This window comes from Variovorax sp. 01T432 (genome assembly GCF_056398605.1).
Genome location: NZ_JBFTPS010000020.1, coordinates 1 through 109,501, shown reverse-complemented (window position 1 = coordinate 109,501; position 109,501 = coordinate 1). Strand labels below are relative to the sequence as shown.

The following is a 109,501-nucleotide window of genomic DNA, read 5'->3' as shown; positions in this document are numbered from 1 at the left end:
CTGATATTGCGCATGGCTGTCAGCTTGCTTGAGCCGTTCTGCCAAGCGCATCACAGTCGGCTTATCCCCAACGATCAGACTCTTCATCCACGACTCCTTGAAGTACGTGGATAGACATCATATCTAATCTATTGAACGCAAAATGGTATCAAACGCCCGTTCGAGCGGCGACATTCATTTGTCAAGCTCGCGTGACAGGCGGGGGGGCGCAAGACGGACCTGCACGCGCGGCGAGCGATCGCCTCCGCGCTCATGCGGCCGTGCGCGATGCGCCTCGACAGCATCACCGCGGTGATGATTCGGGAATGCAACAGATGTGCGGCGGTCGTGCCGCGCGATCGAGGCCGGACCCCTCGTCAGTCCGAACCCGGCCGCCAGACGCGCGCCAGCACGCCCAGCTTGCTGCGGAAGGTGTGGCGCTCGTCCGAGAGCGCGTCGATGAAATCCGACAGGCGCTTGGACTTGATCATCGTGTAGACCGTGAGCCAGGTCGTGAGGACGAAGACCAGGCCGAACCACGCCAGCTTGCGCCACAGCGGCGCGTCTGCTTCGGCCAGCAGGTTCATGCCGAGGAAGCCGGTGGTGATGGTGCCGATCAGGCCGAACAGCGTCACCACCGTCAGGCGCACGACCGTGTTGGCCTGGCGCCGCAGGCTGTCGGCGTCGAGGTAGGTGTTCATCTCGGCGATGCGTTCCTTGACTTCCTCGTAGAGCGGGTCGAGCCCCAGGTGCGTGGTGCAAAGGTGGGACAGCGCCCGCACCTGCGCCTGCTCGGAGATCTCGTGGAACCAGTAGCGGTGCGTGAAGCGAAGGAATCCTTCGAAGCTCGCGCGGATGGCGCGCTTGAAGCGCTTCACGCTGGCGACATCGTGCACGTTGAGCAGGCGCAGCGCTTCCACCAGCCGGTCGGAGAACATCAGGAGCGCGGCCTTCTGGAAATGCGCGATGAGGAAGAGCAGGAAGTGCTGGTGGCGGAACTGCGCCAGCACGCCGCGGTCGCGGCAGCAGAAGAATTCGGAACGCGCATCGCCCACCGCGATGAGCGCGCGGCCGTTGCAAAGGTAGCGCGTGTTCGGCGCCGCGCCGGCGTCGACCCAGAAACGGTCGTAGCAGTAGCGCTGTTCGAAGTCCCCCACCTGGTCCTCGGCATAGGGCAGGGGGCCGGCACCGCTCGCGGCCGGCTCGGCCGCGCCCGGCACCATTGCCAGCCGGATGAAGTCGGCGCGCGTGAGCCGGCGCGGATCGTCGAGCGCGAGATAGGCCATGACCGGCATGCGGTAGTACTCGATCTGCCTGAAGCGCAGCGCGCCGGGCTCATCGGAATGGTGACTCACCAGCGGGCGCATCAACCAGGCCCAGTGCCTTGCAAGGCGCGGCGCGCGATGCTCGGCCACGTGCGAGATGAAGGCCTCGCGCTGCTGCGCATCGGAAGCCGACAGCACGCCGCCTTCGGCATCCAGCCATTCGACGCTGTGCATGCAATGAAGCGCCTGGCCCTGCGCGTCCCAGCCGCCGGGGTAGGCGCGGCCGAAGCGGTAGAGGAGCTCCTGTGCCTGCGGCAGCCTCAGGTCGTCGATGCCGACTTCCATGTTGAGCAGCACCACGTCGACGTCGAAGAAGAAGTAGAGATCGACATGCACCACCTGCAGCGTCATCGGCGCCTCGCCCGGCCGCGTCACCACGCGCACGGCGGCGATATCGCTGCGCCGGAAGATGCGCATCGGCGACTCGCCGCCGTCCTCGGGGCCGGCCTGCTGCGTCGAGCGTCCCTCCCCGTACAGGAAGCGCTGCACGTAGGGCAGGAAACTCACGAACTCGCTGTAGTGGCGCTCGTGGAAGCGGTCGCTGCCGCCGGTGTATTCGTGGGTCTCCTCGCGCCATGGAGAGGCGTCGCCGAGATCGCGCAGCACCTGCCATGGGCCGCGATGCGCATGGCGCGCCTGCGGCGTCGGCATCAGCCGCAAGGGCCACAGCAAGGATTGGCGCAGGTGGCGCACGGCGGGCGGCGCACCTGCATGGGCGCTGCATGTCACGGCGTCGGACGTCTCGGCGATCAGCATCGCGCAGTGTAGGGGCGGCCCAGCCCGGGATCGCACCCTAGGGGAATCCCTAGTGCGAGTCTGAAACCGGTTTCATATACTTCGATCCTCCCTGAAGCCTTCCCGAAGCCCTTCTCCCGTGCACTACCAATTCCAGTTCGAAGCCGTTCTTGCCGCCTGGCCGCTGCTGCTGAAGGGCACCTGGATCACGATCCAGCTCTCCCTCATCGCCACGCTGCTGGGCCTGGTGGTCGCCATCTTCTGCGCCTGGGGCAAGACCTCGGGGCCAGGCTGGCTGCGCTTCATCGTGAACGCGTACATCGAGGTCATCCGCAACACGCCCTTCCTGGTGCAGCTGTTCTTCTTTTTCTTCGCGCTTCCGGCCATCGGCCTGCGCTGGTCGCCCTACACGGCGGCGCTCACGGCGATGGTGGTGAACCTCGGCGCCTATGCGACCGAAATCATCCGTGCCGGCATCGAGTCGATCCCCAAGGGCCAGATCGAGGCGGGCAGGGCGCTCAACCTGAAGCCGTGGGAGATCTTCCGCTTCGTCATCATCAAGCCCGCGCTGAAGGCCATCTACCCGGCGCTCACGAGCCAGTTCATCCTGCTCATGCTGAGCTCGGCGGTGGTGTCGGTGATCTCGGCCGACGACCTGACCTCGGTCGCCGCCAATCTGCAATCGCAGACCTTCCGCAGCTTCGAGATCTACATCGTGGTCGCGGGGATCTACCTCGCCCTGGCGCTTGCCTTCTCCGGGCTCTTCAAGCTCATCTACAAGCGCACCCTCAACTACCCGGACCGGCGCTGAACATCATGCGTACCTTCGGCTATCCCGAATTCCTGTTCATTCTCGAAGCGGCCAAATGGACGCTCGCGCTGTCGCTGATCGCCTTCATCGGCGGCGCGCTCCTCGGGCTCGTCATCGCGCTGGCCCGCACTTCCGACAACAAGACCGCGCGCGTGCTCTCCACCGGCTTCATCCAGGTCTTCCAGGGCACACCGCTGCTGCTGCAACTGTTCCTGATCTTCTTCGGCGCGCCGGTGCTCGGCTTCGACATCAACCCATGGATCGCCGCCGGCGTGGCGCTGATCCTCAACAGCGCCGCCTTCCTCGGCGAGATCTGGCGCGGCTGCATCCAGGCCATTCCGCGCGGCCAGTGGGAAGCGGCCGAGGCGCTCAGCCTCAACTACACATCGCGCATGCGCGACGTGGTGCTTCCGCAGGCCTTCAAGATCGCGCTGGCGCCGACGGTGGGCTACGTGGTGCAGATCATCAAGGGCACTTCGCTGGCCGCCATCATCGGCTTCACCGAGATCACGCGCGCCGGCCAGATCATCAACAACGCGACCTTCCAGCCGCTCTACGTCTTCACCACCGTGGCCGCGATCTATTTCGTCATCTGCTGGCCGCTGTCGCTCGCCGCCGCGCGCATGGAGCGCAAGCGCGCCAAGGCGCTCGCGCGCTGAGTTCCCCGGCTTTCTTCCTCTTTCTGCTTCCGTCCTCAAACCAAGGAGACTTCGACATGATCCGTTCTTCCACCCGCCGCGCGGTCCTCGCTGCCATCGGCCTCGGCGCCGCGCTGGCGGCCTTCGCCCCGCTCGCCTCGGCACAGACCGTGGCCGACATCAAGAAGAAGGGCGAGATCACCATCGGCATGCTGGTCGACTTCCCGCCCTACGGCACCACCAACGCGAAGAACGAGCCCGACGGCTACGACGCCGACGTCGCCAAGCTGCTGGCCAAGGACTGGGGCGTCAAGGCCAACATCGTGCCGGTCACCGGCCCGAACCGCATTCCCTTCCTGCTCACCAACAAGGTCGACCTGCTGGTCGCTTCGCTGGCGGTGACGCCCGAGCGCGCCAAGCAGGTGCAGTTCTCGCAGCCCTATGCGGCCGCGACCATCGTGCTCTACGGCAAGACGGGCAGCGCCATCAAGGGTCCGGCCGACCTCAAGGGCATGCGCGTGGGCGTGGCCCGTGCCAGCACGCAGGACGTGGCCGTGACCAAGGCCGCGCCGGAAGGCACCGAGATCCGCCGCTTCGACGACGACGCATCGGCCATGCAGGCGCTGATGTCCGGCCAGGTCGATGCGATCGGCTGCTCGGTCACCGTCGCGGCGCAGATCGCCAAGCGCGTGCCGGCGCACACCTTCGAGAACAAGTTCACGCTGGTCCAGCAGGCCATGGCCATCGCCATTCGTCCGGGCCAGGACGATCTGCTGAAGAACGTGAACGAGTTCGTGCAGAAGAACACCGCCAATGGCGAGCTGAACAAGCTCTACAACAAGTGGCTGCAGACCGATCTGCCCAAGCTGAACTGACCCCCAGGCTTCGCGCACTTCGTGTCGCTTCGCCCACCCCCTTTCAGGGGGGCAACACCGGCGGACCGGCGGAGCCGGTTCCGCGGTGTTTCCGGGCGGATGGGGCGCGCGGGCGCTGATCAACTGAATTCAAGGAATACATCCCATGACGGACGCAGTCGCCAATCCGGTCGATGCCGAACCGATCATCCAGATCGAGGCGGTGAACAAGTGGTACGGCACTTTCCAGGTGCTGACCGACATCGACCTCTCGGTGCGCACCGGCGAACGCATCGTGATCTGCGGACCCTCGGGCTCCGGCAAGTCGACGCTGATCCGCTGCATCAACCGGCTGGAGACCGTGCAGAAGGGCCGCATCGTGGTCGACGGCATCGAGCTCACGGCCGGTGGGAAGAACGTCGACGCGGTGCGCGCCGAGGTCGGCATGGTGTTCCAGCAGTTCAACTTGTTCCCGCACCTCACCATCCTGCAGAACTGCACGCTGGCGCCCATGCGCTCGCGCGGCATGAGCCGCGCCGAGGCCGAAGAGGTGGCGATGAAATACCTCACGCGCGTTCGCATTCCCGAGCAGGCGCACAAGTACCCGAGCCAGCTCTCCGGCGGCCAGCAGCAGCGCGTGGCGATCGCGCGCGCCCTGTGCATGACGCCCAAGATCATGCTGTTCGACGAGCCCACCTCGGCGCTCGATCCGGAAATGGTCAAGGAAGTGCTCGACACCATGATCGGCCTGGCCGAAGACGGCATGACCATGCTCTGCGTCACGCACGAGATGGGCTTCGCCCGCAGCGTGGCCGACCGCGTGATCTTCATGGCCGACGGCAAGATCATCGAGCAGGCGCCGCCGCAGGAGTTCTTCGGCCACCCGAAGCATGAGAAGACGCGGCAGTTCCTCGGCCAGATATTGAAACAGCACTGAACAGGGCTCACCCCCAGGCTTGCCCACTTCGTGTGGCCGCCTACCCCCTTGCAGGGGGCCATGCCGGCGGCCCGGCCGAGCCGGTTCCGCGGTACTTTTGGAATGACGCACTTGGAAGACGGGCTATGCAGGTATTGATTTCACTTTCGTCGTTCGGCGCCGCGGAGACCGGGCGGCACGGGCAGCTGTGGTGCGCGCAATTGGCCAAGGCTGCCGGCGCGGACAGCGTCGAGGTGCGCGGCGAACTGCTGCGCGACCCGGCCACCGAGTTGCCAGCGCTCGCGGGGCTCGCGTCCGTCTACTCCAGTCCCGAGGGACTCTGGGCCGAGGGCGGCTGGCTCGACAGCGCCGCGCTCGGGCGCGGCATCGCCGCGGCGACCACGCTCGGCGCCAGGCGGCTCAAGATGTCGATCGGCGACTTTCGCACGTCGTCACATGGCTCGCTGTGGGGGCTCAAGGTTCAACTGGCCGAGACGCGCGTCGAGCTGGTGATCGAGAACGACCAGACCGTCTCCGCCGGCACCTTGCCCGCCTTGCAAGCCTTCTTCGATGCGGCTGACCGGGCCGGGCTCGAGCTCGGCATGACCTTCGACATGGGCAACTGGCACTGGCTCGGCGAATGTCCGCTGCAAGCCGCTCAGACGCTGGCCGGTCGCGTGCGCTACGTCCACTGCAAGGGCGTGCAGCGCCTGCCGGCCAAGTGGGTGGCCGTGCCGCTTGCCGACTCCCTCGCGCCCTGGCGCGCCGTTCTGCGCGCCCTGCCGGGCGACGTGCCGCACGCCATCGAATACCCCCTGATCGGCGACGACCTGTTCGCCGTCACGCGCGACCAGGTCGCGGATATCCGTTCGCTGCGAAACCCATCATGACGAATCCGACATTTGACGTCGCGCTTTTCGGCGAGGCCATGCTGCTGCTGGTGGCCGACCGGCCCGGGCCGATCGAGAACGCAAGCTCCTTCCACAAGCGCACCGCCGGCGCCGAGACCAATGTCGCCATCGGCCTCGCGCGACTGGGCCTGAAGGTCGGCTGGGCCAGCCGCCTGGGCACCGACTCGATGGGCCGCGCACTGCTGGCCGCCATGCAGGGCGAGGGCATCGACTGCTCGCACGTGATCTGCGACCCGACACAGCGCACCGGCTTCCAGTTCAAGGGCCGCGTGACGGACGGCAGCGATCCGCCGGTCGAATACCACCGCAAGGGCTCCGCCGCCAGCCAGATGGGGCCGGCCGATGTCGACGAGGCCTGGCTGCGCTCGGCGCGCCACCTGCACGCGACCGGCGTGTTCGCCGCCATCTCCGACACCAGCCTGCAGGCGGCGATCAAGTCCATGGACGTGATGCGCGCGGCGGGCCGAACGATCTCCTTCGACCCCAACCTGCGGCCCACGCTGTGGTCCTCGCCGGAAGCGATGCGGCACTGGATCAACGAGCTCGCCGCTCGCGCCGACTGGGTGCTGCCGGGCATCGAGGAGGGCCTGATCCTCACCGGCGAGCGCACGCCCGAGGCGGTCGCGCATTTCTATCGCCAGCTTGGTGCCAAGCTGGTGGTCGTGAAGCTCGGCGCCGAGGGCGCCTACTACGACAGCGACGTGGCCGGCACGGGACGCGTCGAGGGATTTCCGGTCGCCGAGGTGGTCGACACGGTCGGCGCCGGCGACGGCTTCGCGGCCGGCGTGATCAGCGCCTTGCTCGAGGGCAAGACGGTGCCCGAGGCCGTGCGGCGCGGCGCCTGGATCGGCGCGCGCGCCGTGCAGGTGCTGGGCGACACCGAAGGCCTGCCGACGCGCGCCCAACTCGAAGAGGCCGGGCTATGACGCGCAAGAACGTCCTTGTCTTCCGTGAGCTGCCCGACGACCAGCTGGCCCGGCTGCAGGCCGAGCATGAAGTCACGGTGGCCAATCCGAAGGTGGCCGCCCAGCGCGGGGCCTTCGATGCCGCGCTGGCGCTCGCGCATGGCCTGATCGGCTCGAGCTATCCGGTCGACGACGCCTTGCTGGCCCGCGCACCGGCGCTGGAAGTGATCTCCAGCGTCTCGGTGGGTGTCGACAACTACGCGCTGCGGGCCCTGCACGCGCGCGGCATCATGCTGTGCCATACGCCCGGCGTGCTCGACGAGACCGTGGCCGACACCGTCTTTGCGCTGCTGATGGCCAGCAGCCGGCGCGTGGTCGAACTGTCGAATCTCGTGCGCGAGGGCCGCTGGACCCAGAACATCGGCGAAGACCTCTTCGGCTTCGACGTGCACGGCAAGACGCTCGGCCTGCTCGGCTTCGGGCGCATCGGCCAGGCCATCGCGCGCCGCGCCGCGCTGGGCTTTGGCATGCCGGTGCTCTATCACGCGCGTCGACCGGTCGATCTCGCCGCTCAGGCACCGGAATTGCAGGGCCGCGCCCGCCACACCCCCATGAACGAGCTCCTGGCGCGCGCCGACTTCGTGGTCGCGATGCTGCCGCTGTCGGACAGCACCCGCGGCATGATCGACGCCAGCGTCTTCGGCGCCATGAAGCCTGGGGCGATCTTCATCAACGGCGGGCGCGGCGCCACTGTGCAGGAAGACGCGCTGCTCGCGGCGCTCGACCACGGCACGCTGCGCGCCGCCGGCCTGGATGTGTTCGCGACCGAACCGCTGCCCTCCGATTCGCCCTTGCGCACCCACCCGCGCGTCACGCCGCTGCCGCACATCGGCTCGGCCACGCACGAGACGCGGCATGCCATGGCCGAACTGGCGACGACCAACCTGCTGCAGGCGCTCGCCGGCCAGCGTCCCGCTGCGATCTACGACACGGCAGCGCCTTGAACGCGAGAACGCGCATGCCCGGTGCTCCACGCGCAACCATCGCGGACGTCGCCAAGGCCGCGGGTGTTTCCAAGGCCACTGTCTCGCGATTCCTCAACCACCGCGAACGCCTGCTCAGCCCCGACATCGCGGCCCGCGTCGAGGCGGCCGTCGCCCAGCTCGCCTATACGCCGAGCCCCATGGCCCAGGCCCTGAGCCACGGCCGTTCGCGGCTGATCGGCCTGATCGTGGCCGACATCACCAATCCCTATTCGGTCGCGGTATTGCGCGGCGCGGAGCAAGTCTGCCAGGACGCCGGCTATCTTGTGATGCTGTTCAACCTCGGCAACGACGTCCACCGCGAGCGCGAAGCCATCGACGCGCTGGCGGGCTACCAGGTCGACGGTTTCATCCTCAACACGCTGGGCCGGGGTGCTGGCCTGGTCGATGCCGACGCGCTGCACGGCAAGCCGGCTGTGCTGGTGGACCGCCGCCACGCGGGCATGCACACCGACTTTGTGTCGCTCGACAATCCCGCGGCCATGAAGACCGCCTGTGGCCATCTCGTCGAAGGCGGCTACCGGGAGATTCTCTATATCACCGAGCCGCTGAAGGGCGTGAGTTCGCGCCTCGAGCGCACCGCGGCCTTCGGTGCCTGCATTGCCGCGCACGAGCCGCTGGTGGCGGGCGAAGTGTTCGAGAGCAGCAACGATGACAACGATGCCCTCGACCAGGCGCTGCAGGACCTGCGCAAGCGCGCCAGGCGCGGGCGCCGCGCCGCCGTGCTGGCGGGCAATGCGGTCGTGACGCTTCGCGTCGCCGCGGCTGTGGCGCGCCTGGGCTGGCGCTTCGGGGAAGACATCGGCTTCGTGGGCTTCGACGATGCCGAATGGGCACCATTGATCGGCCCCGGCCTGACGACCATCGCGCAGCCCACCGACGAGATCGGCCGCTCGGCGGCACGGTGCCTGATCGAGCGGCTGCGCGGCCTGGATGCGAGCCCCAGGCAACTGCTGTTGCCCGGAGAGCTCATCGTTCGCGGCTCTTCTACTCCTTGAGCCCCATCACTGTGTCCATGCTCTCGCCATGCAGGAAGATCTCCGTGCGGCGGTTGAGCGAGCGGCCTTCGACCGTGTCGTTGCTCGCGAACGGACGGTCGGATGCGTAGCCCTGGTAGTTGATGCGCGAGGGGCTGACACCCAGATCGATGATGGCGCGCCCGACCGCCAAGGCACGTGCCTCCGACAAGGCCTGATTGCGGCTGCGCAAGCCGGTGTTGTCGGTATGGCCTTCGATCGATATCTGCTTGCCGCTGCGATTGAGCAGCTCCGCCGATCGCGCCAGGACCGGCGCAGTGCCGGGGCGCAACGTGGATTGGTTGGAATCGAAGAGCACGACTTCAGGCAGCCGCATCTGAATGCCGCCCTTGGCCGGCCGTACGTCGATGCCCGCCTTGCGGTTCAAGGCCTCTTCCTGGCCGCGGTCGAGTCCGCCCGACCCGCTGGCGCAGCCCGCCAGCACCCAAACACCCACCATGGCCGCGCAATGGCGCCGCGTGATATCCATCTGCAAGACTCCCTGTTCATCCGACGAGCCGGGAATATATAGAGGAAGGGCGCGGGCGTTGGCCCGATGCGAGCCTTCTCCAGACTGACCCTTCGATCGTGCACGCCGTCGTTTCGTCGGAATCCCGCGCGCCTTCGACACATTGGCGGCTTCCCGCTGCCGGCACTCGCTTCTAGAGTTCAACGAGGTCAGGAACCGGAACAGGAAGGAGGTGCGCGATGAACACGATCGACATTCGCAAGGTGCTGGTGCTGGGCGCCGGCAAGGTGGGCGGCACGGTGGCGGACATGGTGGCGCAGTACCACCGTCTGCCCGTCACGCTCGCGGACCGCGTACACGACAGGCTCGACGGCGACGACCGCCTCGTCCGGCGCGTCGTGCTGGACGTCGAGAAGGACGACGAGGCGCTCGCGCGCATGCTGGCAGCCCACCAGGTGGTGATCAACGCGCTGCCTTTCCACCTCGCGACGCGCATGGCGACTGCCGCGCGCGCCCGGGGCGTGCATTACTTCGACCTCACGGAAGACGTGTCGGCGACCGCCGCGATCCGCGCCATGGCCGCCGATGCGACCAGCCTCCTCATGCCGCAATGCGGCCTCGCGCCGGGCGTGATCGGCATGCTGGGCATGCACCTGGCCGACCGCTTCGAGGAGCCGTACGACCTGCGCCTGCGCGTGGGCGCACTGTCGCGCCACGCCACCAATCGCATGCGCTACAACTTCACATGGAGCATGGACGGCGTCATCAACCAGTACTGCAATCCCTGCGCGGCCATTGTGCAGGGCAGGGCGGTCACGCTGCAGCCCATGGAAGGGCACGAGAGCCTGGTGCTCGACGGCGAGGCCTTCGAGGCCTTCAACACCTCAGGCGGGCTGGGCACGCTGTGCGAGACGCTGGCCGGGCGCGTGCGCAACCTCGACTACAAGAGCATCCGTTATCCCGGCCATCGCGAGGCCATGGACTTCCTGCTGCGCGACCTGCGGCTGGCCGAGCGCCGTGACCTGCTGCGGGAGGTGCTGGCGCATGCGGTGCCCCACAGCCGGGACGACATGGTGGTCATGTTCGCGTCGGCCTCGGGGATGCGGCAGGGGCGCTTCGAGCAGGAGACACGCATGACCCGCATCTTCGGCGGCAGCCTGCGCGGCGTGGACCGCACGGCCATCGAGCTTGCGACGGCGGCGGGCGTGGTTGCCGTGTTCGAGCTGCTACGCACCGGCCGCTTGCCGGCGCGGGGTTTCGTGAGCCAGGAACAGGTTGCGCTGGGCGCCCTGCTGAGCACCCGTGTCGGGGGCTACTACGCGGCCCTCGGCGGCACGCCCGAGCCGATGCCCAAGCCGGCGACGGCACTGCGGCGGTCCACCTTGCGGCTCAACACCACCGACGTGTGCGTGTGCTGAATGCCTTCGATCTGCCCGATGCGGTCGAGCAGCGCGTCGAGCTGCTCGTTGGTTTCGCAGCGCAGCAGCACCATGTAGTCGAACTGGCCGCTGACGGCGCAGACCTCCTCGACCTCGGGCAGCCGTTCGAGCGCGCGGACGATGACAGCGCCCATCTTCGGCGCCGTGCTCAGGCCGCAGTAGGCCTGCACGGCGGCCTGTTCGAGCCGTTGCCCCAGCCGCACGCCGTAGCCGGCGATGACGCCTTCGCGTTCCAGCCGCGCAATGCGCGCGACGACCGTGGTGCGCGCCAGCTTGAGCTTGCGCGCGAGCATCGCCGCCGGCTCTCGCGCGTTGGCCTGCAGCAGGCTCAGGAGGTGGCGGTCAGTGTCGTCCAAACCCGGCGGCATCCGACTGGGGCTTCATTCGACTTCCGCGATCAGTTCGATCTCCACGCATGCGCCCATCGGGATCTGCGCCACGCCGAAGGCACTGCGCGCATGCGCGCCCTTGACGCTGCCGAAGACCTCGGCGAAGAGCTCGCTCGCGCCGTTGGTGACGAGGTGCTGTTCGGTGAAGGTGCCCACCGAGTTGACCAGGCTCATCACCTTGACGATGCGCTTGACCTTGTCGAGGTCGCCGACGGCCGCGTGCAGCGTGCCGAGCAGCTCGATTGCGATCGAGCGCGCGGCCTGCTTGCCGTCTTCCGTCGTCAGGTTGGCGCCGAGCTGGCCGACCCAGGGCTTGCCGTCCTTCCTGGCGATGTGGCCGGACAGAAAAACCAGGTTGCCGGTGCGCGCGAAAGGCACGTAGGCGGCGGCGGGGGTGGAGACGGGCGGCAGGGTGATGCCGAGGCTGGAAAGCTTGTCGTAAACGCTCATGGGGATTCCTCGTTGCGGGACTGCGATTGAGACTGTGATTGTGATTGCGTCCGCGCCGCGGCCGCGGCCTGCGCGCGCAGCTCCTCCAGCGGCCGGACGGTGACACCCACGCCCAGCGTGTGCCGCGCGCCGCCGTGCAGCACGCCGCGCATGGGCGAGACGTCGGAATAGTCGCGGCCGACGGCGAGCGTCACGTAGTCCTCGCCGGGTTGCCGGCCGTTGGTCGGGTCGAAGTCGGCCCAATCGCCGGGGCCTTCCGCGCCAGGCAGGTATACCGACACCCACGCATGCGACGCGTCGGCGCCGACCAGCCTCGGCTGGCCCGGCGGCGGCTGCGTCAGCAGGTAGCCGCTCACGTAGCGCGCCGGCAGGCCCATGCTGCGCAGGCAGCCGATCATGATGTGCGCGAAGTCCTGGCACACGCCCTTGCGCTGGGCCAGGGCTTCGACGGCCGGCGTGTTGACTTCGGTGCTCTCGGCGTCGTAGATGAAGTCGCGGTACATGCGCATCGTGAGCTCCATCGCGACCTCGAACGCCGGCCGGTCGGCGGCGAAACTCGGCCGCGCATAGGCCGCGAAATCCTCGTGACGCGGAACGTAGCGCGACGGAAAGACGAACTCGCAGGCCGGGTCGTAGCTCGAATCCTTGACGTAGCGGAAGCGCTCCCGCACTTCTTCCCAAGGCAGCTCGCGGGCCACGGCCGGCGACAGCACGGGCGGGGAGGTCTCGACCACGCTCTCGGCCGTGACCACCAGTTCATCGTGCGTCGATTCGAGCGCGAAGAAAGCCCGCGTGTTGCCGTAGACATCCAGCGATTCGCTGCGCTGCGCCGGCTCCGGCGTGATCCGCAAGGCGTGGCTGACCAGGCGCTGCGAGGCCGTGCTCATGGGCTTCAGGTGCGCGAGGTGCTGGGCCGTCTCGACCGGCGGCGTGTAGTCGTAGCGGGTTTCGTGGGTGACGTGGAGCAGCATGGGCGAAGCTTACAGGCGGCCGCCGCCGGTGATCCACGAAATGGCGAGCCGGGGGGCCGACATCCCTAGGCTCCAACCGAACGAAGGGACTCGGAGGTCAACGTGAAATAGCGTGTGCCGATCGCGTCCGACACGTGGTACGCGGCCGTCTCGCAGGCGCCGAACAGATGCACGAGCCCGGGGTACTTGTTGTCCGGGCCGGCCTCGCACAGGCGTTCCAGTGTCCACGCCGCCGGGTCCGGCAGCTCGTAGGAGAGGGCGGTGAGCTTGCCCGGCGCGCTGCCCGCCAGTCGCGCGATGCGCCCGCGCAGCGTCTGCGTGACCCAGGCCAGCGAACGCGGATTGTCGCCGTCGAGCACCAGCAGGTCGACCAGCGTCGCGACGTCGCGCCGCTGCTGGTAGCGCGCATGGAAGGTGATGGTGCTGTCGAACAGCGCCACCATCGCCTCGAAGCCGGTCATCTCGTGCACCGTGTCGTTCTCGAAGCCGGCCGCCAGCGCGCTGGAGAGAAAGCCCAGCCGCTCGATGTGGCGGCCGATCGACAACAGCCGCCAGGCGTCGTCGCGCGTCATGCGGTCGGTCTGGGCGCCGGTCATCGCGGCCAGCGCGGTGCTCGTGGACTCGAGCAGGCGCAGCGCCGCGCCGGTCGCGTAGCCGCCTTCGGCTTTCTCGCCGGCATGCTCCGCGCTGCGGCGCAGGAAGTCGGCCTCGGCGCGCACGATCTGGTTCCAGTGGTCCTGCGACAGCCGCTCGCGCACCGCGGCTGCGGCTTCGCGGATGCAGCGCAGGCTGTAGCCGACGCTGCCGCCCTTTTCGACGTCGCCCAGTTCCGCGATCAGCGCGCGCTCGAACACGCGGCGCGATTTCGGCGTGGTCGGCACCGCGGCCGGCACCAGCGCATTGCGCAGGGCCAGGCGATGCAGCCAGCTCATCAGGGCGCGGGAGGAGGGGTCCTCGCCGCCGAGCAGATCGAGCGTGACGCGGGCCAGCCGCACCGCGTTCTCGGCGCGCTCGGTGTAGCGGCCGAGCCAGAACATGTTCTCCGCCGCGCGGCTGGTGACCGGCGCGCGGTGGCGCGCAAGCGATGCCGGCGTGGCATGCGGCTGCAGCAGCGTGGTGCGGTCGACCTCGCCGCGGGTCTGCACCCAGACGTCGGCGCTGCTGCCGCCGCGCTGCATCGACGCGATCTGCGCGTCGGCGCCCGCCAGCCGCGCGAGGCCGCCGGGCAGCACCCGCCACGAGCGCGGCCCGTCGCTCACCGCGAAGACGCGCAGCAGCACCGAGCGCGGCGCGATGTGGCCGCGGCCGAGGTCCTGCGCCCAGGTGGGCATCTGCGACAGCGGCAGGTAGCTTTGCACGGTGTGCTCGTCGCCCTGTCGCACGATGCGGCCGGCCCATTCGTCGAGCTCGCGCCGCCCCATGCGCTGTCCGAGCACGGCGTCGAAGTTGGTGTGCGAGTCGTCGTTGGGGTAGGTCGCCTTGATCGCGCTGTCGCCGAGTTGCGGCAGTACCGCTTCCATGGCGGCACGCTCGCCGCACCACCAGGTCGGCAGGGCCGGCAGCAGCAGCTTCTCGCCGATCAGGCGGCGCCCCAGGGCCGGCAGGAAGCCGAGCAGGGCGGGCGATTCGAGAAAGGCCGAACCGGGCATGTTGGCCACCAGCACGTTGCCCGCGCGGATCGCCTGCAGCAGCCCCGGCACGCCGAGGGTGGAGTCGGGGCGCAGTTCCAGCGGGTCGAGGAACTGGTCGTCGAGCCGCTTGATCAGCCCGTGCACCGGCCGCAGGCCCTGCAGCGTCTTCAGGTAGAGGCGCTGGTCGCGCACCGTGAGATCGCTGCCCTCGACCAGCGTGATGCCCAGGTAGCGCGCCAGGTAGGCGTGCTCGAAGTAGGTTTCGTTGTAGGGGCCGGGCGTGAGCAGGGCGATGTGCGGCGGCTGGCCGGCCGGGCACATCCGCTGCAGGCCTTCCATCATCGCGCTGTAGGTGGCGGCGAGGCGCTGCACGCGCAGCGCCTCGAAGGCCTGCGGGAACTGGCGTGCGATGGCGAGGCGGTTTTCCAGCAGGTAGCCCAGGCCCGAAGGCGCCTGCGTGCGCTGCGAGACCACCCACCAGTTGCCGTCCGGCCCGCGCGCGAGATCGAAGGCCGCGATGTGCAGCCAGGTGTCGCCCGGCGGCTTGACGCCGTGCATGGCGCGCAGGTAGCCCGGATGGCCCTGCACCAGCGCGGGCGGCAGCAGGCCTTCGGCCAGCAGCTGCTGCGGGCCGTAGACGTCGGCCACCACGCGGTCGAGCACGCGCACGCGCTGCTGCACGCCGGTCTCGATCTGTGCCCAGCTCTCGGGCGAGACGATCAGGGGAAAGAGGTCGAGCGACCAGGGCCGTTGCGGGCCGTCGGCGTCGGCATAGACGTTGTAGGTGACGCCGTTGTCGCGGATCTGCCGCGCCAGGCTGATGGCGCGCCGGGGCAGGTCGTCGAAGCCGCCGGCGCCCAGGTGTTCGAAGAAACCGGCCCAGGGCCCGGCCAGCGGCGGGCGTTCGCGCGAGGCGCCGTCGTCGGCGGCCTGCGCCTGGGGGGGCGGCGGGGTGGACGCGGCGTCGTACAGCGGCGCCGGCTGCGAGGGCGCGCCCTGGCGCGCGGCACCCGGCGCGCTCGGCGCCATCACGGCGCCGCGCAACTCGTCGAAGTGTCCGGGCGCAGCCGCGGGCGCGAGCGCCGAGGCGAGCACGGCCGGTGCTTCCAATGCCTGTGCGTCGAAGAGTGATTCGTTCAGTGAGTCCACGGTGCGCCGATTGTCACACCCCCGTCACGCGCATGGAATGCGGCCGCGCCGCCCCCTCGGGGGGGTGGCGGATCGGACGCCGCGAAGCGAAGTGAAAAGCCGGGGGGCAGCCCCTTTCAGCGTCGCAGGTCCAGCGTGAACGGGAACTCGCGGCTGCCCGCCAATTCGATGGTCGCCGGCGGCGTGCTCATCAGGCCCGGCGTGTGGCCCATGCGCGTGAAGCGCGAATGGCGCCGGCTCTCGGCTTCGTAGGCATTCACCGGGAAGCTGTCGTAGTTGCGCCCGCCCGGATGCGCGACGAAATACTGGCAGCCGCCCAGCGAACGCTTCATCCAGGTGTCGACCAGGTCGAAGGTCAGCGGCGCGTGCGCGCCGATGCTGGGGTGCAGCGCCGAGGGCGGGTTCCAGGCCTTGTAGCGCACGCCGGCGACGAATTCGCCGGCGGTGCCGGTGGGCTGCAGCGGCAGCGCCTTGCCGTTGACGGTGACCACGTGGCGGCTCTCGTTCAGGCCGGTCACCCGCACCTCGATGCGCTCCAGCGACGAATCGACATAGCGCACCGTGCCGCCGGCCGAGCCTTCCTCGCCCATCACGTGCCAGGGTTCGAGCGCGTTGCGCAGCGTCAGCTCCACGCCCATCGCCTGCACCTGGCCGACCAGCGGGAAGCGGAACTCCAGGTGCGGCGCGAACCAGTTCGGGTCGAAGGCGAAGCCGGCCTGACGCATCTCGGAGATGACGTCGTCGAAGTCCATCTTCACGAAGGTCGGCAGCAGGAAGCGGTCGTGCAGCTCGGTGCCCCAGCGCGTCGCGGGCGCCAGGTAGGGCGCGTCCCAGAAGCGGGCGATGAAGGCGCGCAGCAGCAGCTGCTGCGCGATGCTCATGCGCGCGTGCGGCGGCATCTCGAAGGCGCGCAGTTCCAGCAGGCCCAGGCGTCCGGTGCTGGAATCGGGCGAGTAGAGCTTGTCGATGCAGAACTCGCTGCGGTGCGTGTTTCCGGTGACGTCGACCAGGATGTTGCGCAGCGTGCGGTCCACCAGCCAGGCGGGCATGTTCTGCCCATGGATCTCGCGGTTGCGCGCGATTTCCTTGAGGGCGATCTCCAGCTCGTAGAGCTGGTCGTTGCGTGCCTCGTCGACGCGCGGCGCCTGGCTGGTCGGGCCGATGAACATGCCCGAGAAGAGGTAGCTCAGCGACGGATGGTTGTGCCAGTAGAGCAGCAGGCTCGCCAGCAGTTCGGGCCGGCGCAGGAAGGGGCTGTCCGCCGGCACGGCGCCGCCCAGCACGAAGTGATTGCCCCCGCCGGTGCCCGTGTGGCGGCCGTCGGTCATGAACTTTTCGGCCGACAGGCGGGTCTCGAAGGCCGCGTCGTAGAGGAATTCGGTGTGCGCGACCAGTTCGCGCCAGTTGCTGGCGGGATGGATGTTGACCTCGATCACACCCGGGTCGGGCGTGACCTGCAGCAGCTTGAGGCGCGGGTCGCGCGGTGGCGGATAGCCTTCCATCATGATCCGCATGCCGAGCTGGCGCGCGGTGGCCTCGACCGCCGCGACGAGGTCCAGGTAGTCCTCCAGGCGCGCGAGCGGGGGCATGAAGACGTAGAGCACGCCCGAGGCGTCGCCGAGCTTCTCGGCCGCAGGGCCGTTGGCGCGGCGCGGGTCGCGCACCTCCACGCAGAGGGCCGTGCGCGTCACCCAGTGGGCCGACTCGCCGCGGCGCGGCTGGCGCGGCGTGGTGGGGTCGCGAGGCGCATCGCTGCTCGCGTCGCCCGCGCCGCCCGCCGCCTGCATGCGAAGGGCGGCGGCCGAGGGCTGCGGCGAGCCGAAGGCATAGGGCACGGCGCCGCGGTCGGCATCGGGCTCGCCCCCGGGGGCGCCGGCATAGCGCGCGCTGAAGGCCGCCGCGCTCGGCAGGGCGGCGCGCGGCGCGGTCGGGTCGCGTTCGATGAGATAGGGGTAGTCGCCCTTGCTGGCCCAAGGCTGCGAATCCAGAGGCAGGCGGTAGCCCATCGGCGAATCGCCGGGAATCAGGTACATGCGGTCATCGCGCAGGAACCAGGGGCCGGTCTTCCAGCCGGGGCCTTCGAGCGGCGGCGCGTCCTTGTCGGCGTTCGAGGCTTCGATCGGCAGCATGTAGCCGATCACGGCGTCGAGCTTCTGCGTGAAGACGCGGCGCAGGCGCACGCGTTCCATCTCGTCGTCGAGCTTCGAATCGAAGGGGTCGACATTGACCGGCAGCCGCCGTTCGCGCCAGAGGTAGTAATAGACGTCCTCGTAGCCGGGCTGCACGTAGCGCTCGGTCAGGCCCAGGTTGTGCGCCAGCACCGTGGTGAAGCGGCGCGCGTCCTCGCTGGTGTAGTGGGTCGGCGCGCGCTCGTCGGCGAAGAGGGCGGGGTCCTGCCACAGGGTCTGGCCGTCGGCGCGCCAGAAGATCGACAGCGCCCAGCGCGGCAGCTGCTCGCCCGGATACCACTTGCCCTGCCCGAAATGCAGGAAGCCGCCTTCGCCGTACTCGGCGCGCAGCCGATGCACGAGCTCGGTCGCGTAGCCGCGTTTGGTGGGGCCGAGCGCATCGGTGTTCCATTCGGGCGCATCGCGGTCGCTGGTGGCCACATAGGTCGGCTCGCCGCCCATCGTGAGGCGCACGTCGCCGGCCTTCAGGCGCGTATCGACCGCATCGCCGAGCGCCAGCACGGCGGCCCATTGCTCCTCGGTGTAGGGCTTGGTCACGCGCGGCGATTCGTGGATGCGCGTGACCTTCATCTCATGGCTGAACTCGACCTCGGCATCGTCGACCGCGCCTTCGATCGGCGCCGCGCTGGAGGGCGTGGGCGTGCAGGCGAGCGGGATGTGACCTTCGCCGGCCATCAGGCCGGAGGTGGCGTCGAGTCCGATCCAGCCCGCGCCGGGCAGGTAGACCTCGCACCAGGCGTGCAGGTCGGTGAAATCGACGGTGGTGCCGCTCGGGCCGTCGAGCGCCTTCACGTCGGGCGTGAGCTGGATCAGGTAGCCCGAGACGAAGCGCGCCGCCAGTCCGACGTGGCGCAGCAGCTGCACCAGCAGCCAGCCGGAGTCGCGGCAGGAGCCGCTGCCGTTGGCGAGGGTCTCCTCCGGCGTCTGCACGCCTGGCTCCATGCGGATGAGGTAGTCGACGTCCTTCTGCACCTGCTGGTTGAGGCCCACCAGGAAGTCGATGGTGCGCTGCTTCTTGCGGTCGATCTTGTCGAGGTAGGCCCGCACCAGCGGCGTGACTTCGTCGGCCACGAGGTACGGCGCGAGTTCCTGGGCCTGCGACTCGCTGTACTTGAAGGGGAAGTTCTCGGCCTGCGGCTCTAGGAAGAAGTCGAAGGGGTTGTAGACCGCCATCTCGACCACGAGGTCGACCGTGACCTTGAACTCGCGTGTCTTCTCGGGGAATACCAGCCGCGCGAGGTAGTTCGCGAAGGGGTCCTGCTGCCAGTTGATGAAGTGCTGCTCGGGCTCGATCCGCAGCGAATACGAGATGACGTTGCTGCGGCAGTGCGGCGCCGGACGCAGGCGGATCACCTGAGGGCCCAATTGCACCGGACGGTCGTACTTGTAGTGGGTGACGTGGTGGAGCGCGGCGTGGATGGACATTTTTTCTCAGAGCATCGAGGTTGCCTCGGGTGGGACGCATACTAGCCCACAGAGCAAGCAATTAGCGCGCCACAGAACAGCGCCAGGGAGTGAATTGCAGCATGCAGTGGGATGTTGACCCGGCGATGTCGGGCGGGGAAGAGGCGCGCGCGCAGGCGCATGGCTACGGGGTCTTTGCCTTCATGGCGGGCTCGGTGCTGGGCGCGGCGCTGCAGTTGCAGCAGGCCGTGTTGTGGGGCCGCGGCGTCTATGCCGCGCTGGTGCTCGCGGCCTTGGCCGGATGGCTGCTGTCGCGCGTGTCGCGGCGCGTGCTGCGAGTGCCCTGGCCGATAGCCTTGCTGCTGGGTGCCCTGGCCGGCGCGGGATCCGTGGGATGGCGCGCATCGGTGTACGCGCAGGGCGCGCTGTCGCCCGCGCTCGAAGGCCGCGACCTGGAGGTAGTGGGCGTGGTCTCGCAGATGCCGCAGCGCGGCGCCGGGGCCGTGCGATTCCTGTTCGAGCCCGAGTCGGCGCGCTGGGCCGATGCGAACGAAGGCGGCGCGCCGGTCGTGCCCGCGCGCATCTCGCTGGGCTGGTATGCCGACAACACCGGCCTCTGGGGCCGCTTGCCGGAGGAGGCCTTGCCGTCCGGCCCGGCCGATGCCCCCTCGCCCGTGCATGCGGGGGAGCGCTGGCGCCTCACGGTGCGCCTGAAGGCGCCGCATGGAAACCTCAACCCCTACGGCTTCGACCAGGAACTGCGCTGGTGGGAGCTGGGCGTGCAAGCCATCGGCTACGTGCGCGCCGGTGCCCGCGACGCGCGTGCCGAGCGCATCGGCGACACCTGGCTGCACCCCATCGAGCAGGCACGCGAAAAGGTGCGCGATGCGGTGCTGGCCCGCGTGGCCGACCGTGCGCGGGCCGGCGTGATCGCCGCGCTGGTGGCGGGCGACCAGAACGCGATCGAGCGCGCCGACTGGGACGTCTTCCGCGCCACCGGCGTCGCGCACCTGATGTCGATCTCGGGCCTGCACGTCACGATGTTCGCCTGGGCGGCGGCACTGCTCGTGGGGGCGCTCTGGCGCCGCGGCGGACGGCTGATGCTGATCTGGCCGGCGCCGCATGCCGCGCTCGCCGGCGGCCTGCTGCTCGCGGCGCTCTATGCGCTCTTCAGCGGCTGGGGCGTGCCCGCGCAGCGCACGGTCTGGATGCTGGCCACAGTGGGCCTGCTGCGCCTGTCGGGACGGCGCTGGCCCTGGCCTCCCATCTGGCTGTGCGCCTGCGCGGTGGTGGTGGCGCTGGACCCGTGGGCGCTGATGCAGCCCGGCTTCTGGCTCAGCTTCGTGGCCGTCGGCGTGCTCTTCGCGGCCGGCTCCATGGCGCCCGATGCCCCCGCGATGCGGCTGCGGACCCGCCTGGGCCAGGCGTGGCGCGAGCAGTGGGTCGTGACGCTCGCGCTCACGCCGCTCGGCCTGCTGCTGTTCCAGCAGGTCTCGGCGGTCGGCCTGGCGGCCAATGCCGTCGCCATCCCCTGGGTCACGCTCGTCCTCACGCCGCTGGCCATGCTCGGCGTCGTGCTCCCGATTTCATGGGATGCGGCCGCCTGGGCGGTGCAGGCGCTGGCCGTGCTGCTGCAGTGGCTGGCCGCGCTGCCCTTCGCCACGGTCTCGATGCCCGCGCCGGCCCTCTGGGCGGCGGCGGCGGGCGTGGCCGGCGGCGTGCTGCTGTCGATGCGCCTGCCCGGCTCGATGCGCGCCCTCGGCCTTCCCTTGCTGCTGCCGGTGCTCCTCTGGCAGGCGCCACGCCCGCCGGCCGGCGAGTTCGAGCTGCTCGCGGCCGACGTCGGGCAGGGCAATGCCGTGCTGGTGCGCACCGCCACCCACAGCCTCCTCTACGACAGCGGCCCGCGCTACAGTCTGAAAAGCGACGCCGGCCACCGCGTGCTCGTGCCGCTGCTGCGCGCCCTGGACGAAGACCTCGACACCCTCGTGCTGAGCCACCGCGACAGCGACCACACCGGCGGGGCACCCGCCGTGCTCGCGATGCAGCCGCGGGCGAGACTGCTGAGCTCCATCGAGCCCGGGCATGCGCTGCAGGCCCTGCGCCCGGCCAGGCGTTGCGAGGCCGGCCAGCAATGGGAATGGGACGGCGTGCGCTTCGAAGTCCTGCATCCGGCCGAGGCCGACTACAGCGCCTTCACCCGGCCCAACGCCGTGTCCTGCGTGCTGCGCATCGCCAGCGGCCGCGCGAGCGCCATCCTGGCCGGCGACATCGAATACCTGCAGGAGGCCGCGCTGGTGGCCCGCACGCCCGCCCTGCGCGCGGACCTGCTGCTGGTGCCGCACCACGGGAGCAAGACCTCGTCGAGCCCGGCGCTGCTCGATGCGGTGCGGCCGCGCGTGGCGCTGGTTCAGGCCGGCTACCGCAATCGCTTCGGCCATCCCGCGCCGACGGTGACGGATCGCTACCTCGCGCGCGGCGTACACGTGGTGGAAAGCGCCCGCTGCGGCGCGGCCCACTGGTCGAGCACGGCGCCCGCCCGGGTGCGCTGCGAGCGCGAGCGCCGCGCACGCTACTGGCATCATCGCGCGCCTTGAGGCGGGTGAGTGGCCTTGAACTTGCTAAGCTATGCGCAAGGAGATTGGTCGTCCCATGCACAAATTCGACGAGATGTACGAGCAGCTGCCCTACCACGGCGCGCCGGTCCGCAGCCACTACAAGCGCTACGACCAATGGCTGGCGAAGCAGCCCGCGGAGGTGATGCGTTCGCGGCGCGAGGAGGCGGAAATGATCTTCCGCCGGGTCGGCATCACCTTCGCGGTGTACGGCGCGAAGGACGAGGACGGCTCGGGCACCGAGCGGCTGATCCCCTTCGACCTGCTGCCGCGCATCATTCCGGCCCACGAATGGGCCTCGATGGAAAAAGGCCTGGTGCAGCGCGTGACCGCGCTCAACCGCTTCATCCACGACGTCTACCACGGCCAGGAAATCATCAAGGCCGGCGTGGTGCCGGCCGAGCAGGTCCTGAACAACGCGCAGTACCGCCCCGAGATGGCGGGCGTGAAGGTTCCCAACGACATCTACTCGCACATCTCCGGCATCGACATCGTGCGCGCCCCCGATGCCCAGGGCAACGGCGAGTACTACGTGCTGGAGGACAACCTGCGCGTGCCCAGCGGCGTGAGCTACATGCTGGAGAACCGCAAGATGATGATGCGGCTCTTCCCCGATCTCTTCAGCCAGAACCGCATCGCGCCGGTCGCGCACTATCCCGACCTGCTGCTGGAAACCCTGCGCGCCTCGGCGCCGCCGGCCACGGCCGAGCCCACGGTGGTGGTGCTGACGCCCGGCATGTACAACAGCGCCTACTTCGAGCATGCCTTCCTCGCGCAGCAGATGGGCGTGGAACTGGTCGAGGGGCAGGACCTCTTCGTCAAGGACGACTTCGTCTACATGCGCACCACGCGCGGCCCGCGCCGGGTCGACGTGATCTACCGCCGCGTGGACGACGACTTCCTCGACCCCGAGGTGTTCCGCCCGACCTCGACCCTGGGCGCCGCCGGCCTGATGCGCGCCTACCGCGAAGGCAATGTCGTGATCTGCAACGCGGTGGGCACCGGCGTGGCGGACGACAAGTCCATCTACCCCTACGTGCCGAAGATGATCGAGTTCTACCTCGGCGAGAAGCCGATCCTGAAGAACGTGCCCACCTACATGTGCCGCAACAAGGACGAACTGGCCTACACGCTCGCCAACATGAAGGACCTGGTCGTCAAGGAAGTGCACGGGGCGGGCGGCTACGGCATGCTCATCGGCCCGGCCGCGACGCAGGCCGAGATCGAGGACTTCAAGAAGGCCGTGATCGCCAAGCCCGACGGCTACATCGCCCAGCCGACGCTGAGCCTTTCCACTTCGCCGACCTTCGTCGACGCCGGCATCGCGCCGCGCCACATCGACCTGCGGCCCTTCGTGCTCTCGGGCAAGACGGTGCAGATGGTGCCCGGCGGACTGACGCGCGTGGCGCTCAAGGAGGGCTCGCTGGTCGTCAATTCGTCGCAGGGCGGCGGCACCAAGGACACCTGGATCCTCGAGGCCGACCGCAGCGGCAGACCGCGCTCGGCGGTCCAGTCGCAATCGCAGATGCAGACCCCCCTGCCGACGCCCACCAAGCCGACCTGATCAGAGAGGGTTCATCACATCATGCTGTCACGCACCGCCGATCACCTCTACTGGATGTCGCGCTACACCGAGCGTGCCGAGAACACTGCGCGCATGCTCGACGTCAACTACCAGACCTCGCTGCTGCCGCAGTCGGCCGAGGTCGCCAAGTACGGCTGGCAGGGCCTGCTGTCGATCAGCGAACTGCTGCCGCTCTACAGCGAGAAGCACGAGCACATCAACCCGAAGGAGGTGATGGAGTTCATGGTGAAGGACGAGTCGAATCCTTCGTCCATCCTCTCCTGCCTGCGGGCCGCGCGCGAGAACGCGCGGGCCGTGCGCGGCGCGCTGACCACCGAGGCCTGGGAGACGCAGAACACCACCTGGCTGGAGGTCAATCGCATGCTGCGCGCGGGCGATTTCGAGCGCGACCCGGGTCAGTTCTTCGAATGGGTCAAGTTCCGCTCGCACCTCTCGCGTGGCGTGACGCTGGGCACCATGCTGCAGGACGAGGCTTTCTTCTTCTCGCGCCTTGGCACCTTCCTCGAGCGCGCCGACAACACGGCGCGCCTGGTCGACGTGAAGTTCCATGCGCTCAACAGCGAGTTCTTCGGCACGGCCACCGAGGAAGACCAGGAATACGACTTCTATCACTGGAGCGCCATCCTGCGCAGCGTCTCGGCCTTCGAGGTCTACCGCAAGGTGTACCGCGACGTGATCAAGCCCGAGCGCGTGGCCGAGCTGCTGATGCTGCGGCCCGACATGCCGCGCTCATTGCATGCCTGCATGATCGAAGTCGTGAGCAACCTCGAGAAGGTGAAGAACGAGCAGAGCGCCGAGACGCAGCGCCGCGCGGGCAAGCTGCTGGCCGACCTGCAGTACGCGCGGGTCGACGAGATCCTGGCGACCGGGCTGCATGCCTACCTGACGCAGTTTCTCGACCGCGTGAACGAACTGGGCTGGCGCATCAGCCAGGACTTCCTGGTGCCTGCGCACTGAGGGGCGTTCTAGTACTTCCGGGCGACTGACTTTCCTGGTCCGCGTGTGTAGAGTCGCGCGCAAATCAACAGATCAGGGAGCATCGCATGCAGGCGATGAATGCGGCCGACAGGACGGCCGATCATTTCGCGCACGGGCCGGGGCCGCGTGTGCTTCTCGCGTGGGAATACGGCCGCAACTACGGGCATGTGTCGAGGCTGCAGGCCGTCGCCGGCCTCGTCGAGCAGGAGGGCGGCCAGCCCGTATGGGCATTGCCCTCGGCATGCCTGCGGAAGAAGGCCGCCTTCCTGGCGCCTTCGGATGCCTGCGTCGAGGCGCCCACGAATGCGGCGGCCCGCGCGATGACGGGCTTTGGCGCCCGCTCCTTTGCCGATGTGCTGCTGGGCCACGGCTTCGGCAACGTCGTCGAACTGGCGATCGCCGTGCGCGCCTGGATGCGCTTGTTCGAGCGCGTCGATCCCCGCGGCGTCGTGATCGACAGCGCGCCCACCGCGCAACTGGCGGCGCAGCTGATGGGCCTGCGGACCTTCCAGCTCACCAACGGCTTCGACGCGCCGCCGCCCGAATGCCCGGATTTCGAGGCGGGCTACGGCGGGGTTCAGGCTGAGCGCCGCAACGACACCCGTCTTGCCACGCTGAACCAGAACATCCGCCATGCCGCCCGCCTGTGCGCGGGCCGTACCGACGTCTCGGCGGAGAGCTTCTTCGACTACCCGCGGAAGGTGTTCGATGGCGTGGCCGAGACGGACCCCTACGGCCCGCGCGTCATGCAGTGGAAGGTCGGCCCGCTGGGCGCGCCGCCGCACGTTCTGCGCGCGGAGTGGCTCGAGGCCCGCGCGCAGCGCAAGCGCGTGCTGGTCTGCATGCGTGCCATGCCGGGGGGCATCCAGTTGCTCGACGCCCTTGCGCGCCGCGACCTGGACACGCTGTGCGCGTGGCCGCATGCGTCGGCCGAGGTGCTTTCGCGCTTCCACGCGTCGAGCGTGCGCATCGTCCCTTGCGCCCTGGCGCTCGATCTGCTGCTGCCGCAGGCGGACGCCGTCGTGAGCTATGGGCCGAGCACCTTCGTCTGTGCCAGTCTCCTGGCCGGCAAGCCGCAACTGATGCTGCCGATGGACGTCGAGAAGGAGGCGATCTCGCAATGCGTGGCGCGGCGAGGCGCCGGCATCGTGTGGGGACGCGATGGCGCCACCGTGGAGAGCTGCCTGGACCGCCTCCTGCACGCGGGCGGCCTGGCGGCCAGGGCCGAAGCCATCGCCACGGGCTATGCGAAGGTGGGGTGGGAGGCGCGGAGGGCGGCCTGGGGGCGGGCGCTGATGGCTGAAGAGACGACCGATCTGGCGCTCGCTCTGTGATACTTCCTGCCGCGAGACCCATCGGCCTTTCCCTCAACATCCCAGGCAAGCATGAATCTGCACAAGCTCAAACAGCTCCTGAAAAGCCGCCACCCCTCCAACAGCTTGCGCGTCGCCCCGGGCAACACGGTCGAAGTGAGCCGGGACCGCCTGAAGACCCGCATCGTGGTCGACGGCAGGAACAACCGGGTGACCATGCACGCTTCCGTCAGGCTGCGCAACATGGGCATCGAGATCCACGGGTCCGACAACGTCCTCACGATCGGTGAGAACTGCCTGGTGCTGGGTGGGAAGCTCGAACTCTTCGGCGACGGCAACCAGATCGACATCGGGGCCGGCAGCGTGATCAACGAGGCATCGATCATTGCCCATTGGGGCACGCGCGTGCGCATCGGCGCGGGCTGCCTTTTCTCGTCCGCCATCGACGTGCGCACCACCGACAGCCACTCGATCCTGGATGCCTCGGGCGCGAGGATCAACAAGGATATGAACGTCCACATCGGCGACCGCGTGTGGCTCGGACGCGGCGTGTCGGTCACCAAGGGCGCGGAGATCGGCGACGACGTGGTGGTGGCCACCATGGCCGTCGTCGCGCGAAGCATTCCGCCCAACTGCGTGGCGGCGGGCATTCCGGCCAAGGTGATCAAGACGGGGACGACCTGGAGCACGGAGCGACTGTAGAGGGAGGAGTGTTGCAAAGAGTTTCGGATCTCAAGTTCCGGAATTCGAGCCCTTGACGGATATCTTCGAGCTTCGACACAAAAGGTTTCAGGGAGGCGTCGATGCAGAAAATGCAAGGTAGAGCCGCGTCAGCGGAGGGCGGTGTCAGCGGTGAACGTGCCATTGATCGTCTCTGCCAAATTTGAGCCCGCAAGCACCTTGGCCTGGAGGGTGGCCAGGCTCCAGGCCGTGCCATCGGCGAACTGGATCTGCTGCAGCGGGTTGTAGTTGTTGGCCGGGTTGTCCTGGTAGAGGAAGTCCTGCACCGTGATCTGATCCGTGGTGCCGTTGAGCTTGATCACCAGCGACGTGCCCGAAGTCGACAGCCTCACGTCGCTGGCGGCAACGCTGGCCTTGAACCGAAGCGTGTTGATCCGGCCTGCCGTGGTGTCGCTGCTCGAGACGATGGTGTCCTGGCCGTCGCCCTTGCCGAACAGGTAGATGTCGTTGCCCAATCCCCCGGTCAGGGAATCATTGCCCGCGCCACCGTCCAAGGTGTCGTCGCCCACGTCGCCAGACAGCGAGTCGGCACCAGTACCGCCCCATAGCGTGTCGTTCCCGTTGCCGCCAGACAAGAAGTCGTTGCCGGCGCCCCCATCGACAACATCGTTCCCTGTCCCGGCATTGAAGCTGTTTCCCAACACACCATCAGCGCCCTGGACGGCAACGACTCCGTGTACGGCCGCGCAGGAGACGACAGGCTGGACGGCGGCGCGGGGGTTGACTATCTCTTCGGTGAAGCCGGCAACGACACGCTCAATGGCGGGGTAGGCAACGATTCATTGAGTGGCGACATTGGCAACGACACGCTGGACGGTGGTGCGGGCAACGACTCCCTGACCGGCGGCCTGGGCAACGACACCCTCAGCGGCGGGGCGGACAATGACAGCCTGTACGGCGGGGTCGGCAACGATCGCTATGTATTCGGGCGTGGAAGCGACCGCGACACCGTCCTGGACTGCGACGCCACGAGCGGCAACACCGACGCGGCGGTATTCGGCAGCGATGTCTCAACCGAACAACTCTGGTTCCGACAAACGGGCAGCAACCTGGAAGTGAGCATCATCGGTACCGACGACAAGCTCATCCTTGGCGATTGGTATTCGGGCACCGCGTACCGCATCGAGCAATTCAAGACAAGCGACGGGAGGGTGCTGCTCGACAGTCAGGTGCAGAACCTCGTGCAAGCCATGGCGGGGTTCGCACCGCCGGCAGCCGGACAGACGAGCCTGCCGGCGAATTATCAGGACAGCCTGGCGCCCGTCCTCGCGGAACTGGCACTGACACCCCCGCGCGCAGACGCGACGCCCCTCAAACCAGCGTCGCCCTGCGCACCGCCAGCTCCCACCGCTCCATCGCATCCTTCGCCTTCCCGCGGCTCAAGGTCGGCAGAAAGCGCCGCTCCACGCGCCAGAGCTTCGACAACTGCGCCACGTCGCTGTACACCCCGGTCGACAGCCCCGCCAGGTACGCCGCGCCCAGGGCCGTGGTTTCCGTCACTTCCGGCCGCACCACCGGTATCCCCAGCAGGTCGGCCTGGAACTGCATCAGCAGGTCGTTGACGCTCGCGCCGCCATCCACCCGCAGCTCCGCCACCGGCGTGCCGCCCGCGGCCACGGCGTCGCGGCTCATCGCCTGCAGCAAGGCCGCGCTCTGGTACGCGATGCTCTCCAGCGCGGCGCGCGCGATGTGAGCGACGGTGGTGCCGCGCGTGAGGCCGGTGATGATGCCGCGCGCCTCGGCGTTCCAGTAGGGCGCGCCGAGCCCGGTGAAGGCCGGCACCATCATCACGCCGCCCGCATCCGGCACGCTCTCGGCCAGCGCCTGCACCTGGGCGCTGCCCGGGATGGCCTTGAGGCCGTCGCGCAGCCACTGCACCACGGCGCCGCCGACGAAGACGCTGCCTTCCATCGCGTATTGCGGCTGATGACTGGTCTGCGCGGCACTCGTCACCAGCAGGCCGTTGGTCGAAGGCTGGAAGGCGCCGCCGGTGTGCATCAGCAGGAAGCAGCCGGTGCCGTAGGTGTTCTTGGCCATGCCGGCATCGAAGCAGGCCTGGCCGAAGAGGGCGCTCTGCTGGTCGCCGGCGACGCCGCCGATGAACAGGCTCGCGTCGAGAAAGCGCTCGTCCGTGTCGGCGAAGTGCGCGCTCGAGGGCTTGACCTGCGGCATCAGCGACTCCGGGATGTCCAGTGCCTTCAGCAGGTCGGCGTCCCACTGGTTGGTGCGGACGTTGAAGAGCATGGTGCGCGACGCGTTGCTCACGTCCGTCGCGTGCACCTTCCCGCGCGTCAGCTGCCAGATGAGCCAGCTGTCGACGGTGCCGAAGGCGAGTTCGCCGCGCCCGGCGGCGGCGCGCGCGCCCGGCACGTTGTCGAGCAGCCAGCGCAGCTTGGTGCCGGAGAAGTAGGCGTCGATGACGAGCCCGGTCTTCTCGCGGATGGTGTCGGCCATGCCCTCGTCGCGCAGCCGTGCGCACAGGGGCTCGGCGCGCCGGTCCTGCCAGACGATGGCGTGGTGCACCGGCTCGCCGGTCTTGCGGTTCCACAGCACCGTGGTCTCGCGCTGGTTGGTGATGCCTAGCGCGTGGATGTCCCCGGCTTCGAGCCCGGCCTTGGCGAGCGCTTCGCGCGCGGTGTGCAACTGGCTGGTCCAGATCTCCATCGGGTCGTGCTCGACCCAGCCGGGCTGCGGATAGATCTGCGTGAGCTCCTGCTGGGCCATGGCGACGATGCGGCCGCCGCCGTCGAAGACGATGCTGCGGGAGCTCGACGTGCCCTGGTCGAGGGCGAGCAAGTAGGGCGTTGTCATGTTCTTCCTATGGCAGTCGGGGCACCAGTCACGCGATTTCCAGGCGCACCTGCGCGCGCTCCAGCAGCTCGGGGAAGGGCGCCGGCGGCTGCGCGTCGGTGAACAGGCGGTCGATCTGCGAGAGCTTGGCCAGCTCGATCATCGCAGGCCGGTTGAACTTGCTCGCATCGGCCGCCAGCCAGACCTCGCGCGCCTGCGCGATGATGGTCTGCGCCACCTTCACTTCGCGCAAGTCGAAGTCGCGCAGCGTGCCGTCGGCCTCGATGCTCGACACGCCGATGAGCGCGATGTCGACCTTGAACTGGCGGATGAAGTCGACCGTCGCCTCGCCCACGATGGCGCGATCGCGCAGCCGCACCGTGCCGCCCGCCACGATCACTTCGCAGGCCGGGTTGTCGCTCATGATGGTCGCGACGTTGAGGTTGTTGGTGATCACGCGCAAGCCCGTGTGATGCAGCAGCGCCTTCGCGATCGCCTCGGTGGTCGTGCCGATGTTCAGGATCAGCGAGCAGTCGTTCGGCACCCGCGCGGCCACGGCGCGCGCGATGCGCGCCTTGCCTTCGGCATGCAATGTCTCGCGCTGACGATAGGCGATGTTCTCCGTGGTCGAACTCGGCACGCGCACGCCGCCGTGAAAGCGCGTCAGCAGACCTTCGTCGGCCAGGCGCTGCACGTCGCGCCGCACGGTCTGCAGCGTCACGCCCAGCATCTCGGCGAGTTGCTCGACCGTGATCGAACCACGGGCCTGGACGGTGTTGAGCAACTTGAGCTGGCGCGGATTGGAGTTCACGGGAAGGTCAGCGGAGGGAGGGAAGAAGCGCGGGCGTGTCACTTTAGAACGAAAGCAAACGAATGGACTTAAGGGAAAACGCCGAAGAAAATCGCGCAATAAGGAACCAGAATGAAAAGATACGAAAGCGTAAACCCTTTGCTTCGTGAACAAGATCACACTCTGCCCAATGCATCAGCCGTGAGTGCCGTCTCCCCCTCTTTGGCGTCCCTGGCGGACGCGGCCACCGAGTGCGACGTCCTGATCGTGGGCGGCGGCATCAATGGCTGCGGCATCGCGCGCGATCTCGCGGGGCGGGGCTGGCGCGTCGTGCTGTGCGAGAAGGACGACCTCGCGGCGCACACCTCGTCCTCTTCCACCAAGCTGATCCACGGCGGTCTTCGCTATCTCGAGTACTACGAGTTCTCCCTGGTGCGCAAGGCACTGCAGGAGCGGGAGGTGCTGCTCAAGAGCGCGCCGCACATCATGTGGCCGCTGCGCTTCGTGATGCCGCACGACCCGTCGATGCGCCCGGCCTGGATGATCCGCATCGGTCTCTTCATGTACGACCACCTGGCCAGGCGCGAGGTGCTGCCGGCCTCGCGCAGTGTCGACCTGCGCCATCACCCGGCCGGCGAGCCCCTCAAGCCGCAGTTCAAGCGCGGCTTCATCTACTCCGACGGCTGGGTCGATGACGCGCGCCTGGTGGTGCTCAACGCGGTCGATGCGCGAAGCCGTGGCGCCGAGGTGCTGACGCGCACGCGCTGCGTCAGCGCGCAGCGCGATCCCGAGGGCTGGACGGCGGTGCTCGAGGGGCCGCAGGGGCGGCGCACCGTGCGCGCCCGCGCAGTGGTGAACGCGGCCGGCCCGTGGGCCGAGTCCTTCCTGCGTGGCGTGGCTCGCGCGTCGAACGGCGAGGCGCTGGCGACTCGGCATCTGCGGCTGGTCAAGGGCAGCCACATCGTGGTGCCGCGCCTGTTCGCGCACGACCATGCCTACATCTTCCAGAACCCGGACAAGCGGATCATCTTCGCGATCCCCTACCAGAACGACTTCACGCTCATCGGCACGACCGACATCGAGCTCAGCGGCGACGATCCCGGCGCGGCCCATATCTCGAAGGAAGAGATCGACTATCTCTGCACGCAGGCGAGCCGCTATTTCCAGAAGCCGGTGAGGCCGCCGGACGTGGTGTGGACCTATTCGGGCGTGCGCCCGCTGCTCGACGACGCGTCGGGCGATCCCTCGGCCGTCACGCGCGACTACATGCTCGAATCCAGCACCACGGCGGCACCGCTGCTGTCGGTGTGGGGCGGCAAGATCACCACCTTCCGCAAGCTGGCCGAGGACGCGGCCGACGAGGTCGGCAAGATGCTCGGCGAGGCCCGCCCGGCGTGGACCGGTGGCGCCTTCCTGGCCGGGGGCGACCTCTCCGACTGGATCGGCGCGAAGACCGCGGCCTCGCGGCCGGACGACGACTTCGAGCGTTTTGTCGCGGTCGTGCAGTCGCGCCACCGCTGGCTCGATGCGCGCCTCGCGCGGCGGCTGGCGCGGGCCTACGGCGCGCGCATCTCCGAGGTCATCGGCGATGCGACATCGATGGCCGACATGGGCACCGCCGTGGCGCCCGGGGTCTATTCACGCGAATTGCGCTACCTGCGCGACCAGGAATGGGCGGTGAGCGGCGAGGACGTGCTGTGGCGCCGCTCCAAGCTCGGCCTGCGCCTCACGCCCGCGCAACGCGAACAGGTCGAGGCCTGGATGAAGTTCCACGCCTAGGAGGCCCGATCAAGGGAGATTCATGCAACTCACACTCGACAGCATCACCAAGAAGGTGGGCCCGCAGACGTGGCTCTACCCGCAGAGCATCTCGCCCAGGAGCGGCGCGGTGACGGTGCTGCTCGGCGCCACGCAGGCGGGCAAGACGAGCCTGATGCGCCTGATGGCCGGCCTCGACACGCCCACCGAGGGCCGGGTGCTGGTCGACGCCAAGGATGTGACCGGGGTGCCTGTGCGCGATCGCAATGTGGCGATGGTCTACCAGCAGTTCATCAACTACCCCTCGCTCAAGGTCGCCGACAACATCGGCTCGCCGCTCAAGCTGCGCGGCGAGAAGAACGTCGATGCGAAGGTGCGGGAACTGGCCGACAAGCTGCACATCGGCATGTTCCTCGACCGCTATCCGGCGGAACTCTCGGGCGGCCAGCAGCAGCGCGTCGCGCTGGCTCGCGCGCTGGCCAAGAACGCGCCGCTGATGCTGCTCGACGAGCCCCTGGTGAACCTCGACTACAAGCTGCGCGAAGGCCTACGCGAGGAGCTCACGCAGCTGTTCGCGACCGGCGACTCCACCGTGATCTACGCCACCACCGAACCAGGCGAGGCCTTGCTGCTGGGCGGCTTCACGGCCGTGATGGATGCCGGCGAGCTGCTGCAGTACGGGCCGACGGCCGAGGTCTTCCATGCGCCGCGCTCGCTGCGCGTGGCGCGCGCCTTCAGCGATCCGCCGATGAACCTGCTGTCGGGGCGCGTGGCCGAGGGCGGGGTGCAGATCGAAGGCGGCCCCTTGCTGCCGGTGGCGCTGCCCCAGGCCATCGAGGGCGGCGTGACCGTCGGCCTGCGCGCGAGCGCGCTGAACATCGACGCCGACGGCGCAGGGCTCGCGCTGCCGGGCAAGGTGGAGCTGGCCGAGATCTCGGGCTCGGACACCTTCGTGCACGTCGAGACGCTGGTGGGCGAACTGGTGGCCCAGCTCACGGGCGTGCACCGCTTCGAGCTCGGCACGGCAATCACGCTGTACTTCAGCGCCGCGCAGGCCTATGTGTTCGATGCCGGCGGCCAGCTCGCGCTGGCGCCCGCCTGGCGCAAGAAAGGAGAAGGCTGACATGGCCCGCATCGACCTCGACCTGGCCCACGCCTATCGCCCGAACCCGCGACAGGACAGCGACTATGCGCTGCTGCCGCTCAAGATGAGCTTCCGCGACGGCGGCGCCTACGCCTTGCTCGGCCCCTCGGGTTGCGGCAAGACGACCATGCTCAACATCATCTCCGGGCTGCTCGCGCCCTCGCAGGGCAGCGTGCGATTCAATGGCCGGGACGTGACGCTGGAGACGCCGCAGCAGCGCAACATCGCGCAGGTGTTCCAGTTCCCGGTGATCTACGACACGATGACCGTGGCCCAGAACCTGGCATTCCCGCTGCGCAACCGCGGCGTGCCGGCCGAGCAGATCAGGAAGCGCGTGGGCGAGATCGCCGAAATGCTCGACATGAGCGGCCAGCTCAACCACCGCGCCGCCGGCCTGGCGGCCGATGCCAAGCAGAAGATCTCGCTCGGCCGGGGGCTGGTGCGCAGCGACGTGTCGGCGGTGCTCTTCGACGAGCCGCTGACGGTGATCGATCCGCACCTCAAGTGGCAACTGCGACGCAAGCTCAAGCAGATCCACCGCGAGCTCAAGCTCACGCTGATCTACGTCACGCACGACCAGGTCGAGGCCCTGACTTTCGCCGAGGAGGTGGTGGTGATGACGCGCGGCAAGGCGGTGCAGGTCGGCAGTGCCGAGGCCCTGTTCGAGCGGCCGGCCCATACCTTCGTCGGCCACTTCATCGGCTCGCCGGGCATGAACTTTCTTCCGGTGCTCAGCACGGGCGGCTCGATCGAGGTCGCGGGCACCCGGCTGGCCGGGCTGCGCGCCTTGCCCGAGGGCCCGCTCAAGCTCGGCATCCGCCCCGAGTACGTCGCGCTGTCGCCCCCCGATGCGCCCGGCGCGCTGATGGCCACGGTGGTGCAGGTGCAGGACGTCGGCACGCACCAGATGCTCAGCGCGCGGGTCGGGGAGACCGTGCTGAAGGCCCGCCTGCATTCGGATGCGCGTGTGCCGGCCGCGGGGCAGCCGATCTGGCTGAAGGTGCTGGACGCGCACACCTGCTACTACCGCGACGAGGAGCTCGTGGCATGAACGGCACCAACAAGCCCATCAACCAGAAGGCCTGGTGGCTCGTGCTGCCGGTGCTGATCTGCGTCGCCTTCTCGGCCATCGTGCCGCTGATGACGGTCGTCAACTATTCGGTGCAGGACATCATCTCGCCGGACCGCCGCGTGTTCGTCGGCACCGAATGGTTCGCCTCGGTGATGCGCGACAGCGAGCTTCACGAGGCGCTGGCGCGGCAGCTCGGCTTCTCGATCGCGGTGCTGCTGGTCGAGATTCCGCTGGGCATCTGCCTGGCGCTGTCGATGCCGGCGACCGGCTGGAAGTCCTCGGCCGTGTTGGTGATCGTCGCGCTCTCGCTGCTGATTCCATGGAACGTGGTGGGCACCATCTGGCAGATCTTCGGACGCGCCGACATCGGCTTGTTCGGCTATGCGCTGCAGAAGCTGGGCATCGACTACAACTACACCGGCAACGCCACCCATGCCTGGCTCACGGTGCTTCTGATGGACGTCTGGCACTGGACGCCGCTGGTGGCGCTGCTGTGCTTCGCCGGCCTGCGCTCGATCCCCGACGCGTACTACCAGGCGGCACGCATCGACGGCGCGAGCAAGTTCGCCGTGTTCCGCTTCATCCAGCTGCCCAAGATGCGCGGCGTGCTGGTGATCGCGGTGCTGCTGCGCTTCATGGACAGCTTCATGATCTACACCGAACCCTTCGTGCTGACGGGCGGCGGGCCGGGCAACGCGACCACCTTCCTGAGCCAGTACCTCACGCAGAAGGCGGTGGGCCAGTTCGACCTCGGGCCGGCGGCAGCCTTCTCGCTGATCTATTTCCTGATCATCCTGCTGCTGTGCTTCGTCCTCTACAACTGGATGCTGCGCGTGGGCACGCACGAAGTGGAGGAGACCCAATGAACGACCGACGCTTTCGCAAGCGCAGCTTCTTCCTGCTGCTCTACATCCTGTTCGCGCTGTTGCCCATCTACTGGATGATCAACATGAGCTTCAAGACGAACGAGGAGATCCTGTCGAGCTTCTCGTTCTTCCCGCAGCATCTCACCTGGGAGAACTACAAGCGCATCTTCACCGACGAGTCGTGGTACTCGGGCTACATCAACAGCCTGATCTATGTCGGCATCAACACGGTGATCTCGCTCACCGTGGCGCTGCCGGCGGCCTACGCCTTCTCACGCTACTCCTTCCTGGGCGACAAGCACGTCTTCTTCTGGCTGCTGACCAACCGCATGACGCCGCCCGCGGTGTTCCTGCTGCCCTTCTTCCAGCTCTACACGACGGTCGGGCTGATGGACACGCACCTGGGCGTGGCCCTGGCGCACCTGCTGTTCAACGTGCCGTTGGCGGTCTGGATCCTCGAGGGCTTCATGAGCGGCATCCCGCGCGAGATCGACGAGACGGCGTACATCGACGGCTATTCGTTTCCGCGCTTCTTCCTGACGATTTTCCTGCCGCTCATCAAGGCCGGCGTCGGCGTGGCGGCCTTCTTCTGCTTCATGTTCAGCTGGGTCGAGCTGCTGCTGGCGCGCACGCTGACCAGCGTGAACGCCAAGCCCATCGTGGCGACGATGACGCGCACCGTGAGCGCGGCCGGCATGGACTGGGCGACGCTGGCGGCCGCGGGCGTGCTGACCATCGTGCCGGGCGCGATCGTGATCTGGTTCGTCCGGCACTACATCGCGAAGGGTTTCGCGATGGGCCGCGTCTGACGGGAGACTGAGATGTTCGACTGGATGGTCTGGACCACGCCGGTGGCGGTTTTCTTCACCTGCATCGCGCTCATGCTGGCCGGCATGACGGCGTGGGAGTTGAAGTCGCCCACCACCCTGCGCCGCGGCTGGCTTCCCATGGAGACGACGCGCGGCGACCGTCTCTTCATCGGGCTGCTGACCGCGGCCTACATCAACCTGGCCTTCATCGGCCTCGCGGGCAAATTCCAGGAATGGCTGAGCCTGGAAGCCGAGCCCTCGATCTGGGTCAGCTTCGTGCTCTCCATGTTCGTGCTGGCGCTGATCATGCGAAAGGGCTGAGCCGCGACAACCGACGGATTCGGCTCCCCGCCGCCCCAGGGCCGAGCGAGTCTTCGAAGAAATGGGGTGGCACCAACCGAGGAGACAGACTATGAAGATGCGCTACACCGCGCTGGCACTCGCCGCCGCAGCCCTGTGCGCCGGCCAGGCGGCATGGGCCGGGGAAGCCGAGGCCAAGAAGTGGATCGACAGCGAGTTCCAGCCGTCGACCCTGAACAAGGATCAGCAGATGGCCGAGATGAAGTGGTTCATCGACGCGGCCAAGACGCTGCAGGGCAAGGGCGTGAAGGAAATCGCGGTCGTCTCCGAGACGCTCACCGTGCACGAATACGAATCGAAGACGCTGGCCAAGGCCTTCGAGGAAATCACCGGCATCAAGGTCAAGCACGACATCATCCAGGAGGGCGATGTGGTCGAGAAGCTGCAGACCTCGATGCAGTCGGGCAAGTCGATCTATGACGGCTGGATCAACGACTCCGATCACATCGGCACCCACTACCGCTACGGCACGGCGCTCTCGCTCACCGACCAGATGGCCGGGCCGTGGAAGGAGTTCACCAACCCCGGGCTGGACCTGAAGGACTTCATCGGCACCAGCTTCACGACCGCGCCCGACGGCAAGCTGTACCAGCTGCCCGACCAGCAGTTCGCCAATCTCTACTGGTTCCGCGCCGACCTGTTCGCGCGCAAGGACCTCCAGGACAAGTTCAAGGCGAAGTACGGCTACGAGCTGGGCGTGCCGCTCAACTGGAGCGCCTACGAAGACATCGCCGCCTTCTTCAGCGAGGACGTGAAGACGCTCGACGGCAAGCCGATCTATGGCCACATGGACTACGGCAAGAAGGACCCGTCGCTCGGCTGGCGCTTCACCGACGCCTGGCTGTCGATGGCGGGCGAGGCCGATGTCGGCATCCCCAATGGCCTGCCGGTGGACGAGTGGGGCATTCGCGTGGCTGACGACAAGTGCACGCCGGTCGGCGCCTCGGTCGAGCGCGGCGGCGGCGCCAATTCGCCGGCGGCCGTCTATGCGCTGACGAAGTACATCGACTGGATGAAGAAGTACGCGCCCAAGGAGGCCATGGGCATGACCTTCGGCGAATCCGGCCCGGTGCCGGCGCAGGGGCAGATCGCGCAGCAGATCTTCTGGTACACCGCCTTCACCGCCGACATGATCAAGCAGGGCCTGCCGGTCGTGAACGCGGATGGCACGCCGAAGTGGCGCATGGCCCCCGGCCCGAACGGCCCTTACTGGAAGCAGGGCATGCAGAACGGCTACCAGGACGTGGGCTCATGGACCTTCCTCAAGTCCAACGATCCGAACCGTGCCGCCGCCGCCTGGCTGTACGCGCAGTTCGTGACCTCCAAGACCACTTCGCTGAAGAAGTCGATCGTCGGTCTCACCTTCATCCGCGACAGCGACATCCGCTCCGACTATTTCACGCAGAACGCGGCGAAGTACGGTGGGCTCATCGAGTTCTACCGCAGCCCGGCGCGCGTGGCCTGGACGCCGACCGGCAACAACGTGCCCGACTATCCGAAGCTGGCCCAGCTGTGGTGGAAGAACGTGGCGGTGGCCGTCACCGGCGAGAAGACGCCGCAGCAGGCGATGGACAACCTGGCCTCGGAGATGGACGACGTGATGGCCCGCCTGCAGCGCGCCGGCATGGCGCACTGCGCGCCGAAGCTCAACGCCAAGAGCTCGCCCGACAAGTGGCTCAGCGACAAGGGCGCGCCGTGGAAGAAGCTGGCCAACGAGAAGCCGCAAGGCCAGACCATCAACTACGACAAGCTGGTCGGTGCATGGAAGGAAGGACGCGTGCGCTGATACGCTCGGCCCTTCGTCTGCACGAAAGCCGCCGAGGCCGCCCCCGACCGGGCCCGGCCTCGGCGCATTGCGAATTCATGATCATCACTTTCCGCTGCGACCCCGCGCTGATCGACCTGCTGCCGCGCCCCGTGCCGGCCGGCGCCGCGCTGCCCGACTGGCTGCGCGCGATGGCGCCGCGGGTGGAGTCGGCCGTGCATCAGCGCAGCGTGCGCACGGTCAAGCAATGCCCGCCCTTCGTCGACGCGATGGCGCATGGCTTTCTGCTGCTGCTGCCCTGCGATGTGCAGGTGGAGGCGATGCGCTTCAGCTGGGACTGGCCCTTGCCCAAGCTGGCCTCGGGCGCCCACCCGCGCGCGCCGCTGAGCTTTCATGTGCCCGAGCAGATCGCGGGTTCGCCGCTGGCGCATGGCCATCGCTCGGCCCTGAAGTTCAACAGCTTCTGGACCATCGAGCTGGAGCCCGGATGGTCATTGATGGCGGTTCATCCGGTCCAGCGCGAGGATCTGCCGTTTCGCGTCATCACGGGCATGGTCGATTCGGACCGCTTCGTCGATATCGGCATCAATTTTCCGGCGGTCTGGACTGATCCGGACTTCCGCGGCACGCTGCCGCGCGGCACGCCGGTGGCGCAGTGCTACCCGGTGCCGCGCGATGCGCCGACGCTGGTCTGCGAGCCGATGTCGGCGCAGCACGTGCAGCGTTACGAGGAGCTTTCGGCCAGGATCATGGCGGGCCCGGGCGTGTACCGCCGGGGCTATCGCACCAGGCGCAATCGCGGCTGACTCAGAAGGCGGGCGCCGTTCTCAAGGCCTCGCGCAGGTCGTCGAGTTCCAGCCAGATCCGGCCGGTGCTCGCCGCCGCCAGGGCATGGGCGATGCGCCCGAAGCTGTCTTCGCGCAGGCGGTAGGCGCGGCCATAGGCCGACATCGCGCCTTCCAGGTCACCGTCTTCCTGCAGCACGATGCCGAGGTTGACCGCGGCCTGTGCGTAGGTCGGCAGCAGGCGCAGCGCCAGACGCAAGGCCTCGGCGGCGCCCTTGAGGTCGCCGGCATCCTGCAGCTTCAGTGCCCGTTCGAAGGCCGCATGGGCGATGTCCTCGGCGAGCCTGAGCGTCGGCGCATGCCCCGGCCGCAGTGCGAGGCTTTGCGCTGCGCGCTCGCCCGCCTGCGGCAGGTCGCCCTCCTGCAGCAGCAGATGCGCCAGCAGCTGGAACACGGCCGGGTGGGGCGGGTGCGCCGCCAGCGCGAGGTCGCACAAGGCCCTGGCCTGGGCGGGGTCGCCGCCGTTGACGCGCTGGATGGCAAGGGCCAGCAGCTCTTCGACCGAGGGGGCGCCGGCCGGTCCGATCGCCACCCGGAGGTTGATGCGCGCGCGCTGTTCTCGCTCGGCGCGGATCGCCGCCGTGCGGTAGAGCGGCTCGCGTTCGAGAAAGCGCGAGAGGATGGCGCGCCGGCGTGCCTCGAAGAGCACGGGCGGCACATGCGCGTATTCGGCGCGGATCTGCTGTTCGTATTGCGCGAAGCGCTGCGGCGCGGCGCCGAGGATCGCCAGGTCGATGTCGACCAGCAGTTCGGCGTCGCGGCCTTCGGGCAGGGCGCTGTGCTGCGTCGCCATGACGAGCCCGTGCACCCGCCGCGCCACCTCGGCCGGCGCGCCGGCGGCGACGAGCGCGTCGCGCCCCCAATCGGCGCTGCGGGCCTCGTTGTCGTGGCCGTGAACGTCGTAGATCGCATCGTGGAACCACAGGGCCAGCGCCACCTCGGCGGGTCTCTCGGCGGCGGCGCGATGCGCCTCCAGCAGTCCGAGGCATTCGCCCAGGTGCTGGAGCGTGTGGTAGTGGCGCTGCGGCTCGCCGTGGCGGCTCTGCAGTTCGGCAAGCAGCGCATCGGGCGCGGCGATGCCGAGTTCGCGCCAGGCGCCTGTCCAAGACGCGCGCAAGGCCTCGCTGTCCATCACTGTTCCATGGCCGAGCGCACCTCGCGCCCGAGCTCGATCACCGACATGGCGTAGTAGCTGCTCCAGTTGTAGCGCGTGATCACATAGAAGTTCTGCGTGCCGGCGACGTAGCTCGGCGCCTCGGGGCCGTTCTGCAGCTCGACCAGCGCGAGCAGGCCCTGGTGCCGCGGCGCCTCGCCCTCGAGCACGGCGCCGCCGGCCACGAAGGCATCGGCGCTGAAGCTTGGCAGGATGTCGGGCGCGAGCAGCACGGCCTTCTGCAGTCGGGTCGGGTCGAAGCTCACCGGGTAGAAGGGCTGCATCCCCCGTTGCCAGCCGAAGGACTTGAAGTAGTTCGCCACCGAGCCGATCACGTCGGCCGCGTCGTTGACCAGGTCGATGCGGCCGTCGCCGTCGAAATCGATCGCGTACCTGGCGATGCTGCTGGGCATGAACTGCGGCATGCCCATCGCGCCCGCGTAGCTGCCCACCGGCACCAGCGGGTCTTCGGCCGTGCGGCTCTCCAGGCTGAGGAAGCTTTCGAGTTCGCTCCGGAAGAAGGCTTGGCGCTCGGCCGCGCGCGGATGGGCCTGCGGGAAATCGAAGGACAGCGTGGCCAGCGCGTCGATCACCCGGAAGTTGCCCATGTTGCGGCCGTAGATGGTTTCGACGCCGACGATGCCGACGATGATCTCGGGCGGCACGCCGAACTCGGCTTCGGCGCGGGCCAGCGTGTCGGCGTTGGCGCGCCAGAAGCGCACGCCGGCGGCGATGCGCACCGGGTCGATGAAGCGGCCGCGGTAGGCGTTCCAGTTCTTCGGCGTGCCCGTGGGCGCCGGCAGCATCAGGCGCGGCACGTTCGGCAGCAGCCGGGCCGCGCCGATGGTGGCGCGCACCCAGTCGCGATCGAGGTTGCGCCGCGTCGCGATGTCGTCGGCGAAGCGCATCGCGTCCTCGCGCGTGGCGTAGGGTATGTCGCCACGCACGGTGCCGCCGCGTTTCCCGTCGGGCGCGCGGGCTGAAGCGGGGGCTGCCGGCAGGAGCAGGGCGCAGGCGGCCGCCAGGGCGAGGGCTGCCGGAAGAACGTTCGAGAGTAGGCGTCGCATCGCTGGATTGTGCCGTCCGGCCGCCCTCCGCAGGCAGGTCCCGGTGCTTTCAGCGCGGCCAGTGGATGCGGCGGAGTTCTCCGCGCAGGGCGGACAGGGCCTCGGTCGGTGTCCTGGCATAGCGCTGGGCTTCGAGCCTGAGCAGCCAGTCCTGGGCGGCCTGCGCCTTTGCGCCGAAGCGCTCGCCCAGGCGGGCCGCCATCTGGCGCGGCGGCGTGGCTTCGGGCACGTCGATGCCCGCTCTCTGCAGGCGCGCGCGGGCCTGGGCCAGCAGCCTGAGCCACGGGTCGTGCTGGCTGCGCTCCCACAGCGTCCAGCCGGCGCCGGCCAGGCTGGCCGCGACCAGCAGGGCGAGCAGCACGGTCGCCAGGTCCGCCAGGCTGGGCGCCTCGAAGCCGAGATGCTTGAGCAGGTCGAGCTGCCGGCTCTGCGTGTAGTTGAGCACCCATTGGTTCCAGCCGTTGTTGAGGGCCTCCCAGGCCGCGCGCAGGTTCTGCGCCACCGTCGGGCTCATGGCGCCGATCGCGCCGGCGAACAGGCCCGGCTGCGGCACCAGGCGACGGAACAGGCCGACGCGGTCCGGCGAGATGGCGCCGGTCGGATCGACGCGCACCCAGCCCGTGCCTTCCTCCCACACCTCGGCCCAGGCGTGCGCATCGCTGTTGCGCAGCACCCAGAAGCCGTCGACGGGGTTGAGCTCGCCGCCCTGGTAGCCCGTGACGATGCGCGCCGGAATGTCGAGCGCACGCATGAGGACGACGAAGGCCGAGGCGATGTGCTCGCAGAAGCCGGCCTTGCGGTCGAACCAGAACTCGTCGGCGCTGTTGTCGCCGTAGAGGCCGGGGTCCAGCGTGTAGCTGTAGCCGCCGGTGCGCAGCCGCCGCAGCACGGCCTGCACGTAGGCCGGCGTGGCCGCGCCGGCGAGGGCGGGATCGCTGCGCATCTGCGCGGCCAGGGCCGCGGTGCGCGGGTTGGTGCCGGGCGGCAGCGCCACGTAGGGCCGCAGCCCGGCCGTGCGGCGGGTCGGGCCGCTCTGGTACCGGGTGTAGCTGGTGGCGCGGTAGCGCACGAGGTCGCCGATCGGGCGGCTGGCGAGCCACTGCAGGTCGGGCGTGCCGAACAATTCGTAGCCCGGGAGCTCCGGTTTCGCGGGTGCTGCATCGAGCACCAGCAGCCAGGGGCGGTTGGAGGGCTCCAGCGTGACCTCGTAGGTCGTGGCCTGGCCTTGCACGCGCAGGTTGGCCGGCAGGTAGATGCGCTCGAAGGCGGGCGGCGAGGACCATTCGTGGCCGTCGAAGCGCGACAGCACCGGACCGCGGAAGTACATGTCGCGTTGCGCCGGCAGGCTGTCGCCATCGAACTTGACCCGCGCGGCGATCCCGTCGTCGAGCGCCAGCTGCGCGATGGTGCCGACGCGCATCGTGTTCGACAGGCCGGTGCGCCCGGTGACGGTGTCGTTCGGCGTGCCCCACAGCGGCGCCATGCGCGGGAACAGCAGGAACAGCGCCAGCATGATCGGCGCGCCCAGCAGCGCCATCCAGCCGGCGGTGCGCGCCGCCTGCATCAGCGGCGGCCTGCCCACCGGCATGTGCGCGTTGACCAGCGCGGTCAGCAGGCCGAGCAGCGCCAGCAGCATCGCGACCGCGGTCAGGAGCGACTGCGAATAGAAGAAGTTCGTGAGCATCGTGAAGAAGCCCAGGAAGAAGACCACGAACGCATCGCGGCGCGCGCGCAGCTCGAGCGTCTTGAGCGCGAGCAGGATCACGAGCAGGGTGACGCCGGCGTCGCGCCCGAGCAGCGTGCGGTGCGTGACGTAGGTGGCGGCGAGCGTGACGACGAGCAGGGCGATGCGCCACCATCGGCCCGGCAGGGGCTTGGCCTGCACGGCCAGGCTGCCGCGCCAGAGCAGGACGATGGCGGTCAGGGTGCTGCACCACCAGGGCAGGTTGGGGACCTGCGGGAGGACGATCAGCGCGATGACCGAGAGGAGGAAGAGGGTGTCCCTGGCTTCCCTGGGCAAGGCCCGCAGCTTGGTCAACATAGCGCCAGCGCCTCCAGGCAGCGCCGCTTGTGTGCCTCGCCCTGCGAGGGAGCGACCACCTTGCCCGCCACCCTCAGGCCATAGTCGACGCCCAGCCGGTCCGCCATCAGCACCCACGCGCAAAGCCTGGACAGCCGCGCCTCGAAGCCGGGCAGGCCCGCGGTCTGCGCGTCCAGCCAGAGCTCCTGGCGCTGCGACTGCTGCGTATCCCGGCTCACGAGCTCCTCCGATCCGGCGGCCTGCGCCTGCGCCGCTCTCTTCCAGACCACGAGCTTGAGCGGATCACCGCGCCGATAGGCCCGCAGGCCGTCGTACTCGCCGCCGATGTTCGCGCGCATCGAAGCGGTCGCGGCCTGTCCGGCCAGGGGTTCGCCGGCGGGCAGCGGGGGCGGATTCGATTCCGGCGCCGGATACACCAGCATCTGCGACGCCGGGCGCCATACCGTCCACACGCGAAAGGTCCCGAGCGGGAAGCGCGTTTCGGCCGTGAGCGTCGGCACCGCGTGCAGGCCGCGCCGCTCGGGCCTGAAGGCCACCTCCACCGTCGCGCTGCCCTGTGCCGGCACGTCGCACCACGACCACTGCCCGCTGTGGCGAACCGCCATCCCGATGCCGTAGCGGGTGCCGCGCCTGGCGTTGTGCAGCACCACGCGAAAGACGGCCGCCGCGCCCGCGTACTGCGCCTCGGGCGGCACCAGGTGCATCGCCAGGCCGCGCAGGGTGCCGTGGCACACGTGCATGCCGACCGCCACGCTGCCCGCCAGCAGGAAGGTCAGCAGGTAGCCGAGGTTGAGCTGGTAGTTGATCGACGCGACCAGCAGCAGCAGCAGCGTCGCGGCCAGCATCCAGCCCGCGGTGGTCGGCACGATGTAGACATTGCGCTGCGTGAGCTCCAGCGTGTCCGACGGCGGCCGGCGCGAGAGGAACCAGCCGTCGATGCGCGAGCGCAGCGAGGAGATCATGCGCGCGCCCGAGACCCACCAACTTCGAAGCGCCCCTCTCCACCAGGGCCGCCGCGGAACCGGCTTCGCTGGGCCGCCGGCGGCGCCCCCGCGAGGGGGGAGGCGGCCACACGAAGTGGGCAAGCCTGGGGGCGGTCCCCGCTCATAGCGGTACCGCTGCTGCCATGGCGCGCACCTGTTCGACCGCGCCGCGGCCGGCGTCGCCGACCGGCGTCAGCCGGTGCGCGATCGTCTGCGGCAGCACGGCCTGCACGTCGTCGGGCGCCACGTAGTCGCGGTTGGCCAGCAGCGCCTGGGCCTTGGCGGCGCGCAGCACCGCGATGCCGGCGCGCGGCGAGAGGCCCTGCAGGAACCAGCGGCCGGAGCGCGTCGCCGCGATCAGGTCCTGGACGTAGTTCAGCAGCGGCTCGGCCGCGTGCACCTGCAGCACGCGCTGCTGCAGGGCCGTGAGTTCGCCGGCGGTCAGCAGCGCGGGCAGGCCGGAGAGCATCTCGCGCCGGTCGGCGCCGGCGAGCAGTTCGCGTTCGGCGGCGCGGTCCGGGTAGCCGAGCGAGATGCGCATCAGGAAGCGGTCGAGCTGCGATTCGGGCAGCGCGAAGGTGCCCAACTGGTCGTGCGGGTTCTGCGTCGCGATCACGAAGAAGGGGGTGGGAAGAGGGCGCGTCTCGCCTTCCACCGTGACCTGCTTTTCCTCCATGGCCTCCAGCAGCGCGCTCTGGGTCTTGGGGCTGGCGCGGTTGATCTCGTCGGCGAGCAGGACCTGGGCGAAGATCGGGCCGGGATGGAACACGAAGGCCTGCTGGCCGCGGTCGAAGATCGCCACGCCGGAGAGGTCGCCCGGCATCAGGTCGGCGGTGAACTGCACGCGCGAGAACTGCAGGCCGAAGGTGTGCGAGAGCGCATGCGCGAGGGTGGTCTTGCCGACTCCCGGCACATCCTCGATCAGCAGGTGGCCGCCCGCCAGGAGGCAGGCCACGCAGTCGCGCACCTGCGCCTCTTTGCCCACGATCACCGTGTTAAGCTGACCCAGCAAACTGGCGAGCTTTGCCGCGACGTCCATTTTTGTATCCATATGCAAACAATACCGTAAGCCTTGCGGCCTCGTGTCGCGTGAGGCTACGACGCGATTCCATCCATGGGCAAAACGGGCTATTTCACACATCGGGACTGCTGGAAGCATGACATGGGCGAGGGGCATCCCGAGTGCCCCGCGCGGCTCGACGCGATCGAGGACCGGCTGTTGCTCACGGGTGTGGGCGACGCGCTCCAGCGCGGCGAGGTGCCGCTGGCGACGCTGGAGCAGATCACGCGGGCGCACAGCGTGGCGCACATGGAGCATCTCGAGGCCCTGAGCCAGCGCCTGGTCGAGGACGCGCCGGCCGGCGGCCCGGATCATGCCCAGCTCGACCCCGACACGGTGCTCACGCGCTTCACCGTGCTTGCCGCCCGGCGCGCCGCGGGCGCCGCCATCGCGGCGACCGACGCGGTGATCGCGGGCGAGCTGGAAAATGCCTTCTGCGCGGTGCGCCCGCCGGGGCACCATGCCTGCCGCGACAAGGCCATGGGCTTCTGCTTCTTCAACAACGTCGCGATCGCGGCGCGGCACGCCATCGAGGCACACGGCCTGGAGCGGGTGGCGATCGTCGACTTCGACGTCCACCACGGCAACGGCACGGAAGACATCCTCAGGAACGACCCGCATGTGCTGATGGTGAGTTTCTTCCAGCATCCGTTCTATCCGTACTGCGGCACCGACCATCCGGCCGCCAACATGCTCAATCTGCCGGTGCCGGCCTATACCAAGGGCATGGACGTGCGCGAGCTGATCGAGGCCTGCTGGATGCCGCGGCTGGAAGAATTCAAGCCGCAGATGATCTTCGTGAGCGCGGGTTTCGATGCGCACCGCGACGATGACCTGGGGCAACTGCGGCTCAACGAGAACGACTATGCCTGGATCACCAGCCGCATCGTCGACGTCGCGCGGCGCTTCTCCCAGGGGCGCATCGTGTCGATGCTCGAAGGCGGCTACAACCTCGATGCGCTGGCTTGCAGCGTCGAGGCGCACCTGCGGGTGCTGGCCGACCTGTAGGGGTCTGATCACGCCATGAGTCTTTGTGCTTGTGTTGTTGTGTTGTCGTGTTTCGTGCGTCCCATGGAAGCACGCCCGGTATGCGGTGCGGGCCGCGCGACCCCGGTGCGCCGGCGCTTCGGGCTCCCCTGCAGTACTCGCCTTTCGCGGGGTCCCACGCAACTCGCTGCGCTCAGACAAGCGTGGGCCCTGATCCGCGCAAGGCTGCGTGCTTCGGCGGCGCACAGGGGTCGCGCGGCCCGCACCGCATACCGGGCTCCGGGGTGTGCAAACACCGAGGGCGCCTCCAGCAGATCAACCTCCGCGCAACAACGAAGCGTCCGGCGGAGGGATCGACCCCGCCGCGCCCCCGTCGGCCAAGGGCCCTACCGCACACCCCCATCATCCGCAGCAGCCGCTCGTCCTAGTCCCGGAAAATGAACCTCAACGATTTCTTCCAGCGCCTAGGCCAGATCGACGCCCACAGCCTGTGGATCGAACTTGCCGCGCTGGCCGGCTGTGTCGGCGCCGCATGGGCGCTCAGCCTCTGGTTCGGGCGCGACAAGCCCAAGGATTCGATCTGGTTCGGCGAGCGCACCTTCGACGGCCTGCTGTTCCCCGTGCTGGCGCTGGCCCTGACCGACCTGGCGCGGCGTTTCGTGCTCGACTACCAGCCCGTGCTCGTGCTGCGCATCGCGGTGTCGGCGTTCCTCTCGCTGGTGGCGATCCGCCTGTTCGCCCGGGTGCTGAGGGCGGTGTTCCCGACCTCGACCCTGGTGCGGCTGATCGAGCGCACCGTCTCCTGGCTGGCCTGGGCCACCGCGGCGCTGTGGATCGTCGGGCTGCTGCCAGCGGTACTGGGCGAACTCGAAAACATCACGCTGGCTTTCGGCAAGACACGGGTGAGCCTGCGCACCATCCTCGAAGGCACGCTCTCGGCCGGCTTCGTGCTCGTCATCGCGCTGTGGATCTCCTCCACCGTCGAGAAGCGGATCCTGCGCACGGCGGTGACAGACCTTTCCATGCGCAAGGTCGCGTCCAACGCGATCCGGGCCTTCCTGCTGATGATCGGACTGCTGTTCGCGCTCTCGGCTGTCGGCGTGGACCTGACGGCGCTCTCGGTGCTGGGAGGCGCCCTGGGCGTCGGCCTCGGCTTCGGGCTGCAGAAGCTCGCCGCCAACTACGTGAGCGGCTTCGTCATCCTGCTCGAACGCTCGATCCGCATCGGCGACAACGTCAAGGTCGACGGCTTCGAAGGCCGCATCACCGACATCAAGACGCGCTACACACTCGTGCGGCAGGGCAACGGCCGCGAGTCGATCGTGCCCAACGAGTCGCTCATCACGAGCCGGGTCGAGAACCTGTCGGTGTCCGACCTGAAGTTCAACCTCGCGACCAACGTCGTCGTCGGCTACGACAGCGAAGTGGTGCAGGTGCAGGCCATCCTCTGCGCCGCCGCCGTCGCGCAGCCGCGCGTGCTCGGCGATCCGGCGCCCGTTGCCTTCCTCGTGAACTTCGCGCCGGACGGGCTGGAATTCAGCCTCAACTTCTGGATCGCCGATCCCGACAAGGGCAAGGACAACGTCCGCTCCGCCATCAATATCGCCATCCTCGAAGGCCTGCGGGCGGCGCACATCGACATTCCCTATCCCCAACGCGTGCTGCGCGTCGAGTCGCTTCCGCCCGGCGTGATGCCAGCGGAATCGGCTCGCCTATAATTCCGCAAATAGCACGACCGTTCGTTTCTCAAGTCGCACAGAGGCCGACGCCTAGAATCATCGGTTCTTCTGCATCCCCCCGGTTTCGCAATTCAATGGAGTCAAGCCAATGAAGGTACTGGTCCCCGTCAAGCGGGTCGTCGACTACAACGTCAAGGTGCGCGTCAAGAGCGACGGCACCGGCGTCGACATCGCCAACGTCAAGATGAGCATGAACCCCTTCGACGAGATCGCCGTCGAAGAGGCCGTGCGGTTGAAGGAGAAGGGCGTCGTGACCGAGGTCATCGCCGTCTCCTGCGGCGATGCCAAGTGCCAGGAGACCCTGCGCACGGCCATGGCCATCGGTGCCGACCGCGGCATCCTGGTCGAGACCACTGAAGAGCTGCAGCCGCTGGCCGTGGCCAAGCTGCTGAAGGCGCTGGTCGACAAGGAACAGCCCCGGCTCATCATCCTGGGCAAGCAGGCCATCGACGACGATGCCAACCAGACCGGCCAGATGCTCGCCGCGCTGGCGGATCTGCCGCAGGCCACCTTCGCCTCGAAGGTCGAGGTGGACGGCGACAAGGTCAAGGTCACGCGCGAAGTCGACGGCGGCCTGGAAACCATCCAGCTCACGCTGCCGGCGGTGATCACCACCGACCTGCGCCTGAACGAGCCGCGCTACGTCACGCTGCCCAACATCATGAAGGCCAAGAAGAAGCAGCTCGACGTCTTCAAGCCCGAGGACCTGGGCGTGGACGTCAAGCCGCGCCTGAAGACCCTCAAGGTCTCGGAGCCTCCGAAGCGCGGCGCCGGCATCAAGGTGCCCGACGTGGCGACCCTGGTGGACAAGCTGAAGAACGAAGCGAAGGTGATCTGAACATGACCGTACTTGCATCATTGGTCGTGGCCGAACACGACCACGCGACCGTCAAGCCCGCGACCCTCAACACCGTGACCGCCGCGCTCGCCTGCGGCGGCGAGGTCCACGTGCTGGTGGCCGGCGCCAATGCCGCCGAAGCGGCCAAGGCGGCCGCGCAGATCGTCGGCGTCACCAAGGTGATTGCCGCCGACAGCGCCTCGCTGGCCGAGAACCTGGCGGAGAACGTCGCAGCCCAGGTGCTCGCCATTGCCAGGAACTACAGCCACATCCTGTTCCCCTCGACCGCCAACGGCAAGAACGTGGCGCCGCGCGTGGCCGCCCTGCTCGACGTGGCGCAGATCAGCGACATCACCAAGGTCGACAGCCCCGACACCTTCGAGCGCCCGATCTACGCGGGCAACGCGATCGCCATGGTGCAGAGCAGCGACGCGATCAAGGTCATCACCGTGCGCACGACCGGCTTCGACCCGGCGGCGGCGACCGGCGGCAGCGCCACGGTCGAGAACGCCGAAGGCGTGGCCGACAGCGGCAAGTCGAGCTTCATCGGCCGCGAGGTCACCAAGAGTGACCGACCCGAACTGACGGCGGCCAAGATCATCGTCTCGGGCGGCCGGGCGCTGGGCAGCGCGGAGAAGTTCACCGAGGTGATGACGCCGCTGGCCGACAAGCTCAACGCGGGCCTGGGCGCGAGCCGCGCGGCAGTGGACGCGGGCTATGCGCCCAACGACTGGCAAGTGGGCCAGACCGGCAAGATCGTCGCGCCCCAGCTCTACATCGCCTGCGGCATCTCGGGCGCGATCCAGCACCTGGCCGGCATGAAGGACTCCAAGGTGATCGTGGCGATCAACAAGGACGAAGAGGCACCGATCTTCTCGGTGGCCGACTACGGCCTCGTCGCCGACCTGTTCACGGCCGTGCCGGAACTGGTCAAGGCGCTCTGACCGAAGCGGTTCATTGAACCAAAGGGCATCGTTCGCGATGCCCTTTTCGCATCCGCCGTATTTGCGCTGAAGGAGAAAAGACATGAGCTACATCGCCCCCCTCAAGGACATGCTGTTCGACATCGAACATCTCGCGGACATCGCGCAGGTGTCGCGCATGCCGGGCCTGGAAGACGCCGGCCTCGAGACCGCCCAGGCGGTGCTGGAGGAATGCGCCCGCTTCAACCAGGATGTCGTCGCGCCGCTCAACGTGGCGGGCGACCGGAATCCGTCGTCGTTCAAGGATGGCGTGGTGACGACCACCGCCGGCTTCAAGGAGGCCTTTGCGCAGTACGTGGCGGGCGGCTGGCAGGGCCTGCAGCATCCGGCCGAATTCGGCGGCCAGGGCCTGCCCAAGACCATCGGCGCGGCCTGCGGCGAGATGCTGAACTCGGCCAACATGAGCTTCGCGCTGTGCCCGCTGCTCAGCGACGGCGCGATCGAGGCTCTGCTGACCGCCGGCTCCGACGAACTCAAGGCGACTTACCTCGAGAAGCTGGTCGGCGGCCTGTGGACCGGCACCATGAACCTGACCGAACCGCAGGCCGGCAGCGATCTCGCGATGGTGCGCAGCCGCGCGGAGCCCCAGCCCGACGGCACCTACAAGGTCTTCGGCACCAAGATCTTCATCACCTACGGCGAGCACGACATGGCCGAGAACATCGTCCACCTCGTGCTGGCCCGCGTCACCGGCGCGCCCGAGGGCGTGAAGGGCATCAGCCTGTTCGTGGTGCCGAAGTTCCTCGTCGGCAAGGACGGCGCATTGGGCGCGCGCAACGACGTGCATTGCGTGAGCATCGAGCACAAGCTGGGCATCAAGGCCTCGCCGACCGCCGTGCTGCAGTACGGGGACCACGGCGGCGCCGTGGGCTACCTGGTCGGCCAGGAGAACCGCGGCCTCGAATACATGTTCATCATGATGAACTCGGCGCGCTATGCGGTGGGTGTGCAGGGCATCGCGATCGCCGAGCGGGCCTACCAGCACGCCGTCGCCTACGCGAAGGACCGCGTGCAGAGCCGGCCGGTCGACGGCTCGCTGAGCGCCAGCGCGCCGATCATCCACCACCCCGACGTGAAGCGCATGCTGATGACGATGCGCGCCTGTACCGAGGGCTGCCGCGCCATGGCGTCGGTGGCCGCCGCGGCCTACGACGCGGCGCATCACCATCCCGATGCCGACACGCGCAAGCAGAACGCGGCCTTCTACGAATTCATGGTGCCGCTGGTCAAGGGCTACAGCACCGAGATGAGCCAGGAAGTGACCTCGCTGGGCGTGCAGGTGCATGGCGGCATGGGCTTCATCGAGGAGACCGGCGCGGCGCAGTACTACCGCGACGCCAGGATCCTGACGATCTACGAGGGCACGACCGCGATCCAGGCCAATGACCTCGTCGGCCGCAAGACCGCACGCGACGGCGGCCAGAACGCCCTGGCGATTGCCGCGCAGATCGAGAAGACCGAGGCCGAACTCGCCGGGCGCGAGAGCGCCGACGCGCGCGCCGTGGCCGGGCGCCTGACGGCCGCGCGCCAGGCCTTCGTCGATGTGGTCGGCTTCGTCGCCGGCCAGACCAAGGCATCGCCCAACGCGGTGTTCGCGGGCAGCGTGCCCTACCTGATGCTCGCGGGCAACCTGGTGGCGGGCTGGCAGCTCGCGCGCTCGCTGCTGGTCGCCGAGGACCTCGCGAAGGCCGGCACCGACGTGGCCTTCATGCAGGCCAAGATCGCCACGGCGCGCTTCTATGCCGAGCACATCCTCAACAAGGCGCCGGGCATCCGCGACAGCATCGTCGACGGCGCCGGCAGCGTCACGGCGCTCGCCGTCGACGCGTTCTGATCCGCACGCATCCCGCATTCGAAAATCCCGGAGACCCCATGTCCAAGCTGCCCCCCGTGCTCGCCAACCTGCCGCTGCCCATCATCGGCTCGCCCTTGTTCATCATCAGCAACCCCAAGCTCGTGATCGCGCAATGCAAGGCCGGCGTCGTGGGCGCCATGCCCGCGCTCAACGCGCGGCCGGCGTCGCAGCTCGAGGACTGGCTGGCCGAGATCACGGAGGAACTCGCCGCCTACAACAAGGCGAATCCGGCGCAGCCCGCCGCGCCCTTCGCCATCAACCAGATCGTGCACAAGAGCAATGACCGGCTCGAACACGACATGGCGCTGGTCGTGAAGTACAAGGTGCCGATCGTCATCACTTCTCTCGGCGCGCGCACCGACGTCAACGATGCCGTGCACAGCTATGGCGGCGTGACGCTGCACGACGTCATCAACAACAGCTTCGCCAGGAAGGCGATCGAGAAGGGCGCCGACGGCCTCATCGCCGTCGCGGCCGGCGCCGGCGGCCATGCGGGCGTGAAGAGTCCCTTCGCGCTGATCCAGGAAATCCGTCAGTGGTTCGATGGGCCGGTCGCGCTCTCGGGCGCCATCGCCACCGGCGACGCGGTGCTCGCGGCGCAGGCCATGGGCGCGGACTTCGCCTATATCGGCACCGCCTTCATCGCCACCGAGGAGGCGCGCGCGAGCGATGCCTACAAGCAGGCGATCGTCGACGGCACCTCGGACGACATCGTCTACTCGAACCTGTTCACCGGCGTGCACGGCAACTACCTCGCGCCGAGCATCGTCGCCGCCGGCATGGACCCGGCCAACCTGCCCGAAGGCGAGCTGAAGACCATGAATTTCGGCGGCGGGGAGGGCAGCAAGGCCAAGGCCTGGAAGGACATCTGGGGCTCGGGCCAGGGCATCGCCGCCGTGACCGAGGTCGCGAGTGCCGCGGCCTTCATCGAGAAGCTCAAGCGGGAATACCAGGCAGCCCGCCGCAGGCTCGCGCTCTGACGAACAAGCCGATGCGCGCATCCGTGCCCGCCGGGGTGGGGCGCATGCCCCTGCTCGATGCGGTGAAGGGCATGGCCTGCCTGTTCATCGTCGGGCATCACTTCTCGCGCTACGGGCCGCTGCCGGCAGGCGCTTCCTCGCTGGCGCCGGCGGTCTTCGACTGGCTGTCGCAGAACGGCCGGCTGGCCGTGCAGGTATTCCTGGTGCTGTCGGGCTTTTTCGCCGCGGGCAGCCTCGCGCCCGACGGCAAGCTGCGCGTCGAGCGTCCGCTGGCCAGGGTGCTGCAGCGCTATGGCCGGCTGGTGATGCCCTATCTGACGGCCCTCAGCTTCAGCGTGCTGATCGCCTGGGTGGTGCGGCCGTGGCTCAACGACGAGGCGGTGCCCGGTGCGCCGGGCATGGCGCAACTGCTCGCGCACGGCCTGCTGTTGCAGGATCTGCTGGGCTACGAGGCCTTGTCGACGGGCGTCTGGTATGTGGCCATCGACTTCCAGCTCTTCGTGCTCGCGCTGGCGGCGATCGGCGCTTCCGAGATGATGCAGCGGCGCTGGTCCGTGCCCCGGGAACGCGCGCGCTGGCTGGTGGTCGGGCTGGTGCTGGCCCTGGTCGTGGCTTCGCTGGCGGTGTTCAACCGCCATACGGAGTTCGATAGCACCGGCATCTACTTCTTCGGCTCCTATGGGTTGGGCATGCTGGTCTTCTGGATCGGCAGGGCGACGCGGCGCAGCACCTGGCGCTTTGCCGTGATACTGATGGCGCTGCTCGGGGCGGCGGCCCTCGCGCTCGATTGGCGCAGTCGCATCGCCACGGCGCTGGTGACCGCGCTGGCCGTTGCCGTGGTCCAGCACGGCGACGGGCTGAAGCCCGCCGCCTGGCCCCGGTTCGGAGAGCCGCTGGTGCGCCTGGGGCGCATCTCGTACTCGCTTTTTCTCATCCACTTTCCGGTGCTCCTCCTGGTCAGCGCGGCCATGAGCGGCCTGGAGCCGGTTTCGCCCTGGGTCGACATGCTGGGCTTGGCAGTGACCCTCGCGCTGTCGATCGGCGCGGCCGCGCTGCTGTACCGCTGGGTGGAATCGCGGCCGGCCACCTGGCGCGCGGTGCTGGGGCTGTTCGCCGGCCTGCTGGTCTGCGGGGCGATCGTCTCTCTCTAAGGATTTCACCCGTCGAGGGGGCTTTGCGGTGAAGATGGCCGCCGCGGCGCGTCATCCTTTATCATTGCTGAAATTTCAGTAAATACTGAAATTACACGAATTCAACGAATGAACCAGCAGGCCCCGTCATCCACCGGTTTGCGCTCCCTCGAAGCGCCAGGGGCGGGGAGTGTCGTCCAGGGCCTGGCCGCGCTGCTGTGGCTGCCGCAGGCCGCCCTGCTGGCATGGGCCGTGCAAGGGCTGGGCGAAGGCGAGGGCCTGGCCGCGGTGCTGATGCCCGCGGGCGGCATCCTGTTGCTGGGCTTGCTGCGTGCCGCATGCGAGGCATGGGGCATGCGGCGCGTGTTCGCCAGCGCCCGATCACGGCTTTCCGGATTGCGCGCCCAGGTGGCCGCGTCGCTCGCGGCGCGTTCGCCACTGGACAGCGCGCGCCCGGCCTCGGGCCTGGCGGCAAGCGTGATCGCCGAGCAGGCGGAGACGGTGGTTCCCTATCTCGTGCGCTACCAGCCGGCGCGCTGGCGCGCGATGGTCGTGCCGCTCGTGATCCTGCCCGTGGTGGCGAGCTTCTCCTGGCTGGCGGCGCTGGTGCTGCTGGTCGCGGCACCGCTGATCCCGCTGTTCATGGCCATCGTGGGCTGGCGCGCCAAGGCGGCCAGCGAAGCGCAGATGGTGGAGATGGGCAGCATGAACGCCTTCCTGCTCGACCGCCTGCGCGGCCTCGGCACGCTGCGTGCGCTGGATGCCGTCGATGCCACCGCGCACCGGCTCGGCGAGGCGGCGCAAGGGTTGCGCCGGCGCACGATGACAGTGCTGCGCATCGCCTTCCTGTCTTCCGCCGTGCTGGAGCTGTTCTCCGCGCTGGGTGTCGCGATGGTGGCGGCCTATGTGGGCTTCCATCTGCTGGGCACTGTCGAGTTCGGAACCTGGGGCCGGCACCTGAGCCTCGGCGAAGGCCTGTTCGTGCTGCTGCTGGCGCCTGCGTTCTTCGAGCCCTTGCGCGAGCTGTCGGCCGTCTGGCATGACCGGGCGGCGGGCGAGGCGGCGCTGGATTCGCTCGACCGGCTGGCGCGCGGCGGCGTTCCGCTGCCGGGCGCGGCGACGACTGCGGTGTCGGAGGGCCCCAGCGCGACGGGCGCGCCCTCGGTGCGCATTCGCGGGCTGCGTTTTTCCCATCCCGGCGAAGACGCCTTCTTCGAAGGCTTCGACCTGCGCGTGGGCCCTGGCGAGCATGTCGCGCTGATGGGGCCGAGCGGCTCGGGCAAGACGGCCTTGCTGAGCCTGATCGCCGGCCTGGTGCCCGCCCCGCAGGGCGAGATCGCGATCGGCGGCGTGGCGCTGTCCGACGGCACCGTCGGCGCGCTTCGCAAGCGCATCGCCTGGATCGGCCAGAAGCCCCATGTGTTCGCGGGCTCCGTCCAGGCCAACGTGGCGCTGGGGCGGGCGGGCGTGCATGCGCCCGAGGTCGAGGCCGCGATGCGCTTCGCCGCGCTGGACAGCGTCGCCCAGGCCCACCCCAGCACCTCGCTGGGCGAGGGCGGAAGCGGCCTGTCGGGCGGAGAAGCCGTGCGGCTGGCGCTGGCGCGAGCGGCGGTGCATGCCGATGCCGACCTGCTGCTGGTCGATGAGCCGACCGCCCATCTCGACACCGACACCGCGCAGCGCGTGGCCGATGCGCTGATCGAACTCGCGCGCGGCAAGACCTTGATCGCCGCCACGCACGATCCGGTGCTGGCCGCGCGAATGAACCGGGTGGTCCGGCTCGACGCCACGCCGCAGGAGGAGGCCGCTTGAAATTCTGGCGCGATCTTCGTCCGGTGCTCCTGCCCTTCCTCGCCGCCGAGCCGCGCGGGCTGGCCCTGGGCGCGGGCCTGGCGGCGCTCACCGTGCTCATGGGCATGGGGCTGCTGGGGCTGTCGGGCTGGTTCATCACGGCCACGGCGCTCGCCGGCCTCCATGCGGCGACGGCCATCGGCTTCGATGTCTTCATGCCTTCGGCCGGCATCCGCCTGCTCGCCTTGGGCCGCACGGCCTCGCGCTACGGCGAGCGCCTGGTGTCGCACGACGCCACCTTCGGCGTGCTGGCCGGGTTGCGCGAGCGCCTCTTTCGCGGCTGGGCCCGGCCCGAGGCGGCGCGGCAGCTGCTGGCCCGGCCGGCGCGGCTGCTGTTTCGCCTGACGGCCGACATCGACGCGCTCGAATCGCTCTATCTGCGCATGCTGGTGCCGGCGGGGGCCGCCCTCGGCGCGGCCCTGATGGCCGGCGTGGTGCTCGGCTTCATGAATCCCTGGGTGGGCGTGGCGCTCGCGCTGTGGCTGATCGGCGCCGGCTGGGGCATCGCCCTGGCCACGGCGCAGCTGGCGCGGCCGGCTTCGGTCCGGCGGGCGCACGCCATGGAAACACTGCGCGCGCGCGCCGTGGATCTGGTCGCGGGCCAGACGGAGCTGGTCATGGCCGGCCGCATCGAGGCGCAATGCGAGGCGCTGGCCGCGGCCGACCGCCACCTGGCGAAGGCCGATCTCGCACTGAACCGGCTCGAGGCCGGCGCCGGGATGGCCTATGGTGTCGCCGGCACGCTGACCCTGTCCGCCGTGCTGCTGGCGATCGGCGCGCTGGCGGGCCAGGGTGCGATCGGCGCGCCGGCCGCGGCTCTTGCCTTGCTGGTCGCGCTGACGGCGGTCGAACCCTTCGCCGCCTTGCGGCGCGGCGCGCTCGAGGCGGGCCGCACCTGGCTCGCGGTGCGGCGACTGGCGCCGCGCATGCTTGCCTCTTCCGGGCCGGCGACGCCGCCGCTGCCCGCCGCGCCGGATCTAGGCGTGGCGCTGCAACTGGCGAACATCGTCCTCGCGCATCCAGGCAGCCGCGTGCCGGTGCTGCACGGCATTTCGCTGACCGTCGCGGCGGGCGAGCGCGTCGCGCTGGTCGGGCCGAGCGGCGCGGGCAAGTCCACGCTGCTGGCGGTCGTCGCGGGCGAACTCGCCGCGCGCTCGGGCGAGGCCCGCGTGCGGGCGCATTCGCTGCTGACGCAACGCACCGAGCTTTTCGCCGACAGCCTGCGCGACAACCTGCGGCTGGCCGATCCCGCCGCCGACGACGCGCGCCTGTGGGCCGTGCTGCGTGCCGCGGGCCTCGATCACGAAGTGCGCGGCATGGCCGCGGGCCTGGACACCGCGCTGGGCGAGGGCGGCCTGGGCCTGTCGGGTGGCCAGTCGCGCCGCCTGGCGCTGGCGCGGCTGCTGTTGCGCGACGTGGCCGTCTGGCTGCTGGACGAGCCCACCGAAGCGCTGGACACTGCCACGGCGCATGACGTGCTTCGACGTCTCGATGCCCAGGCCGCCGGCCGGACGCTGCTGATCGCGACCCACCTGCGGCGCGAGGCCGCCCTGGCCGACCGCCTCGTACGCGTGGAGGAGGGCCGCATCGTCGCCGACCTGCGGCGAGGCAGCGCGGCCTTCGACGCCGCGATGAACGCACTGCGGCCGGACTGAGCCGGCATCACCAACAAGAAACGAAAGGAAGCTCCCCCCATGGACATCGACATCGTCTCCCTCTCCCGGTTGCAGTTCGCCCTCACGGCGCTGTACCACTTCCTCTTCGTGCCGCTGACCATCGGCCTGTCGGTGATCATCGCGATCATGGAGACGGTCTACGTGATGACGGGCCGCACCATCTGGCGCGACATGACGAAGTTCTGGGGCGTGCTCTTCGGCATCAACTTCGCGATGGGGGTGGCCACCGGCATCGTCATGGAGTTCCAGTTCGGCATGAACTGGAGCTACTACAGCCACTATGTCGGCGACGTCTTCGGCGCGCCGCTGGCCATCGAGGGGCTGATGGCCTTCTTCCTCGAAGCGACCTTCGTCGGGCTGTTCTTCTTCGGCTGGGACAAGCTGTCGAAGCTGGGCCACCTGATCACCACCTGGGCGGTGGCCATCGGGACCAACTTCTCCGCGCTGTGGATCCTGATCGCCAACGGCTGGATGCAGAACCCCGTGGGCGCGGCCTTCAATCCGCAGACCATGCGCATGGAGGTGACCGACTTCTACGCCGTGCTGACCAACCCGGTGGCGCAAGCCAAGTTCGTGCACACCGCGTCGGCGGGCTATACGGTCGCGGCCATCTTCGTGCTCGGCGTCTCGGCCTGGTACGTGCTGCGCGGGCGGCACCCGCAACTGGCCAAGCGCTCGATGACGGTGGCCGCATCCTTCGGCCTCGCGGCGGCGCTCTCGGTGGTGGTGCTGGGCGACGAGAGCGGGTATCTCTCGACCGAACACCAGAAGATGAAGCTCGCCTCGATCGAGGCCATGTGGAAGACCGAGCCCGCGCCGGCGGCCTTCACCGCCTTCGGCTTTCCCGACGCCAAGGCGCGCGAGACGCACTACGCGATCCACATCCCGGCGGTGATGGGCCTGATCGGCACGCGCTCGCTCGACACCGAGATTCCCGGCATCGACGACCTGGTGCATCGGGCCGAGCTGAACATCCGCGTCGGCATTTCGGCCTATGACGCGCTGCAGAAGATCCGCGAAGCCGGCGGCAGCGGCGCCCCCGTGCCCGAATCGGCTCGCCACATCTTCGAGGAGAACGGACATGCGATGGGCTATGCGCTGCTGCTCAAGCGCTATGTCGACGATCCGCGCCAGGCCACGCCCGAGCAGATCGCCCAGGCGGCGCGCGACACCGTCCCCGCGGTCGGGCCGCTGTACTGGACCTTCCGCGTGATGGTGGGGCTCGGCATGTTCTTCATCCTGCTGACGGCCACTTTCTTCGTGCTGTCGGCGCGGCGCGAGCTCGACGCTCATCCCTGGCTGCTCAAGCTCGCGGTGATCGCCATCCCGCTGCCCTGGCTCGCCGCGGAATGCGGCTGGGTCGTGGCCGAACTGGGCCGCCAGCCCTGGGTGATCGAGGGCGTGCTGCCGACGGCGGTGGCGGTGTCGAGCCTGGGGATCACCACCGTGCTCATCACCATCGCGGGCTTCGTGCTGATCTACACCACGCTGCTGGTGATCGAGCTCAAGCTGATGTTCAAGGCCATCCGCAAGGGGCCGGACGAGCATCCGGTGCCGCCGCCCGCGGCCTACCGCGCCGAAGCCGACCCCGAACTGGGCGGGCTGCCTCGCTCGCCTCTCGCCGCCGCAGACTGACCACGGAGCACGACCATGATCCTTCACGAACTGATTTCCTACGAAGCCCTGCGCTTCGTCTGGTGGCTGCTGCTCGGCGTACTGCTGATCGGCTTCGCCGTCACCGACGGCTTCGACCTCGGCGTCAACATGCTGCTGCCCTTCGCCGGGCGCAACGACCTGGAGCGCCGCGTGATCATCAACAGCGTCGGCCCGGTCTGGGAGGGCAACCAGGTGTGGCTGATCCTCGGCGGCGGCGCGATCTTCGCGGCCTGGCCGCAGCTCTATGCCGTGTCCTTCTCCGGCTTCTACCTGGCGATGTTCGCCATCCTGGTGCCGCTCATCCTGCGGCCGGTGGCCTTCAAGTTCCGCGGCAAGCGCGAGGAGCCCCGCTGGCGCGCGCGCTGGGATGCGGTGCTGCTCATCAGCGGCTTCGTGCCCACGCTGATCTTCGGCGTGGCCCTAGGCAACGTGCTTCAGGGCGTGCCCTTCCGCCTGGCGCCCGACATGCACATCTTCTACGAAGGCTCCTTCTTCGGCCTGCTCAATCCTTTCGCGCTGCTGTGCGGACTGGTGTCGCTGGCCATGGTGGCGATGCACGGCGCCGCCTGGCTGCAGTTGAAGACGCAGGGTTCGGTGGCCGATCGCGCGCGGCGCTATGGCAGCTGGGCCGCCATCGCCACCCTCGTGCTGTACGCGCTCGCCGGCTTCATGCTGTGGTCCTTCATCGACGGCTATTGGGTGACCAGCGCCTTGCCGACGGGCGGGCCGTCCAATCCGCTGCTCAAGACGGTGGAACTGCAGCACGGCGCATGGTTCGCCAACTATGCGGCCCATCCATGGATGTGGGCCGCGCCGGGGGTGGGCTTCGCCGGCGCGCTGGTGGCGCTGCTCGGAATGCGCATGCGGCGCGAGGTGCTCACCATGCTCGCCAGCGCGCTCGGCATCGCGGGCATCATCCTGAGCGTCGGCGCCTCGATGTTTCCCTTCATCCTGCCCTCATCGATCGATCCGCGCGCCAGCCTCACGGTGTGGGACTCCTCGTCCAGCCACCTGACGCTCTTCATCATGCTGGTGGTCACGGCGATCTTCATTCCGATCATCGTGGCCTACACGAGCTGGGTCTATCACGTGCTGTGGGGCAAGGTGGACGCCGACGCGATCCGCGAAGACCGCGGCCACGCCTACTGAATCGACAAGGAAACACAAGCATGTGGTACTTCGCCTGGATCCTGGGACTGCCGCTGGCCGCGACCTTCGCGGTGCTGAACGCGATGTGGTACGAGCTGATGGACGACGAAGCGATTCGCCGGGACAAGCTCAGGAAGCCTTAGTCGCCTTGGGCTGACCCGGCGTCTTCGCATTCCTGGCGCCGGTGATGCGGTCCTTGAGGCCGAGCACCTTGGTCACCGTGGACCCCATGCCCATCAGCTGCATGGCGGTTTCCGGCGCGAGCCGCTGCACGTCGTCGAACCACTTCATCAGCCGGTCGATCAGGTCGTGCATCTCGCGCATGCGCTGCTGCGCATGGCGCTCCTCGTCGCTGGTCGGCGCTTCAAGCAGCGCCATGCGCAGCATGGAAAGCGTGGGCTCGATCTCGCGGCGGCGGCGCTCCTCCGCCAGCACGCGGAAGATCTCCCACACGTTGGCCGGTGCCTCGAAATACTCTCGGCGGTCGCCGGGCTGATGGCGCAGCTGCACCAGCCGCCAGGCCTGCAGTTCCTTCAAGCCCATGCTCACGTTGGAGCGCGAGAACTCCAGCATCTCGGCGATCTCGTCGGCGTTGAGCGCGCGCTGGGAAAGGAAGATCAGCGCGTAGATCTGGCCGACGGTGCGGTTGATTCCCCACTTGCTGCCCATCTCTCCGAAGTGGGCGACGAACTGGCGATTGAGCGGGGGCAGGGGCTGGGTGGGCATCGGCCGATTTTCAGGCCGAATTGCTGAAGCTTCAAGAATGACTGAAAAGTCCCCGGCACGGGACGCCGGCTATTCCCAGGGCGTCGGCCTGGGAATCTCGCAGACCGGCTCCACGTCCACGCTCTTGAAGTCCGCCGGCGAGACGATCTCCAGGTACTCCATGTCCGGCGAGTAGTCGAACAGGTAGTGGCGGATGCCCGGGCGCTGGTGCACCACGTCGCCGGCCTCCACCAGCGTTTCCTTTTCCTCGTACATGAAGCGGGCCCAGCCCTTGACCATGATGACGATCTGGAAGTCCGCTTCGTGGCGGTGCCAGCCGGTGCCCTCTTCCGGTGCCATGTTGGCCTTGACCAGGTGCGCGATAACCTTGCCGTGGGTGGCCTCGGCGATGCCCAGGTCGCGGTACAGGAAGAAGTCGCGCAAGCCGCCCGAGCGGTACTCGGTGTCGCCGGGCTTGACGTGGGAGAACTTCGTGTCGGTTCGGTCCAGCATGGGTGCTCCTTGCAGCTTGGAGGGGGGATGCCGCGCCGCAGCACGCATAAAGCGTTCCCGCAGCGGCCCCTGGGCACTTTGTGGGGATAATCCCCGTCATGAGCGGCAACACCTTCGGCAATCTCTTCGCGGTCACCAACTTCGGCGAATCCCACGGCCCCGCGATCGGTTGCGTCATCGACGGCTGCCCGCCCGGCATGGCGCTCAGCGAGGCCGACATCCAGGGCGACCTCGACCGCCGGCGCCCCGGCACCAGCCGCCACGTCACCCAGCGCAACGAGCCCGACGCGGTGCAGATCCTCTCCGGCGTCTACGAGGGCAGGACCACCGGCACGCCCATCGCGCTGCTCATCCAGAACACCGACCAGCGCAGCAAGGACTACGGCCAGATCGCGCAGCAGTTCCGCCCCGGCCACGCCGACTACACCTACTGGAAGAAGTACGGCATCCGCGATCCGCGCGGCGGCGGACGCTCCTCGGCGCGCCTGACCGCCCCCATGGTCGCGGCCGGCGCGGTCGCCAAGAAGTGGCTCTTCGAGAAGTACGGCACGGTGTTCCGCGGCTGCATGGCGCAGATCGGCGACATCGTCATTCCCTTCGAGAGCTGGGAGCACGTGCCAAACAACCCCTTCTTCGCGCCCATCGCCGACGTCTCCGCGCTCGAGGCCCACATGGATGCCTTGCGCAAGGCCGGCGATTCCTGCGGCGCCCGCATCCGCGTGACCGCCTCGAGAGTGCCCGTGGGCCTGGGCGAGCCGCTGTTCGACAAGATGGATTCCGACATCGCTTACGCGATGATGGGGATCAACGCCGTCAAGGGTGTCGAGATCGGCGCCGGTTTCGCGAGCGTGACGCAGCGCGGCACCACGCACGGCGACTCGATCCGGCCCGATGGCTTCGTGACCAACAATTCGGGCGGCGTGCTCGGCGGCATCAGCACCGGGCAGGATCTGGAAGTGAGCATCGCCATCAAGCCCACCAGCTCGATCATCAGCCCGCGGCAGTCCGTCGACATCCACAACCAGCCGGTCGAAGTCGTGACCAAGGGCCGCCACGACCCCTGCGTCGGCATCCGCGCGACGCCGATCGCCGAGGCCATGCTGGCACTGGTCGTGATGGAACACGCACTGCGCAACCGCGCGCAGTGCGGCGACGTGAACCCGCGGCAGGACGCGTCCCCCTCGGCCGCCGATCCCGCGTCGCCGCAGTCGTCCTTCCTCTAGTGCCGGCGCCCCCGATGGCGGGCGGCCGCGGCCACCTGCTGGCCTTCGCGGCGCTTTCGGCGAGCTACTTCGCGCACATCGGCTTCTTCAATCCATACCTGCCGCTGTACCTGAAGGACCTGGGGTTGCCGATCTTCACCATCAGCCTGCTGGCTTCGGTGCAATCGATCACCCGCGTTTTCGCGCCCTATGCCTGGGGGGCCCTGAGCGACCACACGGGCGAGCGCGTCAAGCTGCTGCGCATCAGCGCGGCCGTGGCGCTGGTGTCTTCCTTCGGTCTGTGGTGGAACGGCGGCGCCTGGTGGCTCGGCGTGGTCCTGCTCCTGATGTTCACGCACACCAGCTCCATGATGTCGCTCACCGAAGCGGCGATGGCACACGTGGTGGCCGGCGACTGGGGCCGCTACGGCCGTATCCGTCTCTGGGGTTCGGCGGGATTCCTGCTCACGGTATTCGTCGCCGGCGAATGGTTCGAGCGCTTCGGCATGGGGCACTTTCCCGCCTGGGCCGCCGGCACGCTCGCCATCGTGCTGATCGCGACCTTGCGCCTGCCCGACATGCGCGAGCCGGTCGCGGCCCACGGCAGCGCGAAGGAGCCGGTGGGGCCGGTACTGCGGGTGCCGGCGGTGCGCTGGTTCTTCACCTCGCTCTTCTTCCATGTGATGGCGCATTTCTCGGTGTACGGCTTCTTTTCGCTGTATCTCGATTCGCTCGGCTACGGCAAGGGCACCATCGGCCTGCTCTGGGCCCTCTCGGTGGTGGCCGAGCTCGGGTGGTTCTTCCTGCAGGGCCGCCTGCTGCAGCTGTTCGCGATGCCGCGCTGGCTGGTGATCTGCGGCATTGCCGCCGTGCTGCGCCTGGCCATCACCGCGGGCTTCGGCCAGTGGATCGGGGCGCTGGCGGTCGCGCAGGCGCTGCACGCGCTCTCATTCGCCGCGCACCACACCACCTGCATCGCGATGGTGTCGCGTCACTTTCCGGGGCGGCTGCGCGGCCGCGGGCAGGCGCTGTTCACCGTGATCGGCTATGGCTTCGGCGGTGTGCTCGGCGTGCTGGCGGGCGGGGCGATCGCCCAGCGCTTCGGCTTCATCGCGATGTTCGGCGTGGCCACGGTGATCGCGATGGCGGGCAGCGCTTGCGCGTGGCGAGCGCGCAAGCTCGAAAGCCCGGGCTGAGCCTCGGAGGTCGCTCGCCAGGCGTTAAGGTAGGGGGGTTCCGACTTCGTGGTTTCCCATGCGCGCAAAGACAATCTCCAAGGACCAACTCGTGCTGCCCGGCTTCGAGATCGACGTGCGTCATGCCGAGGCTCCGGCCGCGCGCAAGCCAAGGTCCGTCAAGAAGCGCGCCGATGCCGCACGCGAGCCGATGGTCTCGATGGCGCTGACCGGCACGGATGCGCGCGAGAGTGCCGAGGCCGCATCCGCCGGCGCCTAGCGCGGCGCCCGGCAGGGACGCATGAAGTTCCCTATGCTTGCGGCCGGATCATTCTTCGAAGGACTTCGCAACCATGGACTACGTGCGGCTTGGCCAGAGCGGCCTGAAGGTTTCGCGCATCGCGCTGGGCATGATGACCTACGGCACGTCGCGCTGGCGCCCGTGGGTCATGGAGGAGGGCCCCTCGCGCGAGGTGGTCAGGCACGCGGTCGAGCTTGGCATCAACTTCTTCGACACCGCCGACATGTACTCGGCCGGCGAATCCGAGGTGCTCACCGGCAAGTTCGTGCGCGAGTTCTGCCGCCGCGAGGAAACGGTGGTCGCGACCAAGGTCTACTACCCCGTCTCGCTCGACTTCAAGGGCGGCAACAGCGCGGCCGCCAAGCCGGCCCGGGTGCCCAATGCCGATGGCCTTTCGCGCAAGCGCCTGTTCCACGCCGTGGATGCTTCTCTCCAGCGCCTGGGCACCGACTACATCGACCTCTACCAGATCCACCGGCTCGACCACGAGACGCCGATCGAAGAGACGATGGAAGCCCTGCACGACATCGTGAAGAGCGGCAAGGTGCGCTACATCGGCGCGAGCAGCATGTTCGCCTGGCAGTTCGCCAAGGCGCAGCAGGTGGCCAGGGAGAACGGGTGGACGCGCTTCGTCTCGATGCAGAACCACTACAACCTGGCCTACCGCGAAGAGGAGCGCGAGATGATCCCGCTGTGCCGCGACCAGGGCGTGGCGCTGACGCCGTGGAGCCCGCTGGCCAGGGGCTTTCTGGCCGGCAACCGCAAGGCGGACGACAAGTCGGGCGGCGGCAGCGGCCGTGCCGCGACCGACGACATCGCGCAGAAGTACTACTACGGCGAGAGCGACTTCGCGGTGGTCGAAGTGCTCGGTGATCTGGCGGCCGAGAAGGGCCTGAGCCACGCGACGCTGGCCTATGCATGGCTGCTGCACAAGGGCGTGAGCGCGCCGATCGTGGGCGCGAGCAAGAACTGGCAGCTGGACGAGGCGGTCGCGGCGCTGGGCGTTCCGCTCACCGCCGACGAAGTGGCGCGGCTCGAGGCGCCTTACAGGCCGCACCCGATCCTCGGGCACGTCTGAGCCGAAAGGCTAGCCCAGTTCGGCGCGACGCGGCATGTCCGCGCCGCGGCGTGAGCAGGTGATGGCGGCGGCGCGCGCGGCGAAGCTCAGAAGTTCGCCCAGCGAAGCGGCATCGAGCGCCGCCAGCGCCTGCGGCGTGAGCGCGCCATGCTCGTCCAGCCAGGTCAGCAGCGCCGCCTGGAAGGTATCGCCCGCGCCCACCGTGTCCACCACTTGCGTCGGCGGCGAGGGCGCGTCGGCGCGCGCCGTCCGGGTCCACGCGCTCGCGCCATGGCGCCCGCGCGTCACCGCCACCAGCGCGGCGCCCTGGGCGAGCCAGCGTGCGGCGACCTGCTCCGGCGTCTCGTCCGGGTAGAGCAGGCCCAGGTCCTCGTCGCTCACCTTCACCAGGTGCGCGACCGAGACCATCTCGTCCACCACCGCGCGCCAGTGCGCGAGATCGGGCTCGACGTTGAGCCGCACATTGGGGTCGTAGGCGATCAGGCGCCGCTCGCGCTCGCGCGCCGCCAGGCCGCGAAGGGCGCTGCCCACCGGCTCGACCACCAGCGCGTACGAGCCGAACTGCAGCACCCGAGCCGCGGGCGGCAGCGCGGGAAGCGTGTCGTGCGTGATCTGCCGGTCTGCCGCGCCCTTGCCGTGGAAGGCGTAGCGCGGCACGCCGTGGGCGTCCAGGCTGACCACGCTCAGCGTGCTCGGCGCGTCGTTGCGCAGCACCAACGAAGTGTCGACCTGCTCGGCCCGCAGCGAGGCCAGCAGGCGCTCGCCGAGCGCATCGGTCGACAGCCCGGTCAGGAACGCCACCGGCCGCGCCAGCCGCGCCAGCCCCTGCGCCACGTTGAGCGGCGAGCCGCCGATGCGCGCATCCAGCGTCAGCCCGGTGGGCGTGGATTCGCCCATGTACACATCCATCAGGGCTTCACCGCAGACGACGAACATGGCGGATTCTCCTTGGGTCTCGGGGCTCATCGCGGCGCGGACCAGCACGTGTGGTCCTTTCCATTGTCGCGCCGCATCAGCGTCGACGGCTTGTCGACGGTGAACTGGCGTGCCGTCTTGCCGGCCTGTGCATGGTGGGTGGGTTCAGACATCTGCAGCCTCCGGGGTGGATCGGTGCGAACGGCCGCGCAGCACGTCGGCGCGCGGCGAGAAGTTGAAGAACATCGGCAGACTCGCGGCGCCGACGGCGCCGGCGTCGGCGCGGAAACTGCCGCGCAGCAGGCGCGGCGTCTGGCGGGCCTCCGGCGCGATGGCGCGCAGGCCCGCGTCGATGCGCTTCATCAGCTCGGCGACCAGGCCCGAGTCGACGTCGCAATCGATCACCACAGCCGGCAGGTCGAGCACGGCGAGCGTGGCGCGCACCGAGGGCACCAGCGCGTCGACGCAGTCGTCCAGCCATTCGTTCACTTCCGCCCCGCCGGCCGCGATGGCGGCTTCGAGGTCCTGGTGGTTGTGCACCGCCAGTCCGTGGTGGCGCAGATGGCGCGCGAGCGAATTGAGCGAGGCGCGCGACAGCAGGATGTCCCAGCGCCGGTCCGTGCGCGGCGCCGAGTCGAGCCGGCTGGGCGGCACCGGCATCAGTCCGAGGTCGGCCGCGTTGCCGCTGGCGCCGCGCAGGCTCTCGCCGCCGAGGACGGCGCCGGCGCCCAGTGCCGCGCCGATGAAGATGTAGAGGAAATCCTTCTCCTCGCGCCCGACGCCGAAGAACAGTTCGGCGATCGCGGCCGCGTTGCCGTCGTTCTCCTTGAAGACGGGCTGCTGCAGGGCCTCCGCCAGCATGACGCCGAAATCGACCTCGTCCCAGATGCGGAAGTCGGCCTTCAGGTCGAGTTCGCGCAGCCAGCTGCCGAGGTTGTAGGGCTGCGCGATGCCGATGCCCATGAAGCGGCCGCGCTGCCCTTCGTCCAGCTTCTTCATCATGGCCGCCACGTCCTTGCGCACCATCGCGAGCGTCTCGTCGGGGTGGGGCAGCAGCAGGTCGTGCGACTTGCGCGCCAGGATGTGGCCGCCGAGGTCGATCATCACCGTCTCGATGCCGGTGCGGTCCAGGCGAACGCCGATGCCGTAGGCGCCTTCGGGATTGACGCGGTAGAGCCCGGCGGGCTGGCCGCGCTGGCCTTCCTGTCGGCGGCCGGCGGGTTCGATGAGGCGTGCTTCCTCGAGCGACTGGACGATGCTCCCGACGGCGGTGTTCGTCAGCTGCGCCCAGCGTGCCAGATCGGCCTTCGACGCCTCGCCCGCGCGGCGCAGGCGCTGCAGCAGCGTGCGCTCGTTGTAGAGGCGAAGGTTGACCGAGTTCGTGCCTCGACCGGGACCGACTGCTTTCAAGACCTGTCTCCTGGCATCCCCCGAGACCCGAGGGCCATCGGCTTTTAATTAATTCAAGTTGAACAAATGATAGAAGCCGAGCCCGTCGACTTTGCTAGGGATAACCCCGAGGAAACGCAGGAATGTGGCCGAAGCCCGGGGCGAGCTCTAGATCAGATTTCGCATGGCCTGCGCGGTCTCCCGGAGCACCGGCAGCACGCGCGCCACCGCATCCTCGCTGGCCTCGTGGCCCATCGGCATCGTGACGTTCAGCGCGCCGACCACCTCGCCGTGCCGGTCGCGCAAGGGCACCGCGATGCCGCGCGAATTCAGGTCCAGCTGCTGCTCGGAAAGCGCCCAGCCCTGCGCGCTGATGCGTGCCAGCTCGAGCTTCATGCGCTCCTTGCTGGCGATCGTGTGCGGCGTGAAGACCGCGAGTTCATGGGTCGCGAGCCAGGTGGCGCGCTCCTCGTCGCCGCGCAGCGCCAGCATCAGCATGCCCGCGGCCGTCACTTGCGCCGGCACGCGCGCGCCCAGCACATAGCCGGTGCTCATGTTGCGATTCGGTCCGTTGCGCGCGATGTAGACCACCTCGTCGCCGTCCATCACGCTCAGGTAGGCGATCTCGTGCGTGCCCGCCGCCACGCGCTGCAGGAAGGGCTGGACGATGCGCGGCAGCCGCGCCGATTCCAGGTACGACTGGCCCAGCCGCAGCACCCGCGGGGTGAGCCAGAAGAGCTTGCCATCGCTGGCCACATAGCCCATGTGCTGCAGTGTGAGCAGATAGCGCCGCGCGGCGGTGCGCGTCATGCCGGTGCGCTGACCGGCCTCGCTGGCGGTCATGCGCGCATGCGCGTCGTCGAAGGCCTCGATGACCGATACGCCGCGTTCCAGGCCGGCGATCCAGTCGCGCTTGTCGAGTTCGGTCGGGGCGGGGTGGGAATCGGCGGTCATGGGGTCGGCGGAATGGATCGTGGGAGACCTGGGCCCGCTGGGCCCAGGGAGAAACCCGAAATTCGTTCGATTATCGATCAACATGGTTCGTTGAGCGAACGCACGAGGTGCAATCTGCTTCGCGTGTCCGGGGGCTGACACTAAAGTAGCGCCGCTTCCAAGCAAATTGCGCGATTGCCGAACAACTCGAAGCGAGACAAGCACACCATGTTCCCCCACATCGCAGGCGGCACCGCCCTCTATCTGCTCCCCGGCGATCCGGTGACGAATGTGCGCCTGCCGCGCATGTTCAACAGTGTTTTCGAACGCTGCGGCATCGACGCCGTCATGGCGCCGGTCCAGGTGGCGCGGCGCGACCTGGCGGTGTTCGTGAAGGCCGCCTTTCTCGCCAGGAACGTGCGCGGCATGGCCATCGCCCCGCCGCACAAGCCGCTGCTGCTCGACCTGCTCGACGGCTGCGGCCTGTTCGCCCGGGTGGCCGGTTCGGTCAACGTGGTGCGCCGCATCGACAACGGCGAACTCGAAGGCGACCTGTTCGACGGCGAGGGCCTGCTGGGCGCGCTCGACCACTACAACATCCCCTTTCGCGGCAAGCGCGTGCTGATCCTCGGCGCCGGCATCAGCGCGGCAGCCATCGGCGTCGCGCTGGCCGAGGGCGGCACGGTGAACGGGGCCGAGCACATCGCCTTCTTCGACCTCGCGGCGGGCAAGGCGGCCGGCGTCGCGGCGCAGCTCGATGCCTTCTTCGACGCGACCACGGTCGTGGCCGACAGCAGCGACCCCGCGGGCTATGACCTCGTCATCAACGCCACCCCGCTGGGCCTCACGCCCGAGGATGCGCTGCCCGTCGACGTCGCGCGCATGGACGCGCACGCGGCGCTGTTCGATATCCTGCTGCGCAACCAGCCCACGCCGCTGGTGCGCGCCGCGCGCGCGCGCGGCCTCAATGCCCAGGCCGGCTTCGAGATGCTGATCCAGCAGATGCCGAACTACCTCGATTTCTTCGGCCACAAGGAAGCGGCGAACGCGGTCCGGGCCGATGCCGATTTCCTGCGCGAACTCATCTACCCGCCCGCGATGGCGAGCGAAATCCGCCACCCCCTGCGCTACCACTCCGCCAACGTGGCTTGAACGCGGCACCACGAACGAATCACCCACCCCCCAAGGAGACAAACCCGTGGCCATCACCATGAACGACGCACACGCGTTCCACGAACCCGAGGTCGTCCGATCGCCCAAGAAGGCGGCCTTCGCGAGCTGGATCGGCAGCGCGGTCGAGTACTACGACTTCTTCATCTACGGCACCGCCGCGGCGCTGGTGTTCGGCAAGATCTTCTTTCCCAACGTCGATCCCAAGCTCGCCACCGTGGCGGCCTTCGCCACCTTCGGCGTGGGCTACATCACGCGGCCGATCGGCGCCTTCTTCATGGGCCATGTCGGCGACAAGTTCGGCCGCAAGAAGGTGCTCACCTTCACGCTGCTGCTGATGGGCATCTCGACCTTCCTCATCGGCGCCTTGCCGACCTACGGGCAGGTCGGCATCGCCTCGCCGATCCTGCTGGTGGCCCTGCGGCTGCTGCAAGGCCTCTCCGCCGCGGGCGAACAGGCCGGCGCCAACTCGATGACGCTGGAACACGCGCCGGCCCATCGGCGCGCGTTTTACACCAGCTTCACGCTGAGCGGCACGCAGATGGGCTTCATCCTGGCCACCATCGTGTTCCTGCCGATCGCCGCGCTGCCGGAGGACCAGTTGCTCAGCTGGGGCTGGCGCGTGCCCTTCTTCCTGAGCGCGATCGTGGTCGCGATCGGCTTCTGGGTGCGGCGCACCCTGCCCGAGACACCCGCCTTCAAGGAAGAGGCCGAGGCGCACGAGACCGTCAAGCTGCCCGCCGCGATCCTGTTTCGCGACCACACGCCCGCCGTGCTGCGCGTGATCTTCTGCGCGCTGGTGTCGGTCGTGAGCACCATCTTCGGCATCTTCGTGCTGTCCTATGCGGTGAACACCGTGCACATCCCGCGGGCCACGATGCTGACCCTGCTGGTCTGCTCCAACGTCGTCGCGCTGGCGGCCATTCCGCTGTGGGCCATGCTGTCGGACCGCATCGGGCGCAAGCCGGTCTTCATCTTCGGGGCGCTGGGCTGCGCGGTGCTGATCTGGCCCACGCTCTGGGCCATCAGCCGGGGCGACCTGATGCTGATCTTCGTCTTCGGGCTCCTGACCGCGGGCATCGTCTACAGCGCGGCCAATGCGATCTGGCCTTCGCTCTACGGCGAGATGTTCGACACCCGCGTGCGGCTCTCGGGCATGGCGATCGGCACGCAGATCGGCTTCGCGCTCGGCGGCTTCGCCCCGAGCGTCAGCGCCGCCGTCATGGGCGAGGGGCCCGACGGCTGGATGCCGGTCGCCGGCCTGGTGACCGCCACCTGCGTGATTGCCGCCATCTCCGCGCTCACGGGCCGCGAGACGGCCAAGCTGCCGATGAGCGAACTCGGCAAGAAGCCCAAGGCGCGTGCCTGATGTCGACGATGCCCGTCGAAGCGCCCGTGCGCATCGAGTCCGGCCTGCTGGCCGGCCTGCGCGACGAGAACACCGGCGTGCGCGCCTGGCTGGGCGTGCCGTTCGCGGCGCCTCCGGTGGGCGATCTGCGCTGGCGCCCGCCGGCGCCGGCGCGCGCCTGGGAGGGCGTGCGACAGGCCAAGACCTTCGCCCCGCAATGCGTGCAACCGGGCCGGGCGGCGGATTCGGTCTACGCCGAGTTCGCCGGCGTCCAGCCGATGAGCGAGGACTGCCTCTACCTGAACGTCTGGACCCCGGCCGAAAGTCCGGATGCGGCGCTGCCGGTCATGGTGTGGATCCACGGCGGCGCCTTCCAGCAGGGCTCGGGCGCGAACCCGGTCTTCGTGCGCGGCAATCTCGCGCAGCGCGGCGTGGTGCTCGTCACCCTCAACTATCGTCTCGGGCCTTTCGGCTTCATGGCGCATCCCGGGCTCGGCGCCGAGGCGGAGCAGGGCGCCTCGGGCAACTACGGGCTCATGGACATGGCGGCCGCCCTGCGCTGGGTCCAGCGCAACATCGCCGCGTTCGGCGGCGATCCGGCGCGGGTCACGGTGTTCGGACAGTCCGCGGGCGCCCACGGCATCATCGCGCTGATGGCGTCGCCCGAGGCGCGCGGTCTCTTCAGGCATGCGATCGCGCAGAGCTTCGGCATCAGCCCCACCGAAAGTCTCGCGGCGGCCGAGGCGGCCGGCCTGCGCTTCGCCGAAGGCGCGACCATCGCCTCGCTGCGCGAGCTGAGCGCGCAGGAACTGCTGCGGCGCTATCTCGCGCAGTCCGCGCGCTTCATGCCGATCGCCGACGGCCGCTTCCTGCCCAGGCCCCTGGCCGAAGTCTTCGCCGCCGGCGAGCAGCAGCCCGTGCCCCTGCTGACCGGCTGGAACCGCGACGAAGGCACGACCTTCCCGCCGGCCATCGGGCCGATCTTCGCCGCCGGCGTGCATGCGGCGGCGCGTGCGCACGCGCCGGTGGCGCCGACCTTCCTCTATCACTTCGCGCACATGCAGCCCTTCCGTCCCGGGCAGCGATACCGCGAAGCCGACCCGGCCACCAGACTGGGCGTGTTCCACAGCTCCGAATATCCCTACATCTTCGGCACCACGCGCGAACTCACGCGCGACTGGGGCGAGGACGACGACCGGGTCACGGACATCATGCAAGGCTACTGGACCCGGTTCGCCAGGACGGGCAATCCGAACGGCGATGGATTGCCGCACTGGCCGCTGTTCCGCGAAGGCCTTCCCACCGTGATGCAACTTCAGCCGAAGCCGACGCCGATCGACGTGCCGCCGCATCCATCCATCCCCGCATGACCCACTGAAGGACATCATGATCTCCGGCAAGACCACCCTCATCGCCCACCTCGGCTACCCGACGGAGAGCTTCAAGGCTCCCATGATCTACAACCCCTGGTTCGACAAGCAGGGCATCGATGCGGTCGTCGTGCCGATGGGCGTCAAGCCCGAGGACTACGCGGCCTTCTTCGCCGCGCTGTTCCGGCTGACCAACATTCGCGGCGCGCTGGTGACGATGCCGCACAAGATCACCACCATGTCGCTGGTGGACGAAGTCACGCCCACGGCCCGGATCGCCGGTGCCTGCAACGCCGTCCTCCGGCGCCCGGACGGCAAGCTCGTGGGCGACCAGTTCGACGGCGCGGGCTTCGTGCGCGGCGTGCTGCGCAAAGGGCGCGCGCTGGAAGGCGCGCGCGTGCTGGTTTCGGGCTGCGGTGGCGTGGGCTCTGCCATCGCGGCCTCGCTGGCGGCGGCGGGGGTCGCGCAGCTGTCGCTCTTCGACGCCAGCGCCGCCTCGGCCGACGCATTGGCGGCCCGGCTGCGCGCGCACTATTCCAAGCTGAGCGTCGCCACCGGCTCCAACGATCCGGCCGGCTACGATGTGGTGGTCAATGCCACGCCGCTCGGCATGAAGGAGGGCGATCCGCTACCCTTCGACGTCGCGCGCATCGCGCCTTCGGCCTTCGTGGGCGAAGTCGTGATGAAATCCGAATACACGCCGCTGCTGCGGGCCGCCCGCGACAAGGGTTGCGTGGTCCAGGTCGGCACCGACATGCTTTTCGAAATGATCCCCGCCTATCTCGAGTTCTTCGGCTACGGCACCGCGACGCCGGAAGACCTGCGCGCGGTGGCGCAACTGGCCTATTGATTCCTGCCTTTCATGAGCATCTTCGAGGGTTTCCTCTCCACTTCCGAAACACTGGCCGCCTTCAGCGACCACAACTTCGTCGCCGCCATGCTGCGCTTCGAGGCCGCCCTGGCGCGCGCGCAGGCGGCCGAAGGCCTGATTCCCGCGTCGGCGGCGCACTCCATCGTCGGCAGCTGCAAGGTCGAGCTCTTCGATGTCGCCAAGATCGTGCGCGACAGCGGCCGTGCCGGCAGCGTGGCGATCCCGCTGGTCAAGAGCCTCAAGGAGGCGGTGGGCGTGTTCAACGCCGAGGCCGTGCCCTTCGTGCATTTCGGCAGCACCAGCCAGGACGTGATCGACACCGCGATGGCGCTTGTCACGCGCGAGGCCATGGGCGTCATCGAGGCGGACCTGGCCAAGGCGGCGCAGGCACTGCTGCGGCATGCGCGGCTGCACGCCGAGACGCCGATTCTCGCGCGCACGCTGATGCAGCCGGCGTCGGTCACCAGCTTCGGCTTCAAGTGCGCGGGCTGGGCGGCGCCGCTGGTGCGGGCTCGCGAGCGGCTGGCGGTGGCATCGCGGCGGGCGCTGCAGGTGCAGCTGGGCGGCGCGGTCGGCACGCTGGCGCAGATGAAGGGCCAGGGCCCGGCGGTGCGCAGGCACATGGCCGGCCAGCTGGGCCTGGGCGACCCCGGGGCGACCTGGCACACCCAGCGCGACGAATGGGTCGGCCTCGGCTGCGAGCTGGGCCTGATGGTCGGCAGCCTCGGCAAGATCGCCAAGGACATCGCGCTGATGGGGCAGTACGAGGTCGCCGAGGTGGCCGAGCCCAGCGAGCCGGGGCGCGGCGGGTCGTCCGCCATGCCGCACAAGCGCAACCCGGTCGCCTCGATGATCGCGCTCGCCGCCGCCCAGCGCGCGCCGCAGCGCGTGGCCGCGCTGCTGGCGGCGATGCCGCAGGAGCACGAGCGCGCGCTGGGCGCCTGGCAGGCCGAGCTGGCCGAATGGCCCCAGCTGCTAATGTCCGCCCACGGCAGCGCGCGCGCGCTGGCCGGCGCCTTGCCCGGCCTGCAAATAGACGCGGGGCGCATGCGCGCCAACATCGACCGCCTGCGCGCCGAACTCCCCCGCGAAGCGGCCGACGAATGGTTCGACCCCGCCCTGGCCGAGCATGCCGCCACCCTCACGCTGGCCCAGGTCCTGGCCCTGCAGGCCCAACTCGACAATCCACCGGACACCGCAAGATGAGCGCACCCTCCAAGCCCGCCGACGACTACGAAGCCGGCCTCCTCAACCGCCGCCGCATCCTCGGCGACGCCTGGGTCGACAAGTCGCTGGCCAACCGCAATGCCTTCAACAGCGAGTTCCAGGAACTCATCACGCGCCACGCCTGGAACGACATCTGGGGCCGCCCCGCGATCGGCGACAAGACGCGGCGCTTCATGGTGCTGTCGATGATGCTGGGCATCCATGCCTACGAGGAGTTCGCCATGCATGTGCGCGCGGCGCTCGACGGTCCGCCCGAGTCGCGCCTCACGCCCGAGGACATCAAGGAAGTGATCATGATGGCCGCCATCTACTGTGGCGTGCCGGTCGCCAACCATGCCTTCGGCATCGCCGGCGGCATCCTGCGCGAAAAGGGGCTGCTCGCGGACCCGGCCCGGTGACCGGGGCTGCCGCCCGCGGCGGCATCTCCTTCGCGCTGCTGCTGCCGCTGCTTCTGGCGGCGCAGCCGGTGGCGACCGACAGCTACCTTCCGGCGCTCCCGGCCATCGCCCGGGAGCTGGGCTCGGCCAGCGCGAGCCTCACGGTCTTCGTGCTCGCCTTCGGCTTCGGGCAGCTGCCGTGCGGCCCGCTGTCGGACCGCTTCGGCCGCCGGCCGGTGCTCCTGACCGGCCTGGCGTGCTACACGCTCGCTGCCCTGGCCTGCATGCTCTCCACCGGCATTCCGATGCTGGTGGCAGGCCGTGCGCTGCAGGGTTTCTCGATGGCGGCGATCCTGGTTTGCGCGCGCGCCGCCGTGCGCGATGTCTATCCGGCCTACGAAGGGCCGCACGTGATGGCGCGCGCGCTCACCGGCCTGGGTGTCGTGGGGCTGTTCGCGCCGGTGTTGGGCGCCTTCGCCGTGCAGGGCGAAGGCTGGCGCTGGGTGCTGGGCGGGATGGCCGTGTACGCCTTCATCCTGTGGTGGCTGTGCCTGCGCAACTTCAGCGAGACGCGCAAGTCCGCATCCGGCGCGTCGGCGCCGCGCGGCAGCGTGCGCGAGGTGTTCGCGAGCCAGAGCTTCCGGGCCTGGGCCTCGGTGGCCGCGACGACCTATGGCGGGCTCTTCTGCTTCCTGCTGCTCTCGCCGATGGTCTACATCAGCTACCTCGGCTTTTCGCCGGCGCAGTACGGCCTGATTCCCGCGGGCGGCTCGCTGGTCTACATCTTCAGCACGACGCTGTGCCGCCGGCTGCTGACGCGCAAGGGGCCGGTTCGCACGGTGCAGATGGGTTCGCTGCTGAGCCTGGCCGGTCCGATGGTGCAGGCCCTGGGCTGCTGGCTCGCGCCGCTGTCGGCCTGGCCGCTGCTGCTGGGCCACGGCATCTATTGCATCGGCCATGGCATCCACCAGCCCTGCGGCCAGGCCGGCGCCGTCGGCGACCTGCCCCATCTGGCGGGCCGGGCGGTATCGTGGTCGGGATTCGGGATGATGGCGGTCGCGTTCACCGTCGGGCAGACGGCGGCCCTCTTCGTGCGGCCCGACCTCGGCAACGGGGCCTGGCCGATGGTCGTGCCGATGGCGCTCGCGGGAGCCACGCTGGTACTGATCGCCTTTACCTGGCTGCCACGTCTTCAACATCAACATCAGCGAAAGGAAACACCATGACCCGTTTGAACACCCTGCGCGAGGGCGGCGGTCCGATCGTCGTGCTCAGCCATGCCCTGGGCTGCGATCTCCACATGTGGGACGGCGTCGCCACGGTGCTCGCCCGCGCCCACACGGTGCTGCGCTACGACCACCGCAACCAGGGCGGCTCGGAGGTGGTGGCCGGCCCGCTCGGCATGGAGGACCTGGCCGACGACGCCGCGGCTCTGATCGCGCGCGAGGCCGGGGGCGAGCCGGTGCATTTCGTCGGCCTGTCCATGGGCGGCATGACGGCGCAGGCGCTGGCGCTGAAGTACCCGGAGTTGCTCAAGACCGTCGTGATCGCGAACTCCTCGGCCCACTACCCGGACGTCGCGCCCTGGCGCGCGCGCGTGGAGGCGGTGCGCGCGCAGGGCGTGGCGGCGATCGCGCCCGGCGCGGTCTCGCGCTGGCTCACGCCCGAGTTCGTCGGCACCCCGGAGGGCGCGGCGTGCGCGAAGATGCTGCGCGACACGCTGGAGCGCACCGATGCGGCCGGCTACATCGCGAGCTGCGAGGCGGTGGCCGCCATCGACTTCCGCGAGAGCAACCGGCGCATCTCCGTGCCCACGCTGGTCATCGCCGGCTTGCGCGACGAGGCCACGCCGCCGGCCATGTCGGAGGCGATGGTGGCCGCCATTCCGAACGCGCGGCTGGCGACCATCGACGCGGCGCACCTGAGCGCGGTCGAGCGGCCGGTGGAGTTCACGCAACTGCTTATCGATTTCTGGCGCAGCCTGTGACGGCGGGCGCGGCGACTGCGACAGCAGTGGGGTGATAGGGCGCGGCCCGGTGGAAGAAGCCGTGTCGACCCCATCATCGAGCCCGCGTCCCTTCCCACAGGAACCCCAACCTCCCGACCCCCGAACCCCCCATGACCTCTCGCCTCAAGATCGATTTCGTGTCCGACGTTTCCTGCCCCTGGTGCGCCGTCGGCCTGGGTGCCCTCGAAGCCGCGCTCGAACGCGTCGCGCCCGACATCACGGCCGAGCTGCACTTCCAGCCCTTCGAGCTGAACCCGCAGATGCCGCCCGAGGGCCAGGACACCTTCGAGCATATCCAGCAGAAGTACGGCTCGTCGCGCGAGCAGCAGGCGCAGTCGCGCGCGGCCATCCGCGCGCGCGGCGCCTCGGTGGGTTTCGAGTTCGCCGAAGGCGGGCGCCCGCGCATCTACAACACCTTCGACGCTCACCGCCTGATGCACTGGGCCGAGCTGGAAGACGTGGCCAAGCAGGTCGCGCTCAAGAAGGCGCTGCTCAAGGCCACCCACACGGATGGCGAGAACCCCTCCGACCTGGAAGTGCTGGTGCGCCTGGCCACCGAGTCCGGACTCGATCCCGCGCGGGCGCGCGAGATCCTGGCGAGTGACGAGTTCGCGGCGGAAACGCGCGAGCGCGAGCGCCTCTACACCGATGCCGGCATCCATTCGGTGCCCGCCATCATCATCAACAACCAGCACCTGATCTCGGGCGGCCAGCCGGTGGAGGTGTTCGAGCGCGCGCTGCGGCAGATCGCCGGCGCGCAGCCCGCGTCGACAGCCCTGGCCTGAGCCGCGGCCGCAGTTGCGCGGGCGCATCGGCCGCCGCGCGCAGTCAGGATCGTGCCATGTGCCGCAGGCACAATGGCCCCCGCCGCGGGCATGGGTCTGCGAAACGATCCTGCGCCCCGCTGCCTCATGCTCGACAAACGATTCTTTCCCCGCCAGGTTGTGGCCTCCGGCGGCAACCGCTGGGACTGGGCCCTGTTGCCGATCGTGCTGGCGCTGCTTTTCGGCTTGGCCTTCGGCGGCTCCCAGATGGCGCGGCCCTACGAGGTGGGCGAGGCGCTGGCGATCAGCCTCGACCCGTGGATGCTGCCCTACTACCTGCTGCGCACCACGCTGCGGATGTTCCTCGCGCTCGGCGCGTCGCTGATCTTCAGTTGCTGCTTCGCCGCCCTGGCGGCCAAGTACCGCGCGGCCGAGCGGGTGCTGGTGCCGGTGCTCGACATCCTGCAGTCCATCCCGATCCTGGGCTTCCTGTCGATCACCGTCACCGGCTTCATCGCGTTGTTCCCGGGCAACCTGCTGGGTGTGGAATGCGCGGCGATCTTCGCCATCTTCACCTCGCAGGCCTGGAACATGGCCTTCAGCCTCTACCAGTCCTTCCGCACCGTGCCGGCGGAGCTGCAGGAGGCGGCGGCGGTGTTCCAGCTCTCGGGCTGGCAACGCTTCTGGCGGCTGGAGCTGCCCTTCGCGATGCCGGGGCTGCTGTGGAACATGATGATGTCGATGTCCGGCGGCTGGTTCTTCGTGGTCGCCTCCGAGGCGATCTCGGTGTCCAACCAGAACATCAAGCTGCCTGGCGTGGGCTCGTACATCGCGATGGCGATCGAGGCGCGCGACCTTCACGCCATCGGCTGGGCCATGGGCGGCATGCTGATCGGCATCGCGCTCTATGACCAGCTCTTCTTTCGCCCGCTGATCGCCTGGGCCGACAAGTTCCGCTTCGAGGAAGGCGGCAGCGAGGACGCGCCGAACTCCTGGCTGCTGACCTGGCTGCGCCGCACCGACCGGCTCAAGCTCGTCGGCGAGGCCGTCGCGCGGCTGCTCGAACGCTCTCTGCTGCTCTTCGGGCGCGACCACGACGGCACCTCGATCAAGGCCCGTCCGCGTCCGGCCAACGCCGCCGTCGAGCGCGTGTGGGACGCCACGCTGGCGGCCTCCGTGCTGCTGGCGGCGCTGTGGCTCGCGCGCTTCATCCACGCGGAGGTCGGCTGGTCCGAGGTCGCCCATGTGTTCGTCCTGGGCTTCTACACGCTGGTGCGTGTGCTGGTGCTGATCGCGCTGGCGGCGCTGGTCTGGGTGCCGGTGGGCGTGTGGATTGGCATGAACCCGCGCTGGGCCGGGCGGCTGCAGGGCGTGGCGCAGTTCATGGCCGCGTTTCCGGCGAACCTGATGTTTCCGGTGGCGGTGCTGTTCATCGTGCGCTGGCATCTCAATCCCAACATCTGGCTGGCGCCGCTGATGGTGCTGGGCACGCAGTGGTATCTGCTGTTCAACGTGATCGCCGGTGCCTCCAGCGTGCCGACCGAGCTGCGCTATGCGGCCGGCAACCTGGGCCTGAGCGGCTGGCTGCGGTGGCGCCGCTACCTGCTGCCGGCGGTGTTCCCCAGTTTCGTTACCGGCGCCATCACCGCCAGCGGCGGTTCATGGAACGCCAGCATCGTGGCCGAGTACGTGACCTGGGGCGACACCACGCTGCAGGCCGCGGGCCTGGGCAGCTACATCGCCCACATGACGGCCATCGGCGACTTTCCGCGCATCGCGCTCGGCATCGGCGTGATGTGCGTGTTCGTGATGGGCATGAACCATTTCGTCTGGCGCCGGCTCTATGAGCTGGCGGAGAACCGGATGCATTTCTGATCTTTGATTTCCGAATCTCAAGGAGCGTGCATGGCCGAAGCCATCGTTGAACTCAAGGGCGTGGGCAAGTCGTTCCGCTCCGCCGACGGCGTCGCGCGTTCGGTGCTGGAGGGCGTGGACTTCCGCCTGGCCGAGGGCGAGATCGTCGCGCTGCTGGGCCAGTCGGGTTCGGGCAAGTCGACGCTGCTGCGCATCCTTGCCGGGCTCATCGGCGTGGATGCCGGCGGCGTGCGCTACCGCGGGCAGCCCCTGTATGGGCCGGCGCGCGGCATCGCGATGGTGTTCCAGTCCTTCGCGCTGTTCCCGTGGCTCACGGTGCAGCAGAACGTGGAGCTGGGGCTGGAAGCGCGCGGCGTGGCGCCGGCCGAACGCGCCCGCCGCGCGGCACTGGCCATCGAACTGATCGGCCTGGCAGGCTTCGAAGGCGCCTTGCCGCGCGAGCTTTCGGGCGGCATGCGCCAGCGCGTGGGCATCGCGCGCGCGCTGGTGGTCGAGCCGGAGGTGCTGCTGATGGACGAGGCCTTCTCGGCCCTGGATGTGCTCACCGGCGAGCGCCTGCGCGAGGACATCCTGCAGCTATGGGACGCCGGCGCCATGCCGACCAAGGCCATGCTCGTCGTCTCGCACAACATCGAGGAAGCGGTCCTCATGGCCGACCGCGTGCTGATCTTCGCGAGCGACCCCGGCCGCGTGCGCGCCGAGCTCAAGATCAGCCTGCCGCGCCCCCGCGACGGCGACAGCCTGGAGGTGCGCGCGCTGATCGACGAGGTCTACCGGCTGATGACCGTCAGCGCCAGCGCCGGCATCCCCGGCCGTCCCCGCGACGAAGCCGTGGAAATGCACATGGGCGACCGGCTGCCGGACGCCGACGTCGGCCGCATGGAAGCGCTGCTCGAAATGCTGGTCGATGACGACCGCGGCGGCCGCGCCGATCTTCCGCAACTGGCGGAGGAGGCCGAACTCACCGACGACGAACTGCTGCCACTGGCCGAGGCCCTGGCCTTGCTCGGCTTCGCGCGGCTGGTCGATGCCGACCTGCACATCACGCCGCTGGGCCAGCGTTACGTGGAGGGCGCCCACACCCTGCGCCAGCAGCTCTTCGGCCAGCAACTGCTGGCGCATGTGCCGCTGGCGGCGCACATCCGCCACAGCCTCGAGCAGGAGCCGTCCGGGGAGCTGCCCGAAGAGCCCTTCCTGCAGTTGCTCAGCGAAAGCCTGGACACGGCCGTGGCCGAGCGCGTGCTGCGCACGGCGATCGAATGGGGCCGCTATGGCGAGGTGTTCGAGTACAACTACCACACGGGTCTGATTCACCTGCCGGTGGGCGACGAGCCGTCGTCGTCGACCTGAGATTCCGGGCGCCGGGCCGTGTAAAGCCGCGGCCGTCACAGTGCGTTACCGCTGAACCGGCCGCCGCATCTCCGAAAATGTCGTCCAATCATCCAAAGGACAGAAGGACCCATGCAAGGAGAACGCCACCATGCCCGATAGCGATCGCGCAGATTTCCGGCCCGCACGCGAATCGTCGCTGTGGATCGTTGTCATCCTCGTCGTCCTGGTGCTGGGGGCCGGCGCGATCTGGTGGCGGATGTCGAGGCAGGGCGCGCCGGCGGAGCCCGCGATGCCGACCGCCGCCGCTCCGCAGCCCGATACGACGCCCGCGCCCGCGGCGGTGCCCGAACCCGTCGGGCCGCAGAATCCGATCGACACCGCGGCCGGCGGCGCGCTGCCCAAGCTCGACGACGCCGATGCGCAGGTCAAGTCCGCGCTGGTCGACCTCGTCGGCAGCAAGGGCGTGCTGAACTTCCTGCAGGTCGATGGTTTCGTGCGCCGCGTTGTCGCCACGGTCGACAACCTGCCGCGCGAGCACGCCACCTCGCGCGTGTGGCCGGTGCAGCCGACGCAGACGCGCTTCATGGTCAGCGGCAGCGGCGAGGCGCAGAGCATCAGCCCGGACAACGGCGCGCGCTACACGCCCATGGTGCTCTTCGCCGAGTCGGTCGACACCGCGCGCGCCGCCGCGCTCTACAAGAAGCTCTATCCGCTGTTCCAGCAGGCCTATGAAGAACTCGGCTATCCCAATCGCTACTTCAACGACCGGCTGGTGGCGGTGCTCGACCATCTGCTGCAGACGCCCGAGCCCTCGGGGCCGGTGCGTGTCACGCTGACCGAGGTCAAGGGCGAGATGTCTTCGGAGCGCCCGTGGGTGCGCTACGAGTTCGCCGATCCGGCGCTGCAGTCGCTGTCCGCCGGGCAGAAGATCCTGGTGCGCATGGGGCCGGTCAACGAACGGCGGCTCAAGTCGAGGCTGAGCGCCTTCCGCAGCCAGATCGCGACAGGCGCGGTGGCGAAGAAGTAGTCAGGCGCCTTCCTCCGGTGCTCCCGGCGCGGCGGCGCATGCGAGGGCGCGCATCAGCAGCAGCTTGCGCTCGCGCCCATTGCGCGTGAGCGACGCGGCCTGCCTGAACTCCACGCAAGCTTCCGCCTTGCGGCCCAGCTTGGCGAGCAGATCGCCGCGCACGCTGGGCAGCAGGTGATAGGCCTTGAGCTGCGGCTCCGCGCGCAACGCGTCGACCAGTTCCAGTCCCACGGCGGGGCCGAAAGCCATGGAGAGCGCGACCGCGCGGTTGAGTTCCACGATGGGCGAGGGCGCGAGCTGCGAGAGTGCTTCATACAGCGCGGCGATGCGTGGCCAGTCCGTCTGCGGCGCGGTGCGCGCCCTTGCATGGCATGCCGCGATCGCGCCCTGCAGCGCGTAGGGGCCGAGCGCGCCGCCGAGCTGCTCGGCGCGCGCCAGCGCGGCGAGGCCGCGGCGAATGAGAAGCGGGTCCCAGCGTCCGCGGTTCTGGTCGAGCAGCAGCACCGGTTCACCGTTGGCGTCGACGCGCGCGGCGGCGCGCGAGGCCTGGATCTCCATCAGGGCGACCAGGCCGTGCGCCTCCGGTTCGAGCGGCACCAGCTCGGCCAGGATGCGGCCCAGGCGCAACGCCTCGTCGCACAGCGCGGGGCGCATCCAGTCGTCGCCGGCGGTCGCCGAATAGCCTTCGTTGAAGATCAGGTAGATGACCTCCAGCACGGATGAAAGGCGCGCCTGTAGCTCCCGCGCGCGCGGCGTCTCGAAGGGCACGCGCGCCGCCGCGAGCGTTCGCTTGGCGCGCACGATGCGTTGCGCGATGGTCGGCTCGGGCACGAGGAAGGAGCGCGCGATCTCATCGGTGCTCAGGCCGCCGAGCAGGCGCAGGGTGAGCGCCACGCGCGCCTCGGGCGCGAGCACGGGGTGGCAGGCCGTGAACACGAGGCGCAGCAAATCGTCGCCGACTTCGTCGTCCAGCGCCGCATCGACCGCCGCGGCGAGATCGTCCGCGGCCATCGCGTGGCGGGTGTCGAGCTCGTAGCCGATCTCCTCTTCCTTGCTGGCGTGGAGTTTCCTGCGGCGCAGCAGGTCCAGCGCGCGATGCTTCGCGGCCGCCATGAGCCAGGCGGCGGGCTTGTCCGGCAGGCCCTCGCGCGGCCATTGCTCCAGCGCCGCGACCAGCGCATCCTGCGCCAGTTCCTCGGCCACGCCGACGTCGCGCACCATGCGCGCGAGCGCGCCGATGATCCGGGCGGACTCGATGCGCCAGACGGCATTGATGGTGCGGTGCGTCTCGGCCGCGCTCACCGTCGGGCCTGCTTCAGCGCTTCTGCATCTCGGCGAAACCGGCCGCGGCTTCCTGCACGTCGGGGGGGAAGTCCTCGAACTCCTGGACCTGGCGCAGCTCGATGGTCTCGTTCTCGCCGGCAGGGCAGCGGCAGGCCCAATCGACGGCTTCCTGCTTCGACTTCACCTTCAGCATCCAGTAGCCGCCGAGCACCTCCTTGGCCTCGGTGAAAGGCCCGTCCGTCACCTTGGCCTTGCCGCCGGGGAAGGTGATGCGCACGCCCATGGAGGGCGGGTGGAGGCCATCGAGCGTGACCAGCACGCCGGCCTTCTGCAGCGCCTCGTTGTATTTCATCATCGCCTCGACGGCCTTGGCGTCGGGCATGGTGCCGGGGGCGGCGCTTTCGTAGCCCTTGGGGATCATCAGCATCATGAATCGCATTCGTGTCTCTCCGTGGGATGGGTTCGGGGTCCGCCTCAAGCCTGCGCGGCCTTCTTGCTTTCGGCCATCTGCGCGAGCAGGCGCTCTTCCTGCTCCCGCAGTTCGGGCGTGAACTCGGCGCCGAAGTCCTCGGCCTCGAAGACCTGGCGCAGCTCGACCTCGGTGTTGTCGTCGAAGGGGGCGCGCTTGAGCCATTCGATGGCCTCTTCCCGGGAGCGCACCTGCCACAGCCAGTAGCCCGCGATGAGCTCCTTGGTTTCGCTGAAAGGACCGTCGATGACCGTGCGCGTCTTGCCCGAGAAGCGGATGCGCACGCCCTTCGAGCTGGGGTGCAGGCCGTCCATGCCGAGCGCGATGCCTGCCTTCACGAGTTCCTCGTTGTAGTGGCCCATGTCGGCGAGCATCTTCTGGCTGGGCATGACGCCGGCTTCGGAATCCTTGTTGGCTTTGACGATGACCATGAAACGCATGTCGATTCTCCTGTTCGGGTGGCGAGCCGCCGGATGGGGCTCTGTACGGACGTCGAAGGAGGATGGGCCGGATCGACAGCGACGGCGTCTGAATTTGTAATTATTTGCGCAATGTCAGGCGCTGGCTATCGGAGCACCGCGCCGTCGCGCGTCAGCGCGGCTCGCAGCGGGCCGGCTTCCACCGCGCGGACCCGCGCGTCGTCGCCGCTGTCGGCGGCCATGGCCGCAGCCGTCCCGGCCGCCTGGCCCACGGCCATGGAGATGGTCATGACCCGGATCGCCGCCAGCGCCTGGTGGCTCGCCGAGATGCCGCGGCCGACGACCAGGGCGTTGTCGAGCGTGCGGGGGATCAGGCTTCGGTAGGGAATCTGGTACGCGTGGTCGTCGTCCATCGGGACGTAGTGCAAGGCGCCGCCTGATGCGGGGTGGATGTCGATCGGATACGCGCCGGCGGCGATCGCATCGGCGAACTGGGCGGGCAGGAGCAGCTCTTCCGCCGTCAGCACATGGTCGCCCTCCACGCGGCGGGTCTCGCGCACGCCGACCTGCGTGGCGAAGGCGCGCAGCCGACCCTGTTCGCAGCCGGGCACCGAGGTGCCGAGAAAGCGCGCGGCCCGCCAGGCCTGGCGGCGCCCTTCGATTTCCGCGGCGCCGAGGGCCAGGGGGTCCGTGGCGTCGATGCCCAGGCGGCTGATGTTGAACCAGGCGTCCGTCGAATAGGGGTCGCGGCTCGAATGAATGGCCGCCCGTGCCAGATGGCCCTCCGCGTGGCCTCGCGCGGCGAGTGCGGCGATCTGCGCCTTCGGCATGGCGTCGAAGCGCGCGAAGTCCACGGGCCCGAAACGGAACATCATGGTGGCCGGCTGCAGCGCTTCCCCTTCGTCGAGCGCCAGGAAGCGCGCGCCGGCGCGCTGGAGCGCGTCGATGTCGCCGGAGGCGTCGATCAGCACCCGGGGGCGCAGCGTCAGGATGCCGCCCTTGGTCAGCACGCGCAGGGCGTTGACACGCCGGCCCTCGCATTCGACGTCGAGCAGGTTGGCGTGAAGCAAGGGCCGCACGCCGGCCGCCACGACCATGTCGTCGAACACCAGCTTCAGCACCTCGGGCGCGTATTCGACGCGATCCATGCGATGACCGGTCGACATCACGAAGGTCTCATGCGGCCGCGCGCCGCCGTAGGCGCCGAGCCGGGCCACGACCTCGTCCGCCAGGCCTGCCACCACCCTGCGCCCATTGCCGGTCTGCCAGCTGTTGAATTGCGCCACGGCGCCCGCCGTGGCATTGCCGCCCAGGAAGCCGTAGCGCTCGACCAGCACGACCGATGCGCCATGCCTCGCCGCCGCGACGGCCGCGATCGTGCCCGCGACACCGCCGCCGCAGACGACCACGTCCGCTCCCAGGGTCCGGCCGTCAGGGGTGCCGAGGCTGTTCATCAGCTCTCCACGTGGATGCCGCGCGTCCGGATCACTTGTTCCCAGCGGCTGCCCTCGGTCTTCAGGTACTGGCGGGTCGCCTCGCGCCCGCTCTCGAAGGGCGTCAGGCTGAGCGCGGCGAAGCGCTTGCGGACCGTGTCCGACTTCAATGCCGCGGCGAGCAGGGTCTCCAGCCGCGCCAGGCCTTCGGGCGGGATCGTGCCCTTGGGCGCCACGAGCGTGGCCCAGCCCTGCACCTCCAGGCTCTGCAGGCCGAGGCTGCGGAAGGTGGGGACGTTCGGCAGTTCCGGCACCGCCTGCGGCGACGAGACGGCGAGGGCGCGCAGGCGCCCCGAACGAATGTGCACGATGACGCTGGGAAGGTTGAGGAAACCGATGGACACCAAGCCCGAGATGAGATCCGGAACCAGCGCGCTCTCGCCCTTGTAGGCCACGCTCACGACCGGCGTGGCCGTCTGCAGCGAGAACAGTTCGGCCGTCAGGTGCGCCAGCGTGCCCGTGCCGCTGTTGCCGGCACTCAGTTCGCCGGGGTGCGCCTTCGCATGGGCGATCAGCTCCGCCACGGTCCTGGCCGGCGAGTCCGCGGGCACCACCAGCACCAGGGGCTGCTGCGAAACCATGCCGATCGCATCGAAGTCGCGCGCCACGTCGTAGCTGAGCCTGGGGTTGAGCACCGGGTTGATCACCATGCTGTTGCTTCCCATGAGAAGGGTGTGCCCGTCGCGGCTCTGCAACGCGGCGGCCACGCCGATCGCGCTGCCCGCGCCCGGCTTGTTCTCCACGATCACGGGCTGCCCGAGCTGCGGCGCCAGCGCCTCGGCCAGCACGCGGGCGGAGCCGTCGGCGCCGCCGCCGGGCGCGAAGGGCACGATGATGCGCACGGCCTTCGATGGCCACGGGTCGGCCGCCGAGGCATTGCGCTCCAGTGCGGCGGCCAGGGTGCCGGTGGCGGCCAGAAGGAGCGTCGAGAGGAGGTCTCTTCGGGAGATGCCGTGCAGCGCCCGACGCGAGGCCGCGATGGGTGGAGGGTGCATTTGTCTGCCTTTGTTCTATGAATCGTGCCGATCGTAGGCACGCCCCCGCGGCCGTCCAAATACCAACATTGGGCGCTCCCATAACATCGGGTTATCGAGCGCCGCCGGCGCGTCGGAAACCAAACCATGAACCTGAGACAGATCGAGGTCTTCCGCGCCGTCATGCTTGCCGGCTCGGTGACCGACGCGGCCCGCCTTCTGCATGTCTCGCAGCCGGGCATCAGCCGCATGCTTTCGCATGTCGAATTGCAGCTCGGGCTGCGGCTGTTCGAACGCAGAAAGGGCAGGCTGCTGGCCACGCCCGAGGCGCAGGCGCTGTTCGCCGAGGTCGAGCAGGTGTATCGCGGCGTCGCCCGCATCGACGAATGCGCCGAAGCGCTCAAGAGCGGAAGCATGCTCAGCCTGCGGGTGCTGGCCAGTCCGAGCACCGGCCTGGAGGTGGTGCCGCAGGCGCTGACGCAACTCGGCCGCGAGTTTCCTTCCGCGCGCATCTACCTGGAGATCCTCGCGGCACGGGAGATGGTCAAGCGCCTGGCCGGGCATGAGGCCGACATCGCGATCTCGACCGTTCCCATCGACGACCCGCTGCTGAGGTCGCGGCCCATCGGCCAATGGACGCTGGCCTGCGTGTTCCCCAAGGGCCATCCCTTCGAGCAACGGCGTTCGGTGATGCCGGCCGACATCCTGAAGGAGCGCCTGATCGGCTTCAGCGCGGACACGCCGCAGGGTCGCATCGTCGCGGACTGGTGCGCCAGCCACCGATGCGAGTCCCCGGTGCGCGTCGAGGTCCGCGCCGGCCAGGCCGCCTGCGCGATGGCTGCCGCGGGCGGGGGCATCGCGGTTGTCGACGACCTGACGGCGAGGGGCTGCATGACCGACAGGCTCTCGTTCCGGCCGATCGTCGACGCGCCGTCCTTCGACGTTTTCGCGGTGACCCACGAGAACATCCCGGCTTCGCTGCTGTCGGGCAAGTTCGTCGAGCGGGCCGAAGCGGCGCTGCGCCGCTGACCGCACGAAGTCATGGGCGCCGGTCGGGCGCGCTTGTCACCGGCGTCGCCGCTTCATGCAGCGGAACGAGGAAGTTCAGCTGGTCCAGCCGCATCGCGGCGAGCCCGTCCTCGCGTCGTTCCACCAGGTAGGAGGTGATGGCGCAGTTCGGCACGTCGCCCCGCCGGTCGATGTCCAGGATCTGCTGCTCGTCCATGTGTTCGAGCAGGTAGCGCATGCAGTTGACGGTGACCTGGTGCGCGACCACCAGGACGCGCCGGTCCGCGTATTCGCGCGTCACCATTTCGAGCAGGCTGCGCAGCCGCAGGATGACGTCGCACCAGCTCTCGCCGCCGGGCGGCCGGAAGTAGAACTTGCCGACCAGCTGGCGCTGCTCATCGAGGGCGGGATGGATCTGCCCGATGCCCAGCTTGGTGAGCCCATCCAGGATGCCGAACTCCTTCTCGCGCAGCCGTTCGTCGATGCGCAGCACGATCGGCGCGCTGGCCATGCGGCTGCGCTCGGCGACGAGGCGGGCGGTCTCGCGCGCGCGCACATAGGGCGAACAGAGGATCACTTCGGGTTGCGCGTCGGGCTGCAGCCTGGCGAACCAGTCGCCCAGCGCGATCGACTGCGCCACGCCGAGTTCGGACAGCGGCACGTCGACGTCGCGCCATGCCAGATCGATCACGGGCAGGCCGCCGGCCTCCGCCGCGTGACGCGCGATGTTGCCGGCGCTCTGTCCGTGGCGCACGAGCCAGAGGGTGCGGGGCCAGTGGGGTTGCATGGGAGAGATGATAGGAATCAGCTTCCCCTATGCCTCGTAGGCCGAAGCCGGATTCGCCGGAACGCCTTGATATTGCTCCCCCGCAGTCACAGTTGGAAATGCGCTTGGGGAGGGCGAATTCTTGACCATCGCAAAGGAAGCAGATGCGAGGTCGCGCGCCTTGGCAGCAAATTCTCATGGACTCGGGCCGCCTGTACAGGTTCATCAGCGACGAGGCAGGGCGCACGGTTGACGAGCGATCCCTGGGCTTGAAAGTCGAGAAGGACCTGGGAATCGAAGGCCGGTTGGAGTAGCGCCTTCAGGCGAGATCAGCGATCGGCACGCAACTGCAGAACAGGTTGCGGTCCCCGTAGACGTTGTCGACGCGGCCGATCGGCGGCCAGTACTTGGCCTCCTTGAGCGTCGCCAGCGGGAAGGCGCCGAGCTCGCGCGAATAGGGCCGCGCCCATTCGGTGCCGAGCAGGCTCGCCGCCGTGTGGGGCGCGTGCTTGAGCGGGTTATCTTCCCTGGGCCAAACGCCTTCCTCGACGCGCCGGATCTCGCCGCGAATGGCGATCATGGCGTCGATGAAGCGGTCGAGCTCGGCCAGCGGTTCGCTCTCGGTCGGCTCGACCATCAGCGTGCCCGGTACCGGGAAGCTCAGCGTCGGCGCATGGAAGCCGTAGTCGATCAGCCGCTTGGCGACATCCTCCGCCGTGACGCCGCTCGTCTCCTTGAGCGGGCGCAGGTCGAGGATGCACTCGTGCGCGACGTGGCCGTTGGGGCTCGCGTAGAGCGTGGGGTAGTGGTCCTTCAGGCGCGCGCTGATGTAGTTGGCGCTGAGGATCGCGGTCTCGGTCGCGGCCTGCAGGCCGGCCGCGCCCATCATGCGGCAGTACATCCAGCTGATCGGCAGCACGGCGGCATTGCCCAGCGGCGCCGCCGACACCGCGCCCACGCCGTGCGACGCGACACCCGCCGTCGCATGCCCGGGCAGGTAGGGCACGAGGTCTTCCACCACGCACACCGGCCCGACGCCCGGGCCGCCGCCGCCGTGCGGAATGCAGAAGGTCTTGTGCAGGTTCAGGTGGCTCACGTCGCCGCCGAATTCGCCGGGCGCGGCCACCCCGACCAGCGCGTTCATGTTTGCGCCGTCGACGTAGACGCGGCCGCCGTGCGCATGCACGATCTCGCACAGCTCCTTCACGCGGGTCTCGAACACGCCGTGGGTGCTTGGGTAGGTGATCATCACCGCGGCGAGCCGGCCGGCGTGCTTCTCGCACGCGCGCTTCAGGTCGTCGATGTCGACGTTGCCTTCGGCATCGCAGGCCGTCACCACCACCTGCATGCCCACCATCTGCGCGCTGGCCGGGTTGGTGCCGTGCGCCGAGGAGGGGATGAGGCAGACGTCGCGGTGCCCCTGGCCCTTGGCTTCATGGAAGGCCTTGATCGCCAGCAGGCCGGCGTACTCGCCCTGGGAGCCGGCGTTGGGCTGCAGGCTGATGCCCGCGTAGCCCGTGGCCTCGCAGAGCCAGGCGCGCAGCTGGGCGTCGAGCTGCGCGTAGCCCTGCAGCTGCTCGGCCGGCGCGAAGGGATGGATGTTCGCGAACTCGGGCCAGGTGATCGGGATCATCTCGCTGGTCGCGTTGAGCTTCATGGTGCAGCTGCCCAGCGGGATCATGCTGCGGTCGAGCGCCAGGTCCTTGTCGCTGAGGCTGCGGATGTAGCGCAGCATCGCGGTCTCGCTCTTGTGGGTGTTGAACACCGGATGCGTGAGGAAGGCGCTGGTACGGCGCAGGTCCGGGGGAATGCGCGGCGTGATCGTGCCCGAGAGTTCCTCGAAGCGCGGCATCGGCGTGCCGGCGGGCACGAACAGTGCCCACAGGGTCTCGATGTCGGCGCGCGTCGTGGTCTCGTCGAGCGAAATGCCCAGGTGGTGCTGCAGCCGCTGGCGCAGGTTGACGCTGGCGGCGTGCGCGCGCTCCTGGATCTTCGCCGTGTCCTCGCCGGTCTTGACGGTCAGCGAGTCGAAGGCGGTGGCGTTGACGATCTCGCGGCCCATCTGCTCCAGGCCCTGCGCCAGCACCGCCGTCAGCGCGGCGACGCGCTGCGCGATGCGGGTCAGGCCCTGGGGCCCGTGGTAGACCGCGTACATGCTGGCGACCACCGCGGGCAACACCTGTGCGGTGCAGATGTTGGAGGTGGCTTTCTCGCGGCGGATGTGCTGCTCGCGCGTCTGCAGCGCGAGGCGGTAGGCGGGCCGGCCGTGCGTGTCCACGCTGACGCCGACCAGCCGCCCGGGCAGCGAGCGCTTGAACGTGTCGCGGCAGGCCAGGTAGGCGGCGTGCGGGCCGCCGTTGCACATCGGCATGCCGAAGCGTTGCGTGGTGCCGCAGACGATGTCTGCATCCCATTCGCCCGGGGGCACCAGCAGCGTGAGCGCGAGCAGGTCGGCCGCCACGCAGAAGGCGGCGTCGCATTCGTGCGCGTGGCCGGCGAGCGGGCGCAGGTCATGCACATGGCCGGTGGTGGCCGGGTACTGCGCGAGCACGCCGAAGAAGTCGCCGCTCGTCATGAGGTGCGGCAGGGTCTCGGAGACGGTGCTGACCTTCACCTCGATGCCCAGCGGCGCGGCGCGTGTCTTGATGACCTCGATGGTCTGCGGATGGCAGTCGCCCGACACCAGGAAGACCTTGCTCTTGCTCTTGACGCTGCGCCGGGCCAGCGTCATCGCCTCGGCCGCCGCGGTGGCTTCGTCGAGCATCGAGGCGTTGGCGATGGCCATGCCGGTGAGGTCGCACACCATGGTCTGGAAGTTGAGCAGTGCTTCCATGCGGCCTTGGGAAATCTCGGCCTGGTAGGGCGTGTAGGCGGTGTACCAGGCCGGGTTCTCCAGCACGTTGCGCAGGATCACGGCGGGCGTGTGCGTGCCGTAGTAGCCCTGGCCGATGAAGCTTCGCGCCACCTTGTTCTTCGCGGCGATGGCCTTGAGCTCGGCCAGCGCGTCGGCTTCGCTCAGCGCCGCGGGCAGGCGCATCGGCCTGCGGCGGCGGATGGCCGGAGGGACGATGCCGTCGATCAGCTCGGCGCGCGTCGACGAGCCGATGGCGCCGAGCATGCGCGCCTCGTCCTCGGCTTCGATGCCGATATGGCGCGCGATGAATTCCTCGGCGTTCTCGAGGTCGGTGAGCGAGGGCAGGGTGGGCTGGACGGGCGTCGGCATGGATGTGATCAGCTTGGAAGGAACGAGGTACGGAGCAGGAAAGAGGTCGCCGCCGGGCCGCCCCAAGGCGGCCGCGCCTCCCACCCGGGGGGTGGCGAAGCACACGAAGTGGCAAGCCGGGGGGCAGTCATTCGGCGGCCGCCGCCGGGCCGCCCCAAGGCGGCCGCGCCTCCCCCCCGGGGGGGTGGCGAAGCACACGAAGTGGCAAGCCGGGGGGCAGTCATGATTCAGCGATCTTCTGGTAGGCGGCGGCGTCCAGCAGCGCGTCGAGTTGCGAGGGATCGCTCAGGAGCACCTTGAAGAACCAGCCTTCGGCTTCCGGCGCGCTGTTGGCGAGCGAGGGATCGGCGCGCAGCGCTTCGTTGACTTCGGTGACCTCGCCGGACACCGGCATGAAGACGTCGGCCGCGGCCTTGACCGACTCGACCACGCCGGCGACTTCGCCCTGCGCATAGGTCTCGCCGACGTTGGGCAGGTCGACGAAGACGACATCGCCCAGCGCGTCCTGCGCGTGCACGGTGATGCCGACGACGGCGACGCCGTCGCTGCCGGCATCGACCCATTCGTGGTCCTTGGTGTACTTGATGCTCATGAAAAGACTCCTGGTTGGAAATTGATCAGCCGGCCATCATCCACGGAAATAACGCGTCGGCACGAAGGGCATGGTGCTCACTTCCATCGGCACGGGCTTGCTGCGCACGATCGCCTGGATGCGGGTGCCGGGCTCGGCGTAGGCCAGCGCCACGTAGGCCATCGCGATCGGCCGATCGACCGTCGGGCTCAGCAGTCCGCTGGTCACCTTGCCGATCAGAAGACCCTCGAAGGATTGCAGGGGCGTGCCGTCGCGCACCGGCACGCGTTCCAGCGCGACCAGGCCGACCCGCTTGCGCTTCAGGGTGTCGTGGTCCAGGTGGCCCGCGGTGCCGCTGGCGGCCGTGAGCTGCGCAAGAATCCGCGCCGCGCCCGGGAAGCCGCCCTCGCGCGCGCCGCCGGCGCGGCGCACCTTCTGCATCGCCCAGCCGAGCGAGGCTTCGACCGGCGTGGTGCTTTCGTCGATGTCGTTGCCATAGAGGCAGAGCCCGGCTTCGAGCCGCAGCGAGTTGCGCGCGCCCAGGCCGACCGGCTTGACCTCGGGCTGCGCCAGCAGCAAGCGGGCGAGGGCCTCGGCATCCTTCGCGGCCACCGAGATCTCGAATCCGTCTTCACCGGTGTAGCCGCTGCGCGTGACGAAGGCCGCCAGGCCGCCGATGCGCACTTCGCCGCCCGTCATGAAGACGAAGCGCTCGACGCCCGGCGACAGGCGCGCGAGCGTGCCGGCGGCGAGCGGGCCCTGCAGCGCCAGCAGCGCATGGTCGGGCATCGGCTCGACCTGGCAGCGCTGGCCGATCTTCGCGCGGATGTGGGCGATGTCGGCCGCCTTGCAGGCGCCGTTGACGATCACGAAGAGCGAGTCCCGGCCCTCGTTGAAGAACATCAGGTCGTCGAGGATGCCGCCCTGGTCGTTGAGCAGCAGGCCATAGCGCTGCTTGCCGGGGGACAGGCCGATCACGTCGACCGGCATCAACGTCTCGAAGGCGGCGGCGGCGTCGGGGCCCTTGAGGCGCAGCTGGCCCATGTGCGAGATGTCGAACAGGCCGGCGGCCTCGCGCGTGTGCTTGTGCTCGGCCATCAGGCCGGTGGGGTACTGCACGGGCATGCTGTAGCCGGCGAAGGGCACCATGCGGGCGCCGAGCTCGGCGTGCAGGTCGTACAGCGGGGTCTTTTGCAGGACTTCGGCGGGGGCGGGTGAGGAGGCCAAGGCACTCTCCAATAGGGGCAGTCGCTATCCATGACGCAAGCCATGGGCCACCCCTGCTGTCCGCTTTACCTGAGAGATTCGCCCCACGATCGGGGTTTGCTCCTTCGGTGGGCGGCTCTCACTGATCGTTGCTCAGTGGCGGTCCGCCTCTCTCCAGCAAGGAAACGCCCGAAAAAACGAGCGCCTCGTCAGTCCTTTTGCCTGAGCGTTCGGGCCCGATCTCTCGATGGGACCTGCGCCTTCGGCGGCCACGCGGGGGCGCGGCTCTCTCCTGACACGAAAGAGTGTAAGGGATCGGGCAGAGGGCGGTCCCGGGCGCGGCGTCTTCAGTGCACGGCATCGGCCACCGGCAGCAGCATGTCGATGCGTGTGCGGACGGACTCGGCGCGCTCCGGGCCCGCCACCTTCTCGATCTCGGCCAGCATGGCGTTGGCCGTGGACAGCATCGACGTCCGGTCGCGCGCCTCGCGCAGGGTGTCGCGGAACTGCGCGGCGAGCACGGGGTCGCGCCGCACGAACATGCGCTCGCAGAGATCGAACAGGAACATCCGCGTCGTCGCCAGCGAGCGTTTGCCGTCGAAGGCGTCGACCGAGACCGGCGCGGCCTGCGCGAGCGGCGCCGGCACCCGAACGGGCGAGGAGGCCTCCGGCGCCTGCTGCTTCGGCACCAGCAGGAAGCCCTCGTTCACCAGGTGCAGCGCCACCCTTCCAGCCTCTTCGCGGCCGCCGAAGAGTTGGCCGAAATCGGTCACCGAGCGCTGGCCGTCGGCCATCAGCAGCAGCGCTCGCTCGCGCTGGCCCAGCGTGCGGCGGCCCGGCTGGAGTTCCTGGCGGGCCTTGTCGGTCTTGACGAGAAGCATCGGGATCTTGCGGGGTTCGGGATGGAGCACCGCATCATCGGAGGTCGTCGTGACACCCGCGTGAATGCGGCGCCCCCGCGAGTGCGGCGCGGGACGCCCCGGCTTGCTCAGCGCTGGCGCCGCATGAGGTATTCGATGGCCTCGAACAGCGCCTCGCTCACCAGCGCCAGCAGGGCGGCGGGCACGGCGCCGGCGATGAGCAGCCCGCGGTCGTTCAGCGCCAGTCCCGTCACGATGCGCTCGCCGAAGCCGCCCGCGCCGATGAAGGCGGCGATGGTGGCGGTGCCGATGGCGATGGTCGTCGCGGTCCGAACCCCCGCCAGCAAGGTCGGCAGCGACAGCGGCAGCAGCACCAGCCGCAGGCTCTGCGCGCCGGTCATGCCCAGGGCCGTGCCGGCCTCGCGCAGACCCGCGGGCACCTCGGCCAGTCCGGTCACGGTATTGCGCATGATGGGCAGCAGGGCATAGAGCGTGAGGGCGATCAGGGCGGGCACGGTGCCGATCGCTCCGAGCAGCGAGATCAGCAGGGCCAGCAGCGCCAGGGAGGGAATGGTTTGCAGGAGGCCGGTCAGGCCGAGCACGACCGCGCGCACGCGCAGGTGCGGGAACACGAGGATGCCCAGCGGCACCGCGATGAGGATCGCGAGGCCGACCGAGGCCCCGACCAGCAGCAGGTGTTGCCGCGTGAGGCGGCCGAGGTCCGAGCCGAAGAGCTTGGCGGCGAAGCCGCGGGGGACTTCGCCGGATACGGCGGCCTTGCGCGCCAGGAAATCGCGCGCGATCGCATCGAAGGCCTCGCCCTGCAGTTCGGCGCGCGCGTTCATGCGGATCATGGCGGGCTCGTCGATGCGACCCTGGAGCTTCTGCAGCGCGGCCCAGGCCTGCGGCCAGCGCGCCGGCACGTCCAGCCGGTAGAGCACGACCGCCTCGTAGCGGGGGAAGTAGCGGCGGTCGTCTTCCAGCACGCGCAGCTGGAGGTGGTCGATCTTGGCGTCGGTGGTGTAGATGTCCATGACGTCGATCTGCCGGGCCGCCATCGCGTCGTAGGCGAGGCCATGATCGAGCCCCACGGGCTTCTGCCTGAAGCCGTAGCGTTCGGCCAGACCCACCCAGCCATCGGCGCGCCCGATGAACTCGTTGGACAGGCCGAGCTTGAGGTCGGGATGGGCGGCCAGGTCGCTCAGGCTGTGGATCCCCAACCGGTCTGCCTCCGCCGCCCTCATGGCGAGCGCGTAGCCGTCGTTGAAGCCCAGCGGTATGGCCACGCCGAGCCCGAGCGGCGCGAGCGCGGCGTTCATGGCTTCGGGGGAGAGCATCTGCGGGCTCTTGAGGATCTCCTGCGCGATGGTGCCCGTGTATTCGGCGTACATGTCGATGTCGCCCGAGCGCAGGGCCTCGTAGACGATGGCCGTGTTGCCGAGCCCCTGGCGCACCACCGGCGGCGAGGCGAGGTGCGGGGCCGCGGTCTGCGCGAGCACCTCGGCGAGGATGTAGGACTCGGTGAAACGCTTGGAGCCGATGCGCAGGCCCTCGCCCTGGGCGTGGGACGCCGAAGCCGCCGAGAGCAAGCCAAGGCAGAACAGCAGGACGAGCCAGGCGCGAGGCCTCGAGCGGGGCGGCGGGTGCATCCCGCGCAGTGTAGGGCCGCTTCTCCTACAGCGGATCGTCAGCGGGGCTGATGCGGAGCCGGTTCGGGCGAAAGCAAGCTGGAGCGGTGCTGATCAACTATGTGCGACACGGTCAAGGCAAGTCTCTGGTCCTGGTTCATGGACTGGGGGGGAACTGGCGTTCCTGGCAGAACATCCTGGACCCGCTCGCGGGGCATCGCAGCGTGCTCGCGATCGATCTGCCCGGCTTCGGCAAGAGCCCGCCGCTCGCGGGCGAGATCTCGGTGCGGACGATGGCGGATGCGGTCACCCTGTTCCTGAAGGAGCACGACCTCCTCGGCACCGACGTCGTCGGCAGCGCGATGGGGGCGGGGCTGGTGCTCGAACTCGCGCGGCGGGGCGATGTCGTGGGGGCGGTGGTATCGCTCGATCCGTGCGGGTTCTGGGCCGGTTGGGAGCGCCACCTCTATCACGCCTCGATCTGGCTGTCGCTCAGGCTCGCTCGGGCGCTGCAGTTCGCGATGCCCGCCATCACGGCGCACGAGTGGTCGCGGGCGCTGCTCCTGACCCAGATCTCGATGCGCCCGGACCTACTGACGGCCTCGCTGGTGCTGGAGGAAATGCGCAGTTGTGCGGCGGCGCGGTCCATCGACTCGCTGCTGACCGATCTGGTGCGCGGTGCGCCGCAGCTGGGAGCCCCCAGCGGCAGCATGCGCAAGCCGCTCGTCATCGGCTGGGGGCGCGACGACCGCGTCTGCCTGCCGCGGCAGGCGGCGCGCGCGCTGCATCTCTTTCCCGACGCGCGGCTGTACTGGTTCGAACGCTGCGGGCATTTCCCGCACTGGGATGCGCCCGAGGAGACGACGCGGCTGATTCTCGAAACGACGGCCGATTGACCGATGAAGAATTTCGTTCCGCTCCCCGACGTGCATGGCGCCCGCGAATTGCCGACGGTCATCGTCGACGGCTACAGCCTCCAGCTTCGCGACAAGGACGGCTTCGTCGGCGACCAGGCCAGCCAGACCGCGTTCAGGCAACTGCTGGAGCGTTGGCGCCAGCGGCGCCGCAAGCGGGGCAAGGACCCGCTGGGCAACGTGCATTCCAGGGATTTGAGCAAGAGCAGCCTCRATGCCGCGCTGAAGACCAGGCGGGCCTCCGAGGCCGGCGACGTGGTGCATGCCGCCATCGAGGAGTTCGCCGGCGAACTGGCCGGCGTGATCGGCCGCTTCCTGCGCCAGCCCTCCTGGAAAGGCGTCGAGCGCATCGTGATCGGGGGCGGATTTCCGGAGAGCGACGTCGGCGAGCGCGCGATCCTGCAGGCCTCGGCCATGCTTCAGGACATGAATGTGAACGTCCAGCTGGCGCGAATCTGTCACGAGACCGACGACGGCGGACTGCTCGGCTGGGTGCATCTCGCGCCGCCGCAGCTGCTCGAGGGCAACGACGCGATCCTGGCACTGGACATCGGCGGCACCAATGTGCGCTGCGGCATCGTCAAGACGCGGATCAGGAAGGCGCCGGACCTGTCGCGCGCGAAGGTGATTCGGCGCGAGAAGTGGCGCCACGCCGACGATGGTCCGAATCGCAAGCTGCTGGTCGAGCGGCTGGCGGAAATGCTGGAAGACCAGATCCGCTACTGCGAGAGAAAAGGCATCCGGCTTTCGCCCTTCATCGGCATCGGCTGCCCGGGCCTCATCCGCCAGGACGGGTCGATCGCGCGCGGGACGCAGAACCTGCCGGGCGACTGGGAGAGCGACAGCTTTCATCTGCCCACGGAGTTGTGCAATCGCATTCCGATGATCCGCAAGGAGGCCACAGTGGCCCTGATGCACAACGACGCCGTCGTCCAGGGCCTGAGCGAGCTGCCCTTCATGCGGGACGTGAAGCGCTGGGCCGTCCTGACGATCGGCACCGGACTCGGCAATGCGAGCTACACGAACAAGCCTACAGCTGGAAAGCGACGGTGAGCAGCAGCCCTTCGACCACGTCGCGCACGAGGCCCGGGCGCCGCGCGTTGTAGGTCGCGCCGGCGGAGGCGGTGGTTTCGATCCATTGCGCGAACCAGTCGATCTCGGCCTCGCCGTAGAAGACCACCGCCGACTCGTGGTTCAGCAGCAGGCTGCGCATGTCGAGGTTGATCGAGCCGCACATCGCGAATTCCTCGTCGACCACGACGGCCTTGGCATGCGCCATGAAGGGCAGCATGCGAAAGATGACGCCGGCGCGCGCGAGATCGCGCATGGCGCGCGCGCGCACGAAATCGGCGAGCCGGTGGTTGGACCGCGCGGGCATGGCGATGGTCACCTGCACTCCGCGCCGCGCCGCGAGGCGCAGTGCGTCGCGCAGGCCGTCGCCCGGCACGAAGTAGGGGGTGATCGCGAGCAGCCGATGCTCGGCGCGGAAGCAGGCATCGATCAGCAGCGCGTGGGCCGTGTCTTCCGTCTGGTCGGGGCCGCTCGGCAGATACTGCGCCAGGCCGCCGTCCTCGAAATCCGGCACGTCCGCGCCGATGGCGCGCGGCTTGCGTCCGCGCACCGAGGCCCAGTCGTGGTCGAACTGCCGCGCGGCGGCGGCGGCCACGCTGCCCTTGATGTCGAAGGACAGATCGCGCCACGGCACCGGGTACTCGTCGTTGCCGACGAAGTATTCGCCCGCCAGGTTGCGCCCGCCGGACCAGAGCCAGCCGTCGTCCGCGATCGTCACCTTGCGATGGTTGCGCAGGTTGCGCGGGCCCGCGCGGCGCAGGCTGAAGAGCGGGCGGAACACCGCGATCTCGGCGCCGGCATCGCGCAGCGTCTCGAAATGATGGCGCGGCAGCGACAGCGCGCCGAAGCCGTCGAGCAGCACGCGCACCTTGATGCCCTGGCGCGCGCGCATCGACAGCCGGTTGATGACTTCGTGCCCGAGCGAATCGTCGCCGATGATGAAGGTGCCCACGTCGATGCGTTCGCGCGCGCCCTCGATCACCTCGCGCAGGGCCTCGCGGGCGGCATCGCCGTCGGAATGCAGGCGCACCGCGCAGCGGCCCGGCGCCGCCAGGCCGAAGCTCTCGATCAGGTCGGCGGCCCAGTGCCCCATCGGCGTGGAGCGCTGCGGGCGCGGCGAGCCCGAGGGCCGCAGCTTGCGCTGGCCGAACAGCAGGTAGGTCGGCAGGATCAGATAAGGCACCAGCAGCAGGCCCATCACCCAGGCCATCGCCGTGGTCGGCGCGCGCTGCTCGCGGCGTGCGCGCGTGGTCAGCACGTAGACCAGCAGCGCGAAGGTGACGACCAGCAGATGCTGCGATGGCGAAGGCAGCCAGTCGAGCCAGTCGTCGATGCGGTTCACGCGTCGAGCATCGATTGGAGGAACAAGGGGACCGGACGCGCCTGCGACGCGAGGAACGCCATCATCGGGCCGACCACCTGCCGCACCGGCGGCCGCACGCCCATGCGGTCGCGCCAGGCCACCAGCCGTGGCGTGGCATCGGTCATGCCGGCGCCCTTGCGGTCGGCGAAGACGTGTGCCATGTAGAAGGCGATGTCTGCGAAGGAATAGGGGCCGGCCAGGTGGTCGCCCTGCGCCAGCCGCTCTTCCATGCGCTCGTAGAAACGCGCGCACGCCGCGCAGGCGGTTTGCGCCGCTTCGCCCTGCATGTCGTGCTGAAGGCCCATGAGGCGGATCACGTGCGGAAAGAAGACCTCGTCCGACATGTGCTCGAGCTGGCGCGCGAGTGCCCGCCGGGCGGGGCCGCCCGGCCACAGCGGCGGTTCGGGCGCGATGTCCTCCAGGTATTCGAAGATCTGCGTCGAGTCGAAGATCTCGACCTCGCCGTCGATCAGGATCGGAACCTGGTGCTTCGGATTGATCCGCAGCACTTCCGGGTGCCTCGGCTCGTATCTGTCGTCGCGATCGAAGGGCACCATGATGGCTTCGACAGCGAGGCCTTTTTCGAGCGCCGCGATCTGCACCTTGGCGCCGAACATGCTGAGGGGGGCGGTGAAGAGCTTCATTGTCGGTTTCATGGCAATGACCTTACTTCATCACGATCAGGCCTTCAGGTCGAGCCCCAGACTTCCCGGGCGGTTTCCACCACCAGCCGCAGCTTGGCGCGCTGCGCCTCGACGGCGATGTTGTTTCCGTGCACCGTGCTCGAGAAGCCGCACTGCGGAGACAGCGCGAGCTGTTCGAGCGGCACGTACTTGGCGGCGGCCTCGATGCGGCTCTTGAGCTCGTCCTTGTCTTCCATCTCGCCGAACTTGGTGGTCACGAGGCCGAGCACCACGGTCTTGCCCTTGGGCAGGAAGCGAAGCGGGCGGAAGTCGCCCGAGCGCGCATCGTCGTATTCGAGGAAGTAGGCGTCGAGATCCATTTCCTTGAGCAGGGCCTCGGCGACCGGCTCGTAGTTGCCGGCCGCGGCGTGCGTGCTCTTGAAGTTGCCGCGGCACAGGTGCATGGCGAGCGTCATGCCCGCCGGCTTCTGCGCCACCACCTTGTTGATGAAGGCGGCATAGCGATGCGGCAGCTCGTTGGGGTCGTCGCCGCGCTGGCGGGCGGCTTCGCGCATCTTCTCGTCGCACAGGTAGGCGAGGTTGGTGTCGTCCATCTGCACATAGGTGCAACCGGCCGCGGCCAGCGAACGCAGTTCGTCGCCATAGGCCTGGGCCACGTCGTCGTAGAAGAAGGGGTCGAGTTCGGGGTAGTGCTCCCTGCTGATGCCGGCGCGGCCGCCGCGGAAATGCAGCATGGTGGGCGAGGGGATGGTCACCTTCGGCGTGTTGCCGGCGGACACCTGGCTCTTGAGGTACTCGAAGTCGGCGAGCTGGATGTTCTTGGCGTGGCGCACCTTGTCGATCACGCGCATCACGGGCGGGGCCAGCTCCTCGGTGCCGTCCGGCTTGCGGATGGTGACGGGGATGTCGGTCTTCACGCCGCCGAGCTGCTCGAGGAAGTCGATGTGGAAGTAGGTGCGGCGGAATTCGCCGTCGGTGATGCTCTTGAGGCCGATGTCCTCCTGGAACTTCACGATCTCGGTGATGGCCTTGTCTTCGACCTTGCGAAGCTGCTCGGGCGTGATCTCGCCCTTGGCCTTCTGCTCGCGGGCGTCGAGCAGGAACTTGGGACGCAGGAAGCTGCCGACGTGGTCGTAGCGGGCAGGCAGGGCGGCGTGCTGGGACATGGATGGGCTCCGTCGATTTCTGGAAAAGAACGGTCGATCGTATCCGCACCGGAGGGGCCGATGCTGAATACAGCGCGCCTGGGGTTTTCCCTAGAAATGAGTCAAAAGACTGGACTTTTGGCTTCCGCTGTATACATTGCGTATCCCATGAACACCTCCACGAGCCCATTTCCCCTGAATGCGTGGTACGCCGCGGCCTATGACGTCGAGGTCAGGCACGCGCTGCTGTCGCGCACCATCTGCAACCAGAAGGTCGTGCTCTACAGGCGCACCGACGGCGAGGTCGCCGTGCTGGAAGACGCCTGCTGGCATCGGCTGATGCCGCTGTCGCTCGGCCGCCTGGAGGGCGACGAACTGGTGTGCGGCTACCACGGGCTGGTGTACAACAGCCAGGGCCGCTGCACCTTCATGCCGAGCCAGGAGACCTTGAATCCTTCGGCCTGCGTCAGGGCCTATCCGGCCGTCGAGAAGCACCGCTTCGTCTGGATCTGGCCGGGCGACCCGGCCAAGGCCGACCCGGCGCTGGTGCCCGACATGCACTGGAACGACGACGCCGAATGGGCCGGCGACGGCAAGATGATCCGCGTGAACTGCGACTACCGGCTGGTCGTCGACAACCTGATGGACCTGACGCACGAGACCTTCGTCCACGGCTCGTCGATCGGCAACCGCGCGGTGGCGGAGGCGCCTTTCGTCGCGACGCACGGCGACCATTCGGCCACGGTCACGCGCTGGATGGAGAACATCGACGCGCCGCCTTTCTGGGCCGCGCAGATCCATCATGCGCACGGCTACAAGGGCAAGGTCGACCGCTGGCAGATCATTCGTTTCGAGGGCCCTTGCACGGTCAACATCGACGTCGGCGTGGCCGAGGCCGGCAGCGGCGCGGTGCCGCGCGAGGGCTCGGCCGGCGACAGGAGCCGCGGCGTGAACGGCTACGTGCTCAACACCATCACGCCCGAGACCGACAAGACCTGCCTCTATTTCTGGGCCTTCGCCCGCAACTACTGCATCGGCGAGCAGCGGCTCACACACGAGTTGCGCGAGGGCGTGTCCGGGATCTTCCGCGAGGACGAGCTCGTGCTCGAGGCGCAGCAGCGCGCCATCGACGAGCGGCCGGACTACAGCTTCTACAACCTCAACATCGACGCCGGCGCCATGTGGGCGCGCCGGATCATCGACCAGATGATCGCGAAGGAAAGGCCGCGCGCGGCGACCATCCCGATCCGGGCCGTGGCGGACGCCGGCGTGGCGGAGCGTTCGTGAGCGCAGCGGCGGCGCCCGGTGTCGAGCCTGCGGAGGGCGGCGGCTCGCAGGCGGTCAAGGCCCAGCTTCGGCTGCGCGAGATGGTGCTGGCCGGCGAGCTGCCGGGCGGGGCGCGCATCGCCGAGGTTGCGATTTCCGAGCTGCTCGGCGTCTCGCGCACGCCGGTGCGCAGCGCGCTCATGAGGCTCGAACAGGAAGGCCTGCTCGAAGCCCTGCCCAACGGCGGCTATGCGGTGCGGACCTTCTCGGAGCGCGACGTGTCCGATGCCATCGAACTGCGCGGCACGCTCGAGGGCCTGTCGGCGCGGCTCGCCGCCGAGCGCGGCGCCTCGCCGGTGGTGTTGCGCGAGGCGCGCGCGTGCCTGCGGCGCATCGACGAACTGCTGCGCGACCCCGCGCTCGACGATGCGGCCTTCTCGCGCTACGTGGCCTTCAATGAGCAGTTCCACCGCCTCCTGTCCGAGATGTCGGGCAGCGCGCTGATCGCCAAACAGCTCGAGCGCGTGGTCAATCTGCCGTTCGCGTCGCCTTCGGGCTTCGTGGTCGTGCAGGCGAACTCGCAGGCGGCGCGCGACATGCTGCTGATCGCGCAGGACCAGCATGGCCAGGTGCTCGACGCGATCGAGAACCGCGAAGGTTCGCGCGCCGAGGCGCTGATGCGCGAGCACAGCCGCATCGCGCAGCGCAACCTCCGCGAGGCGCTGCACGGCGCCGAATCCCATCCCTTGCCGGGCGTACAACTCATACGGCGCCGCGCCTGAAGACTTGCGAAGATGAAAAGCGAAACCCACTGGATGCCCGCGCGCATCACCGCCTTGCGCGACCTGACGCCGACCGTGCGCGAGTTCGAGATCACGCCCGAATCGGGCATCGTCGCGGGCCATGAGCCCGGGGCGCACCTGCAGGTGCAGGTGCTTGTCGGACACGCGGGCGCGGGGCGGATGCAGACGCGTTCCTATTCGCTGGTCGGGGCGCCCGACGGGAAGGCGTGGCGCATTGCCGTGAAACGCCTCGACGACGGCCGGGGCGGCTCGCTGGCGATGTGGCGCCTGGCGTCGGGCGATCGGCTCCTGGTCTGCGAGCCGCAAAGCCACTTCGGCCTGGACGAGAAGGCGCCCGGCTATCTACTTGTGGCGGGCGGCATCGGCATCACGCCGCTGGTCTTCATGGCCCAGCGCCTGGGCGCGCTGGCCGCGCGCAGCGGCGTTCGCGTGCGCATGCTCTATGGCGCGCGCAGCGAGGATGAGCTGGCTTATCTCCCTGTGCTGCGGGAGGCGTTGGGCCGGTGTGAAACGGCCAGCGTGCAGGCTCATGTCGGGAGCGCACCCATCGATTTCGCGGCCGAGATCGCGGCGTTGCCGCCGGCCGGCCAGCTCTATACCTGTGGGCCGGTGCCGATGCTCGAGGCGGTCAAGCGCGCATGGGCGGCCGCCGGCCGCGCGCAGGCCGACCTGCGCTTCGAGACTTTCGGCAGCAGCGGCCGCCTCGCGGCGCAGGCCTTCGAGGTGCGCATTCCGCGCCACGGCCTGAGCCTCACCGTGCCGGCCGACGGCACCTTGCTCGAAACGTTGGAGGCCGCCGGCGTGGAGACGCTGTGGGATTGTCGGCGCGGCGAATGCGGCCTCTGCGCCGTGGACGTTCTTGCCGTGGACGGCGAGATCGACCACCGCGACGTGTTCCTCAGCGCGCACGAGAAAGAGCAGGGACGGCGCATGTGCGCGTGCGTGTCGCGCGCGGTCGGCACGATCACGATCGATTCGGCATGGCGTCCCGATAGTCTCTGAGCCCGCCGCGGGCTTTGTGCGATCATCGCGCAGATCAATCGTTGATCGCGCAGAAACTCGGCGTCCGCGCGGGGCGCTAGGTGTTTGCCGCGGCGCGCGCCCGCTTGCATCTGGTCACAATACCCCCCGTTCTGCTTCCATAGAAATAGGAGCCTTTTCCATGCAACGTCGCCATCTCATCTGGGCCGCGAGCCTGACCGCCATCGCGCTGGCCATGCCGCTGGCCCATGCCCAGAGCAACACCTTCAAGATCGGCCTGATCCTGCCGATGACGGGGCAGTCGGCTTCCACGGGGCGCCAGATCGAGGCCGCGGCGCGGCTCTACATGGCGCAGAACGGTGACACGGTCGCGGGCAAGAAGGTCGAGCTGATCGTCAAGGACGACACGGGCCTGCCGGATGTCACCAAGCGCATCGCGCAGGAACTGGTGGTCAACGACAAGGTCAATGTGCTGGCCGGTTTCGGCCTCACGCCGCTCGCGCTGGCCGTGGCGCCGATTGCCACGCAGTCGAAGACGCCCGAGGTCGTGATGGCCGCGGCCACCTCGAGCATCACGGAGGCTTCGCCCTACATCATCCGTTCCAGCTTCACGCTGCCGCAGGTGTCGGTCGCCATGGGCGACTGGGCGCCGAAGAACGGCGTGAAGTCGGTGGTCACGCTGGTGGCCGACTACGGCCCCGGCAACGATGCCGAGAAGTTCTTCAGCGAGCGCTTCCAGCTCAACGGCGGCAAGGTGATCGAGAAGCTGCGGGTACCGCTGCGCAACCCCGACTTCGCGCCTTTCCTGCAGAAGGTGCGCGACGACAAGCCCGATGCGCTCTTCGTCTTCGTGCCCTCGGGCGCCGGCGCGGCGGTGATGAAGCAGTTCCTGGAGCGCGGCATGGACAAGGCCGGCATCCGGCTGATCGCCACCGGCGACGTGACCGATGACGACCAGCTCAACGACATGGGCGACGGCGCGCTCGGCGTGGTCACCTCGCACCACTACTCGGCGGCGCATCCGTCGGCGATGAACAAGAAGTTCGTCGAGGCCTTCGAGAAGGCCAACAAGAACATGCGCCCGAACTTCATGGCCGTCGGCGGTTATGACGGCATGCGCGTGATCTACGAGGCGCTCAAGACCACCAAGGGCCAGGGCGGCGGCGACGCGCTGCTGGCGGCGATGAAGGGCCAGGTCTTCGAGAGTCCGCGCGGCGAGGTGCTGATCGATGCGCAGACCCGCGACATCGTGCAGGACGTGTACCTGCGCAAGGTCGAGAAGAAGAATGGCCAGCTCTACAACGTCGAGTTCGACGTGATCAAGGCCGTGAAGGATCCGGGCAAAGCAAAATGAAGCTCGCCCCAGGCCGGGCCCGCTTCTCGTGGCCGCCTTCCCCCTGCCGGGGGCAGCACCGGCGGCCCGGCGGAGCCGGTTCCGCGGTGCTTGCCGAAGGGGCCACGCCGCGCGGGCCGGGTTGTTGCGCGGCGGCCCGATGAACGACTGATATGTTGACCATTCTCTTTGACGGCATCGCCTACGGCATGCTGCTGTTCGTGCTCGCGGTCGGTCTTGCGGTGACGCTGGGGTTGATGAACTTCATCAATCTCGCGCACGGAGCCTTCGCCATGGCGGGCGGTTACCTCACGGTGTTCGCGATGGAGAAGCTGGGCGTGCCTTTCCTGGCCTGCCTGCCGCTCGCCTTCATCGTCGTCGGGGCGGCCGGGGCGCTGCTCGAACGCACGCTGTACCGCCCGATGTACGGCAAGTCGCATCTGGACCAGGTGCTGTTCTCGATCGGACTCGCCTTCATGGCGGTGGCCGCCGTCGACTACTTCGTCGGCTCCTCGCAGCAGAACATCCATCTGCCCGAATGGCTGCGTGGCCGCACCGAGATCGGCGACGGCGCGTTCCTGCTGGGCATGGGGCATTACCGCCTGTTCATCATCGGCGTGTGTGCGCTGCTCACCGTGGTGCTGCAGCTGATTCTTTCGAAGACCCGCTTCGGCAGCCGCTTGCGCGCGGCGGTGGACGATCCGCGCGTCGCTGCGGGGCTGGGGATCAACGTCAACGTGGTGTTCCTGCTGACCTTCGCGGTCGGCTCGGGGCTGGCGGGGCTCGGCGGCGCGCTGGGCGCGGAGATCCTGGGGCTCGATCCGACCTTTCCGCTCAAGTACATGATCTATTTCCTGATCGTGGTGTCGGTGGGCGGCACCTCGTCGATCACCGGTCCGCTGCTGGCCGCGCTGCTGCTGGGGATCGCCGACGTGGCGGGCAAGTATTTCATTCCGAAGATGGGTGCCTTCACCGTCTACCTGCTGATGATCCTGATCCTGATGTGGCGGCCGCAGGGCCTGTTCACGCGCAAGGGAGGCCGATGATGGACCTCCAGCAAGCACTGACGCGCAAGGCGCGCTGGCGGCCGTGGGAGTTCGCGGTCTGGGCGCTGGCCTTCGCGCTGCCGGCGGTCGTTCCCTCGCACGCCTTGATGATCAACGAGATCGCCATCGTCGCGCTGTTCGCGATGTCGCTCGACCTGATCCTCGGGTACACGGGCATCGTGTCGCTCGGGCATGCGGCCTTCTTCGGCTTCGGCGCCTATGCCGCCGCGCTCTTCGCCAAGCTGGTGATGCCCGATCCCACGGTCGGGCTGCTCGTCGCCGTGGTGCTGTCGGGCGCGCTCGGCGCGGTGGCGAGCGTGACGATCCTGCGCGGCAGCGATCTCACGCGGCTCATGGTCACGCTCGGCACGGCCCTGCTGCTGCTCGAACTGGCGAACAAGCTCGACTGGCTGACCGGCGGCGCCGACGGCCTGCAGGGCGTGGTGATGGGACCGGTGCTCGGGCTCTTCGACTTCGACCTGTATGGCCGCACGGCCGCGTGGTACTCGCTCGGTGTGATGCTGGTGTTGTTCCTGCTGATGCGCCGGATGGTGCATTCGCCTTTCGGCGCCACGCTCAAGGCCGTGCGGGACAACCGGCTGCGCGCGATGGCGATCGGCATTCCCGTCGTCTCGCGGCTGGCGGTGATCTATACCGTGGCCGCGGCGGTGGCCGGGGCGGCCGGGGCGCTGCTCGCGCAGACCACGGGCTTCGCCTCGCTCGACGTGCTGGCCTTCGACCGCTCGGCCGACGTGCTGCTGATGCTGGTCATTGGCGGCGTGGGCTGGCTCTATGGCGGCATCACCGGCGCGATCGTCTTCAAGCTGCTGCAGGACACGCTGTCGACCGTCACGCCGCAATACTGGATGTTCTGGATCGGCCTGATCCTGGTGCTGCTGGTGCTGGTCGGGCGAGACCGCCTGCTCAAGCCCTGGACCTGGTTCGGGGCGCGCGGGAGGGCCAGGCCGTGAACGACATCGTCCTTTCCGCGACCGGGCTCGTGATGCGCTTCGGCGGCATCACGGCCACCAACAACGTGACGCTGAATCTCCGGCGCGGCGCGCGCCATGCGCTGATCGGCCCGAACGGGGCGGGCAAGACCACGCTGATCAATCTGCTGACGGGCGTGCTCACGCCGACCGAGGGCCGCATCGTCCTGGAGGGCGAGGACATCACCCGTTTCGCGCCGCACCGCCGGGTGGCGCGCGGCATGGTGCGGACCTTCCAGATCAACCAGCTGTTCGATTCGATGACGCCGCTGGAAACGCTGGCACTGGTCGTCTCGCAGCACCTGGGGCTGGGCGGCCAATGGTGGCGACCTCTCGGGTCGTCGAAGGAGGTGATCGAGCGGGCGAAGCAGTTGCTGGATCAGTTTCATCTGACCGACGTCGCGCTGCAGCAGACCCGGCAACTGGCCTACGGCAAGCGTCGGCTGCTGGAGATCGCGATCGCGCTGGCCTGCGAACCGCGCGTGCTGCTGCTCGACGAACCCGTGGCGGGCGTGCCAGCCGGCGAGCGCGAGGAGCTGCTGGAGACGGTGGCCGCGCTGCCGGCCGACGTCTCGGTGCTCCTGATCGAACACGACATGGACCTGGTCTTCAGCTTCGCCGATCGCATGACGGTGCTGGTCAACGGCACGCTCCTGACCGAGGGCGACCCCGACACGATCGCCAACGACCCGAAGGTCAAAGAGGTCTATCTCGGACAAGGAGCCGTGCATGTCTGAGCTTCTTCGCATCGAGAACCTGAGCGCCGGCTACGGCGAGGCGGTGGTGTTGCACGATGTCGCGCTCGCGCTCGGAGAAGGCCAGACGCTGGCGCTGCTGGGCCGCAACGGCACGGGCAAGACCACGCTGATCAACACGCTGGCCGGCGCCACGCGCCAGCATGGCGGCAGCATCACGCTGGCCGGCGTGGCCTTGCACAAGCTGCCGCCGCATCAGCGCGCGGCGGCCGGTATCGGCTGGGTGCCGCAGGAGCGAAACATCTTCAAGTCGCTGACGGTGAACGAGAACCTCACCGCGGTGGAGCGGCCGGGCAAGTGGAATGCGAAGCGCGTCTACGAGATGTTCCCGCGCCTGGCCGAGCGCAAGAGCAACCTCGGCACGCAGCTCTCGGGCGGCGAGCAGCAGATGCTGGCCGTCGGACGGGCGCTGGTGCTCAATCCGCGGCTGCTGCTGCTCGACGAGCCGCTGGAAGGCCTGGCGCCGATCATCGTGGAAGAGCTGCTGCGCGCCATCCGCCGCATCACCCAGGGCGAGGGGCTGGCGGCGATCATCGTCGAGCAGCATCCGCAGGCGATCCTCGCGATCTCGGACAGGGCGGTGGTGCTGGACCACGGCACCGTGGTGCATGCCGACAGCGCCGCCGCGCTGAGCGCGCAGCCCGAAGTGCTGGAGCGGCTGCTCGGCGTCGCTCGCTGAAGGCGCGCCGCGCGGCATGCTCGCCGGTGTTCGGCTTCCGGCCTGAACTGCCCGTCCTCGGCTTCGAGGCAGGAGACTGTGACGGCCTGGCTTCGTGACCGACTGTCGGCTCGATGGCAACGCCCGTATCGTGACCTTCGCCAACGGCGTGGTGGCGCGTGAAGTCATCGTCGACCTCGACGATGCCGCGCGGCGGGTGGTGTGGTCGGCCAGCGGCGGCCGGCTCTCGCACCACAAACGCCTCGCTTCAGGTGTTCCCCAAAGACGGCGCGCACTGCCGTCTCGTCTGGATCGCCGACCTGCTGCCCAATGAACTGTCGGGCGCCATCGCCGCCATGATTGCGGACGGCATGCGCGCCATGAAGAAGACGCTCGAAGCGCAGACCGCCGGCCCCGGCGCTCAATAGCCGACCGTGAAGCGCTGGCGCGAATGCTCCGGCGACTCGAGTTCGTCGGCCAGCGCGACGGCGTAGTCTTCCATCGAGATCCAGCTCCTGCCCTTGGCATCGACCAGCAGGCGGTCGTCGCCGAGGCGGAAGCTGCCGGTGCGTTCGCCCGGCTCCAGCAATGCGGAAGGCGAAAGAAAAGTCCAGTCCAGCGCCTTTTCGCGGCGCAGCCCGTCGAGGAACGCCCGGCCCGCCAGGGCTTCGGCCTTGTAGGCCGCCGGGAATTCGGGCGTATCGACCAATGCCTTGCCGGGCGCGACCTCGAGGCTGCCCGCGCCACCGACCACCAGCAGGCGCGGTACCTCGGCCTTTGTCGTGGCGTCGATCACGGTGGCGGCATCGCTGCCGCCGGCAAAGCGGGTCGCGCTGACCACGGCGTCGTGGCCGCGCAGCAGCGGGGCCAATCCGTCCGCCTGGGTGGCGTCGCCCTGGCGGACGGCGAGGCCGGGGCGCGCCGGGGCCTTCGAGACGTCGCGCGCAATGCCGGTGACGGAATGGCCGCGTCGAAGCAGTTCGTCGGCGATGCGCGAGCCGACGCGGCCGGTGATGCCGAGGATGGCGATCTTGCTCATGGTGGGTTCCTTTGCTTGCGATGGTCTGATCGTACGTTTCTCCCTTGGGCCGAAAAACCGCCTAGTGTAGTGTTGCATTCTGTTTGGAACTTAAGCGGCTATTGGCGCGAATGACCTTTTGCAGGATGTCGCGCGCGCTCTTGGTCCAGATGAATGGCTTGGGTTCTTTGTTGTGATGAGCGACGTACTCGTCAATGGCAGTGACCAGTT

General features: G+C 68.9%; 97 protein-coding genes, 2 pseudogenes and 2 riboswitches. Of the genes and pseudogenes, 63 read left to right on the top strand and 36 right to left on the bottom strand.

The genetic code is table 11. The annotated features are described in order from the left end of the window. Positions 1-356: 356 nt before the first annotated feature. The gene (locus AC1DNF_RS17045; protein ID WP_478149792.1) at positions 357-2,060 is read right to left on the bottom strand and encodes a hypothetical protein; all 1,704 of its coding nucleotides are present in this window, start codon (positions 2,058-2,060) and stop codon (positions 357-359) included. 118 nt (positions 2,061-2,178) lie between these two features. Between AC1DNF_RS17045 and AC1DNF_RS17040 the strand changes: the two genes are divergently transcribed. The 8 genes from AC1DNF_RS17040 to AC1DNF_RS17005 all read left to right on the top strand — a co-directional run bounded on the left by AC1DNF_RS17040 (position 2,179) and on the right by AC1DNF_RS17005 (position 9,115). Further along, entirely contained in the window at positions 2,179-2,850 is a 672-nt protein-coding gene (locus AC1DNF_RS17040) for an amino acid ABC transporter permease (protein ID WP_478149791.1), read from the top strand. Between the two features lie 5 nt (positions 2,851-2,855). Beyond that, positions 2,856-3,509, top strand: coding sequence for an amino acid ABC transporter permease (locus AC1DNF_RS17035; protein WP_478149790.1), 654 nt, complete (start codon positions 2,856-2,858; stop codon positions 3,507-3,509). Positions 3,510-3,565: 56 nt separating this feature from the next. Continuing rightward, positions 3,566-4,363 carry a transporter substrate-binding domain-containing protein gene (locus tag AC1DNF_RS17030; RefSeq protein ID WP_478149789.1) on the top strand — a complete coding sequence of 266 codons (798 nt, stop codon included), beginning with the start codon at positions 3,566-3,568 and terminating at the stop codon, positions 4,361-4,363. A 145-nt stretch (positions 4,364-4,508) separates the two neighbouring features. After that, positions 4,509-5,279 carry an amino acid ABC transporter ATP-binding protein gene (locus AC1DNF_RS17025; RefSeq protein ID WP_478149788.1) on the top strand — a complete coding sequence of 257 codons (771 nt, stop codon included), beginning with the start codon at positions 4,509-4,511 and terminating at the stop codon, positions 5,277-5,279. A gap of 125 nt (positions 5,280-5,404) precedes the next feature. After that, a complete protein-coding gene (locus AC1DNF_RS17020; protein WP_478149787.1) occupies positions 5,405-6,148 on the top strand; it encodes a sugar phosphate isomerase/epimerase family protein in 744 nt (247 codons plus the stop codon). Continuing rightward, the gene (locus tag AC1DNF_RS17015) at positions 6,145-7,095 is read left to right on the top strand and encodes a sugar kinase (protein WP_478149786.1); all 951 of its coding nucleotides are present in this window, start codon (positions 6,145-6,147) and stop codon (positions 7,093-7,095) included. The genes AC1DNF_RS17020 and AC1DNF_RS17015 overlap by 4 nt, the downstream gene beginning before the upstream one ends. Then, positions 7,092-8,078: a 2-hydroxyacid dehydrogenase gene (locus AC1DNF_RS17010; protein ID WP_478149785.1), complete on the top strand. Its 987-nt coding sequence runs from the start codon at positions 7,092-7,094 to the stop codon at positions 8,076-8,078. The genes AC1DNF_RS17015 and AC1DNF_RS17010 overlap by 4 nt, the downstream gene beginning before the upstream one ends. Positions 8,079-8,092: 14 nt before the next feature. Continuing rightward, positions 8,093-9,115 (top strand): LacI family DNA-binding transcriptional regulator, encoded by a 1,023-nt coding sequence (locus AC1DNF_RS17005; protein ID WP_478149784.1) that lies wholly within the window; start codon positions 8,093-8,095, stop codon positions 9,113-9,115. Here the strand turns inward: AC1DNF_RS17005 and AC1DNF_RS17000 are convergent. Then, positions 9,105-9,623, bottom strand: coding sequence for an OmpA family protein (locus AC1DNF_RS17000; protein ID WP_478149783.1), 519 nt, complete (start codon positions 9,621-9,623; stop codon positions 9,105-9,107). The genes AC1DNF_RS17005 and AC1DNF_RS17000 overlap by 11 nt on opposite strands. Positions 9,624-9,841: 218 nt before the next feature. On the opposite strand from AC1DNF_RS17000, the gene AC1DNF_RS16995 reads away from it, so the two are divergent. Next, a complete protein-coding gene (locus AC1DNF_RS16995) occupies positions 9,842-11,020 on the top strand; it encodes a saccharopine dehydrogenase family protein (protein ID WP_478149782.1) in 1,179 nt (392 codons plus the stop codon). Here the strand turns inward: AC1DNF_RS16995 and AC1DNF_RS16990 are convergent. The 5 genes from AC1DNF_RS16990 to AC1DNF_RS16970 form a co-directional block, all read right to left on the bottom strand. Beyond that, positions 10,918-11,409, bottom strand: coding sequence for an Lrp/AsnC family transcriptional regulator (locus AC1DNF_RS16990; RefSeq protein WP_478149781.1), 492 nt, complete (start codon positions 11,407-11,409; stop codon positions 10,918-10,920). The genes AC1DNF_RS16995 and AC1DNF_RS16990 overlap by 103 nt on opposite strands. A 12-nt stretch (positions 11,410-11,421) precedes the next feature. After that, the gene (locus AC1DNF_RS16985) at positions 11,422-11,880 is read right to left on the bottom strand and encodes a RidA family protein (protein ID WP_478149780.1); all 459 of its coding nucleotides are present in this window, start codon (positions 11,878-11,880) and stop codon (positions 11,422-11,424) included. Beyond that, positions 11,877-12,851 carry a transglutaminase family protein gene (locus AC1DNF_RS16980; protein ID WP_478149779.1) on the bottom strand — a complete coding sequence of 325 codons (975 nt, stop codon included), beginning with the start codon at positions 12,849-12,851 and terminating at the stop codon, positions 11,877-11,879. The genes AC1DNF_RS16985 and AC1DNF_RS16980 overlap by 4 nt, the downstream gene beginning before the upstream one ends. A 65-nt stretch (positions 12,852-12,916) precedes the next feature. Continuing rightward, positions 12,917-15,631 carry a circularly permuted type 2 ATP-grasp protein gene (locus AC1DNF_RS16975; RefSeq protein WP_478149778.1) on the bottom strand — a complete coding sequence of 905 codons (2,715 nt, stop codon included), beginning with the start codon at positions 15,629-15,631 and terminating at the stop codon, positions 12,917-12,919. Positions 15,632-15,747: 116 nt separating this feature from the next. Then, positions 15,748-19,245, bottom strand: a complete 3,498-nt coding sequence (locus AC1DNF_RS16970; protein ID WP_478149777.1) for a transglutaminase family protein — start codon at positions 19,243-19,245, stop codon at positions 15,748-15,750. A 182-nt stretch (positions 19,246-19,427) separates the two neighbouring features. Here AC1DNF_RS16970 and AC1DNF_RS16965 point away from each other — a divergent pair, with 182 nt between their 5' ends. The 5 genes from AC1DNF_RS16965 to AC1DNF_RS16945 all read left to right on the top strand — a co-directional run bounded on the left by AC1DNF_RS16965 (position 19,428) and on the right by AC1DNF_RS16945 (position 26,417). Further along, on the top strand, positions 19,428-21,821 hold the full coding sequence (locus AC1DNF_RS16965; RefSeq protein WP_478149793.1) for a DNA internalization-related competence protein ComEC/Rec2: 2,394 nt from the start codon (positions 19,428-19,430) through the stop codon (positions 21,819-21,821). A gap of 55 nt (positions 21,822-21,876) precedes the next feature. Continuing rightward, positions 21,877-23,403, top strand: a complete 1,527-nt coding sequence (locus AC1DNF_RS16960; protein WP_478149776.1) for a circularly permuted type 2 ATP-grasp protein — start codon at positions 21,877-21,879, stop codon at positions 23,401-23,403. 21 nt (positions 23,404-23,424) lie between these two features. Next, positions 23,425-24,381: an alpha-E domain-containing protein gene (locus AC1DNF_RS16955; RefSeq protein WP_478149775.1), complete on the top strand. Its 957-nt coding sequence runs from the start codon at positions 23,425-23,427 to the stop codon at positions 24,379-24,381. An 86-nt stretch (positions 24,382-24,467) separates the two neighbouring features. Further along, positions 24,468-25,736 carry a glycosyltransferase gene (locus AC1DNF_RS16950; RefSeq protein WP_478149774.1) on the top strand — a complete coding sequence of 423 codons (1,269 nt, stop codon included), beginning with the start codon at positions 24,468-24,470 and terminating at the stop codon, positions 25,734-25,736. A 51-nt stretch (positions 25,737-25,787) separates the two neighbouring features. After that, on the top strand, positions 25,788-26,417 hold the full coding sequence (locus tag AC1DNF_RS16945; protein ID WP_478149773.1) for an acyltransferase: 630 nt from the start codon (positions 25,788-25,790) through the stop codon (positions 26,415-26,417). 128 nt (positions 26,418-26,545) lie between these two features. Here AC1DNF_RS16945 and AC1DNF_RS16940 read toward each other — a convergent pair whose 3' ends face one another. Further along, positions 26,546-27,097: a calcium-binding protein gene (locus tag AC1DNF_RS16940; protein WP_478149772.1), complete on the bottom strand. Its 552-nt coding sequence runs from the start codon at positions 27,095-27,097 to the stop codon at positions 26,546-26,548. On the opposite strand from AC1DNF_RS16940, the pseudogene AC1DNF_RS16935 reads away from it, so the two are divergent. Further along, positions 27,053-27,601: pseudogene (locus AC1DNF_RS16935) on the top strand (calcium-binding protein); the annotation flags it as partial. The gene AC1DNF_RS16940 and the pseudogene AC1DNF_RS16935 overlap by 45 nt on opposite strands. A 166-nt stretch (positions 27,602-27,767) precedes the next feature. On the opposite strand, the gene glpK reads toward AC1DNF_RS16935, so the two are convergent. Continuing rightward, entirely contained in the window at positions 27,768-29,267 is a 1,500-nt protein-coding gene (gene glpK / locus AC1DNF_RS16930; RefSeq protein WP_478149771.1) for a glycerol kinase GlpK, read from the bottom strand. A 28-nt stretch (positions 29,268-29,295) separates the two neighbouring features. Further along, positions 29,296-30,057, bottom strand: coding sequence for a DeoR/GlpR family DNA-binding transcription regulator (locus AC1DNF_RS16925; RefSeq protein ID WP_478149770.1), 762 nt, complete (start codon positions 30,055-30,057; stop codon positions 29,296-29,298). A 111-nt stretch (positions 30,058-30,168) separates the two neighbouring features. Between AC1DNF_RS16925 and glpD the strand changes: the two genes are divergently transcribed. The 8 genes from glpD (at position 30,169) to AC1DNF_RS16885 (ending at position 38,616) form a co-directional block, all read left to right on the top strand. Continuing rightward, positions 30,169-31,815: a glycerol-3-phosphate dehydrogenase gene (glpD, locus tag AC1DNF_RS16920; RefSeq protein WP_478149769.1), complete on the top strand. Its 1,647-nt coding sequence runs from the start codon at positions 30,169-30,171 to the stop codon at positions 31,813-31,815. A 22-nt stretch (positions 31,816-31,837) separates the two neighbouring features. Next, positions 31,838-32,917 (top strand): ABC transporter ATP-binding protein, encoded by a 1,080-nt coding sequence (locus tag AC1DNF_RS16915; RefSeq protein WP_478149768.1) that lies wholly within the window; start codon positions 31,838-31,840, stop codon positions 32,915-32,917. Between the two features lies 1 nt (position 32,918). Beyond that, positions 32,919-33,989 carry an ABC transporter ATP-binding protein gene (locus AC1DNF_RS16910; RefSeq protein ID WP_478149767.1) on the top strand — a complete coding sequence of 357 codons (1,071 nt, stop codon included), beginning with the start codon at positions 32,919-32,921 and terminating at the stop codon, positions 33,987-33,989. Continuing rightward, positions 33,986-34,876 (top strand): carbohydrate ABC transporter permease, encoded by an 891-nt coding sequence (locus AC1DNF_RS16905; protein WP_478149766.1) that lies wholly within the window; start codon positions 33,986-33,988, stop codon positions 34,874-34,876. Before AC1DNF_RS16910 ends, AC1DNF_RS16905 begins: the two co-directional genes overlap by 4 nt. Next, positions 34,873-35,685 carry a carbohydrate ABC transporter permease gene (locus AC1DNF_RS16900; protein ID WP_478149765.1) on the top strand — a complete coding sequence of 271 codons (813 nt, stop codon included), beginning with the start codon at positions 34,873-34,875 and terminating at the stop codon, positions 35,683-35,685. The genes AC1DNF_RS16905 and AC1DNF_RS16900 overlap by 4 nt, the downstream gene beginning before the upstream one ends. A gap of 12 nt (positions 35,686-35,697) precedes the next feature. Beyond that, complete coding sequence (locus tag AC1DNF_RS16895; RefSeq protein WP_478149764.1) at positions 35,698-36,006, top strand: DUF2160 domain-containing protein; 309 nt, start codon at positions 35,698-35,700, stop codon at positions 36,004-36,006. 91 nt (positions 36,007-36,097) lie between these two features. Further along, positions 36,098-37,831 (top strand): ABC transporter substrate-binding protein, encoded by a 1,734-nt coding sequence (locus AC1DNF_RS16890; RefSeq protein WP_478149763.1) that lies wholly within the window; start codon positions 36,098-36,100, stop codon positions 37,829-37,831. Positions 37,832-37,908: 77 nt separating this feature from the next. After that, on the top strand, positions 37,909-38,616 hold the full coding sequence (locus AC1DNF_RS16885; protein ID WP_478149762.1) for a hypothetical protein: 708 nt from the start codon (positions 37,909-37,911) through the stop codon (positions 38,614-38,616). 562 nt (positions 38,617-39,178) lie between these two features. Here AC1DNF_RS16885 and AC1DNF_RS16880 read toward each other — a convergent pair. From AC1DNF_RS16880 to AC1DNF_RS16860, 5 genes and pseudogenes are all read right to left on the bottom strand, one after another. Continuing rightward, positions 39,179-39,787, bottom strand: a pseudogene (locus tag AC1DNF_RS16880) (HD domain-containing protein); the annotation flags it as partial. Continuing rightward, positions 39,787-40,875 (bottom strand): lytic murein transglycosylase B, encoded by a 1,089-nt coding sequence (gene mltB / locus AC1DNF_RS16875; RefSeq protein WP_478149761.1) that lies wholly within the window; start codon positions 40,873-40,875, stop codon positions 39,787-39,789. The gene mltB and the pseudogene AC1DNF_RS16880, both read right to left, overlap by 1 nt. 49 nt (positions 40,876-40,924) lie before the next feature. Beyond that, positions 40,925-42,916 (bottom strand): transglutaminase TgpA family protein, encoded by a 1,992-nt coding sequence (locus AC1DNF_RS16870; protein WP_478149760.1) that lies wholly within the window; start codon positions 42,914-42,916, stop codon positions 40,925-40,927. Next, entirely contained in the window at positions 42,910-43,878 is a 969-nt protein-coding gene (locus AC1DNF_RS16865; RefSeq protein WP_478149759.1) for a DUF58 domain-containing protein, read from the bottom strand. Before AC1DNF_RS16865 ends, AC1DNF_RS16870 begins: the two co-directional genes overlap by 7 nt. A 142-nt stretch (positions 43,879-44,020) precedes the next feature. Next, on the bottom strand, positions 44,021-44,938 hold the full coding sequence (locus AC1DNF_RS16860; RefSeq protein WP_478149758.1) for an AAA family ATPase: 918 nt from the start codon (positions 44,936-44,938) through the stop codon (positions 44,021-44,023). A gap of 75 nt (positions 44,939-45,013) precedes the next feature. Between AC1DNF_RS16860 and AC1DNF_RS16855 the strand changes: the two genes are divergently transcribed. The 12 genes from AC1DNF_RS16855 to cydX all read left to right on the top strand — a co-directional run bounded on the left by AC1DNF_RS16855 (position 45,014) and on the right by cydX (position 59,946). Further along, a complete protein-coding gene (locus AC1DNF_RS16855; RefSeq protein WP_478149757.1) occupies positions 45,014-45,967 on the top strand; it encodes a histone deacetylase family protein in 954 nt (317 codons plus the stop codon). Between the two features lie 416 nt (positions 45,968-46,383). Continuing rightward, the gene (locus AC1DNF_RS16850) at positions 46,384-47,664 is read left to right on the top strand and encodes a mechanosensitive ion channel family protein (RefSeq protein WP_478149756.1); all 1,281 of its coding nucleotides are present in this window, start codon (positions 46,384-46,386) and stop codon (positions 47,662-47,664) included. 109 nt (positions 47,665-47,773) lie between these two features. Then, positions 47,774-48,523: an electron transfer flavoprotein subunit beta/FixA family protein gene (locus AC1DNF_RS16845; RefSeq protein WP_478149755.1), complete on the top strand. Its 750-nt coding sequence runs from the start codon at positions 47,774-47,776 to the stop codon at positions 48,521-48,523. A gap of 2 nt (positions 48,524-48,525) precedes the next feature. Then, positions 48,526-49,467 carry an electron transfer flavoprotein subunit alpha/FixB family protein gene (locus AC1DNF_RS16840; protein ID WP_478149754.1) on the top strand — a complete coding sequence of 314 codons (942 nt, stop codon included), beginning with the start codon at positions 48,526-48,528 and terminating at the stop codon, positions 49,465-49,467. 82 nt (positions 49,468-49,549) lie between these two features. Further along, entirely contained in the window at positions 49,550-51,340 is a 1,791-nt protein-coding gene (locus AC1DNF_RS16835; protein WP_478149753.1) for an acyl-CoA dehydrogenase, read from the top strand. 38 nt (positions 51,341-51,378) lie between these two features. Continuing rightward, a complete protein-coding gene (locus AC1DNF_RS16830) occupies positions 51,379-52,341 on the top strand; it encodes an NAD(P)H-dependent flavin oxidoreductase (RefSeq protein WP_478149752.1) in 963 nt (320 codons plus the stop codon). Between the two features lie 11 nt (positions 52,342-52,352). Next, complete coding sequence (locus AC1DNF_RS16825) at positions 52,353-53,492, top strand: acyltransferase family protein (RefSeq protein ID WP_478149751.1); 1,140 nt, start codon at positions 52,353-52,355, stop codon at positions 53,490-53,492. Positions 53,493-53,600: 108 nt separating this feature from the next. Further along, positions 53,601-55,283 (top strand): thiol reductant ABC exporter subunit CydD, encoded by a 1,683-nt coding sequence (gene cydD / locus AC1DNF_RS16820; RefSeq protein WP_478149750.1) that lies wholly within the window; start codon positions 53,601-53,603, stop codon positions 55,281-55,283. Next, the gene (locus AC1DNF_RS16815; protein ID WP_478149749.1) at positions 55,280-56,977 is read left to right on the top strand and encodes an amino acid ABC transporter ATP-binding/permease protein; all 1,698 of its coding nucleotides are present in this window, start codon (positions 55,280-55,282) and stop codon (positions 56,975-56,977) included. The genes cydD and AC1DNF_RS16815 overlap by 4 nt, the downstream gene beginning before the upstream one ends. A gap of 39 nt (positions 56,978-57,016) precedes the next feature. Further along, a complete protein-coding gene (locus AC1DNF_RS16810; RefSeq protein WP_478149748.1) occupies positions 57,017-58,633 on the top strand; it encodes a cytochrome ubiquinol oxidase subunit I in 1,617 nt (538 codons plus the stop codon). A gap of 15 nt (positions 58,634-58,648) precedes the next feature. Then, positions 58,649-59,803: a cytochrome d ubiquinol oxidase subunit II gene (gene cydB, locus AC1DNF_RS16805; RefSeq protein ID WP_478149747.1), complete on the top strand. Its 1,155-nt coding sequence runs from the start codon at positions 58,649-58,651 to the stop codon at positions 59,801-59,803. A gap of 20 nt (positions 59,804-59,823) precedes the next feature. Further along, positions 59,824-59,946 (top strand): cytochrome bd-I oxidase subunit CydX, encoded by a 123-nt coding sequence (gene cydX / locus AC1DNF_RS16800; protein ID WP_478149746.1) that lies wholly within the window; start codon positions 59,824-59,826, stop codon positions 59,944-59,946. Here cydX and AC1DNF_RS16795 read toward each other — a convergent pair. Both AC1DNF_RS16795 and AC1DNF_RS16790 read right to left on the bottom strand, forming a co-directional pair. Next, complete coding sequence (locus AC1DNF_RS16795) at positions 59,933-60,529, bottom strand: GbsR/MarR family transcriptional regulator (protein WP_478149745.1); 597 nt, start codon at positions 60,527-60,529, stop codon at positions 59,933-59,935. The two genes, cydX and AC1DNF_RS16795, sit on opposite strands and share 14 nt — an antisense overlap. Positions 60,530-60,598: 69 nt before the next feature. Then, positions 60,599-61,021 carry a cupin domain-containing protein gene (locus AC1DNF_RS16790; protein WP_478149744.1) on the bottom strand — a complete coding sequence of 141 codons (423 nt, stop codon included), beginning with the start codon at positions 61,019-61,021 and terminating at the stop codon, positions 60,599-60,601. Between the two features lie 98 nt (positions 61,022-61,119). Here AC1DNF_RS16790 and aroC point away from each other — a divergent pair, with 98 nt between their 5' ends. The 4 genes from aroC (at position 61,120) to AC1DNF_RS16770 (ending at position 64,777) form a co-directional block, all read left to right on the top strand. After that, positions 61,120-62,244, top strand: a complete 1,125-nt coding sequence (gene aroC / locus AC1DNF_RS16785) for a chorismate synthase (protein ID WP_478149743.1) — start codon at positions 61,120-61,122, stop codon at positions 62,242-62,244. A 14-nt stretch (positions 62,245-62,258) separates the two neighbouring features. Further along, a complete protein-coding gene (locus tag AC1DNF_RS16780) occupies positions 62,259-63,419 on the top strand; it encodes an MFS transporter (protein ID WP_478149742.1) in 1,161 nt (386 codons plus the stop codon). 58 nt (positions 63,420-63,477) lie between these two features. Further along, positions 63,478-63,678 carry a hypothetical protein gene (locus tag AC1DNF_RS16775; RefSeq protein ID WP_478149741.1) on the top strand — a complete coding sequence of 67 codons (201 nt, stop codon included), beginning with the start codon at positions 63,478-63,480 and terminating at the stop codon, positions 63,676-63,678. Between the two features lie 73 nt (positions 63,679-63,751). Continuing rightward, positions 63,752-64,777, top strand: a complete 1,026-nt coding sequence (locus AC1DNF_RS16770) for an aldo/keto reductase (protein WP_478149740.1) — start codon at positions 63,752-63,754, stop codon at positions 64,775-64,777. A gap of 9 nt (positions 64,778-64,786) precedes the next feature. On the opposite strand, the gene AC1DNF_RS16765 is transcribed toward AC1DNF_RS16770, so the two are convergent. The 4 genes from AC1DNF_RS16765 to AC1DNF_RS16750 all read right to left on the bottom strand — a co-directional run bounded on the left by AC1DNF_RS16765 (position 64,787) and on the right by AC1DNF_RS16750 (position 68,035). Beyond that, a complete protein-coding gene (locus tag AC1DNF_RS16765) occupies positions 64,787-65,713 on the bottom strand; it encodes a carbohydrate kinase family protein (RefSeq protein WP_478149739.1) in 927 nt (308 codons plus the stop codon). A gap of 26 nt (positions 65,714-65,739) precedes the next feature. After that, on the bottom strand, positions 65,740-65,865 hold the full coding sequence (locus AC1DNF_RS16760) for a hypothetical protein (RefSeq protein WP_478149738.1): 126 nt from the start codon (positions 65,863-65,865) through the stop codon (positions 65,740-65,742). Next, entirely contained in the window at positions 65,858-67,102 is a 1,245-nt protein-coding gene (locus AC1DNF_RS16755) for an ROK family protein (RefSeq protein ID WP_478149737.1), read from the bottom strand. The genes AC1DNF_RS16760 and AC1DNF_RS16755 overlap by 8 nt, the downstream gene beginning before the upstream one ends. Before the next feature lie 147 nt (positions 67,103-67,249). Then, entirely contained in the window at positions 67,250-68,035 is a 786-nt protein-coding gene (locus AC1DNF_RS16750; RefSeq protein WP_478149736.1) for an IclR family transcriptional regulator domain-containing protein, read from the bottom strand. Positions 68,036-68,242: 207 nt separating this feature from the next. Here AC1DNF_RS16750 and AC1DNF_RS16745 point away from each other — a divergent pair, with 207 nt between their 5' ends. From AC1DNF_RS16745 to AC1DNF_RS16690, 12 genes are all read left to right on the top strand, one after another. Continuing rightward, the gene (locus AC1DNF_RS16745; protein ID WP_478149735.1) at positions 68,243-69,166 is read left to right on the top strand and encodes a shikimate dehydrogenase family protein; all 924 of its coding nucleotides are present in this window, start codon (positions 68,243-68,245) and stop codon (positions 69,164-69,166) included. Between the two features lie 46 nt (positions 69,167-69,212). Continuing rightward, positions 69,213-70,553 carry an MFS transporter gene (locus AC1DNF_RS16740; RefSeq protein ID WP_478149734.1) on the top strand — a complete coding sequence of 447 codons (1,341 nt, stop codon included), beginning with the start codon at positions 69,213-69,215 and terminating at the stop codon, positions 70,551-70,553. Continuing rightward, the gene (locus tag AC1DNF_RS16735) at positions 70,553-71,902 is read left to right on the top strand and encodes a carboxylesterase/lipase family protein (protein ID WP_478149733.1); all 1,350 of its coding nucleotides are present in this window, start codon (positions 70,553-70,555) and stop codon (positions 71,900-71,902) included. Before AC1DNF_RS16740 ends, AC1DNF_RS16735 begins: the two co-directional genes overlap by 1 nt. A 16-nt stretch (positions 71,903-71,918) precedes the next feature. After that, on the top strand, positions 71,919-72,752 hold the full coding sequence (locus AC1DNF_RS16730) for a shikimate dehydrogenase family protein (RefSeq protein WP_478149732.1): 834 nt from the start codon (positions 71,919-71,921) through the stop codon (positions 72,750-72,752). Positions 72,753-72,764: 12 nt separating this feature from the next. After that, positions 72,765-73,979 carry a 3-carboxy-cis,cis-muconate cycloisomerase gene (gene pcaB, locus AC1DNF_RS16725; RefSeq protein WP_478149731.1) on the top strand — a complete coding sequence of 405 codons (1,215 nt, stop codon included), beginning with the start codon at positions 72,765-72,767 and terminating at the stop codon, positions 73,977-73,979. Continuing rightward, positions 73,976-74,398 carry a carboxymuconolactone decarboxylase family protein gene (locus tag AC1DNF_RS16720; RefSeq protein WP_478149730.1) on the top strand — a complete coding sequence of 141 codons (423 nt, stop codon included), beginning with the start codon at positions 73,976-73,978 and terminating at the stop codon, positions 74,396-74,398. The genes pcaB and AC1DNF_RS16720 overlap by 4 nt, the downstream gene beginning before the upstream one ends. Continuing rightward, the gene (locus AC1DNF_RS16715; RefSeq protein ID WP_478149729.1) at positions 74,395-75,603 is read left to right on the top strand and encodes a multidrug effflux MFS transporter; all 1,209 of its coding nucleotides are present in this window, start codon (positions 74,395-74,397) and stop codon (positions 75,601-75,603) included. Before AC1DNF_RS16720 ends, AC1DNF_RS16715 begins: the two co-directional genes overlap by 4 nt. Beyond that, complete coding sequence (locus AC1DNF_RS16710; RefSeq protein WP_478149728.1) at positions 75,600-76,364, top strand: alpha/beta fold hydrolase; 765 nt, start codon at positions 75,600-75,602, stop codon at positions 76,362-76,364. Before AC1DNF_RS16715 ends, AC1DNF_RS16710 begins: the two co-directional genes overlap by 4 nt. Before the next feature lie 131 nt (positions 76,365-76,495). Next, complete coding sequence (locus tag AC1DNF_RS16705; protein ID WP_478149727.1) at positions 76,496-77,170, top strand: DsbA family oxidoreductase; 675 nt, start codon at positions 76,496-76,498, stop codon at positions 77,168-77,170. Positions 77,171-77,296: 126 nt separating this feature from the next. Further along, the gene (locus AC1DNF_RS16700) at positions 77,297-79,024 is read left to right on the top strand and encodes an ABC transporter permease (protein WP_478149726.1); all 1,728 of its coding nucleotides are present in this window, start codon (positions 77,297-77,299) and stop codon (positions 79,022-79,024) included. 30 nt (positions 79,025-79,054) lie between these two features. Continuing rightward, positions 79,055-80,374 (top strand): ABC transporter ATP-binding protein, encoded by a 1,320-nt coding sequence (locus tag AC1DNF_RS16695; RefSeq protein WP_478149725.1) that lies wholly within the window; start codon positions 79,055-79,057, stop codon positions 80,372-80,374. A gap of 130 nt (positions 80,375-80,504) precedes the next feature. Next, positions 80,505-81,383, top strand: coding sequence for a DUF3014 domain-containing protein (locus AC1DNF_RS16690; RefSeq protein ID WP_478149724.1), 879 nt, complete (start codon positions 80,505-80,507; stop codon positions 81,381-81,383). On the opposite strand, the gene AC1DNF_RS16685 is transcribed toward AC1DNF_RS16690, so the two are convergent. The 5 genes from AC1DNF_RS16685 to AC1DNF_RS16665 form a co-directional block, all read right to left on the bottom strand. Next, the gene (locus AC1DNF_RS16685) at positions 81,384-82,685 is read right to left on the bottom strand and encodes an RNA polymerase sigma factor (RefSeq protein ID WP_478149723.1); all 1,302 of its coding nucleotides are present in this window, start codon (positions 82,683-82,685) and stop codon (positions 81,384-81,386) included. It abuts the gene before it with no gap. Between the two features lie 13 nt (positions 82,686-82,698). After that, entirely contained in the window at positions 82,699-83,106 is a 408-nt protein-coding gene (locus AC1DNF_RS16680; RefSeq protein WP_478149722.1) for a YciI family protein, read from the bottom strand. A gap of 35 nt (positions 83,107-83,141) precedes the next feature. Further along, on the bottom strand, positions 83,142-83,576 hold the full coding sequence (locus AC1DNF_RS16675; RefSeq protein ID WP_478149721.1) for a YciI family protein: 435 nt from the start codon (positions 83,574-83,576) through the stop codon (positions 83,142-83,144). A gap of 125 nt (positions 83,577-83,701) precedes the next feature. After that, entirely contained in the window at positions 83,702-85,009 is a 1,308-nt protein-coding gene (locus tag AC1DNF_RS16670; RefSeq protein WP_478149720.1) for an FAD-dependent oxidoreductase, read from the bottom strand. Beyond that, a complete protein-coding gene (locus tag AC1DNF_RS16665; protein WP_478149719.1) occupies positions 85,009-86,043 on the bottom strand; it encodes a Bug family tripartite tricarboxylate transporter substrate binding protein in 1,035 nt (344 codons plus the stop codon). The genes AC1DNF_RS16670 and AC1DNF_RS16665 overlap by 1 nt, the downstream gene beginning before the upstream one ends. A 126-nt stretch (positions 86,044-86,169) precedes the next feature. On the opposite strand from AC1DNF_RS16665, the gene AC1DNF_RS16660 reads away from it, so the two are divergent. Continuing rightward, a complete protein-coding gene (locus tag AC1DNF_RS16660; protein ID WP_478149718.1) occupies positions 86,170-87,051 on the top strand; it encodes a LysR family transcriptional regulator in 882 nt (293 codons plus the stop codon). A 10-nt stretch (positions 87,052-87,061) separates the two neighbouring features. Here AC1DNF_RS16660 and AC1DNF_RS16655 read toward each other — a convergent pair whose 3' ends face one another. The 6 genes from AC1DNF_RS16655 to AC1DNF_RS16630 form a co-directional block, all read right to left on the bottom strand. Further along, on the bottom strand, positions 87,062-87,817 hold the full coding sequence (locus AC1DNF_RS16655; RefSeq protein WP_478149717.1) for a histidine phosphatase family protein: 756 nt from the start codon (positions 87,815-87,817) through the stop codon (positions 87,062-87,064). A gap of 298 nt (positions 87,818-88,115) precedes the next feature. After that, entirely contained in the window at positions 88,116-91,019 is a 2,904-nt protein-coding gene (gene gcvP / locus AC1DNF_RS16650; RefSeq protein ID WP_478149716.1) for an aminomethyl-transferring glycine dehydrogenase, read from the bottom strand. Between the two features lie 220 nt (positions 91,020-91,239). Further along, positions 91,240-91,611: a glycine cleavage system protein GcvH gene (gene gcvH, locus AC1DNF_RS16645; RefSeq protein WP_478149715.1), complete on the bottom strand. Its 372-nt coding sequence runs from the start codon at positions 91,609-91,611 to the stop codon at positions 91,240-91,242. A 36-nt stretch (positions 91,612-91,647) separates the two neighbouring features. Further along, positions 91,648-92,817, bottom strand: coding sequence for a glycine cleavage system aminomethyltransferase GcvT (gene gcvT / locus AC1DNF_RS16640; RefSeq protein ID WP_478149714.1), 1,170 nt, complete (start codon positions 92,815-92,817; stop codon positions 91,648-91,650). A 46-nt stretch (positions 92,818-92,863) separates the two neighbouring features. Then, a riboswitch (glycine riboswitch) is annotated at positions 92,864-92,984 on the bottom strand. Positions 92,985-92,996: 12 nt separating this feature from the next. Next, positions 92,997-93,101, bottom strand: a riboswitch (glycine riboswitch). 42 nt (positions 93,102-93,143) lie between these two features. Next, a complete protein-coding gene (locus AC1DNF_RS16635) occupies positions 93,144-93,677 on the bottom strand; it encodes a hypothetical protein (RefSeq protein ID WP_478149713.1) in 534 nt (177 codons plus the stop codon). Positions 93,678-93,784: 107 nt separating this feature from the next. After that, entirely contained in the window at positions 93,785-95,305 is a 1,521-nt protein-coding gene (locus tag AC1DNF_RS16630; RefSeq protein ID WP_478149712.1) for an ABC transporter permease/substrate-binding protein, read from the bottom strand. An 86-nt stretch (positions 95,306-95,391) separates the two neighbouring features. On the opposite strand from AC1DNF_RS16630, the gene AC1DNF_RS16625 reads away from it, so the two are divergent. Both AC1DNF_RS16625 and AC1DNF_RS16620 read left to right on the top strand, forming a co-directional pair. Next, the gene (locus AC1DNF_RS16625; RefSeq protein WP_478149711.1) at positions 95,392-96,180 is read left to right on the top strand and encodes an alpha/beta fold hydrolase; all 789 of its coding nucleotides are present in this window, start codon (positions 95,392-95,394) and stop codon (positions 96,178-96,180) included. A gap of 3 nt (positions 96,181-96,183) precedes the next feature. Then, entirely contained in the window at positions 96,184-97,251 is a 1,068-nt protein-coding gene (locus AC1DNF_RS16620; protein WP_478149710.1) for an ROK family protein, read from the top strand. Here the strand turns inward: AC1DNF_RS16620 and AC1DNF_RS16615 are convergent. The 3 genes from AC1DNF_RS16615 to AC1DNF_RS16605 are packed head-to-tail and all read right to left on the bottom strand — an operon-like array spanning position 97,229 to position 100,442. Next, complete coding sequence (locus AC1DNF_RS16615) at positions 97,229-98,611, bottom strand: phospholipase D-like domain-containing protein (protein WP_478149709.1); 1,383 nt, start codon at positions 98,609-98,611, stop codon at positions 97,229-97,231. The two genes, AC1DNF_RS16620 and AC1DNF_RS16615, sit on opposite strands and share 23 nt — an antisense overlap. Next, positions 98,608-99,288, bottom strand: a complete 681-nt coding sequence (locus AC1DNF_RS16610; RefSeq protein ID WP_478149708.1) for a glutathione S-transferase family protein — start codon at positions 99,286-99,288, stop codon at positions 98,608-98,610. The genes AC1DNF_RS16615 and AC1DNF_RS16610 overlap by 4 nt, the downstream gene beginning before the upstream one ends. Before the next feature lie 32 nt (positions 99,289-99,320). Further along, entirely contained in the window at positions 99,321-100,442 is a 1,122-nt protein-coding gene (locus tag AC1DNF_RS16605) for a 5-methyltetrahydropteroyltriglutamate--homocysteine S-methyltransferase (protein WP_478149707.1), read from the bottom strand. Positions 100,443-100,589: 147 nt separating this feature from the next. Between AC1DNF_RS16605 and AC1DNF_RS16600 the strand changes: the two genes are divergently transcribed. The 9 genes from AC1DNF_RS16600 to AC1DNF_RS16560 all read left to right on the top strand — a co-directional run bounded on the left by AC1DNF_RS16600 (position 100,590) and on the right by AC1DNF_RS16560 (position 108,680). Next, positions 100,590-101,708 (top strand): aromatic ring-hydroxylating dioxygenase subunit alpha, encoded by a 1,119-nt coding sequence (locus AC1DNF_RS16600; protein WP_478149706.1) that lies wholly within the window; start codon positions 100,590-100,592, stop codon positions 101,706-101,708. Next, entirely contained in the window at positions 101,705-102,469 is a 765-nt protein-coding gene (locus AC1DNF_RS16595) for a GntR family transcriptional regulator (protein ID WP_478149705.1), read from the top strand. Before AC1DNF_RS16600 ends, AC1DNF_RS16595 begins: the two co-directional genes overlap by 4 nt. Positions 102,470-102,481: 12 nt before the next feature. Then, the gene (locus AC1DNF_RS16590) at positions 102,482-103,492 is read left to right on the top strand and encodes a PDR/VanB family oxidoreductase (RefSeq protein WP_478149704.1); all 1,011 of its coding nucleotides are present in this window, start codon (positions 102,482-102,484) and stop codon (positions 103,490-103,492) included. Positions 103,493-103,652: 160 nt separating this feature from the next. After that, complete coding sequence (locus AC1DNF_RS16585; RefSeq protein ID WP_478149703.1) at positions 103,653-104,825, top strand: ABC transporter substrate-binding protein; 1,173 nt, start codon at positions 103,653-103,655, stop codon at positions 104,823-104,825. Between the two features lie 152 nt (positions 104,826-104,977). Then, positions 104,978-105,850 (top strand): branched-chain amino acid ABC transporter permease, encoded by an 873-nt coding sequence (locus AC1DNF_RS16580; RefSeq protein WP_478149702.1) that lies wholly within the window; start codon positions 104,978-104,980, stop codon positions 105,848-105,850. Beyond that, the gene (locus AC1DNF_RS16575; RefSeq protein ID WP_478149701.1) at positions 105,850-106,821 is read left to right on the top strand and encodes a branched-chain amino acid ABC transporter permease; all 972 of its coding nucleotides are present in this window, start codon (positions 105,850-105,852) and stop codon (positions 106,819-106,821) included. The genes AC1DNF_RS16580 and AC1DNF_RS16575 overlap by 1 nt, the downstream gene beginning before the upstream one ends. Beyond that, positions 106,818-107,576, top strand: coding sequence for an ABC transporter ATP-binding protein (locus tag AC1DNF_RS16570; protein WP_478149700.1), 759 nt, complete (start codon positions 106,818-106,820; stop codon positions 107,574-107,576). Before AC1DNF_RS16575 ends, AC1DNF_RS16570 begins: the two co-directional genes overlap by 4 nt. After that, complete coding sequence (locus AC1DNF_RS16565; protein ID WP_478149699.1) at positions 107,569-108,273, top strand: ABC transporter ATP-binding protein; 705 nt, start codon at positions 107,569-107,571, stop codon at positions 108,271-108,273. The genes AC1DNF_RS16570 and AC1DNF_RS16565 overlap by 8 nt, the downstream gene beginning before the upstream one ends. Before the next feature lie 251 nt (positions 108,274-108,524). Then, on the top strand, positions 108,525-108,680 hold the full coding sequence (locus AC1DNF_RS16560) for a hypothetical protein (RefSeq protein WP_478149698.1): 156 nt from the start codon (positions 108,525-108,527) through the stop codon (positions 108,678-108,680). On the opposite strand, the gene AC1DNF_RS16555 is transcribed toward AC1DNF_RS16560, so the two are convergent. Then, on the bottom strand, positions 108,674-109,291 hold the full coding sequence (locus tag AC1DNF_RS16555) for an NAD(P)-dependent oxidoreductase (protein WP_478149697.1): 618 nt from the start codon (positions 109,289-109,291) through the stop codon (positions 108,674-108,676). The genes AC1DNF_RS16560 and AC1DNF_RS16555 overlap by 7 nt on opposite strands. Between the last annotated feature and the right edge of the window lie 210 nt (positions 109,292-109,501).

What these genes read in the sequence shown, in the direction of transcription:
- gcvP (WP_478149716.1), bottom strand. Translation starts at nt 91,019, where the DNA reads ATGCCGACGCCCGTCCAGCCCACCCTGCCCTCGCTCACCGACCTCGAG.
- AC1DNF_RS16745 (WP_478149735.1), top strand. Translation starts at nt 68,243, where the DNA reads ATGTTCCCCCACATCGCAGGCGGCACCGCCCTCTATCTGCTCCCCGGC.
- AC1DNF_RS16795 (WP_478149745.1), bottom strand. Translation starts at nt 60,529, where the DNA reads ATGCCCACCCAGCCCCTGCCCCCGCTCAATCGCCAGTTCGTCGCCCAC.
- cydD (WP_478149750.1), top strand. Translation starts at nt 53,601, where the DNA reads ATGAACCAGCAGGCCCCGTCATCCACCGGTTTGCGCTCCCTCGAAGCG.
- AC1DNF_RS16980 (WP_478149779.1), bottom strand. Translation starts at nt 12,851, where the DNA reads ATGCTGCTCCACGTCACCCACGAAACCCGCTACGACTACACGCCGCCG.
- AC1DNF_RS16730 (WP_478149732.1), top strand. Translation starts at nt 71,919, where the DNA reads ATGATCTCCGGCAAGACCACCCTCATCGCCCACCTCGGCTACCCGACG.
- AC1DNF_RS16675 (WP_478149721.1), bottom strand. Translation starts at nt 83,576, where the DNA reads ATGCGTTTCATGGTCATCGTCAAAGCCAACAAGGATTCCGAAGCCGGC.
- AC1DNF_RS16705 (WP_478149727.1), top strand. Translation starts at nt 76,496, where the DNA reads ATGACCTCTCGCCTCAAGATCGATTTCGTGTCCGACGTTTCCTGCCCC.
- AC1DNF_RS17015 (WP_478149786.1), top strand. Translation starts at nt 6,145, where the DNA reads ATGACGAATCCGACATTTGACGTCGCGCTTTTCGGCGAGGCCATGCTG.
- AC1DNF_RS16710 (WP_478149728.1), top strand. Translation starts at nt 75,600, where the DNA reads ATGACCCGTTTGAACACCCTGCGCGAGGGCGGCGGTCCGATCGTCGTG.
- AC1DNF_RS17045 (WP_478149792.1), bottom strand. Translation starts at nt 2,060, where the DNA reads ATGCTGATCGCCGAGACGTCCGACGCCGTGACATGCAGCGCCCATGCA.
- AC1DNF_RS16700 (WP_478149726.1), top strand. Translation starts at nt 77,297, where the DNA reads ATGCTCGACAAACGATTCTTTCCCCGCCAGGTTGTGGCCTCCGGCGGC.
- AC1DNF_RS16720 (WP_478149730.1), top strand. Translation starts at nt 73,976, where the DNA reads ATGAGCGCACCCTCCAAGCCCGCCGACGACTACGAAGCCGGCCTCCTC.
- AC1DNF_RS17025 (WP_478149788.1), top strand. Translation starts at nt 4,509, where the DNA reads ATGACGGACGCAGTCGCCAATCCGGTCGATGCCGAACCGATCATCCAG.
- AC1DNF_RS16780 (WP_478149742.1), top strand. Translation starts at nt 62,259, where the DNA reads ATGGCGGGCGGCCGCGGCCACCTGCTGGCCTTCGCGGCGCTTTCGGCG.
- AC1DNF_RS17030 (WP_478149789.1), top strand. Translation starts at nt 3,566, where the DNA reads ATGATCCGTTCTTCCACCCGCCGCGCGGTCCTCGCTGCCATCGGCCTC.
- AC1DNF_RS16855 (WP_478149757.1), top strand. Translation starts at nt 45,014, where the DNA reads ATGGGCAAAACGGGCTATTTCACACATCGGGACTGCTGGAAGCATGAC.
- AC1DNF_RS16770 (WP_478149740.1), top strand. Translation starts at nt 63,752, where the DNA reads ATGGACTACGTGCGGCTTGGCCAGAGCGGCCTGAAGGTTTCGCGCATC.
- AC1DNF_RS16735 (WP_478149733.1), top strand. Translation starts at nt 70,553, where the DNA reads ATGTCGACGATGCCCGTCGAAGCGCCCGTGCGCATCGAGTCCGGCCTG.
- glpK (WP_478149771.1), bottom strand. Translation starts at nt 29,267, where the DNA reads ATGACAACGCCCTACTTGCTCGCCCTCGACCAGGGCACGTCGAGCTCC.
- AC1DNF_RS16905 (WP_478149766.1), top strand. Translation starts at nt 33,986, where the DNA reads ATGAACGGCACCAACAAGCCCATCAACCAGAAGGCCTGGTGGCTCGTG.
- AC1DNF_RS16580 (WP_478149702.1), top strand. Translation starts at nt 104,978, where the DNA reads ATGTTGACCATTCTCTTTGACGGCATCGCCTACGGCATGCTGCTGTTC.
- AC1DNF_RS16775 (WP_478149741.1), top strand. Translation starts at nt 63,478, where the DNA reads ATGCGCGCAAAGACAATCTCCAAGGACCAACTCGTGCTGCCCGGCTTC.
- AC1DNF_RS16585 (WP_478149703.1), top strand. Translation starts at nt 103,653, where the DNA reads ATGCAACGTCGCCATCTCATCTGGGCCGCGAGCCTGACCGCCATCGCG.
- AC1DNF_RS16910 (WP_478149767.1), top strand. Translation starts at nt 32,919, where the DNA reads ATGGCCCGCATCGACCTCGACCTGGCCCACGCCTATCGCCCGAACCCG.
- AC1DNF_RS16810 (WP_478149748.1), top strand. Translation starts at nt 57,017, where the DNA reads ATGGACATCGACATCGTCTCCCTCTCCCGGTTGCAGTTCGCCCTCACG.
- pcaB (WP_478149731.1), top strand. Translation starts at nt 72,765, where the DNA reads ATGAGCATCTTCGAGGGTTTCCTCTCCACTTCCGAAACACTGGCCGCC.
- AC1DNF_RS16870 (WP_478149760.1), bottom strand. Translation starts at nt 42,916, where the DNA reads ATGTTGACCAAGCTGCGGGCCTTGCCCAGGGAAGCCAGGGACACCCTC.
- AC1DNF_RS16635 (WP_478149713.1), bottom strand. Translation starts at nt 93,677, where the DNA reads ATGCTTCTCGTCAAGACCGACAAGGCCCGCCAGGAACTCCAGCCGGGC.
- AC1DNF_RS16610 (WP_478149708.1), bottom strand. Translation starts at nt 99,288, where the DNA reads ATGAAACCGACAATGAAGCTCTTCACCGCCCCCCTCAGCATGTTCGGC.
- AC1DNF_RS16900 (WP_478149765.1), top strand. Translation starts at nt 34,873, where the DNA reads ATGAACGACCGACGCTTTCGCAAGCGCAGCTTCTTCCTGCTGCTCTAC.
- AC1DNF_RS16890 (WP_478149763.1), top strand. Translation starts at nt 36,098, where the DNA reads ATGAAGATGCGCTACACCGCGCTGGCACTCGCCGCCGCAGCCCTGTGC.
- AC1DNF_RS16950 (WP_478149774.1), top strand. Translation starts at nt 24,468, where the DNA reads ATGCAGGCGATGAATGCGGCCGACAGGACGGCCGATCATTTCGCGCAC.
- gcvH (WP_478149715.1), bottom strand. Translation starts at nt 91,611, where the DNA reads ATGAGCATCAAGTACACCAAGGACCACGAATGGGTCGATGCCGGCAGC.
- AC1DNF_RS16575 (WP_478149701.1), top strand. Translation starts at nt 105,850, where the DNA reads ATGGACCTCCAGCAAGCACTGACGCGCAAGGCGCGCTGGCGGCCGTGG.
- AC1DNF_RS16565 (WP_478149699.1), top strand. Translation starts at nt 107,569, where the DNA reads ATGTCTGAGCTTCTTCGCATCGAGAACCTGAGCGCCGGCTACGGCGAG.
- AC1DNF_RS17035 (WP_478149790.1), top strand. Translation starts at nt 2,856, where the DNA reads ATGCGTACCTTCGGCTATCCCGAATTCCTGTTCATTCTCGAAGCGGCC.
- AC1DNF_RS16670 (WP_478149720.1), bottom strand. Translation starts at nt 85,009, where the DNA reads ATGAACAGCCTCGGCACCCCTGACGGCCGGACCCTGGGAGCGGACGTG.
- AC1DNF_RS17020 (WP_478149787.1), top strand. Translation starts at nt 5,405, where the DNA reads ATGCAGGTATTGATTTCACTTTCGTCGTTCGGCGCCGCGGAGACCGGG.
- AC1DNF_RS16665 (WP_478149719.1), bottom strand. Translation starts at nt 86,043, where the DNA reads ATGCACCCTCCACCCATCGCGGCCTCGCGTCGGGCGCTGCACGGCATC.
- AC1DNF_RS16790 (WP_478149744.1), bottom strand. Translation starts at nt 61,021, where the DNA reads ATGCTGGACCGAACCGACACGAAGTTCTCCCACGTCAAGCCCGGCGAC.
- mltB (WP_478149761.1), bottom strand. Translation starts at nt 40,875, where the DNA reads ATGCGACGCCTACTCTCGAACGTTCTTCCGGCAGCCCTCGCCCTGGCG.
- AC1DNF_RS16850 (WP_478149756.1), top strand. Translation starts at nt 46,384, where the DNA reads ATGAACCTCAACGATTTCTTCCAGCGCCTAGGCCAGATCGACGCCCAC.
- AC1DNF_RS16630 (WP_478149712.1), bottom strand. Translation starts at nt 95,305, where the DNA reads ATGCACCCGCCGCCCCGCTCGAGGCCTCGCGCCTGGCTCGTCCTGCTG.
- AC1DNF_RS16555 (WP_478149697.1), bottom strand. Translation starts at nt 109,291, where the DNA reads ATGAGCAAGATCGCCATCCTCGGCATCACCGGCCGCGTCGGCTCGCGC.
- AC1DNF_RS16885 (WP_478149762.1), top strand. Translation starts at nt 37,909, where the DNA reads ATGATCATCACTTTCCGCTGCGACCCCGCGCTGATCGACCTGCTGCCG.
- AC1DNF_RS17000 (WP_478149783.1), bottom strand. Translation starts at nt 9,623, where the DNA reads ATGGATATCACGCGGCGCCATTGCGCGGCCATGGTGGGTGTTTGGGTG.
- AC1DNF_RS16825 (WP_478149751.1), top strand. Translation starts at nt 52,353, where the DNA reads ATGCGCGCATCCGTGCCCGCCGGGGTGGGGCGCATGCCCCTGCTCGAT.
- AC1DNF_RS16860 (WP_478149758.1), bottom strand. Translation starts at nt 44,938, where the DNA reads ATGGACGTCGCGGCAAAGCTCGCCAGTTTGCTGGGTCAGCTTAACACG.
- AC1DNF_RS16835 (WP_478149753.1), top strand. Translation starts at nt 49,550, where the DNA reads ATGAGCTACATCGCCCCCCTCAAGGACATGCTGTTCGACATCGAACAT.
- AC1DNF_RS16945 (WP_478149773.1), top strand. Translation starts at nt 25,788, where the DNA reads ATGAATCTGCACAAGCTCAAACAGCTCCTGAAAAGCCGCCACCCCTCC.
- AC1DNF_RS16995 (WP_478149782.1), top strand. Translation starts at nt 9,842, where the DNA reads ATGAACACGATCGACATTCGCAAGGTGCTGGTGCTGGGCGCCGGCAAG.
- AC1DNF_RS16690 (WP_478149724.1), top strand. Translation starts at nt 80,505, where the DNA reads ATGCCCGATAGCGATCGCGCAGATTTCCGGCCCGCACGCGAATCGTCG.
- AC1DNF_RS16605 (WP_478149707.1), bottom strand. Translation starts at nt 100,442, where the DNA reads ATGTCCCAGCACGCCGCCCTGCCTGCCCGCTACGACCACGTCGGCAGC.
- AC1DNF_RS16830 (WP_478149752.1), top strand. Translation starts at nt 51,379, where the DNA reads ATGTCCAAGCTGCCCCCCGTGCTCGCCAACCTGCCGCTGCCCATCATC.
- AC1DNF_RS16895 (WP_478149764.1), top strand. Translation starts at nt 35,698, where the DNA reads ATGTTCGACTGGATGGTCTGGACCACGCCGGTGGCGGTTTTCTTCACC.
- AC1DNF_RS16600 (WP_478149706.1), top strand. Translation starts at nt 100,590, where the DNA reads ATGAACACCTCCACGAGCCCATTTCCCCTGAATGCGTGGTACGCCGCG.
- AC1DNF_RS16915 (WP_478149768.1), top strand. Translation starts at nt 31,838, where the DNA reads ATGCAACTCACACTCGACAGCATCACCAAGAAGGTGGGCCCGCAGACG.
- AC1DNF_RS16590 (WP_478149704.1), top strand. Translation starts at nt 102,482, where the DNA reads ATGAAAAGCGAAACCCACTGGATGCCCGCGCGCATCACCGCCTTGCGC.
- AC1DNF_RS16750 (WP_478149736.1), bottom strand. Translation starts at nt 68,035, where the DNA reads ATGACCGCCGATTCCCACCCCGCCCCGACCGAACTCGACAAGCGCGAC.
- AC1DNF_RS16985 (WP_478149780.1), bottom strand. Translation starts at nt 11,880, where the DNA reads ATGAGCGTTTACGACAAGCTTTCCAGCCTCGGCATCACCCTGCCGCCC.
- AC1DNF_RS16990 (WP_478149781.1), bottom strand. Translation starts at nt 11,409, where the DNA reads ATGCCGCCGGGTTTGGACGACACTGACCGCCACCTCCTGAGCCTGCTG.
- AC1DNF_RS16970 (WP_478149777.1), bottom strand. Translation starts at nt 19,245, where the DNA reads ATGTCCATCCACGCCGCGCTCCACCACGTCACCCACTACAAGTACGAC.
- AC1DNF_RS16695 (WP_478149725.1), top strand. Translation starts at nt 79,055, where the DNA reads ATGGCCGAAGCCATCGTTGAACTCAAGGGCGTGGGCAAGTCGTTCCGC.
- aroC (WP_478149743.1), top strand. Translation starts at nt 61,120, where the DNA reads ATGAGCGGCAACACCTTCGGCAATCTCTTCGCGGTCACCAACTTCGGC.
- cydX (WP_478149746.1), top strand. Translation starts at nt 59,824, where the DNA reads ATGTGGTACTTCGCCTGGATCCTGGGACTGCCGCTGGCCGCGACCTTC.
- AC1DNF_RS16865 (WP_478149759.1), bottom strand. Translation starts at nt 43,878, where the DNA reads ATGATCTCCTCGCTGCGCTCGCGCATCGACGGCTGGTTCCTCTCGCGC.
- AC1DNF_RS16840 (WP_478149754.1), top strand. Translation starts at nt 48,526, where the DNA reads ATGACCGTACTTGCATCATTGGTCGTGGCCGAACACGACCACGCGACC.
- AC1DNF_RS16845 (WP_478149755.1), top strand. Translation starts at nt 47,774, where the DNA reads ATGAAGGTACTGGTCCCCGTCAAGCGGGTCGTCGACTACAACGTCAAG.
- AC1DNF_RS16765 (WP_478149739.1), bottom strand. Translation starts at nt 65,713, where the DNA reads ATGTTCGTCGTCTGCGGTGAAGCCCTGATGGATGTGTACATGGGCGAA.
- AC1DNF_RS16760 (WP_478149738.1), bottom strand. Translation starts at nt 65,865, where the DNA reads ATGTCTGAACCCACCCACCATGCACAGGCCGGCAAGACGGCACGCCAG.
- AC1DNF_RS16680 (WP_478149722.1), bottom strand. Translation starts at nt 83,106, where the DNA reads ATGCGATTCATGATGCTGATGATCCCCAAGGGCTACGAAAGCGCCGCC.
- AC1DNF_RS16965 (WP_478149793.1), top strand. Translation starts at nt 19,428, where the DNA reads ATGGCGGGCTCGGTGCTGGGCGCGGCGCTGCAGTTGCAGCAGGCCGTG.
- glpD (WP_478149769.1), top strand. Translation starts at nt 30,169, where the DNA reads ATGAAAAGATACGAAAGCGTAAACCCTTTGCTTCGTGAACAAGATCAC.
- cydB (WP_478149747.1), top strand. Translation starts at nt 58,649, where the DNA reads ATGATCCTTCACGAACTGATTTCCTACGAAGCCCTGCGCTTCGTCTGG.
- AC1DNF_RS16660 (WP_478149718.1), top strand. Translation starts at nt 86,170, where the DNA reads ATGAACCTGAGACAGATCGAGGTCTTCCGCGCCGTCATGCTTGCCGGC.
- AC1DNF_RS17005 (WP_478149784.1), top strand. Translation starts at nt 8,093, where the DNA reads ATGCCCGGTGCTCCACGCGCAACCATCGCGGACGTCGCCAAGGCCGCG.
- AC1DNF_RS16955 (WP_478149775.1), top strand. Translation starts at nt 23,425, where the DNA reads ATGCTGTCACGCACCGCCGATCACCTCTACTGGATGTCGCGCTACACC.
- AC1DNF_RS16960 (WP_478149776.1), top strand. Translation starts at nt 21,877, where the DNA reads ATGCACAAATTCGACGAGATGTACGAGCAGCTGCCCTACCACGGCGCG.
- AC1DNF_RS16655 (WP_478149717.1), bottom strand. Translation starts at nt 87,817, where the DNA reads ATGCAACCCCACTGGCCCCGCACCCTCTGGCTCGTGCGCCACGGACAG.
- AC1DNF_RS17010 (WP_478149785.1), top strand. Translation starts at nt 7,092, where the DNA reads ATGACGCGCAAGAACGTCCTTGTCTTCCGTGAGCTGCCCGACGACCAG.